This is a genomic window from Paenibacillus sp. GCM10027626 (assembly GCF_042676285.1).
In the GTDB taxonomy this organism is placed as follows: domain Bacteria; phylum Bacillota; class Bacilli; order Paenibacillales; family Paenibacillaceae; genus Paenibacillus_Z.
Map to the genome: position 1 here is coordinate 115,344 of NZ_JBHTHC010000005.1, position 115,343 is coordinate 230,686.

Here is a 115,343-nt window from a genome sequence, read left to right on the forward strand (position 1 = left end):
TGTAATAATAATTGAGCGACCAATAGAGAAACCCGTCGAACCGTTCATGCATGGCCATCGCGCTAAGCAGCACTCTTGCCTCCAGCGGACTGTTCTCAATCCGCCAGTTGGGCTGCGGATTATACGGCTGGAGGGAAATGTACGCCCATACTTTTTTGCCGTGCGCCCGGATTTGATCCGCAAAAGCGTTGTTATAGATGCCGTCAACCAGATGAAGCACCAGGATATCGACATTCAATTCTTTCATTTTTTCATAGGAATCGATATATTGAGAGGTTGTCATAATCGGGATGTCAGGATAAGCTTCTTTCACATGCGCATTTACCCGCTTTATCGTCTCGAAATGCTCTTTTTCATTCTCGTCGAATCCGTAAAATACGCCGTTTCCCTGCTCGATAGCCCTTGTAGCGGCGATTTGATCGATATAGGGACGCATCCGTTCAAATCGCTCAATCAATTCCTCTGCCGGGGCCTCCCGGTCCCCCCATGTAGATGTAATCGGATAAACGGTAAAGCCGTTCACTTTGTCTTTGTAAAAATCGCGTTCTTCTGCCGATAAATTCAGTCCCCACTCTGCCTGCTCAGGATGGACGGTCATATCGTCCGGGCTAATCCGGTAATTGGCTACATATTGCAGCCACTTTTCCCGCATCTCATCGCTAACATGACCGTAAACCTCTTGCAGGTATTTGAATGACAGCGAGAATAATGAAGGGAGCTGCGGCTTTTCCGGCAGGCTGAAGCCGAACACCTCGACCTCGACATCCACTTCATTGCTTTCACCGTTAATTTCGAGGCTGACCGTCCCCTTATAAATTCCCGGTACGGCATCCTTTGGTGCATGCACCGTCACCCAGACCGGATTGGACCAATCCTTGATCAGCTGCATACTGTCACGCGGCAGCAGGGGATCCGGATACCAGCCGGGCTGCTGCGCAGCCGCTATTTCAGGAGTGGGATGTCCTTGAAAAGTTTCAATCCATACATAACCGACCTGAAACCACTTCACATCGGTCAACTGATGGTCGCCATTGCGAAATTCCCCGAGCGTCACTTTAACATCCTCAACATCGATATCCGCTCTCACGATAACCTGAAAGCTTTCATATTCATTTCCCGCAAGCGCGAGCTTGATGCTCCGGCTTTCCGGAAGCGCATCATTGGGCATTACTTTTACCATGCTGCTTGCTGTAGATATCTTATAATTGACCGGTTGTGCCGGAGGCGCTGCAGCCTCGCCCTGTTCATACGGCTCTTGATCCATTTCACTCACTCCAGCTTCTTTGTTTGCAGCATAAATCGCCGCTACAGTAATGACAATCATGGCAATCACTACACTTCCAGCCAGCAGAATCGTTTTCCGGGGCATTATTCCGTGCCCGACATCGTTAAATCAATTTGCGCCTGGAACAAGGGATTATACTTTTCTACTGTAGAACTTACCGATTTACCCTGATTTTTTATTTCATCGAAAAAGTTTGTCTTATGGCCGTCGAGCTGCCCGAATCCCTGATACTTTGGTGTGACCGCTGCTAAATTGGCGTTCATATCGGCAAAAAGCTGCTGCTGCTCCGGCGACCATCCTTGCCAAATATCGGGATAAACCGGATTTTTCGCCTCATCATCATAGGCTTTCAATAAATACTCCTGAATGAATTTGGCCGCCGCTTCCGGATGCTTCGAGCCTGTTACGACAGATGCGCCGCCCGGAGCTACATAATTGACATGCGCTTCGGCGCTGCGCCCTTTCGGTAAAGGTACAACGTCCCATTCATCCTGGAAGCCTTGATTTATGATTGGGGCCAACACCCAGCTGCGGTCAATCATCATCGCTATTTTTCTGTTTTTAAATCCTTCCGGTCCTCCCCACTGTTCCGGAAAGACGACTTTATTCTTTAAGGTGAGATCCTGCAAAAACTCGGCTGCCTCAACAAATCTCGGATCATCCGTTGCCGGCGATACCTTGCCGTCCTCTGCTACCTTGATTAAATCGGGCACCCCATTTGTAATAAAGAAAACTTCATCCATCCACGAGCCATAGCCCCATTGATCCGTCTTGCCGTCATTGTTCGTGTCCTGTGTCAGGGCGATCGCCGCTTCTCTGAACGTATCCCAGTTCCATTTTCCTTCCTGATAAAGCTCGGTTGGCGTCGCCAGGCCATTTTCTTTAAACATCGTTTTGTTATACATCAGAACGACCACGTCCGGGGCATTGGTCGAAAAGCCGTATCGCTTGTCACCCCATTTGTAAGCGGCATCCGTCAGCTTGACATCCGAATAGGGATTATTGCTGTTCAAATATTCATCGATCGGCATAAAAGCATTTTTCACCAGCATCTCCGGAATGTCGGCCGATCCGGACGTTGATATGTCTGGCGAATCCCCGGTTGCAATTAGCGTCAGCAGCTTGGAATTATGCTGAGACCAATCGGGAGCGTTAATAATCGTAAAACTGCCCCCGTAATCCTTTACCCACGCATCCCCGGCTTTATTAAACTTGGCCAGCTGCTGCTCAGTCGGCACCCACTGTACATAAAATTTGAGATCAATATTTTTGTACTTTTCATCACTTGCCTGATTGACATCCTCGTTCTCTTTCTCCTTCTCCGCCTCCTTGCCAGGCTGCTGACCAGCGTCGGAAGTAGCCGTTCCCCCATTGCCCGGTTTGTTCGTCTCTCCGCTTGAACATGCCGCCAAGCTTAAAACGGCAATCAAAGCAAGAGCAATCATTTTTACATAAAGACCGATGCTTCTCACACAAAATCCTCCCTTTTGATCATGTGTTCATCATTGTCAGCCGCTTTCCCGGCAGCGGGCCGCCGCCGATATCCAAAAGATGGCGCTTTCAGCCCGGCTAAGATCAACTAACAGCGACAATTTCATTATGCTTGATCAACGGAAGGATTTAAATTTCACTTTTTTTTGAAAGCTATAAGTTTTAAGCTTATTTTCCGTAAAACTGTTTAATATTTTTCTTATACCTTGCGTCATAGTATTGCTCCAGCTGCTCCACACCAATTCCCTCCAGCATCGTTAGCATGCCTTTATACAGCTCTATTGCCCTGTTCTCTGGTTCGGCCGTAATGATCTTCGGATACTCGGCAGCGATAATCGTTAACATTTGCGTCTCGATGATTCCTTCCGGACTTGTTGCCGGCGGGTTAATTTTAGAATAGAACGCCGACCAGTCCGCTGCATAAGCATTAACGAGCGGATTTCTGACATCCTCCAGCTTTTCTTTTAAAGGAAACCATTCATGATAAAAAAACCGGAACGTCCAGATGCCGTCACTTTCCGTACCAATCGTTCTTTCGATGCCATCATCCTTGATGATATAGTTTTCACGCTCATGACCATAATTGACAAGCAGATTCCCGTCAGTGCTCCACATATATCTGGCAAACTTAATTAAAGCCTCCGGATTTTTGGCATTCTTCGTAATGGCCGTAAAGGTCCAGCCCAATCTGTTGTGGCTGGGAAATTCCACGCCGGGAACAGCTTGCAGCGGCTCGATGGCGACAAATTTATCGCCTGCTCTGCCAAAGCCGAAATAATGCAGCGGAGCGGCAAACACCCGCGCCTCCCAGTCTTCCTCCAATTGCGGCTGCTGCTTCAGCATATAATCAGGGTCCAGCAGCCCCTCCCGGTATAATTGATTGGCGAATGTAATAAAAGGAACAAATTGCGGATTTTTATATTTAATATGCGCCTTCCCCGTCTCATCAATATAAAGCGGCTTGATGCCAAACGACTCCTCCAGCATTTCCAGCGCCCACCCGTTCTCGCCTGCGGACAACGGGATCGACGGCTTGCCCCTAAGCGTCGGATATTTCTGCTTGAATGACCGCAGCGCGGCTATAAAGCCCTCCGGCGACGACATATCAGGAGAACCTAATTCCGCATAAATATCTTTTCGCACATGGTAGGCCAGCGCGCCGATATCCTTCTTCTGATCAAACCGCCATTGCGGAATAAAAAAGCTGGGCAGGCCGTATAACTGGCCATCAAATTCGGATTTGGTGAACTGATAGACGTCTTCAGGGATTTCATCGCGGAACTCCGGCGCATATTTGTCGATCAATTCATCATACGAATACAGCAGCCCCCGGCGGATCAGCCGCTCGATCGCCGGGTCGTTCATATCGAATGTGATCATATCAGGCAGCGTGCCGGAAGCGATCATCAGATTCATATTGTCACTGAAACTGCCTTTCGGAGATTGAATGGCCGGAATGGCTCCTGTAATTTCACTGACATCTTTCAAAATCGGGTAGTCGGTCCACTTTCCGTTAAACTTCCAGCCCGGCAAATTGATATACCAATTGAAAGTGAAGGGCTCGCCAATATGCCACTTATTTTTTTGTTCCGTTAGCCGCTGGCTGATTTCGGCGCTGTATGGCGATTTTTGCGGCAGCTGTCGCATCTCCTGCCTCTCTTGCATCTCCTCGCCAAAACAGCCTGATAAAACGCCCAGCAGACATAAGCTTCCTATAAGCCGAAGCTTCAACCGCCGTCCTCTTCTCATTGCTCGCGCTCCTTTTCATCAAATGATATTCTGATCCGTGCCATTCCGCTGCTCGCGGCAATACTTTGGAATTTGAATCCGGCACCTCGTCCCTTTACCCGGCTTGCTTTCGATCTCTATACCCGACGTATTGCCGAAATAGAGCAGGAGCCGCTCCCTTACATTTTTCAGTCCATAGCCTGAAGACTGGTGCTGCCAGAGCTGACTCATCCGCTCTTGTTCCATGCCCGGGCCGTTATCCTTGATCATAAATTGAATATAATCATCCTCCGCGTATCCTCGTACATGCAGTTCCCCCCTGCCCTCCGTTTTGCAGTCAATACCATGCTCGATTGCATTTTCGACGATCGGCTGCAAAATGAGATTAAGCATTTCGAAAGCATAGATTTCCTCATCAAGCTCATAATGTATATCAAAACTGTGCTCATGCATAATCAGTTGAATATCGATATAGGCCTTCATATTAAGCAACTCATCACGAACAGATATCATATTATCGCCTTTATTTAACGTTGTCCGGTAAAAGTCCGACAGTCTGGTCGCAATGTGGCTCGTCTCAGTATCATTATTCATAATCGCCCGCCAATTGATAATGTTTAGGCTGTTGTACAGAAAATGAGGGCGGATTTGCGCTTGCAGCGCCTTTAGCTCCGCTTCTTTTTGCGTAAGCTTGCTGCGATAGACATCCTCGATCAAATGATTGATTGTTTTCAGCATTTTGCCAAACCTGTTCGTCAACTGCCCGATCTCATCCGATGCGTCGCTCGAAACCTCCACCGCCAGCTGGCCGATTTCAACCTGTTTCATTTTGGCATTCAAGTGCCGGATTCTTTTGACCAAGGTATTCGAGAACATCCATATAATTAATAACAAACCTAGAATGCAAGCCACGCATACCACGATCGTAGCCCGCAAAATTTGGTCGCTCTGCTGCAGGATAGAATCGTAAGGAATAAAACATTGCAGCGACCAGCCCGAATTGGCGATAAGCTGCTCCACTTTCATAAAACGGCCGCTGGCCAGCGCTTGAACGGCAACATCTGCAGGGCGGTTGGAGTAGATTGGCCGCCTGTTTTCATCTGCGATTAGCACACCATACTCCTGGGCATTCATTGATAATGTCTCTTTAAACAGCTGATCGTAGTCCAGTGCAAGACTGACAACCCCCAGCTCTCTGTCACTGTAGATATCGATAAACTTGCGGGCAATGAACAAATCGCCATTTCGCGAAATCCACTTCGGCATATAGCTGCCTTCCGTTTCAACGGCCCACAGCTCATCAGCAATTCGCGAGTAATCAAGAACAAGCGTGCCAAACTCAGGAATTCCCTGTTTAGTATAAAAGGTGACTTCCGCGATGCCCTGATTAATAAATTGAATATTCGTTATCGTGGGCACCAGAATCGTTTTCAAATCCGCCGCCAGTGAAACCTTATCCTTGTAATTGTTGTTAAACAATTGCTGCAGCCGCGTATTATACACGATAAAGTCCGTAATATTGTTGTATAAGCTGATTTTATAGCCAAGATGATCGGCTATCTTTTCTGCGGAAGCGGCCAGATTGCGCTGCTCCTGCTTTTCTAAAAAACCTTTGGACTGCTGAAACGAATATAAGCCAAGACTGAGAACCGGGATTAAAATGACAATAATGTAGGAAAGCAATATTTTATATTTGAACGGCAGATTTTTGAATCCGTTAAGCGCCTTGCGCATTATGAGCTCCCCCGTTCGCGGTATTGCGCCGGACTGAGACCGTAATAGTTTTTGAAGATCGAACAGAAATAAGAATGGCTGTTGTAACCAACCTCCCGGCTAATATCAGAAATTTTCATGTTGGTATTCAGCAACAGCTCCAATGACTTCTCGAAACGGTATGACGTTACATATTTCATAAAGCTTTGTCCCGTCTCTTTTTTGAACAAATGACTCAAATAGCTTGGCGATAAATAAACTTGATCCGCGACATATTCCAGACTGATATCATTGCTGTACTCCCGATGAATGACGTCCAGCACTTCGGTGATCAGCTTGCCTCCCGACTTGGCGGCCTGCACCGCGTTTTCACCATATTGCTGCACAATTTGCATCAGGATCGACTTTACCTCGAGCAGCGTTGCCGCCCCGTAAATATTTTCCGCCATATCCGGTATGAGCTCATGGTGCCGCTCCGTACTTTTGAACAGCTTTTGCATGATCGCCGTGCAAATAAATTTTATATAAGTAACGGGCAGCTTCCGGTCCGTCTGCAGCATTGCGAAGAATCGTTCAATGGCCTGGTCTGCATGGCCGTACTCTCTTAATTCAATATGCCGATGGATTTGCGCCAAATAAGACTCCGCTTCAGCGACATGATTTTGTGCCGCTTTATCTGGTCCCGCTGAAAATAAAACAACGCTGCGATCATAAAAAAACTTGTTTTCGGTCTTTTTTTCCATATTCATATATTCCGTATGTATTTCTTCCCTGCTGTTAACCGGATTGCTTAACACGATACAAACAATGGTCATAAACGTATCGGTTACTTCATGCTTGAGCCTGTCTCCTAATTGCTCCAATGCCGTTAAATCAGCCGACTCACCCAACCACACAAACACGATACTCTGATATTCATTCAAATTCACATATTCCAACCCTGCAAATGAGGAAAACCAGGCCGGCACTTGAAGCTCAAATTCCGTACCGCGAGTATCAAAAAACCGCTCTTTGAAATCGAATAAAATTAGCATGATCGTCTTATTCACAATGTGAAGGTCTAGTTCTTTGATTTGACTGCTATCGGCCTCGTTTCCCTGCAATAAATCCAACAGCACTTTTTCTTTTTCATACTGCAGCCCCTTCTTGTATCCTTGCAGAAGCATTTCATTATGGATCCGCGCTTCCTCCTCCGCTTTGCACTGAGCCAGCACTTTATCCATCACTTTCAGAAACTCTTCCATACGAATAGGCTTCAAAATATAATGGGCAACGCCGATATGGATCGCTTGTTTAGCATAATCAAATTCCCCATAAGCGCTGAAAATAATAATTTTCAAATGCGGTTTTAGTTCGCGTGCCTGTTGGGCAAGCTCCAAACCGTCCATGAAAGGCATTTTTATATCGGAAAGTAAAATGTCAAATTCGCCGTTTTGCAAGAAAGCAAGCGCTTGTTTGCCGCTCTCTGCTTCCGTTACCGCTAGCGGCAGATTAAACTTTTGAATCAACAGCTTGATTCCTTCCCGGTCGATCCGTTCATTATCAACAATCAACAAGCTGTACATTGATTTCCTCCTTATACTTTGTCGCACTCGTTTGAAAGCGTTAACATTCAATATGATTCCATATTACGGCAATTTTTCTTTGAATACAACAAAAAGCCTCCCTCAGCAGTTGACCAAGCCAACTACTGAAAGAAGCTTTTTACAAATTTTCTCAAATAAGCTCATAAATCCGCGCTTCATACGGCTTTAGCTCCAAACGCCCCGCGTCCGCCCCATCCGCCGCATAGTTGCCCAGCAGCAGCGTCCGCGCTCGCCCCTCATAACCCGCGGGCCATGCAACATGCTGCGTTTCCTCGGAATGATTGAGGAAAATGAGCCAACAGCGGCCGCCAAGTGTACGTGTATATACATAAAGCTGCTCGCTATCCATCCATTCCGGCAATTCCGTGAACTCGCCGTACACCATCACTTCATGCTGCTTGCGCAGCGAGATCAACTGCTGGTAATAGCGGTAAATCGAATCCGAATGCGCTAAGTCCTTTTCTACGTTGATCTCTTTGTAGTTAGGATTGATGTTGATCCACGGCTTGCCCTTCGTAAACCCGGCGTTCTGCGAATCGTCCCACTGCATCGGCGTGCGCGAATTATCGCGGCTAAGGGCCTGCAGGCTCCGCAGAACCTCTTCAGGGTCCCGGCCTTTGCCAACCTCCTCGGCATAGCGGTTCTTCATCGCGATATCGTTGTATTGATCGATCGAAGCGAAGCGGACTCCGGTCATACCGATCTCTTCTCCCTGGTAGATATAAGGGATGCCAGGCAAAGTATGCAGCATCGTCGCCAGCAGCTTGGCCGCCTGTACGCGATACGTTCCGTCGTTGCCATAGCGGGTTACTTGTCTCGTATGATCGTGATTGTTCAAAAACTGGGAATTTGAGCCCTTTCCCCAAAGCCCATTGTACCAGCGGCGCTGAATATCTTTGAACCGCAGCATATCCCAAGTCGCCATTTCATCGCATACTTCAAAATGGAACAGCATATTCAGCTCGCCGCGGTCTTCCCCGACATACTTCAAGCCTTCCTCCGGGGTAACAAACGCCGTCTCGCCAACCGTTACGATGTCATAATGGCGAAGCACCTGTTCATTCATTTCCTGCAAATATTCATGCACTCCAGGACGATTAGTCAGATAGCTGATATCGTCCGGATTCTCCGCATCGGTAAATTGCTCCGGCTTGGCCAGCAAAGCGATCGCATCCAGGCGGAAGCCGTCGATGCCTTTATCGAGCCAAGCCCGCATCATACGGTTAATTTCCTGCCGCAGCTCTTCATTGGCCCAGTTCAAATCCGGCTGCTCCACAGCGAAGGAATGGAAATAATATTGGCCGGTCCGTTCATCCCATTCCCATGTCGAAGGGGAAAAGTAGGAGCGCCAGTTGTTTGGCGCCTGCCCGCCCGCCGCATCCTTCCATATATACCAATCGCGCTTCGGATTGTCGCGGGAAGACTTCGATTCCAGAAACCACGGATGCTGATCGGATGTATGATTCACGACCAAATCCATAATCAGCTTCATGCCGCGGGCATGGACTTCAGCGAGCAGCTTCTCCCATATTTCCATCGTGCCGGCTTTGGGCATCAACGCCTCATAGTCGGCAATATCATAGCCATTATCGAGATCGGGAGAGACAAACACCGGATTCAGCCAAATGATATCAACGCCGAGCTCCTGAATATAGTCCAGCTTGTGTATCAGGCCTTCCAGATCGCCGTAACCATCGCCGTTCGAGTCATAGAAGCTTCTCCAGTAAACCTGATACACTACAGCTTCCTTCCACCATACTTTATTGCTTACTGCCATTCGTTTTTGCCCTCCGTCTTTAACTTAGAACCGTTGTTTATTTTACTGCGCCGGCCGCGATTCCTTTTACAATGTATTTCTGTGCGAAGAAGTAGAAGATAACGACCGGAATAATGGTCAATGTCAAACCAGCCATCGCCAAATTCCATACAATCGTAAATTCTCCAAAGAAATAGAAGGTCGATAACGGAATCGTCCTTAAGCCTTTATCGGACAAAGTAAGCGAAGGCAGCAGGTAGTCGTTCCAAATCGCGATGACATCCAAAATCGCCACCGTTATCGTAATGGTGGTCAGCATCGGGAACACAATTCTCCAGAAGACGCCGAATTTGCTGCAGCCGTCCAATGTTGCAGCCTCTTCCAGTGCAATCGGAACCGACTTGATGAAACCATGATACAGAAACACCGCCATACTGGCATGGAAGCCAACGTTCATATAAATGAGCCCCCCGTGCGTGTTCAGCATCGGAATATGGAGCGTGGTGCGAATCCAGTCCATCACCTGCATCAGAGGCATCATCAACGTTTGGAATGGAATGAGCATCGTCGAAACAAAGACTAAAAAGATAATTTTGCTCAGCTTATTATCGGTCCGCACCAGCATCCAGGCGGTCATGGAAGCCAATAAAACGACAATAATGACCGAGACGATGGTGACGAATAAGGAGTTGCCGAATGCCGTCCAATAATTCATTTTTTCCATCGCCTTCGTGTAATATTGAAAGCTGAAGGAAGAGGGCAGCGCTAATGCATTCTCATACAGCTCCGCCCGATTTTTGAATGAGTTGACAAGCATTAAGTAAATAGGGGACAAAAAGATCAGCGCAAGTATGAGAAGCAAGATCTCAAAAATCCATTTGCTTGTTTTTCTCATTACATTTGCACCTCTCTCCGTTTCGTAATAATGACCTGTGTCAGCGTAAGCGCCGCTACAATAAAGAAGAAGATAATCGCTTTAGCCTGGCCAAGCCCGTAGTGGCCATAACCGAATATTTCATTAAAAATGTTCATGGCGAACATTTCCGTTGCGTTATTAGGCCCGCCCTTCGTCAAGCTCAAGTTGACGTCAAATATTTTGAAGGCGCCAGACAAAGTCAAGAACAAGCAAATCGTAAAGGCTGGCATAAGGAGCGGAAAAATAATTTTCGTAATGCGGTGCCAGAGATTTGCCCCATCCACCTTCGCCGCTTCCATCAAGTCATCCGGAATTCCTTGAATGCCTGCAATGTAAATAATCATCGTGTAGCCGGCCATTTGCCACGTGAATACAATCACCATTGCGTACAACGCAAAAGTAGGATCAAGCAGCCAGTTATAGAAGATACTTTGCAGACCTGTTTTTTCACCGATCAGCTTGAATGCGTCTGTAAAAATAAATTGCCAGATATAACCGAGAATCAGACCGCCAATCAAGTTAGGCATAAAAAACAAGGTACGCGCCGCATTGCTTACACGTAGTCTCGCCGTGACGAACAATGATAGCAATAAACCAAGAAGATTGACGGAAATCAAAGTCAGCACCGTAAACTTAATGGTATGCCACGAGGAAGCGAGAAAACGTTCGTCCTGAAACAGTTTGACATAATTGTCGAAGCCGACGAATACTTTGGGATTGGCCGGAATGCCGTCCCAGTTGACAAAGGAGTACATTATCCCGATGATAAACGGGATAATTACAACCGTCGTAAAGACAAATAGCAACGGCACCGTAAATAACGCGAACCAGGCTTTGTCCTTTGCTTTCATCATCTTCACTCATTTCTGAATAGATTCGTTGTGCACCGCCCTGGAACAGCGAAAGCCTAACTGATCAAACTCGTTAGGCTTTCGTGAATGGCTACCGGGAAGCTATAGCACTATTTTGTTGCTTTCGCCCATACATCATCCAGCTTTTTGATGAATTGCTCGCCAGTCATATTTTTATCCAGGAAAAACTCTTGCGTTGCTGGCGCCAAATCGTTGACGATAATGCCTTGCGGGAAATCATTGAAAGCCCAAGGCAGCGTCTCGCCGTTCTTTGTAGCCTCGAATACCGCTTTGGACAGCGGATCAAGATCTTCTGCCGAAACATTAGTCAAAGCAGGAATAAACTTAAATTCATTTACGATCGTTTTTGTTCCTGTTTCACTTGTAAAGAGCCAGTTCAGGAACGCGCTGGCCGCTTTAATTTCGTCGGCGCCGGACTTGGCGTTAACAACCCAGTTGCTCGCTACGCCAACCGACAGCTTTTTGTTGCCTTCCAGCGGGAATGGCAGCATGCCGATATCAAAACCAAGATCGCCATAATCAGCCAGCATGCCGTAGCTCCAGTTGCCTTGATGCACCATTGCAGTTTTACCTGTCGCGAAGTCACCCATTTGTGAATCATATTTCACTTCCAGCGGATTGACCGTATTAGCTTTAATCGCATCCATAAATTTACCGAATTGCTGGAATTCCTTCGTATCGGCCATTTTCACTTCGCCTTTGTTCAGTTTCTCGACAAAAGCTTTCGAATCCGGCTGCAGAGCAAAAGGAATATTGATAATATGGGCAATCAAGAAGTAAGCTTCTTGCGAAAGACTAAAACCGTTCTTGCCGTCTGCTTTCAGTTTCTCCAATGTTTTGGTGAAGGAATCCAGATCGGCTACATCGTTTTCAGTCACCAGGCTCTTATTGTAAACTATGCCGAAACCTTCAACGCCATACGGAACACCTACAATTTTATCATCCGATTTCAAAGCGACATTAGGCGCAATATTGCTGACGAACGGTTCATTGCTTAAATCGTACAAGTACGATTTGAATTTCTCGGCTTCTGCACCGGTTGCTACACTAAAAATGTTCGGTCCTTGCCCAGCTGCCAGCTTCGCTTGCAATTGTGTGCTGTAAGCATCGCCGGCGGAGCCCCATACCTCTACCTCATTACCTGTCTCATCCTTGTACTTTTTAGCTAATGCTTCCAACGGCTCGGCAATTTCAACCTTCGATTGGAACAGTGTAATCTTTTTCAGCTTTTCAGTATTGGCAGGCGGGTTAGTCGCAGTACCGGTATTAGTATCTTTTTTATTTCCACCACACGCAGCTAATGATCCGACTAAAACGACGACCGTCAGTAAACTCAATAAACTTTTTACTGTTTTCAATGTGATGCCCCCTAAAATCAGTATGTTTTGAAACGCTTTCAGTGTCATTTTAACATTGTAGAGTGGGAGTAGTCAATAAAATTTTTGATCGTTTTAGTAAAATATCGCGACACAAGAAGCGTTTTTTAGCTATTTTTAATAAAATTTCGAGCAAGATTAGTAAAATTTTATTTCGTCGTTTTTCTCCATTTGACTAGTGCATTCAGTTTAAACGGCTCCCGGCTGGCGTTACCTTCCACGATCTCGAGCAGATCCTTGGTAGCCAAATAGCCGGCTTCATAGCGCGGAATGGAAATCGTCGTCAATCCGGCCATTGTAGACATTTCCGAATCGTCAAACCCCGTTACCGAGATGTCCTCCGGCACTCGAATATTGTTTTCCTTCAAAGCTTTCATGGCGCCAATTGCCATATTATCGTTCGCGCAAACAAGCACATCAGGCAAATCATTGCTCAAAATCATCAGCTTGGCTGCCTGATATCCGCTTTTCTCGCGATAGTTGCCATAGAAGTATTTTTTCCGGTCAAACTCAATATTATTCTTCGCCAACGTATCGACAAGAGCGGCAAACCGCTCCCGATTATCAAGCGTAAATTCCAGGCCGCCCAGATAGGCGAATTTCTTAAAGCCTTTATCTACCAGCCCTTGCGCCAGCTCGCACATCGCCGGATAATTGTCCACCGTCACACTTTTTGTATTGGCCTGTTTGTTCTCGATGACCCGATCCATCAATACAATCGGAAAATCCGCCGTCGCCGCGGAAACGACAAATTCATCCGTTATACTGCTGTCCAGCACAATCGCCCCGCAGGCAAAGCTGCTGCGCATATAATTCATACTCGACTTGCTCGTGCAGATCATCAGCTCGTAGCCATTCTCCGTTAAGCAATCGCTTACCCCATTAATGATTTTCAAATAAAAATCCCGGTCAAAATCGCTGAAAATAAACAAAATAACTTTCGACTTACTTATATTCACCGGATCGCGAGGCGCTTTGGGAAAATATCCATGCTCCGAGCATACTTCCAGCACCCGTTCCTTCGTAGCTTGCCCTACATTGCTTCGGCCGTTCAACACATTGGAAACCGTAGAAATCGAGACTCCTGTAATTTCAGCTATCTTTTTCAGTCCACCCACCTGAATCTCTCTCCTTCAACTTAGATAGTATTACTATACCATGTAAACGATTTTATATAAAATTTTATTAAAAATATTTTTCGGCCGGGTGGACCGTGCTCGGGTTCCTGTCTGGCTTCGCCATCTGCTATGGCGCATGTCATGTACCAAAAATATGTAAGTAGCCAATTGCTCACTGGGAAGAAGAATTTGCCCGCATGGGCTATCCATTGCAGAGATGGCAAACTGGACGATGGTTGGGGACAGAAATGGCTGTTGCCGGTCGTGGCCTAGTGTTATTTTAATCCACGCATCCGCGTAGGATGCGACAGGGGAATCAAAGATAACCATAAAATAAAGGGAGAGCAGTATTTCGCTCTCCCTTCATTTTATTCATTAGCCGCGGCATCTTGAGAAGACGCAACTTCGTCTTCTTTAATTACCCCAAGCTCTATACCATTTATGTACAAGGCCTCAACAATTTCCATTCGATCTACGGCACAAAAAAGCTAATAGGTCTTTCAGCCACATAAGGTACCCATGCCTTAAAGATCTGTTGTTTTGAAATCTCTTTCCAATTTTCCTTGTTAGAATAATAGCTCAAAAACAAGCTCCCTTCTTAATCATCGTCGTCTTCATCGTCAAATGCCGCCCGTCCACTTGACTCTCTATAATTTTCGCTTTGAGCATGAAGAGGTTTTAAATTATCGATGATTCTTTTATATTTGTTTACCCTATCCAGCGGATCTTGTTGTGGTTTCCTTCTTCTGGCTTTGAAAGGAACTACAATTCCCATTTCACCATTAGTTCTATCTGCTATAACTGGCATTTTTCTTCCCTCCCGCATCTTCTTCATAAGTCACCCCAAGACAAATAAATTGATCTTTATTAGTCTATGAGTGATCAGAAGAAAATGTGAACTGTGGTGGTTTGTTTCACCTGTATTTTAGCACATTTCACCTATTTTTTCACGTGATTTTAACTATGCTCTCGAATGCTGACTCACGACTAATCTCTAACTATTGTTGACATGTATTTCTATGACTATACCCTAGGATCAGCGATGCACCTACACCTCCCCCTAACACAAAAAAAGCACCCCCATCTGTCGCAAGCAGGGGTGCTTCACTCTTAATTGGACGGCAAGATCAAGCCAAATACTGCTTGACCGAATTACGAACGACCAGCTGTGGCAGGAGCATTACGCCGGTCTCATAATTGTTGTCTTGACGCAAACGATCCAGCAGCATCGAGCAGGCCAGCTTGCCCATCTCATAATTCGGCTGCTTGACCGTCGTCAGCGCAGGCGACATCATGCGGCTAAACTCAATATTGTCAAATCCCATGACAGAAATATCATCGGGAACATTGAGCCCGTTATCAGCCAGCTCATTGATTACGCCAAAGGCGGTCAAGTCGTTGCAGGCAAATATAGCGGTCGGCCGCTCCGCTGCCTCAAGCTCGAGCAATTGACGGGTAAGCCGCTTGCCATTCTCAAATTCATATATGCCGTCGTATACTTCCTTCTCATCCCCGGCAACCTGGACTAGCGCCTCGTTCAGCTCGACACCTGCCGCCTGCAATGCCGCGAAAAAGCCTGTATAAATTTGCTGCCGGCTCGGACGATCAAGCGGCGCTGTCACATAGCCGATGCGGCGATGCCCTTGTTCCAGCAAATAATTGGCCGCCATTTGGCCGCCGCGCCAATAATCGAACTCGATTTGCAGCACATCCGGCAAATCCAGCTTCTGGTCAATGGCAATGACATGCAGCCCCATGCGGAGCAATTGCGCCAACAATTTGCAGTTGCCGGAAATCGATGACAGAATTACACCTTTTACCTGCTTTTCGACCAGCGTTTTCAAATAGCCTTCCTCCAGGCTCTTATCCTGCAAGGAGTTGCACAGCAGCACTTGATAGCCGCTCTTGCGGGCAGCCTCTTCAATTCCCAGCATCACCGCGGCATAGAAAGGATTGCTGATCGACGGTATAATAACGCCGATGGTCATATTATTATCGGTCTTGAGCTGCTTGCCGATCATATTCGGAATATAGTTCATCTCTTCAGCAAGCTGCTGAATTCTCGTACGAAGCTTGGCGCTGACAGGATAGTCGCTGTTGCTAAGCACCCGCGAAACTGTAGCGGAAGAGACATTTGCTTCGCGGGCAATATCGTGAATTGTAATTCGTTTCGTCATTTCTATTACCACCAGTAAGATAATTTAGGAACTGGATGTCCTTAATAGTAATCGATATCATCCCTCTTCCTAAATGCTAGTATATCAGAGTCAATTTAATAAATGTAGCTGTTCAGCGGCGGTGGCAAGCGGGATGATGAGGCTATTGGGATCGATAACCTTCGAGAGCCAGCTTCAAACCTGTCATCCCCGCCCTTTTCGTCCTTTCTGTCGCTCATCGAGTCCAGCGCCGCAAATCAGGCAAATCAAAATATTGCAGCATACCCGGGACGATCGTCTCCAGCCCAAAATGTTGCCCGCTATGGCTATCCCGAACCCATTCGGCTACCGATGCCGCTCCATCCTCAGCGGTCCGCCATTGCCCGACCTTTCGCTCGGTATCAAGCGCGGCAGCCAGCGTGACATAAAGAGCAAAGGCTCCGCACCCGTATACCTCCACTTGGCCAGCCTCAATATAGCCGCTTTCCTGCACAAAAGCTATCGCCCGGCAAATATCGAATATGCGCATTGCCCCCAAACTGTCATCCAGCCAGAAAAGGTCAGTCGCCAGCTTGTGCATCGTACCAAATTGTCCATACAACTCGCCAGCGTTGATCGGATGAGGCGTCGCCGCTCCCTCGCCGCATACGTCCAATACCATCACGGTCTTTCCGGCAGCAGCCGTTTCTTCAATCCACGCCCAATGCACGTCCAGCCGCCTCGTTCCGCGCTCCCACACGGCGATGACAAGCGGTGAATCTGCCGATGCCACGCCATCACGAGGGCTGCGGAACAAATAAGCGTGGTTGAACAGCCCTTCCTGCGACCACCACAGCCAGCTTTCAGCCGTCAGGCCTTCTCCGACCGCGCCCGCGCCTGCACCCACTTCGCCCACCGTCCATTGCCGGGGGTTCCAAGGTACAGGATTGCGGCCATCAAACACCTTGTCGCTGAGCCATCTAAGCCCTTGCTCGCGGCATTGCTCATCCGGCATCTGCCGCCGCCGCTGCTCCAGCTCCAGCAAGCGCTCAGCATTCATCTCGCTAATGCCGCGCTCGCCAGCATAATCTCTGCGCACCTGCCCGTGCCGGGTAGCATACAACTGCTCAATAGGCAGCGGCTGCGGCACGCCAGCCTGCTCAGAAGCCTGCCTCACCTTGAATTGCGCCGCGAAAAAGGAAGCGGCAGCATCGGCCATCGCCGGCGAATATTGATGTGTGCAGCGATCCTCGAACAGCTGCAGCCCTCCGGCTTTACCGTAGATCTCCCAGAATCGCTGGGCACGGGCTACCGATCTTCTGGTTCCTTCTATCGGAAAAAAGTCATATTCCGCCGCCAGCACCAGCACCGGCTTGGGCGCCAGCGCCAGCAGCAAATCCTCGTGATCGAAGCCGCGGGCGGTCATCCCCGGCCAAATCTGTTCGGCATCCTGCGCCTGCCCGGCAAACAAATACGACTCGCGGTTCATGACGAACGTAGCCGGAGCCGCCGCAGCCAAACGTGACTCAACCAGCATAGCCATCGTCGTCTGTAGGCCGCCGCCGGAATTGCCCGTAATGCCGATTCGCTGCGGATCGACCTCTGGACGCGTGCATAAATAATCGACAGCCCGCACAATATCGTGGATAAAATAGCGCGCCAGGCCGTCACCAAGCGGCCAGCACTTCACGCCTGCCTGCTCGTGATCCGAGGTACCGCAAGGAACAGCAAGCTCCCCGGTAGACGGATCGCAAAAATTGGCGCGTTCGCCCTGCCCGGGCGGATCGATTGCAAATACGATCATGCCAGCACGAGCGATCGTTTGACATACCGACTGATAATTAGGCGCCAGCCGCCCTTCTCCAAAATGCCCGCATACGAACAATACGGCGGCAGCAGGTAGACTGAGGCCCTCCGGTATATACATCGTTCCTGTCACATGTGTATGGGGACGGGATTCAAATACGATGCTCTCCAGCCGCATTTCCTCAAGCTTTATCTCGCCTGTAATCTGCGCTGCCAGCGGGTGATCCGTCTGCGGCAATTCGCCGATGCCAGCCAAAAAGGCTGCTCGCGCCGCTTCCTTCCGCCGCTCTACATCCTCCTGCGTCTTAACGCGGTCTCTGGCCTGATCACCGGCCGCCGTCGCCTTCACGGATCGTGAGTAGATATGCTGCTTGAGCTGATCGCCCAGATCGTAAATGCCGAGCCTGTGAACCGCCAGCTCTTCCGGCTTCCAAAACATGCTCCGTCCCCCTCTCAATATTAGCGAGCGCGAACCGCCGGATCTATGCCGGAAGCCGACGTCTCATCCAGGAACAGCCACCAATCTGCATGCGTCTTTAAAATCGAGGCCGGCACTTGTGCAGTAACCCCATCCTGCAGCGTATTGCGAATCGCATTCGCCTTAACTGCATGCGGCACGCAAGAAATAATAGTAGTGCTGTTCAATATTTGCCGCACCGTCATCGTAATCGCCTGCTTGGGCACATCATTTACTCCGGCAAACCACCCTTCGCCTACCTGCTGCGCCTTGCAGGCATCATCAAGATCGACCACTTTATAGGCCAGGTCAGTGTCAAAATCGGCCGGCGGATCGTTGAAGGCAATATGAGCGTTTTCCCCAATGCCGATTAGCGCCAGATCGATCGGCGCCTTGCGAATCTCCGCCGTCAGCCGAGCAACGTTGCCCTGCACATCGCCCTCGCCGTTCACCAAATGCGCCTGAGCGACAGGCGCAAAGGAGAGAAAGCGCTCCTTCAAATATTTGCGGAAGCTGGCAATATGAGATTCGGGCAAACCGACATATTCATCCAGATGGAACATCTCCACCTTATTCCATTCGATCTGATGCTTAGCTAGCGCTTCAAAAAAAGGAAATTGCGACGCGCCTGTCGATAGGACAATCCGAGCCTTTCCTTGACGGGCAATCCGTTCCCGCAAGATTTCCGCCGTTTTTGCTGCCGCTGCCGCCCCTGCCTGCTCTGCCGTTGCCGATACATGAAGTTCCATTTCCTCAACACTCCCTATGAAAAGTTCATTAATTCTGCGATTTGGATCACTTTGTTTTCTGCAATCGAACGATTGGCTGCCGCCCCGATCAATAGCGACATAGCCCCCGCCTTGCTCCCCGCTTGCTGGCCGAGCGGATCGGCTATGCCGCCTTTAAACAGCATGGCCCGCAGCTTCTCATCGCCGCCCCCGTGTCCGCCGGAAGCGATCGGCACGATTTCGGTCAGGATTTCGCCTGACGGCTTAACTATTTTTATCGTATACGACTCTTCATCGCGCTCCGGGCCGCTGTAGCGGCAAGCCACCTCCATCCGGCCGTCCGTTCCCGTAATGGCGGCCTTCCAGCCCTCATCCGGGCTGTACGTTACCAGCGAATAGGTCAAGATCGCGCCGCTATCGTAGCGCACCTGCACTGACATCGTGTCATAAATATCGATACGCTCATGGAACACACAGCGGTCACGATAATAGCCGTCCTCCTGCTCAGCCTGCATATAATAGCGGTTCGTAAATTCGTCCTGCGTATAGTCGACATAAAACTCGCAGCTTTCCTTGTAGCTGCAGGTTGAGCAGCGCTCGCCCCACTGCTCGCGCGTCGGACCGTAGAAGCTGCGCGTCCCGAAGCCATGCACAGACTTCGGATCTGCTCCCAGCCACCAATTAATAATGTCAAAATGATGCGTTGACTTATGTACCAACAAGCCCCCGCTATTGTCCATTTCCGCATGCCATCTGCGAAAATAATCAGCGCCATGCAAGCGGTCAAGGAAATACTGCATATCGACATGCAAAATCTTACCGATCGCTCCGCTGTCCAGCACCTCTTTAATCCGGGCAAAATAAGGCGTAAAGCGCAGATTGAACGTAACCGTTACTTGCCGGCCTGTTCGCGTTTCAGTATCCAAAATAGACTGGCATTTGTCAGCATCGGTCGTAAGCGGTTTCTCCGAAATGACATCACAGCCGGCTTCCAGCGCGGTATTAATATATATATGATGCGTATTATCGGTCGTAGCGACCAGTACAATATCGGGTTTGGCCGTCTCGATCATTTGATGAAAATCAGTATAAACCGGCACCTCACATTCCTCGGCCAACAGCGCAGCCCTTACTTTGTTATGATCGTAAACCCCGCAAAAATGCACATCTTCCCGCAATTCAGTTGCAAGCGGCCGGGCAAACATATGAAGCGCTCTTCCGCCGGCACCTACCAGAGCAACCTTTTTCACCCTGATTCCTCCTTTCATCCTGCGAACGGAATCAATTTAGTAATCGATTTCTATATTTTCGCTTTTATCTTAGCACATACATTTGTTTATGTCATTAAAAATGATTTTCTCTCAACTTTTTTCTAGCAATTTCAATGGAAATCGATTTCTATAAGCTTCCTATTGGTCGTTGAAAAAAAGTACCGGCAGCGTAAGGCCTGCGCTTCCCCCGCCGGTACACCTTTATCCTTTCAAGCCAGTAGAAGCAATCCCTTCTACGAACTGTTTTTGCGCAATAATAAATACAATAATGACCGGTATTGTCACAATAACCGCTCCCGCCATTAACAGCTGCGGCTCCACGCCCGTATCGTTGCTAAGGAACAGCAATCCGAGCGGCAGTGTGAACATTTTTTTATCATGCAAATAGAGAAGCGGCCCCATCGTGTTGCTCCATGCTCCCATAAACGTAAAGATCCCCAGTGCGGAAAGCGCCGAGCGCGACAGCGGGAAATAGATGCGCCATAGCGCCCGCCAAGGGCCGCAGCCGTCGATCGTCGCTGCCTCAAACAGCTCTCTGGGCACACTTTTATAAAACTGATGCAGCAGAAAAATGCCGAACGCTCCTGCCAAAAAACTCGGAATAATAAGCGGCATATAAGTATCAATGCCGTCAAAAGATTTCCAAATAAAATAGCCCGGTATCATCGTCACCTGCGCAGGCAGCATGAGCGTAGAAAGCATCGCCACATAGATCGCCTTTTTAAGCTTGAAATTGAACATGGCCAGTCCGAAGGCTACCATCGAGCAGGAAAGCAATGTGCCAATAATATCGAGAACTACAATGAAAAAGCTGTTAAACGTATAGCGCGCGAAATCTACCTTCACCCAAACTTTTTCATAAAAGTGCCAGTCAATCGGATTCGGAATCCATTGTGGCGGGATCTTGGTCACATTGCCTCCCGATTTGAGCGAGGTGGCGACCATCCAATAGAACGGCAGCAGCATGACGATCCCGCCGAGAATCAGCAAAACGTGAATGATTCCGTTCTTTAAGGACAACCGTTTATTCATAGTGCACCCACCTCTTCTCAGACCATTTCTGCACAAGCGTAACCGATATAATTAAGACGAACAATGCCCAGGACATTGCGGAAGCATAGCCCATTTTGGACGTCAGGAAGGCATCTTTGTAAATTAAAATGTTTGGCATCAATTTCTGCTCCGCAACAATATCAGGGGAGCTGAACATGACGAGGAATACATCGAATGCCTGGAAGGAAGAGATCGTCGACAAAATCAGGACGAGAAAAATCATCGGCGATACAATCGGGAACACGATCCGCCAGAATAATGTCCAGCGGGTGGCACCGTCAAGCGATGCGGCCTCGTACAACTCCTTGGACACGGCCTGAATGCCGGCAAGCAAAATAATCATGGAGGAGCCTACGCCCTTCCATACGTTGACCATCGCAACGCTCGTCACCGGCAGCCACCAGTGGCTGCTGTCCAGCCAATCAATGGGCGGTATATGAAACATGTCAAGAAAATAATTGAGCAATCCGTAGGTTTTGTTCATCATCCACTTCCACATCGTCCCCCCGGCCAGCCAAGGCGTTACGACAGGAAGAAAGAAAATGACCCGGTAAAAAGCCTTCGCCCGGATCGCCTGATTAAGAAAAAACGCCAGCACAAGCGCAAACAACGTTTGCAGCGGCACGAAAACAGCCGCAAACAAAGCGGAATTGCGAATCGAATACCAGAACGGCTTATCGTTAATCAGCTTGGACCAGTTCTTCATCCCGATCCAATCCGGGGCATTGAACATATCCCATTTGGTAAATGTCAAATACAAGGAAAAAATAAACGGAAAAGCGAAAAATACAAGGAAGTTCACAATGAACGGCAGCGTCAAAATGTATCCCCAGTGGTTTTGTTTATGCAAACATTTCCCTCCCCTTTAAGCCGAACGCATGCCTTCCGCCAGCAGAATAAGGCTAAGGCAGGGGCCCGCTCAAAGAGCCCCTTGCAGCCTAGTTATTCTCGTCCAGCACGCTTTGCACTTTCTCCTGCATTTGCTTTACGCCTTCCTCCGGCGTCAATTTGCCAATGAAGATATCGTTAAATATCGGTTGAGCCGCCAGCCGCCATTCGTTCCAGCTTGGATTTTCATCAAGCGTGACACCCGATTCGGCAATTCCGTCGCTGTAGGCCGCTTTATTTTTCGGATTTGTCGTCAGATCCAGCTGATCCATCGCTTTTTTGTGAATCGGCAGCGCCGCTCCGCTCTTCGCCAAAATCGTCTGCGCTTCCTCGCTCAAGTAATATTTCATAAATTCCCAGGCCGCTTCCTTCGCGTCCGGCTTTGCTTTCGAGAAAATAAGCCAACTATTCGTTACCATCGGCACAAGCCGGTTGCCGTCAAAACCTTTTGGAATTTCTACCGTATCAAAGTCTAAATCGGGAAACTCATTATGGATAAGCGGGATAACGCTATACTGCATGAAGAACATCGCCATCTTGCCGGATGCAAACGCTTTCCAATCACCGCCGTTGGCCCCGTAGAAATCGCTGTCAGGGCTAATGCCGTCCTTGATCAGATTCGCCCATATTTTAATTCCTTCAAGCGACTTCGGATCGTCGAACATCGCCTTCGTCTTCGTCTCATCCAATACATGTCCGCCCTTCACACGCGTCCACGGATACCAGCCTGTCGTAATGCTTTGCGAAGCGCCAAAGCCATATTGATCCAGCTTGCCGTCTCCATCCGTATCCTTTGAAAGCTTTTTCGCAGCATTCAACATATCCTCATACGTCCAGTCCTTCGTCGGCAGAGGAATGCCGGCATCCTCAAACATCTTCTTATTGTAAGCGAGCGCGATCGGGTTGATGCCGTGCGGTACGCCGTATACCTTGCCGTCGCTGGCCTGGGCGGCAAAAAGGCCCGAAATGTAATCATCTTCATTCAAGTCCCTTTTAATGTACTCGCTTATATCCTCAGCGACGCCGCGCGCTCCATATCCCAAAATGACAGCGTTTTCTTGAAACCAAATGTCAGGCGCCGTTCCGCCGGCAATTTCCGTTTGCACCTTTTTCGTAAAATCGCCCCAAGGCGCCTCCACTACCGTTGTCTTAATGTTCGGATGCTTGGCAATAAAGCCGTCGATAATTTCTTTCTTCGTCACGTCATAGGAGCCTGGCAGCCCAATCTTAAGCTCCATCTCCTTCTCCTTCGCATTGCTGTCCCCCTGATTTCCCGAGACTTGCCCCGTATTTTTGCCGCCTTCCGGCTTATCGCCGCTGTTACCGCTGTTGCCGCAAGCAGTGATCGACAATGCCAACATGGATGAAGCCAATACAAGCAAACTCTTTTTCAATGTAAGCCCTCCCTTTTTTATGTACCGCGAAATGGTTTACCCACGCTTGGAGCACTCGCCAGTCGCTGCGCGAAGCGCTCACGTGGGTAGCAAAACAAGATAACAATACGGTAATCGATTACTTTTTTTCGGTGAAAATCTCGCTTGCCTGATCTATTCCCATCATAACCGAAAAGATTGCTCCATGCAATGAGAAATTTTTTGGACGTCGCATTGATGCATACGCTGCTGATTTTCGTACTCTTTGCTTGATAAGGCAATATCGCGGTCGCAGCAACAATGCAGACCGCTATAGAGAAATGAACTTTAACTGAATAGAATTATAGTAGAAATCGTTTACTTTTATATTTATATTGTTTAAGATAATGGTGCAATGTTCACAATCCGATTCTCCATCCGGGAACGCTCTGCGGCAAAGCCGATCTGGTGGCCGTAGATGGATTTTTCCAGCGATGTGGAGGACAATGACGGTCTTTCGCCGCGCAGCGCGCTTACGAAATCTGCGACAAGGCGCAAGTCGCCCCCGCCGTGCATATCGGCCGATACATTTAGCTGGATCATTTCCTCGGCATAGGTTTGGCCCGGGGTGTCGTCCGGACGACGGATGAGATAGGTTCCTTCCTCCATCGTGCCGGAAATTTCGCCCTTCGTTCCGGTAATATGGATCGTGCGGCTCGGCTTAGCCGTAGCGCCCGTCAAGCTGTGCGAGGCAGTGCTGCCGCTTGCGAATTCGATGATGACCGACTGATGGTCGACGACGTCGTTATCGCAGCGCCAGACGCAGCGGCCGTACGGATTGGTCGTGCGAAGGGACTCAAGTTTGCCTTCGTTGTCGTCTTCGGTAAGACCGGTGCGATCCCATACGTAAGCGCCCCATAAATTTTGCTGCATGTACATGCGTTTGGCCGAGTACGTGCAAGTTTCCTCCAGCGGGCAATCCACCAGGCAGCGCGTTCCTGCGCCTGCCGGTGCTTTTTCCTCGCGGAATTGATACAGGCTGCCGAAGCTGCTTACTTTTACGGGCCGAACTCCGCCCATCAGCCAAGCGAGCAAATCAAGGTCATGACAGCACTTGGCCATGATCATCGACGAACCGCAATTTTCGATACTGTTCCATTTGCCGCGCACGAAGGCGGTAGACATATGATGGTAGCTGACATTCTCCTCCGTCTGGATGGCAACAATGTCTCCGATTGCCCCCGCCTCCAGCTGCTGGCGGATGCTTGCATAGAACGGCGCATAGCGCAGGACATGGCAAATCATTACGGTTCTTCCGCACGATTTGGCAGTCTGATGAAGTTCCATTACTTCCTCTTCGCTGATGCCGATCGGCTTCTCCAACAGCACGTCATAGCCCGCTTTCAGCAGCGGCAGCGTCGTCCGGACATGCAGGTGATCCATCGTTCCGTTAATGGCGGCAACGGCCAGTTTGGGTACAGCGGTCAGCTGCTCTACCGAAGCGAAACAATGGTCCAGCGGGAATCCGAAGCGCTCCGCGGCCAATTTGCGCCGTTCCGAATCCGGGTCTACCACACCGACGATGCGAAACTGATCGGGATGCGCTTCAGCGTACGAAGCATATTGCAGGCTGCGATGCCCGGCCCCTACAATAATCGCGGATACCGGCTGCAATGCTGCGCCGCTGGAAGCGGTTTGCGTTTCTGACTTGGTCATCGTTAACTCCTTTTTCGAATGTAATCGATTACTATATCCCAGCATACAAGGCCCTTTCTTGTAAATCAACAGTAATTCCTTGTGATTGGAGTGGTAAAATATTGTGCTTGTCTCTTACGATTTTGAAGCCGGTAGCGGCATGACGAAGCATGTGTGCAGACTGGAATCCGCAGGCCGGGGACAGGCCGAAGATGTTGCCGCAAGCTTGCAAACAAAGCACAGTTCGGGCTGTTTGTTTCTCTTTCTGTATTCACCTTCCGGCAGAGGTACGTTCACCTGCGGCACCGAAACGCACTCGCTGCCCGAGCAGCATGGCTGCTTCGTTGTCGTAGCCGATCCTGCAGATTTCCGGCTGCTTCCGTCCGGCGGCGCTAAACCGCCGGAGCTGTTGTGGCTGCTGGCCTCGGGCGATCCGGTGCGCGGATTTTGGGAGCACTTCGTTCGCATGATGGGCATTGTCTGCCCAATGAAGCGGGATGAAGCGCCAATCCGGCTGCTTGAGCGGCTGTACCGCAGCCTCTCCGACCAAAGCGACAGCCGCTACCGTTTCTCCCTTCGGCTATATGAATGGCTGCTCGCCGTAGAGCAGCTGGCTGAGACAAGAAATAGACTGGTGCAGCCGGTTCCGTCCAAGCTGCAGCAAATCGTACATCAGATGGAGAGCCGCGTTCACGATCCGCTTGACCTTGGGGAGTTAGCGGCGAAGGCAGGGCTGTCGAAGCATCATTTTTGCAAAATGTTCAAACGGCACACGGGAGAGACTCCGATCCACTATATGCGGAAAATCAGGGTGAAGGAAGCGGCCAGACTGCTGCGGCAATCCGACTTGCCCATCGCCCGCATTGCAGAAATAACCGGCTTCGATAACCTCAGCTACTTCGGTAAGGTATTTCGCCGGCTGACAGGCATGGCGCCGACGGATTTCCGGAAAGACGGAGTTGACTTCTAACGGAAGTGCGCGATGAACACCGGAAGCGCAGTGCAGACAAATTTTAAAATTTATTTATTTGGAAGCCTTTTCATTTCATCAAAGGTGTGTTACACTTCGAGGGAAATCGATTTCTAACTTCTGGGAATTTCCATTCAGCCAATAACCCCCATTTCATCTGACTATTTTAATTGGCGGCACAACATTTATTTGAAATACAAGCAAGTTCTGCGGTCTTAGTAGTAATCGATTACTTATTCTAATGCTCCTATTGAAGGGAGGCGATATTATGTAATCAGCTGCATCATACCACTGGTTTCGGGCGAGCATAGCTCAATTCCGCGGATCTCAGATCCATTATTTGTGAACAAACCGGATTTTGCACTAACTTCGCGGACTCGGGGTCCACAAGTCCGCCCAAATGTTGCACGCCATACAACAATCAGCGCTCAATTCGACCGATCGAGTTGAATTGTTGTACAAAATGCAAAATTCGGCTGCTTTGGAGGTTTTGAACGGGCGAATTGTTGCAAAACATGCAGCATTTTCATAAAAATCAGCAAAATTAACTTAGAATGTTGCGTTTTGTGCAATAATTTCGCCTCATCCGCGCAGCATTGGCTGGATCTGAGTAGCGACTCCCCCATTTTTCCTTGCAAGCTAACTTATTTGCCCGCGTGTGTAGGCCATACTTCAAAAAAATAACTTGGAGGTTGACTGTATGATCGTGCAAAGGAAAGCTTGGTTTGCCCTATTGTTATCCTTTTGTCTAGCGTTTCAATTGCTTGCCCTCATGAACGCCAAGCCGGCAGCAGCTGCAGCATTAACCGGCAATCTTGCCGCAAATCCCGGCTTTGAGGAGACGACGGATGGCATTCCCGCCCACTGGACCGTCATTGGCGATACCTGGAACAACGCGATCAAAGCGGTGCCGGAAGCGGCGCGCACAGGCAACTATGGTATTTCCATTCAAACGAGTACCGGAAATAACCCATGGGTAGCCATCCCTATCCAAGTAGAGGAAGAGGCTACATATGACGTAAAGGCCTGGTTCAAATCGATTGGCGTCAGCGGAAATCCGGGCTATAAAATTGAATTTTTCAAAGGCATCGACAAGACGACTGAAAACTGGATAAGCGGCTATACCTATAAAGCATCTGCCTCCGATAACGACGGCCAATGGCATGAGCTGGATTATGAAGTCCAGGTGCCGGCGGAAACCGCCTATATGTACGTATACTTGCGGCTTTACGGAACTGGAACGGTTCACTTCGACGATGTGTCCGTCGTCAAGACGAAAAACAAGCCGCAGCTGATTGTGGAGTCAGCCCATACGTATTATTATCCCGATATAATGGACGGAAGTGTCGAGCTGAAGCTTGAGCCGGAGGATGGCAGCATGACAGGAAAAACCGTCGATCTCCGCATCGTCGATGAGACTTCCGGCGAAGAGCTATTTGTGCAGAACGGCATCGCGGCCGCCGAAGTTTTAAACATCGCTTTTAATACATCGGATATGACCTTGCAGCGGCCCTACCGAATCGAAGCAGAGCTGAAGGACGAATCAGGGCAGCTCATTGAACACGGGGAAAAAACGATATACCGCTGGGAACGTCCGGCAGCAATTCCAGAGAACGGTCCGATTCTCGTTGACGGCCAGCCCTTCTTCCCTGTCATCGCTTACCATGCTCGCCCGGCTGATTATCCGTTTATGAAAGAAATCGGTGTCAATACCGTTCAAGGCACGAACACGACAAGCGAAGCTGCGCTGCAATCGATGCTGGATGGGGCTCAAGCGAACGGGCTGAAAATGCTAGTTACCCTCTATTACGACATGAAGGTGAAGGAAAACTTCGAGCTGACCCGGCAATTCGTAACTAAATTCAAAAATCATCCGGCCGTGCTCGGCTATATGATTATGGACGAACCGACGACAAATGGCGTTCCGCAGTCGGAGCTGATTGACGCCTACAAGCTGATCCGGTCCATCGATCCCGTACATCCGACTTACATGGTCGAAGCCGATCCGCTATATTACCATCAGACCGGCCAGGCTACCGACATTCTCGTCACTGACGTCTATCCTTACAGTCAAGGCAGTACGCTTACCATCGGAGCAGTCGGCGACGGCGTACGCAAAGCGATCGGGGATGTAGATGACGCAAAGCCAGTCTGGACAGTCTTGCAAACCTTCAAGATCCCTGGTACGGTATGGAATTACTTGCCGACGACCGATCAATTCCGCAATATGGCGTACCAGGCATTCATCGCAGGAACCAAAGGCTTCGGTTATTATTCGATCAACGATCCAGGCTGGAAGCTGCAGGATTCCGAGCTTTGGCCAGGCATGGTCAAGTTCAAAGACGAGCTCGCTTTGATCGGCAGTCTGGTCTCCGAAGGAAGCAAGGCAACGGAGCAAATCGGCACCGAAGTGCAATGGGCAATTTACAACAAAGGGCAGGAACAATACGCCATTGCCATCAACTTGACCAAAAATGCGCAAGAAGCGACGATCCCGCTCGCGCAAGCGGGCAATCAGGTGGAACTCTTGTATGGCGCCCAGACCTCGAAAACGAACAGCTGGGAGCAATCGATCAACGTGAAGCTCGAACCGGAGCAGACGCTGGTATACCGCATCAAGCCTTTTGCGGCAGGCGTCGATCAGGCAATCAGCGGTCTGGAGCATGCGGCTGGCCTTATTGCCAACAAACAATGGAAAAATAACATCGAAAAGCTGAATAAAGAGCTGCTGAATGTGAAGCAGGAGTTGGCTGCAGCTTCCGTAGATGCCGGAAAAGCCATCAGCAAGGCGGATAAAACGTTAGACGACATCGAAAAGCTGAAACATTGGCTAAACGGTCAGTCCGATGCTGTACTGGAAGGCAAAAGAGAGCAGCTGAACGACTCGCTGAGCAATGTAACCGCTAATATTCTGCCGATTGTGGAATCATTGGCAAGTTTGGATTTGCAAATGACGGCTTCTGCTTTTGTGCCAGGCGATGAATTGGCTTTGAGCGCTGAAATTCGGAACGCCAGCGACAAAGCGATTCAGAACGCGCATCTGCGCATCGAGCTTCCGGAAGCAATGGGACTCTCGCCGATCGAGCAGCCGTTCGGAAAGATCGAACGCGGGGAAAGCGCCTCCCACAGTGTAAATCCGATTATACCGGCTGCGCTTCAGCCTGGCGAGTACGTCGTAAAAGCTTCACTCAACTTCAAATATAAAGGGTCAGAAATTCACGTGACGGCAGAAAGGGAGTTTACGGTAGCCCCGCTTCTGACGGCCAAGCTATCGCCGGATAGCATGGATATCACGAAGACGGGGACATACCCGTTCTCCATAGAGCTAACGAACGGCTCCAGTCAGCCGCTTGACGTTGAGCTTCAAGGCTCGTCTGCAGAGGGCATAACGGCCGACCTCCCGCCATCGGTGACGCTTGCCGGACACGAGACCAAAGCTCTGCAAGGAAGCATTACAGTTTCCGCACCGGCAAGCGGCGCGTATGTCGTAACCGTCGAAGCCAAAGCCGCAGGCGTAAGTTATGCTACCCTGCCGCTTTCGGTGCACGTCGATACGAATGCCGTTTACAATGGCGGCTTCGAGAAACAGGCTGCCGCTGCGGGCATGCCGGACGGATGGTCCTTGCGTGCGGGAGAATGGGATCAAACGGTCGCGCACAGCGGGCAATACTCCGCCAAGCTGAATCCGGATCCGAACAACACGTTCAATGTCCTTAATACAGATACTCCGCGGGCGATTGCCGTAACGCCAGGCCATAGATACGTCCTCTCCGGATGGGTCAAAAACAGCGCAACGGCTGGTTCCGTAGCGCTTGGCGTCAGACAGGTCGACGCGAATGACGTAAGTGTTACGTATACTTGGACGGAAGCGGACAAAAACAGCGATTGGACGAAGACGGACGTTACGTTTAATGTACTGCCGCAAACAAGAACGATATGGGTGTACTTTAAAATGGATCAAGCGGCAAACGGACCGGCATGGGTGGATGATGTAGAACTGAATGAGGTTCAATTGTAGCGATGCAGTGAAGTGGAATCAGGGTATGGCAGGCTCGGGTTGCAATCAAAGATGCAAGCCTGCCATGCCTGGTCCAAAAATAAGCCCAACCTCCTGGAAGGGGAAGACTGCTGTTAATTTTCAATCCGCGCATCCGTGTGGGATGCGACATTATGGAATAAGGAAGTGGTGTCATGAGTGAAATTTCAATCCACGCATCCACACAGGATGCGACGCTATATGCACGCTTGAGCTCATTTTCATCCTGATATTTCAATCCACGCATCCACACAGGATGCGACGCGTCGAGCATTAAACCTGCTTGCTCATAGTCATTGCTGATTTCAATCCACGCATCCGCATAGGATGCGACACGCTCCTCTGGAGATCGCTCAAGCCATGATGACGATTTCAATCCACGCATCCGCATAGGATGCGACCAGGGGAAAACGTACATGATGACGCGGCTAGGGCTATTTCAATCCACGCATCCACACAGGATGCGACGCCTCAAGGTCTTCCGCGTCGGCGAGGCGATCCAATTTCAATCCACGCATCCACACAGGATGCGACCGTCTGGGATCAGCGTGAAGTAACCTTCTGGGTAATTTCAATCCACGCATCCACACAGGATGCGACAACGTCTTTCGGCTTCTATGGAACGCTGGACGCTATTTCAATCCACGCATCCACACAGGATGCGACGCTGCTTATATACGCATTATATTCAAGCATCTCAATTTCAATCCACGCATCCACACAGGATGCGACAGGATTGTTTATGTAAGAGGTGGTTTTCGTGGATATTTCAATCCACGCATCCACACAGGATGCGACCCATCCGGCAGCACGACGCCCTTGCACCATTTAGCATTTCAATCCACGCATCCACACAGGATGCGACCCCGGCGACTCCTGCAAGTTTGGGAGCCTTGTGAAATTTCAATCCACGCATCCACACAGGATGCGACCTTTAAAGCCTTAGTTTTCTTGGCATTTAAAGAGATTTCAATCCACGCATCCACACAGGATGCGACGCTAAGAAAGCTGAGCCTAAAAAGATCATAACCAAATTTCAATCCACGCATCCACACAGGATGCGACCTCGAAGGCCATGACAGGCGTTGCCCACTTCCCGATTTCAATCCACGCATCCACACAGGATGCGACTATAGTTGACGACCGTCGAGTCCAAAGCGATATATTTCAATCCACGCATCCACACAGGATGCGACTAAAAAGGTCAAAATGGTAAAAGATCTGAATGCTATTTCAATCCACGCATCCACACAGGATGCGACCATGCTGCTGGGCTTTCTCGTTGACCTGTTCATATTTCAATCCACGCATCCACACAGGATGCGACAGCGATTTTCGCGCAAAAACGTGCAGATTGCCCTCATTTTTGCCCCAAATCACGCCTTAAACTTAACTATCGACTCACAAGATGGAAATTTCTGATCGATTTTTCGGTGCGAATCTCCCGGGAAAATCATGTTCACTTCACATTCGCACCAGCACGCTCCACGCCCTCTGCCTAATTCGCTCCGCACGCTGCCGCGGCAAACAGAACCACGTTTTCTACTATTCTAACATTGCCCAATATTCTTCGTCTACGAAACTCCCAGAGCGCGCCCACTGACATAGTTTCATATGCCAGAGCGAATCACTTCACTTTGCTTCACTTCACCTCAACCGCATCTACGATCGCCTGTTCCTGCTGCTTCGGCGGGCGCTTGCCGCGCTTCAGGTCGGCTATCGTCAGGTCGAAGCTCATTTGCAAATGCGGGTAATCGCGGAAGTTCTCCCAGTCGCCGCCCCATTCAAAGCCCAACTCCTTGGCGATCTCTACGACCTCCATCCAGTCGAATTTTCCGTTGCCGTTGCCGTCGTACTCCATATCCCAAATAATTTCGCCGTCTTTCTTTTTCAAGGCAAAATCGATCGCTAGCCCATAGTTATGAAAGGATTGGCCGCCTTTGGCATTGGTGACAATTTGCCCGCCATCGCGTCTGCCCTGGTTGTACAGCTTATCCTGGTCCGCCGCACTGCGAAAACCATCCGTGATCGCCAGCCGAATGCCGATTTTGGCTGCCCGGTCGATCAGCTCATCCTTTTTCTCGGCGACGAGCGGATGCAAGCCCTGAACTACGTTCTGTTTCTTCACAGGTCTGTGCGAATTCTCGCTGCCCGGCAATTCTCTCACGATCAAAAAAAGAACAATTATAATGGCCGCAATAAGAAAAAAGTTATTTTTGCCTCGTCCCTTTCGGGGCTTATATTTGCTCATGACTGCTCCTTGGTATGTATGATTATACTGATCATACTGTATACCACTTAAAAAACAATAACAAATCTATTAAGAAATGTTTACGAACGGGAAGGAAGGCGGACTGTAAAGACGGTGCCTCTGTCCGGTTCGCTTTCTACGGCTATCTGCCCCTCATGCAAATCGACGATATGCTTGACGATCGAAAGCCCGATTCCGGTCCCCAGCTTGCGGCTGCGGGCTTTATCGCCCTTGTAGAAGCGGTCCCAAATGCGCTCCAATTCCTCGGCCGACATGCCGATCCCCTCGTCCCTGACCGCAATGAAGACGCCGCGCTCCTCCTTCGCTATAGAAACCTGCACTTCACTGCCTGGAGGCGAGTAAAAGATGGCGTTCTGCAGCAAGTTGGCCATCACTTGATCCAGCCGATCCGGATCGGCCACGACATGCAGCTTTTCCTCCATACAATCGAGGGCTACCGCGACGCGCTGTTGGGCGAACAACGGCTCCATCCTTGCGATCGTTTTGCGCAGCTGCTCCACAATGTCGAATGGCCGCTTATCCAGCCGGAATTGTCCGGCCTCGATGCGCGCCATATCCAGCAAATCGCCGACCAGCTTCATCATCTGATCCGATGATTCCCGCATCATGGCGAGATAATGCTTTTCTTTGTCCGGAGGAACGGCGCCGTCCATAATCGCCGCCAGAAACCCGTTAATGGAAGTAAGCGGAGCCCGCAGATCATGCGAGACATTGGCCAGAAACTCGCGGCGGGCATTTTCCAGCGTGGCCAGCTCGGCCGCCATATAATTGAGCGTTGCGCCCAGCTGACCGATTTCATCCTTAGTCCGCACTTCGACCTTGCGGGAAAAATCTCCTTTGGCATAGGAGAGCGCGATTCCCGCCATTTCCTTGAGCGGCCTGGAAAGTCGGAGCCCAAGTAAATAATAAATGGCTACCGCCAGCGGAATCGTAATCAGCACGCTCAGCATAAAGGGCTGAAAAAAACGGTTTACATCGCGCTGAAATTCGAAGGAAAAGCTGACCACTACCTTCTCCCGAAGCGCCTCTGCCCCGTCAATCGCACGGGCGGTAAACAGTATTTTGCGGTCATCGACCTCCGTCTCATCCGCGACCCGCTCTCCCGACAGTGCCGCCAGGATCGTCTCATCATTTAGCGGTATCGGGATGCCGCGATTGCCGACCGTATACAGCAGCCGGCCATTAGCATCATAAAACTGATAAGCGCGATCCGGACCGCCCACGCCCCATTCCAGCGTCCTAATGATCGTGTCCTGATCCCAGCCCTTGCTGTAGCCGAATTTGAGCTGCTGAATGACGCGGCTTTGCATCATATCCGAGCGATCGCGAATGAAGGATCTGACATCATTTTTGAAAAAAGTCGACGACAACAAGCTCGATAGTCCAAAGCTCAGCATGATGATCAGCAAAAAGCTAAAGAACAGCTTGGCAAAAATGGAACGCAGCCTCACGCCCGCACACATGCTTTCGCCGCTTCGCATTTATAGCCGACTCCGCGGATCGTTTCGATCGCCACACTCGCATCATACTGCCGCAGCTTCTCGCGAATCCGCTTAATATGTACATCGACAGTGCGCGGATCGCAATCATAATCGTATCCCCATACCTGATCCAGCAGCTGCTGCCGGGTAAACACCCGATTCTGATTGACCGCCATATAGTAAAGCAGCTCCGTTTCCTTCGGGGCAAAGCCGGCATTTTCCCCATGAATCGTCACCTGCAAATGGCGCCGATCCAGCAGCAGCTCGTTCAATCGAACGACCTCATCATGGTATAGCGATGGATTTGTCCGGCGCAGCACAGCCCGAATACGCGCCATCAGCTCCTTGGAATCGAACGGCTTTACGACATAGTCGTCCACCCCAAGCTCGAATCCTTTCAGCTTGTCATAGCTCTCGCCCTTGCCGGACAGCATAATAATCGGTGTGGAAAAATCCTTCCGCAGCTGCTCGCATACCGCCCATCCGTCCATGCCCGGCAGCATAATATCAAGCACGACGATATCCGGCTCGACATCATACGCCAGCTCCAGTCCGGACAAGCCATCATCGGCAGCATATATCTCTATGCCGTCCCGCGCGGCATAAATTTTAATTAATTCGCTCACATGCGCATCGTCATCGATCGTCAATAGTTTGACCGGCTTCATGCACGTCCCGCCTCTGCATCAAAGTATGCAGACAGCTTAGCATACAAAGCTGAAAAAAAGCTGAATCCGGCATTAAGAGCCGCTTATAAAAGCAGCTCCAGAGAAGAAACGGCTGATGTCTTCTTTGGCGCGAGGCAAGTTTCTTCCCCCTAAAATTTTAATAAAACATTTTCACCTCAATGTCCTGGTCATAATTGCCATAGCCGCGGCCATACAGCGATACTCCGCCGCAATGCTCAGCAGCCTCGTGACAGGCGATGCGAAACAGCACATCTTTGCCGAAGGCGATGCCGATTTGCCCGATCGTCACCGGCGACACATAGACGCCATCGATAAATGTGCCTTCCTCTGTAACGGACAATGTTTTAAGCAGCCCGTACTGGGAGCCGAAATTAAAATGCTGGGGCGTGTATACCCCCTTCTTGCTCCCGAAATCTCCTGGACTCGTCCACGTTGCCAGCTCAATGCCATTAATCGAAAACGTAATATCAGACGGCCACTGCTCATTATATCCGGGTGCCTCGGAAGCGACTTCCAGGGCAATTTCCAGCCGTTTCAGCGACTGGTTGCTGAGCAGAAAATTCGGCAGCCGGTATTCGACGTAGCCGCTCCCAAACCAGATATGGCGGGCCTGAACACGCTCCGGATCGGCAAAATAACGCGGATCGTCCAGCATTCCGATCAGCTTTTGCTCGGAAACCATACCGCAAGTCGGCTTAATATCCCAGGCGATATATTGCCCAAGCGGGATGGAAGCCGCATAACTGCGCTGTGCTGCAGGCTTGCTCTGCCGGAACATGAGCTGAACAGAATCCAACTGCAGGGAGCACACCTTCTGCATGCCGCGCTTGCCTGTCGCGCTCTCTGTGGCTACAATTCCGGCCTGCTCCATTTTTTGAATATGCTTGGTCACGATGGCTGACGACACTCCTAACAGCTCTGCCAGCTCGCCAATGTTAAGCGACCTGTCGTTAAGCAGCTCAATAATCTTCACCCGCGTCGCAGAAGACAAGCATTCAAAGAATGCCATATTATCGCCGTTCACTTCAATTGCGGTCATTGCAGTTGTAGTCCCCCATCCCTCTTCATTCATTTCAGGTCATTATATAACCTGAAAGTTAATTTATCAACTTTAAAATTGCACGAAAAAACGGCATTGACTGAAGCGCCAAAGCCGTTCCTCTCGTACTCTACATTTCTTCCCAGGTCAGCGTAATTTCCGTCATTTTGTTCCCGTCATCCGTATCAACCAATCCGCCGATCAGCGACCAGCTGTGCTGCTGCTCCGTATCATCTACTTGAAAAATCATATTTTTTTCGTCGGTCAGTCTTGTAGTGATCACAAACTTGTCCGCCTTAAAATACTGCTTGTACAGCTTTGTCACTTCTGCAAGATCCTCATGAGTGCTGTAGATAAGGAGCACATACTTTTTGCCGCCCTTCTTTTCTGCATGTGCTGTGCTAATCTCTACATCTTCTGGGATCGGGAACTCCTTGGGCAGGTAGTCCGGCACTTCTTTTTGCTCCCCGTCCGCCTTCTTCTCTCCTTCCGAAGGGCCGTTTGCGTCAGGCGTTCCTTTTTTGTCGGGATCATTTGTTTTATTATTGTTTTCCGGTGTTTGCTGTTGTTGATTGGATGGTTTTTCCGCTTCTTTGCCAGGCGCCTTCGATCCGCCGCAAGCACTCAACATTGCCGCCAATGTCAATAGAGATAAAATCATCATCCATTTTTTGGTGTTCATGTTGTCAATCCTTTCATTTACAATCGAAAACTGATAGCCAACATCATACCACATTATTATCCATTGCGCCTCTATAACAGAATTTGCCTATAAACTGTCACACAAGAAGTAACCGCGTTCCCTCCTACGGTCCGCCAAAGCGGCCAAAAAAAAGCAGAATCGCCCCATTTTGCGGGCAATTCTGCTGTCGTTTTTAAATGTTGTTCACCGTAAAGTTAGGCTTAACGCGGTCAAAATTCGGATTTTCTCCGCAAATCATCAGTCCCGATCCCCAATTAATATGCACATTATCGCTTGGGAAATCAGTCGCGCTGCGATATTGGAACAATACATTGCGGCGCGTGCGATCGCTGCTGTTTACCGGCGACCCGTGAATCGTCAAATAGTTGAAAAAGAGCACATCCCCGGCTTCTGCCGGGCAGGCGACACCGCTTGAAATCGGATACTCCTTGGCATCGAGATAATGCTGTCCCCGGTGCTTCATCGGCCCTTGCTTATGCGAGCCGGGTATAACATGCAGGCAGCCGTTTTCAAAATTGGCATCGTCCAGATGCATGCTGGCAGCCATCATCGTATGCTGCTCATGCGGGAAGTACGGCTGATCCTGATGCATCGGAAAGGCTGCGCCGTTTTCCGGCGGCTTGACCAGCATCTTGGAATGGTGCAGCTGCACATTAGGCCCGATCAATTGCGACAATACCGCTGCCATATTGGGATGTATAGCCGCACGCATAAAGGAGGCATCATGATAATGAACATCATGGAAGCCTTTCAGCACCAGCTTCTTGAGCTCGGCCGGCGGCAAGTAATCGCCCTGCCAGGCATGATTTTGATCCATTTTCGCTTTCGCCGCCCGGTCGATAATGCGATCGACTGCCGTGCGCATCGCTTCTACCTCTTGCTTGTTGAAAACGCCCTTGACGAGCAAATAACCATTTTCATTGTAAAAATCAACATCTTGTGCTTTAATCATCGTAATTCCTCCCTTGGGAATTTCATTGATATATTCGTGGCTAGCTTGCTTTTATTCTAGCTTCCCGAGGGTTTGTCCGTCTTTGGCCGCGGAAGACTTCTTTTTGTCTTTTCACGCCATCTCTACTATTTTTCGCACTGGAGGTCTCCCTATTGAACTGGCATGAAAGCGAGGCGCGCTTGAATCGCTATCTGTACCGTCCTACGGCGGCTGAGGCAGCATTTACGGTCCATGGGTGGGGGCTGACACCCACGCACTACTCCAATGCGCTGCACAAGCATTCCTTTTTCGAAATTTGCTATGTGCTAGACGGGTATGGCGCCTATATAGACGACGGGCGGCGCTATGAACTGCGCGGCGGCACGTTATTTTGTTCGCGTCCGGGCATTACCCATCAAATTTTGTCCGACACCGGCATGGAGCTGGCTTTTGTCGGCTTCGAGCTCGACGAGCATGCCAGCTCGGACGGTCAGCGCCAAGCGTTCAGCCGTCTGATGCGTACAGACAAAATTTGCGTCTACGACGGCGATCATCTGCCTGCCGCTCTCTTATGGAAGTCGCTGTTTCTGCTCGACGGTTACGAGGGAGCTCTGCCAGTCTCCGCCTTGCCGGCGGCCGGTGCCGCGCTGCTGCTTTCCTTTCCGGCACTGTTCAGTGAGAGCGCCGCGCACGACCGGGTGGAATTGCGGCGCAATCCCGCGCAAATTATCAATCAAGCGAAACGATACATCAGCGACAATCTCGGCGACAATGAGCTGTCCCTGCAAAAAATCGCCAGCTATCTCAATTTGTCCGAACGCCATCTGTCGCGACTGTTTTCCTCCGGCATTCATGAATCGTTCACCGATTACGTGCGCCGGGTGCGTGTGCAGGCGGCTGCAGAACTGCTCATCAATACCGATCTGTCGATCGCCGCTATCGCGGAACAGACCGGCTTCGGCTCCGTTCACTATTTTTCCCGAACCTTTCGCGCGCTAATGGCCGAACCGCCCGCACAATTCCGTAAAAACGCCGTTCGCGGCACAACCTTTATATAACTTAAAAGTTAATCAGTAAATGATTATTGACACCAATGAAGCTGCACGCTATTATGATGTCGTAATAATTATTTGAATAACTTATAAGTTAACTAATGGAGGGAAAACGATGAAGCAAGCCTCTATCCCGCGGCCGGAATATCCGCGTCCGCAATTCGTTCGCGAGCATTGGCTTAACCTGAACGGCCCATGGCAGTTTGAAATCGATCACGGCTGCAGCGGCATTCAGCGCGGGCTATATAAAGACGATGTGCAGCTGGCGCAGACGATTACGGTGCCTTTTGCTCCGGAAAGTAGCCTCTCCGGCATCGGCTATACCGACTTTATGAATGCGGTATGGTACCGCAGAACCTTTGAAATTCCCGGGGATTGGGATGGCGACCGCGTCCTGCTGCACTTCGGCGCAGTTGATTATAAAGCGGAAGTATGGGTCAATGAGCAGCGCGTCGGCACGCACCGCGGCGGGTACACCTCATTCTCTTTCGATATTACCGCTCAGCTGAAAGCCGGAGCAAACACGGTTAGCGTCTATGCCGAGGATCATCTCCGCACCGGACTGCAGCCTGCCGGCAAGCAAAGCAGCCTCTACCATTCCCATGCCTGCTTGTACACGCGCACGACGGGCATATGGCAAACCGTCTGGCTCGAGCGCGTGCCGCAAACCTATATCGCCTCCATCAAGCTGTATCCCGACCCCGACAACGCCGCGCTCCATCTGGAAGCGAACATCGCCGGTTCAACAGCAGGCCTGCAGCTTAAATGCGAGAGCAGCTACAAAGGCGCTGCAACCGGCAGTTCGACCGTCCAGCTAGGCGCCATGGTCGCCAAGACGACGATCGCTTTGTCGGACGTGCATTTATGGCAGCCGGGAGCGCCCGAGCTGTACGATTTGCAGCTGCAGCTTGTGCGCAAAGCGGACGGCGCAATCGTCGATGCGGCCGTTTCCTATTTTGGCCTGCGCTCCATTCAGCTTGACGGCATGGCATTCCGCATTAACGGCAAATCCGTGTTCCAGCGTCTTGTGCTTGACCAAGGCTTCTATCCGGACGGGATCTATACCGCCCCGACAGACGAAGCGTTGAAGCAGGATATTGAAATCTCGCTGGGGCTCGGCTTCAATGGCGCCCGGCTGCATGAGAAAATTTTTGAGCCGCGTTTCCTGTATTGGGCCGATCAGCTGGGCTATCTGGTGTGGGGCGAGCATGCCAACTGGGGGCTTAATGTTTCGAAATCCGAAGCGCTTGAGCAATTTTTGCCGGAATGGATCGAAGGAGTTGAACGTGACTTCAATCATCCAAGCCTGATCGGCTGGTGCCCGTTCAACGAAACATGGGACGATGAGCGGACCGGCGCGCGTCAAAACAATGAAGTGCTGCGCACGGTCTATGAGGCGACAAAGGCGATTGATCCGACTCGTCCGGTGATCGATACAAGCGGCAACTACCATGTCGTGACCGATATTTTCGACGTGCATGATTATGATCAAAATCCGGAAACGTTCAAAGCGCGCTACGAATCATTGCGCACAGGAGAAGGCGAAATAAATGTCAGCTTCCCGGCAAGGCAGCAATATGAAGGCCAGCCTTACTTCGTAAGCGAGTACGGCGGCATCTGGTGGAACCCGGGGCAATCCGATGAGAAGGGATGGGGTTATGGCGGCACCGACAGCCGTCCAAAATCCGAGGCTGAGTTTATCGCCCGTTATGAAGGGCTGACGAACGCGCTGCTGGAGCATCCGAAAATGTTCGGTTTCTGCTACACCCAGCTGTACGACGTCGAACAGGAAGTCAATGGCCTGTATACGTATGACCGCAAACCAAAATTCGATCCGGCCATTTTGCATGCGATCAACTCCAAAAAAGCGGCGATCGAGGATTAATTGAAGGAAGGGCTGCCCTGCAGTGCACTAGTAGGCTTTGACTGCGCGGGGCGCCCTTTTTTTGCTTACGCTTTATCTAACCATCCGTTTGCGTCTACAGCTTCCCATTATCCAGACTAAGACGGAACAGCACCCGCGGCTGACCTCCGCCGTCATAGTTAGGCGACACCGGAATGCCGTCAACCTCTTCCGCTCCCGGCTCAATTTCAAAGCCCATCCTCGTATGAAAAGCAATCGACGTTTTATTGACGGGGGATGTAATACAGCGCACAGTACGGCAGCCGCACTCGCTCACACGGGCAAAAAAAAGCTCGTACAAACGTCTCGCCACTTGCTGCTTGCGATACGCGGGGTGCACGCCGATGAAATGAATATATGCTTCAGCCGGATCTGTCTGCGAAACGAAGCCGATCAAAAATCCGACGATTTCCCCCTCATCCTCAGCGGCAAAGCTCGTTGTTTGAAAATGCTGAAAAAACAGCCGCGGCAGCAGTCCTCTCATTGGCCGGCCGCCCCACCAATCGTCCACCACACTCGTAATCGGGAAATAATCAGCTTCCCGAATCGCTCTGATCTGCAAAATTTCTCTCCTCCTTTCGCAAGAAGACACGGATCGTGCCATCTTGTATTTTTTCTTGTCCATTCACTTTATTTATTTTATCATTTAAATACTAACAAGCCAGTTGAAACTGAAATGATTTTTAGCGCGTTAATCGACGCCTGCCTTCCCTTACATAGCTGAATTTCACTTCGATGTGCTGGAATTGACATTATTTAGAGCCAGCCATTCACTATAACAAGATGCAACCATACCGCTTCTTACATCGTATGGGATAACACGGGAGGGATATGATGTCACAAACGTTACATTTGCGTCTAAATGAAGCCAAGGAACGAATGTATCGCCAGCAAAAGGCGGAGCGAAGAAGAGATGAGCTGCAGAAAAGATGCCGCGAATTGGAACGGCGCGTCGTGCAGCTTGAGGTTCAACTGGAACGGGAGCAGCACGATGTTGAAAAACTGACGCGCATGTCTCTGACCAATCTGTTCCATACACTGCTGCGCAGCAAGCAAGAGCAGTTGGAGCTGGAGCGGCAGCAAGTATTGACCGCTGCATTGAATTTGCAGGAAGCGCAGCAAACGCTTGCCAACACACAAGCTGAACTGCAGGAGCTGGGCGATGAACTCGCTCACGGCCGCAATGCCAAGTACGATTATGAAAAGCTGCTGGCCGAAAAAGAAGCTATGCTGCGCGACGCCCCCTACAAGGCAGCCGAGCTGGCCGATATGGAGGAAAAGATCGGCGATCAGTCGGTGCTGGTCAAGGAGCTGAATGAGGCGCTCGTTGCCGGCAAGCGCGTGCTGGCCTCGCTTGAAGATGCATCAAACAGCCTGGAGAAAGCAGACAACTGGGGCAAATGGGATACTTGGGGCGGCGGCGGTATGGTCAGCACTCATGCCAAGCACACCCATATTGATGACGCCAAGCAATATATACTGAATGCTAACCATCAAATTTTGCAATTTCGTGATGAACTCGCCGATCTCAAGCGCAGCATTACGATTGACATCGATATTAGCTCCTCTCTCAAAATGGCCGATTATTGGTTCGATAACCTTATTACCGACTGGATCGTCCAAGGACGCATTCACCAAGCACAAGAAAATGTACTTGAAGCGTTAAGTAAAGTACGTGCCGTCACTAGCCAGCTGGAGCGTGACCACAACCTCGCCATCACTCATCTGCAGCAGCTCAAAAACGGCCGGACAGCATGGATTGAGGACAGCCAGATCAGCTAGCTGGCCGATCAGCTGGTTAACCAGGCTCTTATCATACCGCTTTTAGCGTGATGATAAGGGTCTTTTATTTTTGTTATTACCTGTTGCATAAAACAAGCTCATTCGTGTATCTTAGAGATACCGTCTTTTGATCGACATTTTCGCAGGTCTAAAAATAATGAAGGAGTTGCAAGTATCATGTGTCCTCGTACCAAAGAACAAAATGACGCGATTCGCGAAGGCCGCAAACAGCAAATCCGCGCCGCCGCCGCCGACATCTTGCTGGAACGCGGTGCAGCTATCGAAATACGCGATGTCGCCTTAAAGGCCGGACTTGGCTATGGAACCGTCTATCATTATTACCGCAACAAACATCAGCTGCTTGATGAATTGCTAACCCATGCCTTCGAAGCTGCCCAGGAAGTCATCGCCGCTGAGCTCGACTACCCGGCTAACATAAGCATAAAGGATCCTAGCCTGCTTCTGCGCCGCTACTGCGCCAGCCTTCTGCAGCTTTGGCTGGATGACCATGTGGTCTTTTTCCTGTACCGCTCTGTCGCCGATAACGGGCTTTCTTTGCCTGGCGGCGGTTTACCGGCACATCTGGCCGAGCAATTCGACACACAGCTGTACCGTCCGCTCGTCATGGCTGTTCGCAGCTGTAACCGCAATTTGTCCGCCAAAGAGCTTGATGACGCCGCGAACTTTATTCTAGGGTCGCTGATCGGCTGTGCAGGACTCCATATTTACCGCCAGCAGACACCGATGGATATTGAGCAAACCATTTCGCTGCTGCTGGCGGCATTTATCCGAGAGGAGAGCGTACATGTATGATTATTCTGAGAACAGCTGAAGAAATTGAAGCGATGCGCAAGCCTGGGGCCCTCGTCGCCAGCATGCATCGGGAAATTGCCAAAATGATCCGTCCGGGCATTACAACCTGGGAGATCGAACAATATGTAAGACGGCGGATTCAGGAGACCGGCGCCATCTCATCGACAATTGGCTACCACGGCTTCCAGTTTGCAACCTGTGCCTCTGTCAATGATGTCATCGCTCATGGCTTCCCTAACAAGATACCGCTGCGTGAGGGCGATCTTGTAACGATCGATATTGTCGTCGAGCTGGACGGCTGGTGCGGTGATTCCGCCTGGACCTACGCTGTTGGACAACTGTCGCCGCTGGCGGAGAAATTAATGCGGGTCACCAGGGAATGTCTCGAGCTTGGCATCAAGCAGGCCAAAGTCGACAACCGGATCGGCGATGTCATGCATGCCGTGCAGACGCATGCCGAACAAAACGGATTTTCCGTCGTCCGCGACTTGCTTGGCCACGGCATCGGCCGCTCCATGCACGAGGAACCGAACTACCCCCATATCGGCAAACCCGGCAAAGGCTTTCGCCTAAAAGAAGGCATGGTCTTTACGATCGAGCCGATGATCAACACCGGCACCTACAAAATGACAATCGATCCCGATGGCTGGACAGCGCGTACTGCGGATGGCGGATTGTCTGCTCAATATGAGCATACGGTGGCGATTACCGCTGACGGTCCAATTATTTTGACCCAGCAATAAGCAGCAGCATGCATCTCGCAATACACGATCACATGGTCTGTAATGTAGCCTGAACAGCATAAAGCCTCATCTGCTTATTCACGTGCAGATGAGGCTTTTAGTTTTTCTGAGTCTAGTTTAGGCGGGCATTTGCTTACTATACTGGAGGGAAGCAGCTATATTTGCTCTCATCATATAACCTTCATTTCACTACTTTTGCAAACTGCGATGACGTTCTATACTGGAGAGAGAAGGAGGAGTGTTACAGATGAAATCCATCCCTTTAAAGCACAAATATCAAATACCCGTCAGCCAGCTCGTACTTGGCTGCATGCGGCTCGGCGGCAGCTGGGATCAAAGCCCGCTTACAGCCGAGCACTACAAGCAGGGGCATGAAGCCGTCGAAGCCGCGCTGGAAATTGGCATCAATATGTTCGATCATGCCGATATTTACGCCGCTGGCAAAGCGGAGCGCGTATTCGGCCAAGTGCTGAAGGATCGCCCGGGACTGCGCGAGCAAATCTTTATCCAGTCCAAATGCGGCATCCGTTTTCAGGAGAGTCCCGACAAGCCTCATCGCTTCGATTTCTCCGCAGCGCATATTCTCCACAGCGTAGACGGCATTCTCGAACGGCTCAGTACGCCTTATATCGACTTCCTGCTGCTGCATCGTCCCGACCCGCTGGTCGATCCCGAGGAGGTCGCAAGCGCCTTTCATCAGCTGAAGCAAGCCGGGAAGGTCCGCTGGTTCGGCGTCTCCAATATGAGCCAGGGGCAGATCAGGCTGCTGCAATCCAGCTGCGATGAGCCGATCGTGGTGAATCAGCTGGAGATGAGCCTACTCAAAAACGGCTTCATCGAGCAAGGCATCCACGTCAATCAGGAAGCGGCGCGCGACAATGTTTTCCCTGAAGGGACATTGGAATTTTGCCGGATGGAAAATATCCAGCTGCAGTCGTGGGGCCCGCTTGCCCAAGGACTGTATTCCGGCGCTTCGCTGGAGGACAAGCCGGAGCCGATCAAGCAAACCGCAAAGCTTGTGCAGCAATTAGCTGAACAAAAAAACACAACACCGGAAGCCATCGTACTCGCTTGGCTGACGACGCACCCTGCCGGCATCCAGCCTGTTATCGGCACCGTCAACCCGGATCGCATCCGCGCGTGCAAAGATGCTGCAACGTTGCGCCTCACGCGCGAGGAGTGGTATCTGTTGTATATAAGCCAGCGCGGCCGCAATTTGCCTTAAGCTTCACATGCAAGCCTAAACATGCAAAAGCCCGATCCCTGCCTTTTACAGACAGTGAACGGGCTTTTCATCAATCTAGAACGAATTGAACAGCCGCATGCTCCCTGCATCTTTCGGCTCCCAAATCGCCAGCCGTCCCTCGCCGGACCATCCCAGCAACTTGCCGTTGCCCAGCCATGTCGCCTTTTCTTCCGCCAAATTGAGCAGCCATATGCCGGCCTCGCTTGTCTCAACCGCTATATAGTCTGATGCTTTCGCCGAAGAAGGCTGAGGCAGGACGCGCATCGTTTCAAAGCTTTTCCCCAGCTTCTGCTTGAGCAGCTCCGCCGCCGCGGGAGGCAAATCGGCCATTTCGGTTTTGCTGATCATTTTCCCCCGCTGACGGTCAATCTTCGCTTGCCCATATTGCATATCGCCAATACCGAATATGGGAACAATAATCTGCTTGTCGTCAAGCCACGAAACAGGATAAGGAAATAAAAATCCGTCGCTATGGCTGACAAAAGCCGCTTTCGCCATTTTTTTCAGCACTTTGCCTTTGTCATTCAGAATAAGCAGATCGGCGTCCGCACCGATAAATTGATCTGCAGCCACGAGCAAGGCAACCTCCTTGCCACCCGGCGACGAACTGATGCCATACACCGGCCGCTCCGGCGACTCGTACAGCTTGCTTGCCGTGCCCGCCTTCCAGTTCACCTTGTAGAGCGTACGGTTGTTCAGCACCGCATACGTATAGTCCGGATAGAAACGATCCGAAAACAACAGCTCATAGCCATAATCGTTGGCAAACGGTTCGCCGGCATCCGGCCACTCGCTAATCCGGAATTGCTGCTGCTCCCCGGCGCCCAGCGGAACAAGCGTCTGCTGCTCGCTCCCTCCTCCATAATATAGCGTGTAGCGTACCGCCTCGTCATCCTTCCCGCTCTCGCTCTGCACTAATACATTCTGCGCAAAAGCCGTATCGGGCACACGGGACGCCGTCTCCTCATTTGTCTCTACATCGATCGTACGCATCCGGCTTTTAAGCGCGGGCTTCTCCAGCACCACCCGATTGCGATAAGGCTGATCCTGATTGGCCAGCGTCATTCCCGCTGTCGTCATGACGAGATCGAGATTAAAAGATGCGGCCTCCCCCGGCTCCAAACCGATGATTTGAATGGCAAAACGCTGCTGATCGCTCCAAAACAATTCATAATCAAGCGGCTTTTCCTTGCCGAATCCGGAGCGCGCAAGCGTCGCGTCCACGGCGTCGCGAATCGAGCTTTTTTGCAAATCCTGATTGGCTTCTACGACAATCGAGCTGCTATCCGGATAGGTCTCAATATACAGGTACGGCGTCGAATCAGCCTGATCAGCCGCTTCTCCGCGCAGCTGGCGAATCAACTTGCTCGATACCCGCCAGACGAGTCCTTTCTCGCTGGACGCTTTCGAGTAAATTTTGCCGCTCACCTCATACGAGGCCGTATTCCGCAAATCATTGATATAGTAAGTAACGGTATGCTCCCCCGCATGCGCTTCAACGCGGAGCAGCTGGCCTAATGGCTCGGGATCATCAAAAAAGGTCAGCTCCGACGCCTTCAGTTCCTCCATCATATTCACAATGACCGTTTGGTCGGTAATGGTCGCCAGCTTGTTTCCAGCCTGATCGTCAAAGGTAGTAATCGAATCAACAACTACATCCGGAATCGTAAAATGCATCTCATTTGTTTCCTTTGTTGGCCCCGCAGTCTCGCAGCCTGCGATCAGGAGCATGACAGCGAGCAGCAGCATTCCGATGCCGATCGTCTCTTTTTTCCGGTTCATTTTGTACACAGCCTCGTCCCCCTTCCTCAACCTTCCAATTCCTATTGATTACAAGACGAGGGAAAGGGGCAAAGAGTTGCATGTGTCAATTTAAAAAATCAATGCGGATAGACTGTCTCGAATTCAACGCCGCAAGGCCCGCCGTCCGCATTGTCCTCCAGCTCAAGTACGGAGCCGTCCGCCCGGTATAGCGGGTTATACCATTTGGAAATATGCGTGGCCGATGCGTTCGCGTAATGGCAAATAAACGCCCGGCGGAATCTGTCCTTCGATTTGTTCCGGTAGGAGCCGTGAATCAGATTGCCGTTAAAAAACAGCACATCGCCCTTGTCCATTATGACAGGCACCGCCTTTTCCTCTTTGGGCGGCTTTACGTAATGCGTAGTGAACGATTCGTTCGCATCGGCAAGCTCCGGACAGGCAATCTCATAATCATTCGTCTTCGGCACGACGAGCAAGCCCCCATTTTCTTCATCCGCCGCATCAATTGCGGTCCAGGCCGCTATACAGTTGCCGGGCTCGACCTGCAAATAGAAATTGTCCTGATGCAGCGCCTGCCCGCGCGAGCCGGGAGGTTTGAAGTAAAACATACTCTGCGCGGCAATCGCTTCCTCCTCATACAAATCAGCCAGCACCTCCATTACAGGAGGATGCAGCATATAACGTTTGGCCGTCTCGTTAAAACGGTGAGGATGCATCACCCGCGGGTACCGTTTCAATGGGTCGCTGCTTTCTCCCGACAGCTCCGGTTCAAAATGCCCCGGAATCGTCTGCTTGCCAATCTCCTCGAATGTCCGCTCAATCTCCTCCAAATCTGCTTCCGCAAACATCCCTTTGATCACCAGATAGCCTTCTGTTTCAAACTGCCGCTTTTGCTCCGGCAACAGTGTACGCAGCATATATGGCATAATAAAAACCTCCTCATTCAACTGAAAGATTAGCTTCAGTATAGAAGAGGAGGCCGCCTGCGCGAAATGAATAAAGATGCTAATTAGTACTCTTATTCTGCTATTTAATAGTGAGATCACTACTCACTTCCCGACCAAAAACACATAAGTCAGCTTCTCCCCTTCAGCATTTTCTACCTCGCCCTTGCCGACCGGGAGCCCGGTTAAAGTCGTCCTATGGCCGACTTTCAGACCGTCTTTGGCTTTGTTAAGCGCGATAACGTCTACAAGCGTCCCGTCAGCTGTTTCTAGGACAATCTCGGAGCGCAAGCCGTCAATCGGGTCAAAGCTGCGGACATACTCCACTTTTCCTTCAACCGTAACCGCTTGTCCGTAATATTTCCAGGGAGCGGCGAACAAGTCCGCCGGCTTGATTTTCGTGCCATTGTTCAAGCTCCGGTAGGTTTTCAATTCGGCAATCGCCAGCGCTATATTCCCGTTCGACTCGATATCGACATCTTCCGTATTCCAAGCGGTTACCGGCATATGCTTGAACGCAATCGATTCAGCGGATTTGGAAATATTTCTTTTTTCCGCTTGATAGCTTTCCTTGGCATAATGATAGGACAGGATGTACAGCTTCGACTCCAAGGGAACAAGCAAATGATAAACGGATATCGTCCCGTCCCGATCGGCTTCATCAAGTTCCTGATAATAAACAAGCGCGCGAACGCCCGCGGCTGTCGCCGTTTCATACATATGTCCATCCTTCCTGCTATCCACTGAAAAATGCAGCAGCTCGCTCAATTGCGAAATGTTGTAATGCAGCAATTTATCGACAGCAGGCGCCCCTTCTTCATATTCCTTTACCGTAATCGTAAAGCGGCTTTGCTCCTGGCCCGGCGAGTCGTCCAGAAAAGCAATCTGCTTTTCTTCTTCGGGCACCGGCTTAAACGTATCCGGGTAGTTGATCGTAAAATCTTGATGATCAAAGCTGGACATGCCCTTCTTTCCGGGGTTCTCCGGCTCCTTTTTACTAGTATTCGCTGCAGCACCGGCCTTGTCCGATTGCTCAGCTGGAGCCGGAGCTGTGGAACTGCAGGCCGTCATAACGAGCAAACATAAAATAGAGAACAACAACTGTTTTTTCCTCATGTTCCTTGCACCTTCAATTCTGCTGGTTATCCATATACTACAAGTATATCGTCAAATTGCGCATGACTGTTAATAACAAACAAAGAACCTTCCCCCGGCAGCTCGCGGCTGCTTTGGAGAAGGCCCTTGATTAGCTTAGGCAGTAGACGACGATTCAGCGGAATCAGGCGAGACGCTGTTGCTGTCAAACCTTTTACGTTCTGAACGTTCAATTTGCACAATTTTTCCGGCATGAACCGTTACCAGCACAGAGCCGTATTCCAGCCCGTTTACTTCATCGACAATGCGTTTTACCCAAATTTCGTCAACTTTCAGCGGCCTCGCCATTGCTAATCCCTCCCTGTAATAAAGCCCCTATTGATGTCGCCTGGCTCCATGCATCTTCCACTCCACAATCGTCTTCACAAGCAATGTGACAAATGCCAGTAAAACGAGCAGCGATGCAACGGCAAACGAGGCGGAAAATTGATACTCGTTATATAAAATCTCTACATGGAGCGGCAACGTATTCGTCTTACCCCTAATATGTCCCGATACGACGGATACGGCGCCGAATTCCCCCATTGCGCGGGCGTTACAAAGAATAATGCCGTAGAGCAGCCCCCATTTCATATTCGGCAGCGTGATGCGCCAAAATATTTGCCATCCTTTCGCTCCGAGCGTTGCCGCCGCTTCCTCCTCCTGCACGCCTTGCCCCTGCATCAGAGGAATCAGTTCCCGCGCCACGAACGGGAAGGTTACGAACATCGTCGCCAGCACAATGCCGGGAAGCGCAAAAACAATATGAATATCTCGTTCATCCAGCCAAGGGCCAAAATAGCCCTGCGCGGAAAATAACAAAATAAACACGAGCCCGGCAATAACCGGCGATACGGCAAAAGGCAGATCAATGAGCGTGATCAGCAAATTTTTGCCGCGGAAGCGGAACTTGGCAATCACCCATGCGGCAGCAATGCCGAAAACCGTATTGAGCGGCACTGAAATGGCCGCAGCTAGCAAAGTCAGTTGCAAAGCGGAGACCGCATCCTTATCGGTGATGGAGGCCAGGTAAACCTCCATCCCTTTTTTGAAAGCCTCGACAAACACAGAAACAAGCGGTAGCACTACAATCAGTCCTAAAAACAGCAGCGACAGCCCGATCAGCAAACAGCGCACCAGGAGCGGTTCTGTAATATGCCGCGGCCGCTCGGCCGCTTCAGGCGCCAGATAAGCTGTAACAGCTCCAGCCATAGGCCATCGTCCCCCCTTAGTTTGCAATAACGCGCCGGTTGGAGCGCCATTGCAAATAGTTAATGATCAGCAGCATGAGAAACGAGAGGATCAGCATCACCATCGCGATGACGGTTGCGCCCTTGTAGTCGTACTGCTCCAGCTTGGTCATAATCAGCAGGGGGGCAATTTCCGTCTTCATCGGCATGTTGCCGGAGATAAACACGACGGAGCCGTATTCGCCAATGCCGCGGGCAAAGGCCATGGCAAAGCCGGTAAGCAATGACGGAATCAGCTCGGGAAGCAGCACGCTCCAAAAGGTCCGCAGCCGGTAAGCGCCCAGCATCACTGCCGCCTCCTCCGTATCCTTCTCCAAATCCTGCAAAACAGGCTGGACCGTCCGCACGACAAACGGCAAGCCGATAAATATAAGCGCTACAGTAATGCCTAGCGGCGTGAACGCCACCTTGATGCCGAGCTGCTCGAGATATTTTCCCACCCAGCCGTTAGGGGCATAAATAGCCGTCAGAGCTATCCCCGCCACCGCTGTCGGAAGCGCGAACGGCAGATCGATCAGGCTGTCGATCAGCTTTTTGCCCGGAAACCGGTACCGCACCAGCACCCAGGCGATCAAAAGCCCGAATACGGCATTTACCGCCGCCGCGCATAAGGCAGTCAGCAGACTGACCTTATACGAGGAAATGACCCGCGGATTCGTAATGGTGCTCCATATTTCATTTAGCGGCATTCCCGAAGCTTTAATAAAAATGCCCGCCAGCGGAATAAGCACAATCAGCCCCAAATAGAAAATGGTAAACCCTAATGAAAGACCGAAGCCGGGCAGCACATTCCGAACTTTAAGCCTGCTCATTGTCATGAACCCGGTGTATAAATCTGATCAAAAATACCACCATCGGCAAAATGCTCCTTCTGCGCCTTCTGCCAGCCGCCAAAATCATCAATCGTGACGAGCTTTTCTATAACAGGAAATTGATCCTTGAACTGCTCGGCAACACTTTCCATCCGCGGCCGGTAATAATTTTTGGCGGCGATTTGCTGACCTTCTTCGGTGTACAAATATTGCAGGTAAGCTTCAGCTACCTTCCTCGTTCCGCTGGCATCGACATTTTTATCTACCACCGCCACCGGCGGCTCAGTCAAAATACTGAGCGGCGGAGCTACAATATCAAATTCATCTGGTCCCAGCTCCTTGACAGCGAGCAGCGCCTCATTCTCCCAGGCGAGCAGCACATCGCCGATTTTCCGCTCGACAAATGTGGTTGTCGCTCCCCGTGCCCCTGTATCGAGAACTGGCACATTTTTATAGAGCTGCGCCAAAAACTCCTTTGCCTTCGCTTCATCCCGGTTGTACTTCTCTAATGCAAACGCCCATGCCGCCAAATGATTCCAGCGCGCCCCGCCCGATGTCTTCGGATTCGGCGTTATGACTTCAATCCCGGGTTTGACCAAATCGTCCCAGTTTTTGATCCCCTTCGGATTCCCCTTGCGGACGAGGAAAACAATCGTTGAGGTGTAAGGGGAGCTGTTGCTGGCAAATTTCTGCTGCCATCCCGGTTCGATCAGTCCGGCTTGCGAAATTTCTTCAATATCATAGCCAAGCGCCAAAGTGACGACATCTGCCTTCAATCCTTCAATAACCGCCCGCCCCTGCTTGCCGGAGCCGCCGTGCGATTGCTCGATCGTTACCTCCTGCCCGGTCTCCGCCTTCCAGTACGCCGCAAATTTCTCATTATATTCTTTATATAGCTCTCTTGTCGGGTCGTAAGATACATTTAATAAACTGACAGGCTTAGTCTCGCTATTGCCCTTTTTCTCGTTGGCGGGTCCATTGGCGGAAGCCCGCGTATCACCCGAACCCGAACTCGAACCCGAACCGGCACCGGAGCTGCAAGCTGAAATCATCAGGGTCAATCCCGCTATAACAGCAAAAAGACGAACTGCTTTCCATGTCTTCATTTAAAACACCCCTCATCGTTTTAATGACAGATACAAAGCATATTTCGCCGGTTGTCCGGTAGATAATAAACTTTTCCCACCTGTTTAGTTGGTTATTGAGCAAATAATAACAGCCTCTTCCCGAATTTGTCAATCCCTTTATTTACAATTTTGATCGGGGCTATAAGGCATGTTGATAAAGTATGCGAATATGATGCGGCAGTTGCAAGTCCGCCCCCGTCCCCGCCTATAAGAAAAACGCCTGGCGACGTCCTTTGCGCGGAACAAGTGTTTTCTTCTAATACACCGGAGTTCAGGGGCTAAGGCTCTGAAGGAGGGTCATCTGCAAAGCGGTTTCATCTAAACGGAAGCCACAGACCTTATTTCGCCAATTTCCTTCCTTTTTGAAATCTGACGGAAGTGAGCGAACTTAATGGGACGTTTTTTGGCAAAATCGGGCTCCTGATCATCAAATAGCGGCTCATGTTCCGTTACAATTTCAAATCGGTCGAATTTTCGCAAATAGCGGCCGTGACTTCCGCTAGATTAGGCCACGCCAACCGAAATGAAAAAAAGGCCCCCTTTTTATGAGAAATCCTAAAAGGAGCAGCCTTTATCATCTCAACGGCTTTGGAAAGCGACCTTCAACCCGAGGCCGATATAGATTGTGCCTATAATCTTGCCGCTCCAGCGGCCAAGCCAGGAAAGCCGTTTAACGACTCTTCCCAGCAAATGTACGCTCAGCACAAGCGATGTTGTGTAGCAGATGCTGAGAAGTACAAATATAAGTCCAAGGATGAGGAATTGGAGGAACGTCTCTCCATGACCGGGATGAACAAATTGCGGCAAAAAGGCCAAAAAGAACAGCGCTGTTTTCGGATTGAGAACTTCAATTAATATTGCCTGTCCAAAGGCTTGTAAAGCCGTCGCTTGTGCAACCATCGGCAGCTGCGGATCGGCCGGCTTCTCAATAAACGCCCGAATCCCCAAATAGAGTAAATAAATGGCGCCGGCAAATTTAAGAATATTAAACGCTAGCGCAGAAGTCATTAGAATCGCCGACAGTCCGGCCGCCGCAAACAAGGTATGGATAAAATCGCCGGCGGCAATCCCCAAGCCAGCCATAGCGCCGGCTTTTTTTCCTCCTTGAACCGTGCGGGTAATCGTAAGCAGCACAGCCGGTCCCGGTATGACAAATAAACCAAGAACAACAATGACGAAAGTAACAATCGCAGAAATCGTAAACATCTGGCGACACTCCATTTTCGGTCTAGTCTTCAAAACAACTCTGATTCTTTATTCTAGCAAACTATTCGGTGATACTTCCACCTCAGTCCTTGACCGACTAAATGGAGTCTACAAACATCTGCTGCGTTTACTTGGTAATCGTGGGCGAAGCTGACCTGAGCGGACCGTGGTTCCGTTATCTGTGAACAAACGTGCCATTCGCATGCAATTCCTTGGTCCGCACGCCTCGCCTCGAGCGCCCGCCTGGCTAAGCGCTTTAATCAGAATGATGGAAGGCCTTTTTGCCCTTCCCCTCAGGCCCGACAAAGGTCAGCTGACCAAAGCCGTAAATTTCCTGCCTTACACCGTCCATAGCCGGATCGACATACTGCAAAAACCACTGCTCCAAGCCGGCCTTCATCTCTTCATGCTTGGCTTTATATTCCGGCAGATCGATTAAATTATGCTGCTCGTCCGGATCCTCCTGCAGATGATAAAGCTCATGCGGACCATACGGATAGCGATGCACGTATTTCCACTCTTTGCTTCGAATCATGCGTACAGGCCCGTATTCGTCAAAAATCACGACGTGCTCGTGGGCCGCCATAGAGCCTCCCAATAAAGATGTGAGGAAACTTGTCCCCGGAAGCGTGCTGTCTTCCGGCTTTGGCACTCCTGCAAAATCGAGCAGCGTCGGCATAAAGTCATAGCCGCTCACAAGCTGATCATTCACTGCGCCTTGCGGAATTCTGGTCGGATGTGAAAATATGGCCGGCACTTTAACCGATGTGTCGAACATATTTTGCGGGAAGGTTCCATTGCCTTTGCCCCAAATGCCATGATGGCCGCAATTATAGCCGTTGTCGCTCATAAAGCAAATCAGCGTTTGCTCGCGCAAGCCCATCCGCTCAATTTGCGCGATAATGCGGCCAATATTTTCATCCATAGCGGTAATTGCCGCAAAATAGCCTTTCAGGTTTTCAATGCGGTCATCCCAATAGGGCTCCGACTTAATTTGCCAAGGGTGCTTCGGCAGCTGCGGGCAGGAGTCAAAGGAACAATCCGCATAGGAGTCTACGATATGCTGCGGATGGCTGTTAATCCAAGGCGTATGCGGTGCAGTGTAATGAACGCTCAGATAAAAAGGCTGCTCCGCATTTTGACGCTCCAAAAAGGCAATCGCATCATCGGTAATCAGATCAGTCACATAGCCCGGCTCTTCAACCGGCCGGCCATCCCGGATCATCGGCGCATTATAATAGCTTCCTCCCCCCGATTGATGCACATACCAATGGCTAAACCCTTTTTGCGGGCGGATGCTGTCTCCCAGATGCCATTTTCCGCTCATCCCGCAGATGTAGCCATGATCAACCAGCAGTTCTGTATAAGCTTGCTGTCCGGCCAAATATTCTGCAGCATCCTCCCCGATATTCCCTTCGCGAATCCAATCGTGTATGCCATGCTGAGAAGGAATGCGTCCCGTAAATAACGACGCACGAGCGGGCGAGCAAACGGGCGATGTGCAGAAAAAGCTGGTAAAGCGCATTCCCTCCGCGGCAAGCCTGTCCAAATGCGGCGTCCTGATATCTTTGTTGCCTGCACACCCCATGGCCCATGCGCCCATATCATCGCTCAATATAAACACTATATTAGGCTTTTTGCCTGCTTCAGCGGTCATGCCTGATCCCTCACTTTGCCTTTATTTTTGCTGCGCTTCATAGGCGGCATTGACAGCGGTTAATACTTTGTCGCCGCCCTGGCCGCGCCATTTCTTGGACAGCTCCGCCAGTCCTTGGTCGATGTCAATCTTGCCCATAATCATATCTAGGTAATATTGATTCGCCAGCTCACTTAAGATTCCTGTTCCAAATACAGCGCCAAGCTCAATTTCTTCCGCCGTAGTCGTATTCACCAAATTAGGCACCAAATTTCTGGTCGCGATATCGACAGATTCCTTGGCACGTTCAGCCCCGGCTTCCGTCTGCGGCAAATAGTTTCTCGTCAGCGGCCAGACGACATTACCCCATGCCAGCGGGTGAGACCAGCCGTTTGTGGCGAAATTGTCCTTGGCCCGCTCCTCTTCGTTATAGACGATTTTGTCGCCTTCCTTCGTATAATGAACGCCTTCCAAGCCCAGCTCCAGCAATTCCCTTCCTTCCAGAGAAAGCATAAACTCCAGAAATTTCGCCACCTTCTGCGGATCTTTGGCTTGAGTCGTTATCGCCGTAAACAATCCGCCTTTGCGCTCCCCTGTCATCCCGCGCTTGCCTTCTGGCCCTGCCGGCGGATTGGCGAAGCCAAGCTTGCCTGTTGGCGTCAATTGCTGCAAGCTCGTTTCCAACCGATTCACATGGCGGAACAATGGCGTCACCATAAAGCCGGCCTGGCTTTGGAAAAACTTCTGCTCGCGCTGCTGCGTATCATTTAGCAAAAATTCCGGATCGATTAATTTTTCCGCCCACAGCTTTTGCAAATATTGCACGCCTTGCTTGAACGCCGGATGCTCGAACAACGGGGCAACCTTCCCGTTCTCATCCAGTATCCAATCGCCGTACGGCAGCCCATAAGCGAAAAACACAAAGTTGAAGGAGCTGTTGAAGCCATTTTCCTTCGCTCCGGTTAATCCATACGTATCCTTCGCGCCATTATGATCCGGATCGCCGCCCGCCACAGCCTTTAATGCCTCATAAAACTCATCCAAATTTGTTGGCGGAGCTATTTTTAGCTCTTCCAGCCAATCGGCGCGGTAAGCAAGGCTTACATTCGATTTTTCTTCAATAAACGGGTAGCCGTAAAACTTTCCGTCGATCGCCGTCCATGCAAGCGGCCCTTCCAGCTTTTCCTTGACTGTCGGCATTTCGGACAAGTAATCGTTAAGCGGGACAAGCAGCCCCTCTTCAATCCATTGGCTTAAGGACGAGGACGGGTATTGAGCGGTAACCAAATCCGGGAAATCGCCGGTAGCCATCGCTACATTGACTTTTTCAAAGCCGCCTTCCGGCACAAATTTAATTTCCAGCTCGATGCCCAGCCGCTTGTTGATTTCGCTAATAACTCGGTCCCCGGGTTGAATGGGCTTGGCAGCCGCATCACCGGGCGTTAAATAGACAATCTTTAGCGGCTTGCCGCCTTCTTCCGATTGTGCTCTGTTGCCCGCATTGGAGCAGCCCGCTAACGCTACCGCAAGCAGCAGACCAATAATAGAAACCAGCCATTGTTTATCTATTCTCATTTTCATCCGGCATCCCCCTAAGCTTTTAATGGAATTACACTATTCCTTTACAGCGCCGAGCGTTGCTCCTTGTACAAAATATCGTTGAAAAAACGGATAGATCAGCATAACCGGAATCGTCGAAACCATAATCGACGCCATCTTGATTGACTGCCCCAGCAAAAAGGGACTGTCGCCGCCCGATTGATACATCGCTTCATTATCGATCAGCATCGCCCGCATAAACAGCTGCAGTGGCCATACATCCTTATCTGTCACATACATGACGGCCGTAAAAAACTCATTCCATTTGGCTACCGCATAAAATAAAGAGATCGTCGCAATCGCCGGCATGGCGAGTGGCAGCACAACTTGCAGCAAAATGCGGAAATCGCCGCAGCCGTCAATGCGCGCCGCTTCCTCCAGGCTTTCCGGAACGGAGGCCATAAAGGTGCGCATAATGATCAAATTATAAGTTTGGATCATTAGAGGAGCGATCATCGCCCAGACGCTGTTCATCATTCCCAATTGCTTGACTACCAAGTAAGTAGGGATAATGCCCCCGCTGAACATCATTGTAAAAATAATTAAAAACATAATGACTCTGCCGCCGGGCAAATTGCTTTTAGACAGTGCATAAGCCGCTAAAGTCGTAACGATCATGCTCAAAATGGTGCCAACGACGGTTACAAAAATGCTGATGCCATAAGAATTCCACAATTGCTTCATACCGGCGATGTACGCATATGCCTCGAATGTAATCGTTTTCGGAAACAAGTGCAGATTAGACGACATGCTTTCGCTAATCGGAGTGATCGATACAATTAACGAATCCCAAAAAGGAAACAATGTCAGCAGCGTAATGAAGCCAAGAAAAATATAATTGCATGCATTAAACAATTTGCTTCCCAATCCCGCTTGATTCATTGCGCATTTTCCCCCTGCCTAAGAATGAAACGGCACTTCTTGCTAAAATATGCCCTGATCGCCTTTCCACCGCGCCAGTTGATTAGCTATTATAAGCAGTACAAAGTTAATAACAGACTTGAACAGCCCTAATGCCGCCGCCAAGCTAAACTTCCCGTCTGCCAGTCCCGTGCGATAGACATACGTGTCGATAATATCAGCAACGCGATAAACGCCGGGATGGTAAAGCACGAATATTTGTTCAAAACCGGCTTCCATCAAGCTTCCGATCCGTAAAATGAACAGAATGATAATCGTTGTGCGGATGCACGGCAAAGTAACATGCCAGATCCGCTGCATCCGGTTCGCCCCGTCCATCCATGCTGCTTCATAAAGCGAAGGATTTACGCCGGCGAGCGCGGCCATGTAAATAATCGTATTCCAGCCAAACTCCTTCCAAATCATTGAGCCGACAAGTGTGGAGCGAAAATACGCCTCATCACTCAAAAACCCGATGCTCGAGCCTCCAAGCGACCGTATCAGCTGATTGACAATGCCGTTATCCGTTGCGAGCATATTGATGAGCAGACCGCCCATAATGACCCAAGAAATAAAATGCGGCAAATAAATAATCGTTTGCACGGTACGTTTGAACAGCAATCTTCGCACCTCATTGAGCAAAAGCGCGATAAATAACGGCAGCGGAAAGCCGAAAAACAAACGGTACAGGCTAATGATGATCGTATTCCAGAATACTTCCCAAAACTTGTCCAAGTGCAGCAGCATCTCAAAATGCTTCAATCCGACCCAAGGGCTGCCATGAATGCCTTTCGCAATGCTGAACTGCTTGAATGCAATTGTTGCGCCGTACATGGGGTAATAATGAAAAATAATGTAGTAAGCGATCGCCGGAAGCAGCATGATGTAAAAATTGCGATACCGGAACACGCGCCTCATACCATCCAGCTTACTTCTTTTGGGCTGCAAACCGAGCCGTGATGTCGGGGCCTCCAAAGTGGCAAGTCTCCTTTCCGATTTGTTTTCGAAAGCCCTTTCATCGTACGGCCGGCACCGTTCAGCCTGCAAGAATCAATCCGTAACATCAAGCTTATTTGATCTGTTTGACTGGTATCAATTGATCAGTTTTGGATCATTACTTATGAAACGGGCGATTCTAGCCGCTTTTCTATTTGCTGATTGCGGTACTCCGTTGGCGTAAGGCCCGTGATTTTCTTAAGTGTTCGATTCAAGCTCTGCTTGTTGCTGAACCCGGCAAGCGCGGCGATTTCATTGATGTTATAATCGGTTTCCCCCAGCAAGCGGCAGGCTTCCTTAAACCGGATATCCGTCAAATAATCAATAAAGGTCATGCCTGTCGTATCCTTAAACAGCTTTGAAACATAGTTGCCGTTCATAAAAATCATATCCGAAACAGACTGCAAGCTTAACGGCTCCCGATAATGCTCGCGAATATAAGCGACCAGCTTCATGATCACTTCTGAATGCTTCGAGCTGCTTCTGATTTTCAGACTGTTCGCAATGCCTGCCATCATTTCCACTAAAAAATCGCTAATTTCTTTCGAGCTTTGCAGCTTCATAAATTCATAATGCCAGTTATTGCTCTCAACTTCCTCTTCTGGCAAAGACAATTCGATGCGAACTTTGACAAGCGAATTGAACAATTGCGATAAAATAACATTTTTCAAGTATATGCCCGATATTTCATCTTGCTGGACTTGCTCGATAATAACAGCTTTCGTTTCTACCGCTTTTTCTAAATTGCCCGATTTCAGCTCACCAGTCAAACGGTCAATCAGCTGCTGGTAGCCGATAAATAAATTGCGGTTCGTTCGATTGACATTTAAATCACGGATCGACACGATACTTCCTTTGCCGGTTACCTTCTCATACAGCAGCACCTCGGCCGCTTCTTCATAAGAGAGATGAATCTCGGTTATTCGTTCATATTTGTCGCCTATCCCAAAGGTGACAGCCTCAACCAGCTCCATTTTGTCGGCAATCTGCTGCTGAATCGCCGCTGCAAGGCGCTTCACTTCCTCCATCGGCTCATGATCATTGTTCCAGTTTTCGCCATGCAGGATAAGCACATCATGCTTATGAAAGCCTCCTACATATGCGCCTTTATAGGGAGCTGCAATGAGTTCCTCACATATGGTGCGAATTTGAAAGCATAGCCAATGCTTCAATTTCTCGTCCAGTTGTACTCCCTCATCCCGGACAAAATGTACCCTTAACACAAGCACGACATAATTCGACAAACCTAGGTCCATTTGATAGTAACTCAACTGATTATTGGTCTCTGTCTCGTCGGATAATTTCCCGGACAATAAATTCATCAGCAGATGATCCCGCAGAAGTAGCTCCTGGCTTTGAAATTTTTGTCGAAATGCATCATTCTCCAGTTGAATCGCGTCGATAGAAGTTCTAATGTAGCTGAACTCATCCTGATACTTTTGCCGTCCGCCCACATATATCGTAAGCGCTTGCACCATATTGCGGATCGGCTTGTAATGGCGGCTCGAGATCAGGTAAACAAGCAGCAGACCTACGACCAGCCCGATCGCTGAAATCATCAGCGTCATGCTGATCACTTCATATGAGCGTTGAAACAGATCGTTATAAGGATTGAGCGTCACATAAATCCAGTCATTGAACGGCGAGCGCAAATACGTAATAAACATTTTCATACCGTCAATTTTCTGTACTAAGGATCCATTTTGTTCCTTGTCGAAAGCGGCCATATCCACCCATTCAAAACGATCAAGCAGCACATTTTTATCTTTATAGGAGAGCACCTCTCCCTTGCCGTTCAAAATCGCCACATTGCCGAGCTTTCTATTATTCGTATTGACTACCGCGTTATACAACACATCTTCCCGTAAATTAATAATTAATGTGCCGATTTTTTTCTGGTTTCGCAGCGGTACGCTAATCATATAACTGATAAAATGTTCATCCCCGCCTGCAGCCGAAATGACTCTTGTCGCTTCCCAAGCCGAGGTCAGCTTTGAATCAAGAAACCGCTCAAGCGATTCGCGGTTGGAATAAGCGTTCAGATCAGTGATGCCTGAGCTGGAAATCAGCTTTTTATTGTTGGCGCTGTACAAGTAAATCGAATGAATATAGTTCGATGAGGTAAGCCTAGTTTCGAATGTTTTAGAGGTTTCGAGCAAAAAGCGGTACTCGTCCTCCAAATTCCATGGCAAAATAACCGATTTAAGCACACTGGAATTCAAGCTTAACGCCGTCGTCATCTGCTGGACTTCATGCAGAGACTGATCTACAATTTTACTGGTTTGCAGCAGCAGCTCATTATTGGCGCCGACAATTTCTTCCTTCAGCAAATTGGATGTGTAGCTGTATAGCAAGGAAGCAAGCAATGAAATACTGATAACGATTACAAGAACCAGTTGAACGAACAAACGGATATAGACAGACTTCTTCATCATCATCCCCCCGTTTTTATTTTAACATATACTAAGAAGAGCCTTCGCCGGGCCAACGGCAAAGACTCTTAGGAATTGAAGGATATCGCCTCCCCGAAGCCCATACTTCAAGGAGGGTTTAAGCCAATGATGATGCAGTTGTTTATGCGCGCCAGTCAAACATGACGAAAAGCTCGCTCATTGTCCGCGCCGCAAGCGAACTGTAAGCTTCTTGGGCATCACATGGGGCAAATGTACGGATCAATCCGTCCAGCGGTATTCGCCCTTCATTCAGCCAGCTCAGCGCTGTCGCCCAATTGCCCATAATGCTGTGTGGACTGAAATCGCCGGCATGAATCGGCAGCTCCCACTCCCATCCGCTGCGCAGATGGACATAATTATGAAAAACAACATGCATCAGTTGATGAGCGGTATGCTCGCTTTGCTGCTTCCAGGGGACACCTACCATCACTACTTCTCCGCCTTTGCGGACAGATCGGCAAGCGTCTAGAACCGCTCCCTCATGCCCCGAGCAATCGATCGCCAAAGCAAATGAATCGCGCCCTTGAGGAGCAGCCTCACTGTCCAGCTTTTCATAGACATCGGTTATACCGGTCGAGGCCAGCAACTGGCGGCGCTGCGGATCAGGATCACAAACCGCTATTCTGTACCCGGCACCCTTGAACATATGGGCGGCCAAATAACCGACAGGACCCGCTCCCATAATCAATACCCGTTCGCCCGGTTTGGCTGCTGTTGTGATGAGCGTTGTCATACTTACCCCCATAAGCCGGGCAATCGCTCCAAACGCCGGATCCAGCTGCGCAGGCAAAGGCAGCACGGCCCTACGGTCCGCCTTTTGATAACGCTTGTGCTGGCCCGAGAAATAGACATAATCCCCGAGCTTAATGTGATCCACTTCCGCCCCTATTGCCGTCACTTTCATCACAGCAGCATACCCCGGGATTTTCGGGAATGGTGCACTGCCAAAATAACAGGCGGCCAACTCCGTTCCCGGACTGATCAGCGAAAACATAGTTTCACCGGCAACTTCATACGGAGCCGGCTCTCCGCAATGTCCGATCTCCACACATTCCGCCTGTGCATAGGCCGTTATCGCCACAGCTTCATTTGTTCTCATCCTGCTTCGCCTCCGTTCCTCTGAATTCAATCTCCTTGTGTTTGCACACCTGCAGCCGCCTGACGCTCCTCCAAACTTCTTCTTGCCGCCCAGAGAACGCCGCGCCGCAGCAATGTTCGCGATTCCGGCGCGTCATATGCCGCCGCACTGTGACCGAGCAATGACTGGAACACTCGAGCAGACTTGTATTGATGCAGCCAGACTAACGGCTCTTCCTTACCGGTTACCTGCGAGTATGCGCTGCAAAGCACCTCTACAGGCGCGTTCCCTTCCTGATTAAAATACAGTTCATCCTCGATGGTAAAACTCCGAAGTCCGGCGATAATGGGATGATCAGCGGCTGACGGCATGACCTTTACTGGCCCATAATGGTCATGGCCGCTCTCTCCGTGATGATTCCATACGCGCGGCACAATGTCCCGGTACTGCGGCCAGTCGGATTCGCCTGCCTCCGGAAGCGAAAAGTGGAAGCTGCCATTGGCAAAATGCAGGACCGCAAGTCCGCCGTTATCGTCCAGATAACGCAGCAAGTTCACCTTTGCCTGCTCCTCCAAGCCTTGCGGATCATGCCAGTTGCAGTAGTTGAGCACGATGGCATCATAACAGGATAAATCCCGCTTCGCCAGTTCGCCCGCCTGCAAAATCACATCCACCTTCACCCGCTCATCCTCCTCCAGCGCGGCAGCGATAGCGGGCGTCGTCTCCTCCCAGTTATGCCATTTGTGCTGTTTATTACCGGCCAGCAGCAGCACCCGGATTTGTTCCGGGATGGCGTGAGAGCGTTCTGTACCGCGAACTCCCGCTAATGCCTGCTCCAATTCCGCATCGGAGAAAAAGCGGGATTGCACGCCTCCTGCCGGAACATCAAGCCCCGCCGACCAGACTATAGCGTTCAGCATGAGCCGCAGGTAGTTTTCATCCTTCCATAACCGATAGGCATGGCCGACTGTTGTGCCGAACCCTCGTCCGCCATCCTCGCGCTCCACCGCCCAAACCACCACATTGGCCAGCGGATCATCCGGATCGGCAAGATCAGGCACATAGCCGATCGGAGTGAATCTATCATTTTGTTCCCGACTCTGACCATGGCCACCAGCACCAAAACGCAAGCGATAATAGATTTCATCCTGTAAATACAAGTCCGGCGAAACCCCGGCTGCAATTGGATGGTCCGTTTTCCTCAGCTCCAGTCTCTGGCCGTAGTCGATCCGCGAATACCAGTTCCGTTCCCCCTGCGCGTCTTCCCACTCAAAATAGCCGCCTGCCCACTCGACAATTCGCTTTCCTTCTTCCCTCGTAAAAAAGGTAGAAAAATGAATCAGCGCCAGCCCGCAGCCCCGTTCCATCCAGCGTTCCATTTTTTCCATACGGCCCTGAGCAGCAAAAGGCACATCGACAAACAGATCGCCATCGCGCCCATCCGTATACGCCACGATCAAATCCGCTGTCTCGAAAACGGCTTCATCGTCCGGCTCATCCGGCCAACCTTTAGCGTAATACTCAACTTCAAGCTGATCTCCCATATTTGAATGCTCCAATGCCACCTTAAACAGCTTTGCTGTTTTCTCATATTCGTGATAGCCGGCAGCATGGCTGGGATCGCAAGCCAAAATAATAATTTTCTTTTTGCCCATCTGCTTACTTCCTCCTCACCTGTTCTACTCGCTGAACGCGGCAAATCGCCTCGTTACTTACTAATTTACCCCGCCGCCTTCCGGAAAAGAATGTCTGCAATTCGGCATTTTATATCTGAAAATTCAAATTAAGTGTCACCTTCACGGTGCTGCATCGGTTTGTAAGAAAAACGGCTGCGCCGCCTTTGTACTATCGCCAAGTTTTTCCTTCTAACGGAAGCCATGGACCTTATTTCGTCAATTACCTTCCTTTTTGAAATCTAGCGGAAGTGAGCGATCTTAATTCGACGTTTTCTTGCGAAATCGGGCTCATCATCATCAAATAGGGGCTCACAGTTCCGTTACAATTTCAAATCGGTCGAATTTTCGCAAATAGCGGCTGTGGCATCCGTTAGATCTATTAGGCCGCGACAGCCAAAATTTTATAAATTCTACAAAATAAAAAACCTCCCCGAAGATAAGACTTCGAGGAGGTTCTGAGACACAACTGCTTCGCCTGTACAGGCGAAGCTTGCTCTATGCACGCACTGACTGCGCACTGCACTGACTTGACTGGTGCCTACAGCCCACAGCCCACCAGCCCGCCGCTTACTACTCGCTGTACACTTCGATCTCGTTAATCCGTACATAATCCGGCTGAATGGCCGGACCGCTCGTGCCGACAATTCTCAGCTTCGATGCCGTTACAGGCTCGAACGTATGTGTGCGATGATCGAACGTATTGCCTGTAATCGCCGACAAACAGTTCACCCATGCCGAACCGTTCCAGTACTGGATTTCATAGTCCCGAATCTCGTAGCCGTTCGTCGTGTACAGCTCCACGCGGCTGAACGTCTTTGCCGTACCGAAGTCGAGCTGCACCCATTGCGGCAATGGCGAGCCGTCCGTTGCCCAGCCGCTCCAGTCGGTCGTTGCTGCGCCATCATTCACTTTCTCCGCCGCATAGCCGTTAGCGGTATCCGTATTCGATGCTGTAGCTGTCGCTTCCCGCGCATAATTGACCAGCGATGCCGTGTTCAGCTTAATCTGGCTGAGCTGCGGGCTATAGGCCAGCGCACCGCCTACCGGGAATTCGATTTTTACAAATTGCGTGCTCATCGGCAGCTTGCCGAGCGTGTAGACCCGTTTGCTCCATGCTCCGTCATTAATTAATGAATCTTGATGCTGCCAGCCCCGCTGCTCCTCCCACGTCACTTTATCCGGCGAGGTGTAAAACTTGAAGTTGCGGATGCCTTGCTCAGAATCAGTCGCATATAGTGCTGTCGCCTGAAGATCTGTCGCTTCCTTCGTGTAAATCAAGTACTCGGGCTGTGCGGCACTGGCATTTAATCTTGTTACCCGGCTGGCATCGCCCAGTTCCGTGCCGTGCGCAGTATCGAAATATAAGCCGTCGCTATGCTCGCTCACCTTGGACCAGTCATCCAACTGGTCAATGACTGTGGCGGAATTCCACGGAATGTCGGAAATTTGCACCTGACCGATTTGCGGGCTGTACGATACCGCGCCGCCTTTCGGGAAAGCAATTTTAATGAAAGATGTACCTGCCGGCAGCTGCGTTAGTGTGTACACCCGTTTGGTCCAGTAACCGCCATTGATCGGGGAATCCTCATATCCCCAGCCTTCATGCTCCGTCCAAGTGGTGCCATTGTGCGAGGCATAGAACTTGAAATTGTTAATGACCGGCTCGGCGTCGGTAGCAAACAGGCCCGTGAGCTGCAATCTTGTTGCCCCGTTGAAATGGTAAATGACCGATTCAGCAGGCGCCCCATCCGCTTCCAAAGCAGTGCGCATAGCGCGGCTCGGATCGCCAAGGGCTGTGCCATTTCCTTTATCCAGCGCCAGCCCGGCACTGTGTTTGTACGTTTTGCTCCAGTCATCCAAATTGTCGGTTACGGTTCTGCCCACGCTTTGAGCATTCGTAATTTCATAGAATACGACGCCATGATGCGCCATTTCCGGTGTAAAAGTGACCCTATTGTTGACGACAGGCACAGTTGTTGTTACTGGCGTCAGCTTGGACAAATTTCTGTAAACTGCTTCCCGGCTGTACCAGTAGTCGCGATCCGCCTGCTGCTTCAGGCTGCGCGGCACTTCCATCGTATACTTGGACCATGAATAGGAGGCATCGGTTATTCCCCGATTAGCCTTATCCTGCCACCAGGTTGGCCAGAAATTGCCGTGCGTATCATCGACGATCCATTGCGTTACAGTGACCGAGTCACCGCTCACCGGCTTAATATTGCGTACCGTAATCGCCGGTTTCTCCCCAGTTACGCTATTCATATCGTTGTTATGGTTGTAAGCCATCAGATGGACAGTGTTTTGCGCCGCATTATAACCGCCAATGCCGCCAATTTCATTCGTTGCATCCTTGGCCGATCCGGCAACAACGCCCTGCAGCTGTTGATCGCCCGCCATCTTGTAGCCAAGATTGGCAATATGCGTGCTGACCGGCGTTACGCCGCCCCATAAGCCTTCCGTGCTCAGTCCCCAAGCGGCAAACCAGTCGATGTTCCAGTCTACCATCTCTTTGAATTGCTTCGCATCCGAGGAGCCTTGGAAACTGTGGGCTACGATCCGCGAATAAAGCGCTTTCGAATCCGGTCCGGAATTAATCCGCCCTTCATCTATGCCGTATTTCAAATTCGTTAAACCATTGGCCACGGCCCGGCCCCGCAATGCGCCAATCGTATCGATCAGGCTCTTGCCTTTGTTCATCTTCTCGCCCGGCTTGAAATCGTAGAAGGAAGCTGTCAAAAAGTCGATCTGCGTTCCCTTCTTGCCAGTCTTGAAATTCGTGCCGTTCGGGCCTACACCGGCAACATGATCGATAAATTCGAGCTCGTCCCAAAGCCCTTCCGTCACAGTCATACTATGGGCGCCAACTGTCAAATTGTCAGCACCGACCGCCGCTTCCAGCGCAGCTACTGTATAATCGTAAATTTTGAAAAAAGCCAGCTTCGTCGTCTCCGGGCTAACGCCATCGTCAAACCACTCCGGATTCTCGTATTCCGTGAACACTCCCCATGTCCAGGTCTTGACCTCATTCAGCCCAAACTCTGCTACAAGCGTGTCTGCAAGCGCTTTAATATAATTGTAATATTGATTGTAATCGCTTGGCGGCCGCAAATTAGCTTCCATCACGCCGATCGCCGGATTTTCGGATAATTTGATCGGAATGTTGCCGGTTTTAATATGCGGCTTCAAGCCTTGATCGACCACATGGTGCAAAGCGCCGATCAAACGCGAGAAATCGTAATCGGTCAAGTTCGTGCGATCGGACGGATCTGCGAACAGATCGCGATTCGTATGGCAGTTCGGAAAGCCTTCGTAGCAGCCTCCCGTTGCGGTCATAAACTGTACATTTTTCACAAAAGGATACTGATCTGCAAAAAAGCTGTTTGCTCTTCCCTCCGCTTTCGTCGTCCAATCGATTTCATAATCCCAGGCATTGATGTCTGAAAACTTGTTCGTAATGGTTTGTCCCTGTGCCGACAAATCAAACGACAATGTCGCGTTGTCTGCCGCATAAGCTTTGTTCGCCGACGGCACAACGGCAAGCATCGTGCCCAACACCAGCAACATACTGCACAAACCGGCCAGCCATTTTTTCATAGTTCTGTTCCCCTCTCGAATGGTAGATATGAAGCTGCAATCGCCGGGGGAGCGGCAAACGCACAAGCTCCCCGGGATTGCCCAAGCTGCCTTTTCTTATTTCTCCTCATTCAACAGATCGAAGATCGGCTTCAGCTCTGTTCGCTGCTCCTTCGCTTTGGACTGCCAGTAAGCGAAAATCTCGTCCACTTTGAATTTGTCCAAGCCGGCGATGAAATCATCCTGCATTTTGGCAAATTCGGCGTCATCCTTCGCCAGCACCAGCTTGAAAATATTTTTGAATGTATAGTTTTCCAGATTCGTGCCTTGTGTCTTCAGATTTTCCGGCAGTTCGCCCAGACGGTAAATCGCATTTTCTTTATAAGCCTTCACTTTAGAAGTGTACAGATCAAACAAGCTGTCCGCTCCGTAATGCTTCAGCATATCTTCATGCAATGGCGTCATCTTGCGTGCGATCGCTTTGTCCGACCATTCGAACAAATTGACGGCCACACCAGTCTTCGGATCGATTACGCCGCTGTCGAAGCCGACAAAGTGATAGTACATTTGCGCGCCTGTCCGTTTGTTGAATGCGAGATCGCTGTTGCTTTGATTCAAATATTCGTCAGTCGGTACCGGCTTGCCGTCCTCCATCTTCCAGTTCTCGCCTTCCGGACCGTTCCAGACGGTGCGGGAGTTTTCGTATGAGGAGAGCCAGTTCAGCAGTTGCATCGCTTTTTCCGGATGCTTGGTATTTTTAGAGATCGCAAATACCCGGCCGCCGGAAGCGAGATTGTTGATCAGCATAAAGGCATCTGTATTCATTGGCGGTAGGCCCACCATGCCTTTTTCCGGCTCGCCTTTCTTCTCATAGGCTTTGTTGATATCCGCTACGAGCCAACCCGGAACATTGTACAGATAACGGCCCGCCTTCACCTTTTCCTCGTATTTGTCTGATTTCTGCGTGAACGATTCCGGATCGAGAATGCCCATCTGGTTCGCCTTGTTGTAGAACTTCACGGTGCGCCAGAACATGCCGTTTTTGTCCTTCAAGTCATTGTTAGGCGATATTTCATTGGTGGCGATGTCATAATAAGCTGTCCGGTCGCTGGTCAAATAGCCTTTTCCTTCCGTAAAGGTAAGCGTATAGGTCATCGGCCAGTCGCCCCATCCTTGGCCGTCGGCGAACCAGCCGCCAATCGCATAAACCTTTTGCCCGTCTTTATTCGTCGGCTCAAGCTTTTGCATTTCGGCCAGCACATTCAGCAAATCCTCGTCGTAGTTTTCCAGCTTGGGATAGCCGAGCTTCTTGTACAGATCCCAGCGGATGTAATTGCCGCCAAGCGGCTGCATCGCGCCATTCGTCCCTCTCAGCATCCCGATCGTATACAGCTTGCCGTCAGGGCTGATTGTCTTTTTGTGCAATTCGACCATCGCCTGGCCGCTTGGGTCGGATGTAATATTGTCACCGTACTTCTCCAGCAGCTCATCCAGCGCATAAATTTGGCCCGCTTTGACCATCGTCGGGATCATTTTGCCCGGATCCGGCACCCAGAACAGATCAGGCAAGTCATTGCTCGCGATCATCGCATTCAGCTTCTCGCCGAAATCGGCGCTTACCGCTGTCATGTCCATTTTGATGCCCAGCTCTTTTTCAATCGTTTTGGCAACCGGGTTTTGCATGACGCCGTTTGGCTCGGCTGCCGCAATACTGGCCGCGACTTTAAGCGTCACCATCTCCTCCTGCCCGCTTCCCCCATTGCCTGCTTCGCCGGATGATTTTGGTGCATTGCCGTTATTGCCCTGCGAGCAACCGAGCACCGTCATCGCCAGCATCACTGCAGCCAGTCCTGCCGCCAGCTTTTTCTTCATCGTTCTGCCCCTCTCTTTTCGTTTTGCAAGCAAATTTACTACATTATAAAAATAACCAAAAGGTTAGTTTTATCTTCGTTAAAACTAGCTGCCGTGTTTCTAACGGACTCAGATGACGTTATTCCGGTCACAAACCACAACTTTTGCCCTGCAACGGGCAAATAAGGACGCTGGGGTCCGTTAGAATCACAGCAGGTCGCTTTTTCACGAAATAAGGTCTCTCCGGTCCGTTAGAGCCATCGCGTCAATCAACACATTTTATCACCCTTTAACCGCGCCCAGCATGATGCCCTTCACAAAATATTTTTGCATAAACGGATAGAGCAGCATAATCGGAAATACGGTGATGACTGTAATGGCATAGCGAAGCGACATTGGCGTCACTTTCCCGGAGCTGGCCAACGCCGCTCCTTGCGTCGTCCCTGAGGCGCTGGTGCGCATCATGTCGGCCATATTCGATTTCAAGTTGGTATAAAGCAAATACTGCAAAGTATTTAAATTGCTGTCGGTCACCAAATAGAAGTTGTCCGCCCATGAATTCCACTGCCCGACTGCTGTGAATACAGCAATACACGCGATAATCGGCAGAGACAGCGGGAAAATAATTTTAAAGAAAATCGTCCAAATGCCCGCGCCGTCGATTTGCGCCGATTCCTCCAGCGAGGCCGGCAGCGATTCAATATACGTTTTGACCAAAATAATGAAGAAAGCAGATACGGCGCCCGGCAGCACGTACAGCAAAAAGTTATTTTTCAAAGCCAATGTCTTCATCAGCATATACCACGGAATGAGACCCGAGTTGAAAAACATCGTAATGATGATCAGCCGGTAAATGGTGCTGCGAAACGGCAGCTCCTTCTTGGTTACCATATAGCCGATAAAGGCGCTGCAAAATACAGTAATAATCGTGCCGACGACCGTCCGCGCTACCGAAATAAAAATACTCTGAAATATACTCGGAATTTGCATCAGCTGCTCATAGGATGAAAAGGTGATTCCGCGGGGCCAAAAATAGACGCCCTTGGCTGTCTCCATCGGATCGCTGAAGGAGTTTATTATAATATAGTAGAATGGATACATGCATATAAAAGCAAATAACAGCAAAATTCCCGAATTAGCGATTTGATACGGTATCTCTTTCCACGTCAGCTTGTTCATTTTGGCAGAAGCCCCCTTTCACTTAAATAATGCTTTCCTTCCGCACAGCCTTAGACAGCCAGTTGGCCGACAGCAGCAGGATAATGCTGACAACGGATTTGAAAATTCCGATTGCGGTAGAAAATGCATATTCAGCCCGTCCGATCCCAAGCGTATAAATATACGTGTCCAGCACTTCCAGTTTGTCGATATTAAGCGGATTCTGGAACACGTAATACTGCTCGAAGCCGTTGCTGAGCATGCCTGAGATCGACAGCAGCAGCAGTACAAAGTAAGTTGGCATCAAACTAGGGACGGTGATGTACCATATTTTGTGAAACCGGCCTGCCCCGTCAACGTCGGCTGCATGGTACAGCTCCGGATCGATGCCGGCAATCGCGGCCAAATAAATGATCGCGCCCCATCCTGTTCCCTTCCAGATCGAGACCATAAGCTGAAAAAACCAGGCATAGCCGTCACTGCCAAGAATATTGGTCGGGTTCTCAATGAGTCCCAGCTCGATCAGCAGCTTGTTGACAACACCATCCTCCAGCGACAGAAAGGTAAAAAAGATCGCATATACAAGCACCCATGAAATAAAGTTCGGAATGGCGGATACGGTCTGAATCCATTTAGACATTACACGGCTGCGGACCTCTGACAGCATAATGGCAAAAATGATCGGCAACGGCGAGGCCAGTATGCCAAGGAAACTCATGGCCAGTGTATTCCGCATCACGAGCCCGAAATCGTTGCCCCCCTCAAACAGCAGCTCGAAATATTTGAAGCCGACAAATTCCTGCTGAAACAGCGGGACGCCAGGGTTATAGTCGACAAATGCATACGCCCACCCGAATAACGGCACATAGTTGAAGACGACAACCAAAGCAATAAAAGGCAGTAAAAGCAAAAGCATGTTGATACGATGTCTCTTGTTCATCCGTTGCGCTCCTCTCTCTAGATCACATTCTAGTGCATCAGAAAGCGCACGCTCAATTGTAAAGATTTCAGTTCGTTTATAATAATTATAGTTTTGTCGAATCATGGACAGGAACACGGGCTCTGACGTCAAATGAATAATACTGCAGCAGAAACTGCGCTGAATATTTATAGCGGGAGGTGATAGCAGCGATGCGCACCCTGTTCAACAACTATGTTCAAAATCGCTTTTTCAACAAGCTATTGCTGCTTTATTCCGCCATCATCATCATGACGATCGGCATTCTCATCTACATCGTCGTCACAAGCATTACCGGCTTGCTGCGCGAGCAGGCGGTCACCTATAATAAGCAGGTGCTGCAGCTCGTCAGCGATCATTTTCACAAGCAAAATAAAAACCTGAAAAAAATAATGAATGACATTTACACCGCAAACGGCTTCGAGCGCGCGAATACGGTCTATGAAGCTTTTACTGACCTGGAGCATAGCCAATCGGCTATAGAGGCCGATGAAGCCATTTCGACAGAGCTGCGGGAGCGGGCCGCTTTTATAAACCGCTACATGCTGGATACCGCCCTGCCGAGCGATCCGGATATTTTGCAATTAATTATGACCAACAAGGCGTTCAGCTACGAGATTAACAACACCCGCTACACCTCAAGCATTCAATTAGGCAATTACATTGACGATATGAAGCGCTATATCGAGTCGCGGGACAAAAGCAATATTAACAGCAAGCGAACCTATCTCTTGCCGGCCCTTCCGGTCTCTAATGAGGACAGCTCGATGACGCTGTACGGCATTTACGACTATATTCGCCCGCCTGACAATCCGGCCGATTATACGGGCTATACGATTTTGACTTTTAATACACAGTCCTTTCAGCGCGCCTATGAACAGTTCGAAAAATATTTCATCGGCACTTTGCTGGTGCTGACACCGAAGGGCGAGGTCATCTATGACTCATCCGGCCGTTATTACGCCGAGCCTTTCCCTTATTGGGAGCAAGTGCAGCGGTCTTCCAAAAATACGATGATCGCCGGCGAGCGCTCCATTGTCAATGTGAACAAGGACGAGGACTATGGCTTTATGACGATTGGCATTATTCCGCTCAGCGAGCTTCATATGGGGATCAACTCGATTAACCGCAAGGTGCTCATCGCCGCGCTTATTTGCATTCTCATTACGATCGCCTTGACCGTCCTGAGCACAACCCGTTTTTCACGGCGGCTTAAGGATGTGCTGCAGATGATCAGAGATATACAAAAAGGGAATCTGTCCGCCAAGCCGCTTAAGGAGCAGCATGACGAAGTCGGCCTGATCGCCCACAATTTGAATTTGATGAGCGGGAAACTCGACGATTATATCAAGCGGGAATTTGTGCTTGAGCTGCGCCGCAAAGATTCGGAGCTGAAGCAAAAAACAGCCGAGCTGTACGCGCTGCAATCGCAAATTAATCCGCATTTTTTATACAATACGCTGGAAGCGATCCGCATGAGGGCGCTCAGTTTCCGCGATACCGAGACGGGGCGCATGATCAAAATTTTGGCGAAGCTGTTCCGCAGCAGCATTAAGGATGAAATGATCATTACCGTGCAGGAGGAGATGAATTACTGCCAGTCTTTGCTGGAGCTGTACTACATTCGCTTTCAAGGAAGGCTGGAGGTCGTCTTCGAGGTCGAGGAGGACATTCTGCATTACGGCGTGTTCCGCCATATGCTGCAGCCGATTATCGAAAACTCGATCGCCCATGGCATCGACCTCACCCGGAATGACAATATCATTACTGTGCGCGGCCGTCAGGCAGGCGATTATATAATCATCACCGTGTCCGATAACGGCCAGGGAATGGAGCGGGCGCGGCTGGATGAAATTAATGAGCAATTGCGGCAGCCCCGCATTTACACGACGGGAAGCATCGGCCTGCTGAATGTCGAGTCGCGGATCAAGCTTATTTTTGGCAGCAGCTGCGGTCTGAGCATCATGAGTACAAAAGGAAGCGGTACCGAAGTCATCGTTACCGTTCTGGCCAAAACAAAGGAGGCGCTGCAAAGCGATGTACAAAGTACTGATCGTCGATGACGAACCGTTTATTCTGGACGGTCTGCCCTATGTAATCGATTGGGAAGAGCACGGCGCAGAAATTGCCGCCACCGCCCGCAGCGGCGAGGAAGCGCTGGCTATACTGGAACGGCAGACGATTCATATCGTCATGACCGACATTAAAATGCCCAGCATGGATGGCTTGCAGCTTATTGAGACCGCGAGAAGCCGCGGTATGAACGTCAAGTTTATCGTGCTCAGCGGATACGATGAATTCGAGCTGGTGAAAAAAGCCGTTGTCTACGGGGTGGAGAACTATTTGCTTAAGCCGCTAGAAGAGGAGGAACTGTCCGATACGCTGCTGACGACGATCGAAAAGCTGGATCACGAAGTCCATCTCTCGATCCAGAACAAGCAAAACTACAGCATTGTGAAGGAAAATATTTTGTACCGCTGGGTAAGCGGCCAGATTGGCCACGAGGAACTGGTCAGCCGTGCGGAGTTTCTTCATATCGACCTGGCGTATGAACATTTTCAAGTCGGTGTCGTCCACCTGCTCCCCCGCCCCGATGCGGCAGGGGATGTGCCTGATCCTTTGAAAGGACCGCTCTCGTACGCCATTCTTAATATTTGCGGTGAAACGATTGGCAGCTGCGGCAATTGCCTGCCGTTCAGCGGCATAAACGGCGTCCCGATTCTGCTGTTTGCCTGGAATGGCGGCGATGCGCCCGACCCACAGCAGCTGGCAGCATTGCTCGAGCGCTGTGCGGACAATGTCCGCACCTATCTCAAGCTGGAGGTTGCGATTTCGCTTGGCACGGTAGAGCAGGATTATCGCAGCGTGCAGCATAGCTACCGCGCTGCCTGTAATAAGCTCGATCGGGACGGACTAGCGGCGACGGGTCCTTCGGCCTCGATCGCTGACGATGCCCATCCTGCCATTATGAAGGTAATTGAATATATTGATGAGCATTACTCGCAGGAAATGTCGCTCAAAACTTTGTCCCACCATTTCAACATGAATGCCGCCTACCTGGGACAGCTGTTCAAAAAAGCGACCGGCGACATGTTCAGTAATTATTTGAACCGGATCCGGATCGAGAAAGCGAAGCAGCTGCTGGCTGAATCGCAGCTGAAAGCGAGCGAGATCGCTTCGGCGGTCGGTTTTAGCAATTTGCAATATTTTTCCAATGTGTTTTTCAAATATACCGGTTTCTATCCTACCGATTTCAAAAAGCAGCAACTGCAGTCATGATGTGAGTCTGTGGATAGATGTATTTGCAACAAAAAACAGCCGCATATGACTTAAAACAGGATAGGAGCTATAATTGAACTCACGCGCCGAACTGTGCTATACTACGAGTAAAGTATTCAGTTTTCTATTCATGTTTTTATTCAGTATTGTATGAAGTTTGTCAATGTTGTCGTATACTAAAAAAGAGTCTTCACCGCTGCAACGGCAGAAGACTCTTCAGGACCTGAAGGGCTGTGGATCACCACGGCGTAGCATTGAATGAAATCAGATGCAAAAACCCACCGTTAGGAGCCAACCTTACGCGGTGGGTTCTTGCTTGTTTTTGCGAAACTTGCGCTTAAGCCAACGGTAAAGCTTTCGGATACCCAGCACAAGGCTTAGCACCGCAGCAATCCATCGAAGCACGTCCAGCAACGCCACAAGTATGGCCATCGGCGTCACCCCCTTTCAGGGCAGCTACGCCGTGACCCAAAAACATCCACTCGCGATTCAGTCCATGACACCCATTATAGCATGTTCGCGTCTATCACTCTAGGATATCGTGATATAATCCGCTAAAAATTTAAGCATAGGTCGGCCGGAGAAGTCCTCACTTGTCCATAACAAAAAAAAGAGCGAGCGTCCGTGGCAACCAGACCACGAACCTCGCTTTTTTCACTGCCGCTTTACTGCCCTGTCCAATATCCGCGCAGCGCATTTGCTACGCCCAATGTATTTTTGCGCAAATCTCTGGCACTAAAGAAAACATCGCCCTTCACCTCAGGATACTGCTTGTTGTAGTTCAGCTGATTAATTATTTCTTGCGATGTCTGCCAGCCGGCCTCTTTCGTTCCCAGCTTGTAAGCCGCATGACCGATATACAGATCGACGCCGGTGCCGCGCACCTCTTTCGCCCACCAATCGACCAAAGTGCTGTAATTGGCTGCGGAGAACGATTGGCTCCAATAAATTTGCGGATTGATATAGTCGATCCAGCCCTGCTTAATCCAGGTGCGAACATCGGCATATGTGTTATCGTAAGCCGTCATTCCCGCCTTTGTATCCGAACCGGTCGGATCGACTCCTTTGTTGCGCCATACGCCAAACGGGCTAATGCCGAATCGCACCTGTGGGTTCGCCCTATGAATCGACTCCCCAAGCTCTTTGACAAAGGTGTTGATATTGTCGCGCCGCCAATCTCCAATTGTCATTCCTGCCGAATTATACGCATAATAGGTTGATTCATCTGGAAACGCCCCGCTGGATGGATAGAAATAATCGTCCAGATGCACGCCGTCCACCGGATAACCATTCACGACTTCCATAATCGCATCGATGATATGCTGCCGCGCTTCCGGAATACCGGGATTTATGTATGATTTGCCGTTCGAGACTACGATCCATTCGGGATGCAAATTGGCAATATGATTGCTGGCCAGTACATCCTTCTTGTCCAGATTCGCACGGAACGGGTTGAACCAGGCATGGAATTCCATCCCCCGGCGATGCGTCTCTTCAATCATGAACGCAAGCGGATCATAGTCCGGCGCCTTCCCCTGCGTTCCTGTCAAATATTTGGACCACGGCACCAGCGTTGACGGGTACAAAGCATCCGCAGCAGGACGCACTTGAACAAAAACCGCGTTCAGTCCCATCCCTTGCAAATCGTCCAGCAGATCGATAAATTCCTGCTGCTGCTTGGCTGATTTATTGTAGCTGCCTTCACTCGGCCAATCAATATTATATACGGTAGACACCCAAGCGGCTCGAAGCCCCTGCTTGTTGTCAGTATTTCCGTTTCCGGTTCCGGGTTCGTTCCCGTCTGTGCCAGTCGTTGGCGGATAAGTCGGATATGTCGGATAAGGAGGATACATCGTATCCGATTGCAAGGAAATCGTTTGTTCCGCCTGGTTCCACGTCACCTTCAGCCCGAGCTGTTGACTGACAAAGCGGATCGGCACCATAATGCGCCCGTTTCTCGCCTGAACATTGGCATCCAGCGGAATTTGCTTGTTGTTTACAGTAGCGTAGCTTTGGCCGTTTGTCATCGCAATTTGTGTCGCTCCATTGCCAATCATCACCGTTTTCGCCTGCTGATTCCAATTGACTGAAGCTCCAATCCCTACACTGATGACACGCAGCGGAACCATCGTCGTATTCAATTTCGGGATTACATACGGGGAGACATCGCTTTCTATCCGCTCCCCATCGAGAAAGATGGCAATGTCGGACGCCGCCGCTGAAGCCGTCTCACTTTTCGCTGCAGGCACAACAATAGAGACGAACATCGCCAGCATAAGCAGTCGCACCATCCACTTGCTGAATTTCATAACTATAAGTCCTCCTAATGCTGGTAATTAAAAGTCCATTTTCATACTACTGCCGCATGCTATCATCAGGCGTATCTATGAAATTGGCTCATCTATCCAGTCTATTAGACGCTTATTGTTACCGCTAAGTTGCGCTGCTTATTGGCGCTATTCGCCTCTATGTTGAATAGAAACTATTTATTATGCCGTTGTATAGACGATAGGGAAGTGGCTGCCTTGCATAATTTCCCCAGGTTTGACCGTGACATAATTGTGCATCGGATGGTTGGCGCTTGGCTCATAGCGCGTATGTCCCGGCATATAATGGACAGCGATTGCCCGCCGCTTCATCTCCGAACGGTTATGCGGGCTGCCGTGCCAAGTAAGCGAATGGTGATAGCCAACCTGCCCTTTTTTAATTTCAAATGGAACCGCCTTGATGTCCGCTCCTTCCGGCAGCATTTCCGGCTTACGATGGAAAGGCATAAAATCCGGTGTAGAATCAAGATACTTCTGGTGATCGCCCCATTTGTGGCTGCCTGGCACCATCCACATACAGCCGTTTTCAATAACGGCATCATCCAGCGCTACCCATGCGCTGACCAGGTCAGCCGGCTGAATAATCGGCCACAGCGGATGATCCTGATGCCAGCCGGTCGGTCCGCCGGAAAGCGGCGGCTTGTATTGTATCTGATCATGCCAAATCCGCAGCGTATCGGTGTTGCACAGCTGAGCGATTTCTTCACAAATGACGGAATGCGCCGCATGCTGATAAAATCTGTCGCTGGCCATCCAAATGTTCACGATTTGCACGACCCGCTCATTGACTGTCATCTTCATATCGTCATAAAGCGAGCCGGAGCCGCCTTCCAGCATATTGTGATTCAATACCGGCTTCTTAACCGACTTCCCTTCCATCACCAGATCCAGCTCTTGACGCAATTCCTCTACTTCCTCATTGCTAAGAACAATGCCGCCCTTTAAAAACCCGTTCTTCTCGAATTCTGCAATCTGCGCTTGTGTTAACATTTGCTTGCACTCCTTTACCAAAAGGAATAAGATTTTGATAACACTTTAACAATAATCGATTTTGGGAAAAGCGTATTTAGAAAAATGCAAGCAAAGCTTTACACTTTTGCCAGATGACGAAGTTGAGAGAGGGGAATTGTCTTGCACTTGGGAAATTTGAACGACTTTACACCAACGGTCAATTTCGCCAATCGCCTCATTGCCCAGCCGGGCAACCGCTGGGGGCCGCGCACCATCCCCGATTGCCAGCTCGTCTACGTGGTCTCCGGTGAGCTGCAATTGCAATTAGGCCGGCAGCAATTCGTCATTCGCGCAGGTGAATGCGCATACTACGGCCCGGGTAGTCCGCATATTTTAATGACCGTTCAGCCTTCCGTGCTGTACACGCTGCATTTTTCGTGGCATGCTTCTTCGGCGAATCCGGTCCACCCGGCTTACTCTATACAGGAAGTGGAAGAGAAGGAACTGCAGCATACGATTGAACCGCAATCGCTCACTTGCGACGGCCGGGAAGCGCTCGTGCTTCCGCATCGTTTTGTACTCGCCGGCGCGGTACCGCTCCTGAGCCGTATCGAGAAGCAGTATGTGCAGCTGGAAGATCCGGGGGCTCCCTTCGCACTCCGCTTTCTGCTGATGGAGCTGCTGCTCCATATCGTACGAACCGTTGTCGATCGGGCTGCCAAAGATACGGACAATAAGGTTGAGCCGGCGCTGCATGCGCTGCGCGACGAACCGACGCGCAACTGGACGGTAGCCGAGCTGTCTGCGCTATGCGGCTATCACCCCAGCTATTTCGCCATTTTGTTTGCCGAGCAGACCGGGATGACGCCGAAGCAGTATATTATTTCTGAACGAATCAAGCTTGCCAAGCAAGCATTGCTAAAAGGGGAACCGATTGAAGCCATTGCGAATAAGCTCGGCTATACCAGCGTGCACTATTTCAGCAACAATTTTAAAAAGGAGACTGGTCTGACGCCGGGCGAATTCCGCCAAATGCCTGGCGAGCGCCGGGGGGATTGATGCCCAAAGGGGATCGGCTGGCTTCGACTTATTGGAACACTTGGCACAGCATGTATAATCGAGTCCAGTTCCTTGCGCAATAATAGATGGAAAGGTTTGCGGTACAAGCAAGGAATTGTTGTAGAAAATACAACATTCGAACCCGCATTCTACTTTTTTAGACGAAATTGTTGCAGGTTGCCATAGTTTCGTATAAATTGGAATCTCTTCATTAACGGGAAAAGAGAAGCAAGTTGCCGTTTCTTTTGATTACTTTCCATCCAATACTTATATGGAAATATATCGATTAAAAAATGGCGGGCTCACTAAAGTGCTTCAGATTATGGGTGATGTGAGTGTCGAAATAGACTTTGATCAAACAGTAATTTTGTGAGGCGAAGAAAACTTATATACTGTGGTGATGAAATTGGCGATTTTAGAAAAACGTAAGCGAAAGATTGTAGTAAACAACCAAGAATTTTATTGGTATATCGGTAAAGACCCATATGATAAAATGTTTGCAAAAGCGTTACATATTATTTCGCCAACCAAAGATTTTCTTGTAATATACCGACTTGATTTTGTTACAGAAGGAAGTATATTTCCAAAGTTAGAAGTGATTAAAAGTAGTTATATAGAGCCTGGTTTTTATAATTTAAATGAAAATGTTCATGAGCAAGAAGTGACACCTAAATATGTTAGCGAAATAATATCATTTTGTCTTTCAAGTAACTCAAACTTCGCAGAGTAAAATTGGTGTAAGGGGGACCGACGCACAGCAATGTCTCGTTTAATCATAGATGGCGGGGATATTGCAGTAATCAAATGCTGCTAATGCCCCGCCAAGCTGTCGATTTTCTGTTGACAACGATTTTCTGCCACAGAAGCGGGCTACTGAGAGTCATGCGGACATACGATCCGTTATTTTATAGAAGCCGGCTCAGTCGGAGGTTTCGCGGACACACGATCCGTTATTTGCCGATTTTGCGGGGGGTTAGCGGCGATTTGAGGCAAATTACGGAACCATGGTCCACGAACCGATCGTTTTGGCACGTTTGTTCACAGATAGCGGAACCACAGTCCGCTCGGACTCGCCCGGGCCCGCTCAAGCCTTATTTTTAATTTTGCCCCTCATCAAAAATAACGCTTTTTATAAAAGAAAAAGGTGAACATGCCGCTCAGTACGACCATTGCGACGATCAATACAGAGAATGCATGCGGCGCATCCTGATAGGGCAGCGGCACATTCATGCCATAGATGCTAGCGATCAGCGTCGGAACGGACAAAATTATCGTGACGGCAGCCAGCATTTTTAATACGCGATTGACATTATTTTGAATAACATTTCCGTATGCATCCATAATATTGTTCATATTCGATTGATTGATTTCTGCCATTTCATAAGCTTGCTCCAGCTCAACCAGTGCATCCTCCAAAATTTCAGAATCCTCGTCATACAACTTAATATGATTGCCGCTGCCGATTTTGCGCATCGCAAATTGCATTTGCTTCAGTGAAGTCGTCATATAGAGCAGACTCTCATTTAGATGAAGCAGCGCATAAAGCTCACGGTTGCGATAAGACTTGGCCAGCTCATCCTCAGCGAGCACAATCGCTTGCTCGATCGTCTCAATATATTGAACGTAGGCCTGGGAAGCCTCACTAATTAACGTAAGCGTATTCCGCGTTTTCATGTGAGAAGTGAGCGATCCGGCCTGGCGCTGAAACAGCTGCTCCACAAACGGAATCGTTTCGCGGCAAATGGTCACCATATGATCCTTCGTCAGCACGATACCGAAAGGGATCGTCCGATATTTGACGTCGTCATTGCTGCTTGCGGTTTCCGCAATATCGATCGGAACATGGATAACAATCAGCTTTGCTTCACCGAATTGCTCTAGACGCGGCTGTTCATCGATGTCGAGCGGGTCCGTCACGAATTCCCGCGGAATATGCAGCGTCTTTACAATCTGATTGATTTCCGTCTCCGTCGGAGCCGTGAGATGAATCCAGCTGTTGTGGCGAATGGCAGAAACTTGCTCCATTTTTCCTGCAGGCGTTGTTTGATATACCATCATCATGTTTAGTCACATCCTTACAGTAATTCGATTATTAAAACCGCAAAAATCTTGTTTTATAGAATACATAGATCAGGCCGCTGCACATCGCGACTATAAGTCCGCTCACGACTACTGTTGTCATCCACTCGTTCTCGTATGGGAGCGCCACATTCATCGAGAAGATGCTGCCCATCATCGTTGGTATGACCAATATAATCGTTAAAGTCGTTAGTATTTTCAATACAGAATTCAAGTTATTGTGCACGACCGCCGCATAAGCGTCCATCAGACTGCTCAGGCTATTGCTGCGCATCTCCGTTACTTCCGCCGCCTGCTCGAGATCGACCAACGCGTCCTGCAGCATCCGTTCATCTTCCTCGTACAGCTTAATATCGTGCCCTTTGGCAATCCGTTTGAACATATGGCACATCGCCCGCAAAGAAGTCGCAAAGTAAACCAGGCTTTTATTCAAATGAATCAGCCCAAACAGCTCTTGATTGCGATGCGCCTTTTTCAGCTGCTGCTGCAGGGAAGCCACCTGCCCGCTAATGCGCTTGACAAAATCGGTATAGGCTTTGGCCACCGCCGCAAACAGCAGCAGTGTAATCCGCGTTTTCATATTGGTTCCGTAGGAACCGTAATGACCGGCGATCATATCGGCCAGCAGCGGCACCTCTTCCTTCGCGACAATGACCAAATGATCCTTCGCATGAATAATGCCGATCGGCATCGTCCGATAAGGCACCTCCTCATATAGCCGGTTTTCCGACGCTGCGGCAACAGGGACGTGCAGCACCATCAGCATTCCCTCGCCGTCCTTTTCGATTCTGGGGCGCTCGCCAGCGTCGAGCGGATCGCGCAGCAAATGCTCCGGAATCGCCAATGTCTGCGCGGTGCGGGCAATTTCTGTATTCGTCGGCGCAACCAGATAAATTAACGTATTATGCGCCATTTCGGCTGTCGTTTGCAGCTTGCCTGCTGCATCATTGCTGTAAATCGTCAACATCCTGCATCCCTGCTTTCTAAATAAAAGTACGTAATGAGAAGAAACGGCTGACGCCGTCCTTGAGGCGCAGCAAGTTTCTTCCTAATATCATGCCATGCATTACCGGAGGTCCGGCTGTAAAGTCTTGAAAGAGTTTAATCTAACGGAAACCACAGACGCTATTTCGCCAATAATCCCTCTTTTTGAAATCTAACGGATCTGAGCGACCTTAATTAGATGTTTTCTTGCGAAATCGGGCTCAATATCATCAAATAGCGGCGCACAGTTCCGTTACAATTTCAGATCGGTCGAATTTTTGCAAATAGCGGCCGTCACATCCGTTAGATTAGGCCACACTAGCCCTTCGAGGATGAGTGACCTAAAGGTTTGCCTGGCAAACCCGCTTCGTAAGCATAAGGTAGTTTTTATCGCCAATAAGAATTTTGTTTTCCCCCATAGTCCGGAAACTTATAAATTCTTATGTGGTTAAAAAGTCGGTCCGGGAAGCGACCTCTCAAAATAACCGTTTCTTATGAAAAATCCAGGCCGTTATTGCACTAAGCACGACTGATCCGGACATCAGCACTGTCAGCGCCGCCCCCTCATCCTGATAAGGGAGAGGAATGTTCATCCCGTACATGGTCGCGATAACAAGCGGAATCGTCAGGAGAAAGGCAACCGCCGTTAAGCTTTTCAGTTCATTGCTGACGTTGTTCTCGATGACTGCGGCATAGGCATCCATCAAGTTGCTCAAATTGGTATTATGAATATAGGCCGTATCATAGGCCTGCTGCATCTCGATAAGCGCATATTGCATCAGCTTCTCGTCCCGCTCCGCCATCTCCGTGCCAAAAGCGCGCATCAGCTTGTGCAGTGCAGCCTGATTGGATTTGAGCGACTTTGTAAAAAAGACCAGGCTCTTATTAATATTCAGCAGCGTGTATACATCCTTGTTATGAATCGAGCGCCTCAGCTCCGTTTCTGCTGCAACTATTTTCCAGTCAAGCTCATCTACACTTTTCGAATAATGGCGGGCGACCGCCTGAATCCATCCAAAATAACTGTACATAGCAGCAGAGCCGCCGCGGTTTTCAATAGCCTCGGCAAAGATTGGATGATTTACGCGGCAAACCGTAATCATTGCTTCCTTTGTGCGGATAATGCCAATCGGCACCGTCCGGTAGAGCACCCGATCCTCAGCCGTCATTTGCAGCGGTGCCTGAATTATAATTAACGAGAGCTCCCCACACAGCTCAAAACGGGCCCGTTCTCCTTTATCCAGCGCATCCCGGATAAAATCAACCGGAATTCGGTGTTGCCTGCATACATAACCGATTTCATCCTCTGTCGGTGCAGCCAGATGCACCCAGCTTCCATGCTGCATGCCCGACATATTGCGATCGTCTTGTTCATTCGTAAAAATTTGCAGCATAAGCGGCTTCCCCCTTTCATCATCCGAGGGAGGCTATATATAATTAAAACGATGAAAATAATAGGATTAAATCCCGCAGCATTTCATCATGATTCATTCCATTCTTTTACGCAGCCGACCTAACGGACAGCCAGAGCGGGAATGGAACGATTGACAGCCTCCCCGATATAACTTATGTGATTGTTCAATTCTGGTTCGGGATCTCCGTCCATACCCGCTCACCTTCCTTCCGCTTCAAAATAAAAAACACGCCTCAACAATGAAGGCGTGTCTAATACACAGCAAAATAAAACGCTATACCCTCCATTCGTTGAGCTTTAGCACTGTATGGCATAGGATCAAAATCCAGCTACGTTAAAAACCACCTTATGTCGATGGTTTCTGTTGACCCATTGGCGTCTTTGGACATTTCTGGGCAGCAGCATTTCTCCATACAGGAGCCTCACCTAACGAGGTACAATATTAAGTTCATGTGTAACCTTACTTCATATACAAAGTATTGTCAACTACTTTTTCTCATTTTTCTGCCGACAGCTTGCTCCATAACTGATAAATCGCCTGAGCGCTCTCCGCTCTCGTCGTTCCTGTTGTTGGCGCAAATTTCCCGGCAGCGCGGCCCTGCATCAGTCCAAGCGCATTCGCATCCGATACCGCTTGCTTCGCCCATTCCGGCGCTGCGGCCATGTCCGTAAACAACGCAGCTGCATCATCTGCCCAAGCTGCAGATCCTGCTGAATATGCATAGGCTCGGACAAGCATCGCTGCCTTGAACGCATCTGCCGTCGTGAACACCGGGCCGGCTTCGGTCATCATCTTTTTAAATTCGCTCTCGGATGCGGACAGATGTCCCGGCTGCTGCTCTCAAAGACATCCGTATTGCAATCTACGAGAAGCTACCCGCTAACGAACCTGACAAGCCTTATTTGGCTCAAAATGGGGCCTTGTTGATGATGCCGCGCCGTAGCATGAGTTTTGGTCACACCAGCCAAAATTTTATATCAAAAAAGCCTCTTACCGACTGCCGGTAAGAGGCTTCTTGCTTATCTATTGTGGAAACATCTTCTGCATAACATCCGTATCGTCGACGACACGTCTTGCTGTTACGAAGCGCTTGCTGTAATAATCCTCGGATAACTTATTGAACTTGACGCCTTTACTGCTGGAGGAATGCGCAAATTGCCCATCTCCCATATAAATGCCGACATGCGAGACTCCGCTGCCGCTTGTATTGAAAAATACCAGATCGCCAGGCTGCAGATCCTCCTGTGCGACTTCAATGCCTTCCTTGGACTGCGATTCAGACGTCCTAGACAGCTTTACATCGAATTGATTGAATACATACAGAATGAAGCCTGAGCAATCGAAGCCTTCGGCTGTCGTTCCTCCCCATTTGTACGGCGTGCCCATTACAGCATCGACAGCTTCAGATAATGACGCTTGACTTGCAAAAGCACTTCCTGCACCTGCTGAGAATAGAACTGCAGCACCTGCCACTGACAATATCCACTTTTTCAAAACGATTATGCTCCCTTCGGCGCCTACGAGGTTAGCTACGGATTCGGTTGAAGGCTCCCTATCGTCTACACTCTAATCAGACGAATTCACCCAAAATGGTTCCCCCGTTTTTCACACAGAAAATTCGGCAAAGTATTGGACTACCCTACATATTAGGATAAATAATTCGCAAAGGATGCGGCATTTCCTCCCAGAACAAAAATTAAAATTCTTTCATTTTGTTCTCAGATAGCGAAACGACAGTCCGTCAAGGGCCGTATGTGGTCGGCCGACCGCCGTCATGCAACGAAACACCGCCCGCTGGGAGCTGGCACTCGGTGCGTTCTTGCACGCAAAAAGACCGCCAACGCGGCGGTCTTACTTGCTTATGGAAAGATGGAGCAATCGCATCTCTTATGCTTTGACCATCTTGGCATACGTTTTCTTGCCTACTACACGACGAGCAGTCACATACCGCTTCTTGTAGTACGAATCGCTCAGCTTGCTGATCGTAACGCCCTTGCTGCTGGAGGAATGGGCAAACTTCCCGCCGCCAACGTAAACGCCGGCATGGGATATGCCTTTGCCTGAAGTATTAAAAAAGACGAGATCTCCTTCGCGAAGATCGGATTTGGCGACTTTCTCGCCTACTGCAGCCTGTGACTTGGAGGTTCTTGGCAAGCTGACATCGAACTTATTGAAAATGTAGCGAACAAAACCCGAGCAGTCGAATCCTTTTGTTGTTGTGCCACCGTATTTATAAGGCGTGCCTACAACCGCGTTCACAGATTCTTTGAGCTTAGCTTGACTTGCAAAGGCGCTGGTGCCTCCGGCAAAAATCGTCATCCCAGCTAAAATCGATAGTACTGCTTTCTTCAAACTGACGTTCTCCCTTCATTGCCTACGAGGTTAGCTGTGGGGTTCGGTTGAAGGTCCCTATAACTCTCTTGCTAAAACAAGAATTAATTCACCCAAGTGTTGGGTCCCCCGCTCCTTCTTGATCAGAAGAATTCGGCATGTTCCAGTTCTTTTGGTCTTACGCTTATAATTCGATTTTTACCGTCAATTTCCTGCCCATTTTTTATTAGAATCTTTTCATTTATCGTTTTTTGTCATAAAGAGCAGCACCGAAATAAGCGTAAAGGCAACAAGCGCCAGAAAGGGAATCGTAATAAAACCGAAGTAATTAATGTATTGCGTGCTGCATGGAACGCCGTTTACACACGGTTTGATGGAGGCAAAACCGGGAACTTTTTGCTCCAAATAATGGAACAGTGAAATACAGCCGCCGATAATCGACAGTGGAAGCACATATTTCTTGATCTTTCTGTCGTTTGTGTACGCAGCAATCCCTAACAGAATCGAAAGCGGGTACATCAGTATACGTTGATACCAGCACAGCTCACATGGAATAAATTCGCGTATTTCACTAAAATATAGACTGCCCAGCGTGGCAACGACCGCTACCATCCAGGCCAAATAAAGTGTATACTCCCGCAGCTTCATGGTATCCCCCCGGTTATTAACTTCCTTGCTCCTTTAGCTTATCTTCAATCACTTTAACGATGGCATCGTAATCCATTGGCGACTGCAGTACCGAATCGTTGATCATGATCGTCGGCGTCGCGTTAACTTTATATTTGTCAACCAGTCCTTTGTCAATTTCAACCTGCGGCAGCGCGGCTTTTTTCTCAATATCGTCCTTCAGCTTGTCCAGATCAATCTTCGGTTCGACAGCAGCTGCAATCTCCAGCACCTTGTCCATCGTTAGCCATGTTGTACTGTCGCCGTGAGCAGGCTGTGCGGCAAACAGTGCTTCATGGAACGGCCAGAACGCATCCGGATTCGTCGCCCAGATCGACTCGCCGGCCAGTGCCCCCGTAATCGACTCTTCTCCATGGAATGGCGTATTGATAAAAGCAAAGGTCACCTTGCCCGTATCGATATAATTTTCTTTTAGCTTCGGATAGATATTTTCTGACCATAAGTAACAAGCTGGGCATTTGTAATCCCCGAATTCAACAATTTGCACTTTGGAATCCTTGCTGCCGGCAGTCGCTTGATTGGAAATATCAGGCCTTCCTGCTGAAGAGGTTTGCTCAGTGGGCTTGTTCGATGCTTGATTCAGCATGTACAAAATAACAAATAAAATAACGATAATTGCCGTAAAAATTACCAGATTGCGCGGACTCTTTTTGGTTCCTGCCATTCCTTTCGTTCACCCCTGCTATATGTTGGTTGTCCTGCTTTGCACCAGAAGACGAGGATATTGGCATCCGGCGCGCCGAGCATCGCCTGCAACATCCTCGCCAACCGTTTTAATCATGCTTCAAATGCTGCAGCGTTTGCAGAAAAATCTCCTCCACATGACCGTCATCCAGCGAATAGTAGACGGTCTTGCCGACCTTGCGGCGTTTGACAATGCGCATATTCCGTAAAAAACGGAGCTGATGTGAAACGGCTGATTGCCCCATTCCGAGAACCTGTGTAAGATCGTGAACACATAGCTCCGATTGAAGCAGCGCATGTATCATTTTCACTCGGGTCGGGTCTCCCAACGCTTTGAACAGATCGGCCAATTGCACTGCTGCAGTCTCGCTGATCAATTGTTCCCTAACGTGCGCAACATCGGCCTCCGTACCGCCACAAGTATCATCGCATGCGTCCTGCGTCACTTTATCCGTCATAATTCTCTAGCGTTCCTCCTGCGTTCAGCATTGTCATCCGTGTCCCATTATAACATACAAGCATCGGCGAAATCAGCCGACCTGGCGCGGTCTGTGACAGTTAGGCGAAACTTGCGCTACATCCGCCCGGCGGGCTGATGCTAGAAGCCGCTCCGTCGCTTCCGCTGCCACCTCAAATAACCGATCCAGGCAAAAATGAGAGCAAGCACCATCCAGGCAAAGACCTTTAGCCAGCTCAATACATCGCTTGACCGCTGATCCCCAGCTCCTTCCTGGGAAGCCGCGCTATCGCCCGTCCGGTCCGCGCTCTCTTCTGCCGGAAGCGGCAGGGGCTGCATATGGCCCGCCTCAACAATGCCGAGCGAGGAGATGACCGATAGCGTTCCTAAATCGTCGATTTGCAATCGAGGGGTTTCCCCTTTAGGCAAGACCGCCCAGATTGGCTCCTCCGCCGTATACTCAAGTGAATGAGCGGCTGCATATCTGGTATACGTCTCCCCCTTGTCAAACAGCTGCTTGGGCTCAAAGCCGGCAAAGCCGTAATCCAGCAGCTTTTCCATATCGAGGTACAGCTGCTTTACTGATGGCGCTTTCAATAATACGCCGATTAGCTCCATACCATCCCGCTCAGCTGAGGCGACGAGCGTATAACCGGAAGCATTGGTAAAGCCGTTTTTCACCCCGGTAGTTCCCTCATATCTGCCCAACAGCTGATTATGATTTTCCAAATCGGATGTCCATTCCGCCCCTGACCAGGGCCGCTTTTTCGTCCCGACTATAGAACGGAACTTTTCGTTTGCCATCGCATATTGGGCAATATGCGCCATATCGGCTGCCGTCGTATACTGCAGCTCATCCGGCAGTCCATGCGGATTAGTAAAATGGCTGTTGTGAACCCCGATCTTCTCTTGTATAAATGCATTCATGCGCTCGGCGAACTTCTCCTTCGAGCCGTCAATATATTCAGCAACTGCAGTTGCCGCATCATTGCCCGAATTAATTAACATCGCCTGAATTAAATCGTCCAGCGTCTGCTGTTCGCCTTCGGCCAGATACACGCGTGTCCCGTCCTCATGGCGCGCTTCCTTGGAAATCGTCACCATGCCGCTTAAATCGGTTCCGGACTCCAAAGCGACTATACCTGTAATAATTTTCGTTATGCTGGCAGGATACATCGCTTGATCGGCATTCATTTGATACAACACCGTGCCTGTGCGGCGATCCATCAAATAGGCGGACCCAGCTTCGACTTGCGGCTGGGCCGGCGGTTCCGGCCGCTCCTGCTCCGCTGCATGTACAACGGCTGAGGGTATAAAATAAATGAGCAAACCGCACGCCGCCAGCAGAGCCGCTAAGCCTCTAAAAAAAGGAGGCGGCATATAGGAAATAACACCTCCAAATTCAGCGTCACTTTCTCGATTTTATAGAATTTATAAGTTTCACGAGGGTAAATTCTATAAAATTTCAGGGGAAGAACCTTGCCTCGCGTCAAGGACGGCGTCAGCCGTTTCTTCTCATTTAGTATAGCAAATTGATGACAATTAAACCAATACGACGTATATGTGGATGAATCCCCCCGGCAACGTGCAATCTAACAAAAATGGGTTTGACATTTTTCGCATTTTGGAATATCATATGAGCAAATGTTCATATATTAACGAAGGAAGGAAACGCCATGAATGAGTATCGGGTAAAAGGGCTGTCTTGCGGCAATTGCGCGCAAGAACTGGAACGCCAGATCAAGCGGCTCGAGCACGGCGAGACTGCTCAGCTCATCTACACAACCGGCAAGCTGAAGCTTGATCCTCGCGTCTCTATTTCATCTGTTGAGAAAATATTAAAGTCCGATAATGCTTATATTGCGCAAGCATTGAAGTCAGGCAAGCAGCAGGAAGAGCAGGATCTTGACGCTCACAGCCATCATCATTGCGAAGACGGCCATTGTCACGGGCAGAGCGGGCATAGTCACAAGCACGATGACAGCCACGCTCATCAGCATGGGAACGACGGACACGAACATGAGCATAATCATGGGCATGAGCACGGGCATGAGCACGGGCATGAGCACAGTCATGCACACGGCAATTCCATGATTCTTAAACTGCTTGTTGCCTCAGCTATTATATACATCCTTGCGATTATTGTTGATGGGACACTCGCTCACTGGGTTCCAGTAACCCTGTACTTGGCGGCTACCGCAATTAGCGGCTATTCAACCTTCTGGCGCGGATTAAAAAACCTGTTCAAGTTCCGGTTCAACATTGATACGTTGATGACTATCGCGCTAGTAGGCGCAATCTCGATTGGCGAGTGGAAGGAAGCGACTCTGGTAGCGATCCTGTTCGGGCTGAACGAGCTGCTTGAAGGGCTCGGAATGGAGAAGGCCCGCCGTTCCATGGAGACGCTGATGAAGGTTGCACCGAAGGAAGCCGTCAAGCTGATTGACGGCATGGAGAAGATCGTCCCGATCGAGTCGCTGCGGGCAGGCGATACCGTTATCGTAAGAGCCGGGGAAAAAATCCCTTCCGATGGTACAGTGCAGGAAGGAAGAAGCTCTGTCAACGAAGCCGCCATTACCGGAGAATCGCTGCCGGTCGAGAAAACGGCCGGCGAGCAAGTATATGGCGGCAGCATCAACAATGAAGGCGTGCTGCGCGTGACGATCGACAAAGCCTATGAAGATTCGTCTCTGGCGAAAATATTGCATCTTGTTGAGGAAGCGCAAGAAACGAAGACGCCGACCGAATTGTTCATTAATAAATTCGCGAAGTACTACACACCGCTTATTATTGTCGTAGCCCTGCTTGTCATTCTTGTCCCGCCGCTGCTGCTGAACGGCGATTGGAGCGAATGGTTTTACCAGGGTCTCGCAGTGCTCATTGTCGGCTGTCCTTGCGCGCTTATTCTGTCTTCGCCGATCGCCATCGTGTCTGGTATTACGCGCAATGCCCGCAACGGCATACTCGTCAAAGGCGGCGTATTTCTGGAGCAGCTGGGCAAAATCGATACGCTGGCCTTCGATAAAACCGGGACATTAACCAAAGGGCAGCCGCATGTAGAAAAAGCGATCGCTTATGATGATCGATTCTACTCTGTTGCCGGCGCGATCGAGAAAACATCGTCTCACCCATTAGCGAAAGCTGTCATGAAAGAAGTCGAACGCCAGCAGGCAGCTTGTCCCGATGCCGAAGAAATTCAGACGATCTCGGGCAGCGGCATTGAAGCCGTTGTCGAAGGCCGCCGCTACTGGCTTGGCAACGAAAAAAGCATGGCTCACCTTAGACTGGCCCCTGGCGTACAGCAGCAAGTTAACAACTTGAAGGAGCAAGGCTTGACGCTCGTCCTGCTGGCCGACGAGCAGCAATTGCTCGGCATGTTCGGCATTGCTGATGAAATTCGCCAGGAGAGCAAGAGCGTGATCGCTGAGCTGCACCGCAGAGGCATCAAGCGCACTGTGATGCTGACAGGCGATCACAGGAAAACAGCCGAGAAAGTGGCAGCGGCGGTCGGAGTGACCGATTACTATGGCAACCTGCTGCCGGAAGATAAAGTAAACAAAATCAAAGAATTGTCGCAGCATGGCAATGTAGCAATGATCGGCGACGGCATTAATGACGCCCCTGCCTTGGCATCCGCCAATCTCGGCATTGCGATGGGCAAAGGAACGGACAGCGCCATCGAGACAGCAGACATCGTGCTGATGCAGGACCATCTCGGCAAGCTGCCGGAAGCCGTATCTGTCGCCAAGCAGGTCAATCGGATTATCCGCTTCAACATTACGGTAGCGCTCGGCCTGAAGCTGATCGCCCTGCTGCTTACGATTCCCGGCTGGCTGACGCTCTGGATCGCCATCCTCTCCGACATGGGGGCTACGATCTTCGTCACTCTGGTCAGCTTAACCGTGCTGATCAGCAAGAGCAGCAAGGCGCCGGTCCTGGAGGAACGGGCAGAGGCGCTGCGGTATAACGAAGGCCCTAATAGTTAGGCGGATGACCCAGCGGGTCGGGCGGTTTGGGCGAGTCGGCCATAACTAACTGGATTTTATGTAGGTAAATACCCAGAACGCTACCGATTTTTTCAGTTTAACTGGAAATCATCCAGCTAGTTCGGGCCAAATCGAGTCTGTCAATCTCTATCGCCCATTCTAGCTGTAGGTTTTCCATCTAGTCAGACAACTTAGCGAAAAAAACAAAAAACGAACTGCAGAAAATCCATTTAGTCGGCCAATATGAATTAATTTCCCGCTAAACAGAGCTAATCTACAAGTTTCATTTATCTTTCGCAACCATGTTGTGGTAAATGAACAGACTTGTGTTTTGTGCAACATTTTCGCCCCGTCGGGGGCTGCCCTAATAAAGGTTGAGCAGAATTGATGTTTCTGCTCAACCTTTTTTTCACTAAACGAAATGCGGATTCACCTGCTCCGTTCCTTCTCTCCATAACTGAAGGAATAGATCGCCGGCAGAAGACTCGCAGCAACGGTAAAAACCCTTCGCAACTGTAAGAATACTGAAAGAATGCTGACAGCGCCAGGAAAGAGTCCTCCTTTAACATTATGATTAAAGGGAGGTTCAACTCATGCTCAACTGGATTAAAGAGCGCTTGCCCGGGACTGGCAAGCTCCGGCGAATCACCGGCAGCCCGCTGCCGGCGCGCTGGAAAGGCGGAGCAGCCGCTTTAACGGTGTTAACATTATTATTCGTCGTCATACAAGCCAACTACATGCTGGGCGATCGCGGAGTGCTCGACTCTGTCATCGGGACGATTGTCGCCCTTATCGCAGTCGCACTTGCCGGCGGGCTGCTTGCTCTGCTAGTGCATCTGCTCAAAAAAATACCTGGCCGCTATTTATGGCTTGCCTTCAGCGCCTTCATTCTCATCTTCATTTGTTTTATGGGACCGATGCAGGTATCGCTTATTTTTGTGATTGCAGTCATAACGCTTGTCACGATATGGGGCGCTATTATTTATCCGCTGGCCGTTAACCCCGCCCGCTATTTCACTGGGCTGAGCCGTGCCAAAAAGGCCATTACGCTCGGGCTCGCGATCACAATAACTGCTGTGCTCGCGCTCGGTGGCTTGTGGGTGATTCAGCCGGGCAGCGACGTGGTCCCCGGCGTCCCCTTGCAGCAGCTGAAAACAAGCGAACGCTACAGCAGTGCGGCAATCGCAGCCAGGCAGCTGACCGATCCGGCAGCGGAAGGCAGCTATTCGGTCAAAACATTAACCTATGGCAGTCCCAACAGCTACCGCCCAGAATTTAACCGCAGCGATTCGCTGGTCACTCAACCGGTCGACGGCTCCGCTTACGTCAGCAAATGGTCGTCGCTGCGCACTAAAACGGTCGGCTTCGGCCCGGATAAAATGCCGCTAAACGGGACCGTCTGGTATCCCGACGGCAAAGGGCCGTTTCCGCTCGTCGTCATCGTGCATGGCAACCATCTGATGACCGACTACTCTGACCCAGGCTACGATTATCTTGGCGAGCTGCTTGCAAGCCGCGGCTATATTTTCGTTTCGATTGACGAGAATTTTTTGAATGTTTCGCCTTATGACGATATGTTTATCGTGAATGCATTGGAAAAAGAAAATCCTGCCCGCGGTCTGTTAATGCTCGAGCATTTGAAAACATGGAAAGGATGGAATGAAGATCCCGGTACGCCATTCTACCGGCAGGTCGATATGGAGCAGATTGCCCTTATCGGACATTCGCGAGGCGGTGAGGCCATTACAGTTGCTGCTGCCTACAACCAATTAAACCAGCATCCGGACAATGGCAACATTAAATTCGATTACAATTTTTCCATTCGTTCCATTATCGCAATCGCCGGCACCGACAGGCAGTACAATCCGGCCGATCATCCAATGCCGGTAAAACATGTTAACTATTTGGCCTTGCACGGATCACACGATATGGACGTCAACAGCTTTCGCGGCCAAAGCCAGTATCATCGCGTCACACTTGCCCCTGACGAAGATCTGATGAAGGCGACGGTCTATATTTACGGCGCAAACCATGGACAGTTCAATCGCTCCTGGAGCCGCGGCGATGGCGCAGGTCTCGGCAATCAGCTATTCAATTTGCAGCAGCTAATGCCGCGTGCGCAGCAGGAGCAGACAGCCAAAGTATTCATCTCCGCCTTTCTGGATGCGACATTGAAGCATAACACAGCGTATCGCGATATTTTTCAGGATGCCGGATATGCCAAGGAATGGCTGCCAGACACGATGTATGTGACCAATTATATGGATTCACAGACAAAAGTCGTCGCCGCGTACAACGAAGACATCGATTTGCAATCCACTACTTTGCCTGGCGGCATGCTGACTGGCGAAGGGCTGGCGGAATGGAAGGAAGAAGCGGTGAAGATGAAATTTGGCGAGGACCTGCTCCATGCCGTTCGGCTCGGTTGGGACCAGAAGCGGAAGCAGGAGCAGCAGCCGAATCCGGCTTCTTATACCGTCACCCTGCCTGCGCAATCGATTCACGTTGACGGGAAGAGCAGCCTTGTGTTTTCGATCGCGGACGCTGGCAAAGAAGCTGCAGCCTCCTATGCGGAAGGATTGATCGACTTGACGATCAGAGTAGTGGATCAGCAGGGGCATGAAGCGCAGCTGCCTTTGAGCCATATTTCGCCGCTCATCCCCGCCATTGAAGGAAAGCTGCTGAAAGCGCCTTTTGACAGCTTCGGTGAAACTAAGGAACCGCTGTTTCAGTATTACAGCTTTCCTCTGCAGGACTTCAAACAGCAAAACGCCAAATTCAACCCGCAGCAGCTGAGCAAAGTCAGTTTTGTATTTGACAAGACGGCCAAAGGAACCGTGCTCTTAAACGACATTGGTATCAGGCCTTAATCACGTCAAGGCTACGGGGCAGTGCATTCGCTTCTGCTCCGGACCTTGACATGCCTCCTTTACCCCAATACTAACTGGATCCATTTAGTCGGTATATTGTGGTAATGAAACAACGATTGAGCTGTCTAAAGCTCGCTCTTTGGCAAAACAAGATGAAAATCCGTCTTCCCTCTGCCCGTCTCCAGCTGGATCTGCCCGCCGTGGAGCTCTACAATATTTTTGGAGATGGTCAGGCCAAGGCCGGTTCCGCCGGTGCTTTTCCGCGACTGGTCACCACGCACAAACGCATCGAACACGTTTTCCCGGTCTGCTTCGGCAATGCCGGCGCCATCATCGATCACATGAATATGGACAGCCCTCTCCTCCTCAGACAGTTGGAACCACACCTTCGTCCCGGCCGCATTGTAAGTGAGCGCATTTTGCAATAGGTTCGCTACCGCGCGGTACAGCAAGTGATAGTTGAAGCTGACGAAAATTTCCCGGTCGGGAATCGTATATTCAAACTCAAACCGCTTTTCTTCAAAAGCAGGATAAAAGGCAGCCGCAAGCTCGCGGACAAGCTCGGTCAGATCATGCCGCTCCGCCGTCAAAGGATAGTCCGGGCTCTCCAGCTTCGACAGCTCGAACACCTCTTCAATAAGCGCTGTTACATGCCGCGCCTTTCGATGAATGACGTCCAATATGCTTTGTTTCCGCGCCTCATCTGTAATCAAGCCGCGCTGCAGCGCCTCCACATAGCCCTGTATCGACGTAATCGGCGTCTTCAAATCGTGAGACAAGTCGAGCAGCATTCGCCGTTTGCTTTGCTCCAGCTTCTGCTTTTCCCGCTCCGACCGCTCGAGCCGCTCCGCCATCCGATTGAAATCGATCCGGATTTGCTCCAGTTCGTCAGTAGCCTGATAATGAATCCGCTCGCCATAACGGCCGCCCGCGACATGCTTGATCCCTTCCGCCAAGTAACGCAGCGGATTCGTAATCGTCGCCGCTGTCCAGCGGCTGTATACGAACACATTTATCGCAAACAGCGCCAGAAACAGTAGCACAACAGAGAGAAGCAAGATCACAAAATAGCGGTTATGCTCACTCGACCCGGCATTCAGCGAATAGCTTTGCGTCAGCAAATGTTTAGGCAGCTTCAACAGGCAGTACTGCGTCCGTCCATCCTCGGTTTGAAAAGGAGCGAGCGAGACGTAGTACGGATTCGCAGGCTGGTCGTAAAACAGCTCATTCAACATTTTCTCCGTGTAGACGTCTGCCCCATTCCGCTTGTTCCCCTTCACTTCAATAACCCGGAGCTGTTCATCCAATATTTCAACCCAGCCGTCAAAAGCTTCAATTTTCTCTATATCCATCTCCTGATAGGAGGGTTTCAACACTTCACTCGCACTCAATCTGGATAATGAATGATCGCCAAACCGATTCAGCAGCAGATAATTGAAGAACAGCAGGAGGAGCAGCACAATCCCGCCTACCGTCAACGAGAAAAAAATATAATTTCTAATCAGCATCGCAGACAGCTTTGCTTTACGCTTCATACAGCTCATCCCTTTTGGCAAACCGGTAGCCGAGGCCGCGGACCGTCTTAATATAAACCGGATTGCGCGGCTGATCCTCTATCTTGTCCCGCAGCCGGCTAATTTGCACCATGATCGTATTGTCATCAGCAATATAATGCTCTGACCAGGCCTGCTCGAAAATTTGCTTTTTCGTAAAAATCCGGCCCGGCGCTCCCATAAACAAAGCCAGCAGTTTATACTCCGTCGAGCTGAGCGGAATCGGCTTGCCGGGCTTATAGAGCATACATGCGTGATGGTCCAGCGTCATATCGCCTACACTCGTCATCCCATCCACAGCTTCATCGTTCCGATCATTAAATTCATAGCTTCGGCGCAGCTGCGCCTGAATTCGCGCCAGCACCTCCAGCGAGCTGAACGGCTTTGATATAAAATCATCCGCTCCGATGCCAAGGCCGATCACTTTGTCCGCCTCTTCGTTTTTGGCCGATAAAATGATGATCGGCAGCTTGTATTGCTCGCGGATATGCTTGATCACCTGATAGCCGTCCAGCCTGGGCATCATAATATCAACGACCGCCAGATCGACGCTGCTGCCGCGAATGCAGTCCAGCGCCTCCCGGCCGTCACTCGCAGCTAGAACCGTGTAACCTTCCGCCTCCAAAAACAAACGCAATAAATCGATAATTTCCGGCTCGTCGTCAGCAATCAGTATCGTGTGGCTCACCGGCGTCCCTCCCTCTAATTTTCGCTGCACGCTGCTTTCTTTCCATCATATCACGCCTGTATGAAATCTCCTGTCCAACGGGATAATTGTAAGAAAAGTGCAAGGTTCGCGAGGCCAGCGAGAACAGCATAACAAAGCGCTCTTTCGGCGAAATTTTCCCGGCACCATAACTGGCTGCAACAATATTTGGAACAGGCACGTCTAAAGGATACGTTACTATAACAACAACAATAGAGGTGATCTTCTTATGAAACGCAGAGTACTGTTTTCTACATTAGTGATGCTCCTTATCTTTTCAATCGCTCAAAGCGCCTGGGCATTCCCGGATACGAAGGGCGATCCAAATGAGGCCAAAATTAACGAGCTGAAGAAGCTGGGCATTGTGGCGGGCGGCAAGGACGGTTCGTTCGTACCGAAAGGAGAGCTGACTTACGCTGCCGGCATCGCGCTTATTGTGAAAGGGCTGGATTTGACGATTGAGGAGAAGTTTATCAAGAAGCCCGAAGCAAGCGACTATTATACAAAGGTAAAAAATAACGTCTGGTATTCGGACGCCTTTATCATTGCATATCATAACGGGCTGGATATTGACAAAAATGTCGATCCGTCCTCGATTATGACGCGCGAGCAGTTCGCCCACCATCTGTTCAAGGCAATGATCCGGAAAGGCGATTTTGCCTTTATCGAGCTGTTCTTGAATATTTCGGATGGCGATAAAATAACTTCTGCTTATATGGACAGCATTCAGAAGCTGCTCATTGCGAAAATTGCCGATCTCGACAAGAACAACAACTTTAAACCGCAAGAAGCCATCAAGCGCGGTGTCGCGGCCGGATGGCTGCATGATGCAATTATGTTCGTGAAGGAGCATGCGACTGAATTGCCGCCGCAGCCCGAGGTACCCTCCCTGCCGTTCGATGATATCGGGCTCTCCGTCAAAGCAGTGAACGACGATGTTCAAGAAGTGACTGTATCGGCGGAAGTGCCTCACCCGGGATATGGCATTCGCATTGCATCAATCTCTTTCGAAGGCGACAAGGCGCTGATAAAAATTGAGCCGGTGCTTCCTGCCCAGGATAGAATGTATCCGCAGGTCATTACAAAAGTAAAGGCCACTACTTATATCTCATCGGCCTATAAACCAGTATTGGCTGACCAAGAAGGCTCCTCCAGCAGCTCAAGCACCTCAAGCAGCATGGCAGAAGCCGGCTCCGTTTCCTCCAAATGAAAGACCGCGCGCTCCGACAAACTGTTTGCAGAGACAGTTTGCCGGAGCGTGCGGCTTTTGAGCTTAAATTCGCGACGTGCCTGGCAGAACAGCTAGCTATCCTAATGAATCAAATAATAAACCGGTATTGTCAGCACAGACATGACAAGTCCGGCCAAACCCATCGCAAGGCCGCTATAAGCTCCCTGCAGTTCGGAATCGCGAATCACTTTCCCTGTACCAATGCCATGAGCCGCTGTCCCCGTTGCAATTCCAATCGCCAAATCATCCCGTATTCCTAATTTGCCCAAAAACCATGTGCCGATCATGCTGCCATACAGCCCAGTGAGCACCGTAAACAGCGCCCCCAGCTCCGGTATGCCGCCCAGCATTCGCACCAGTTCAAGCGAAATCGGCGCTGTCGTCGATTTAGGCAGCATCGTCAGCACGAGCTGGCGGTCGCCCCCAAGCCCCCAAGTGAGCAGCGCATTCGCCCCAAGGCTGGACATTGTCCCCGTCGTCACACCGAGCACGATCGGCCGCCACTGTGCCACAATCCGCTTCCAATGGGTATAGAGCGGCACGGAAAGCGCAACCGTAGCCGGTCCCAGCAGCTGCGTGATCCACTGGCCGCCGACCGAATACGATTCATAGGGGATCCGGAAGATGACGAGCACAGCAATAATGCCTGCCGAGCATAGAAACAACGGATGAAAGCGGCTGTTCTTGCGCGCCAGCTTCAGCGCCAAGCCGTACATAATTAATGTCAAGCCAATTCCAAAAGCAGGATGTGACCATAGACTAAAACTCGGCATCGCTGACCGCCGTCCTTTCCTGCTGGCTAGGAGACTGAAGCTGTTTCTTCCGCCTCCGTCCCTGTCCCATCCACACTGCAGTCAGCCCGCTAACCGCAAATACAACGAGCGTTCCGAGCGCCAGAGCTCCGGCAACCGGCAGCCAGTGCCGCTGCAATACCGGATAAAAGATAACGACACCCGCAATAACCGGCGCAAACATCGCCAGCATATGCGAAAGCAAAAACTCCGCCGTTTCTTTGATCCATACAAGCTGTACCCAGCCAAGATGCAATGCCGCAAGCAGCAGCACCATGCCGACAACCGCACCCGGTATTGGCAAACCGCTCACCCGCACCAGCAACTCCCCGCCAAGCCAAAACCCGACCAGCCAAATAAAGCCTTTCACCCGGCAATCCGCTCCTTTGTATATCAAATGCTGCTTATACCTTGTTCCATGATGTTATAAACTGACTTCATAAATTCATTATAGCCTCTACCGCTGTCGGCAACACGAAAAAACGAGCCTAGTGCTTGTGTGGATGAGCTCACTTAAGTTAATTGAACTCGCGTTAATAAATGTGCTATACTACTGTTAAAGATATTCAGATTGGTTGTATGAACCAGGTCACTGTGACCATATACTAAAAAGAGCCTTCACCGCGCCAACGGTAAAGACTCTTAGGACATGAAAGGCTGTGGATGACCACGGCGCGCTAAAGCAACATAATGCATCAGTGAAAACCACCGTTTAGGCTCTCCAACCTACTTAGCGGTGGTTTTTCGCTTGTTGCGAAACTTACGACGTGCCCAGCGATAGAGCTTCCGGATACCAAAAACAAGACTTAGTACCGTTACGATCCAACGCAACACATCATAAAACGCCACAAGTACGACCATCGGCGTCACCCCCTCTCGGGAAGCTGCGCCGTGGGCCGAAATACCCACCACTATTCTAGTCCATAGTGTCGATTATTAACATGTCCCAGATTATTCCTCTACAAAATTATGACTACAAATAATTTTTAGGTCTATTCCGATTTGATTGTTGGCAGCAGCATGACTATAGTAAGAAGCATACAGCGAGGAAATTCAAACGGAAGGAGGAATAGATCAATATGGGAGCCAAAATCGGTTGCTTGCACGCCCATCACGACAACATAACTTATATTAACGATGCTTTGGCAGCCCCTGATCGGGAGTTTATTCACTTTGTCGATCCTGGACTCATGCAACGCATTACTGCCGATCCAGGCTTTGCTCAAGGAGGCGGAGCTGAGAAGGTGCTTGAGCAACTGAATTGGATAGCAGCTTCCAATGTGGACGCCATACTCATTACATGTACTAACTATATCGCACTGCTGGATGAAGCGCAGCTAGCCCTTCAACTGCCGATTATTAAAATCGACGAGCCATTCTTTGCGCAGATTTGCAGCACTGCAGCACCGCAGACGATCCTATTCTCCAATCCAGCTACAGTAGAAGGAACGATGAAGCGATTATATGATTACGCCGAGCTGCATGGACACTCCCTCCCAGACATTCAGTCATATACGATCGCCAACACATTCGAATTATTTATGCAAGGCTATAAGCAGAAGTATATTGCTGAATTGACCCGGGCTATCCAACAGCTATGTCAGCGTGAACAATCATCCGTTGCGCCAAGGGAGCTGTCGGTCGCTCAGCTATCGATGGTCGAAGCGGCTCAAGAAGTGGAGCGCGAACGGCCTCAATTGCAGATTGCCAATCCGCTTCGTACGTTAGCTGACCACCTCGATTATGTGCTGAGTGTTTGACATTAGTCTAGCTTAGCGTGGACGAGACGCTGCATGTACCCCCGCGGCAAAACAAAAACCACCGATTAGGCTCCTCAGCCTATTTAACGGTGGTTTTACTTTAATGAGAAATTCGCTTGTATCATGAATTCATTTTGCTTGAGCGCCGCGGCAATCCACACCCCGATTTGCCTTAATTATCTCTGCCGCTTAGCGCGGCTAAGACTCGCAGCATTCAACCCTCTAGTAAACCTAGATATCTTATTTCCTTGCCATTTAATTTAACAATTAATATCGGCCCGCTATTTTTCACCGGTTCATAAATCTCAGTTCCTGCAGGAAGTTTAGTCGCCATTTCGTCTTCAAAAGCAATACCGTCTTTATATTCCTTTTTAATTGTGCCGATACTCGTTTCAATTGTGAGCTTTGCCGCTTGCACCCAATCAATATCACTTGCATTACTGTAAACAATTCCGCCGAGCTGAAAAATATCCGCATTTGGAGTCTTAGCGAGGATTTCTTTTGCTGTTGGATTATGAGTTGTGAGAGTTTCCGTTAAATTTCCAGCACTGCCCTGTTCAGACTGGGTACATCCTGTAAGTATCACTAAGCAAAAAATGAATGAAATGAGTATTCTCATTACCCGCTCCCCCTTTTAGTGATAAGAACGGATTATTAGATAATTTTGTTGCAAGATTTTTTGGTCGTTGCTGAACACTAAGAACCTTCCGCTTTTTCTCGGATTTATCTTCAAAATTCGGTGACCTCAGATTCTGTAGCCGTCGCATCAATGTAGGTTCCATCGTTACGGGCAAAACAAAAGCATCAAAATATAAAATAAGAAAAATGATTAAGAAAAGTTTCTCTTTTTCGAAAAATATAAGCCATTTATCATAAGAAGGGTAAAGTTCACCATCTAGGGATTTGCCGGAATAAAGTAGCTCAAGCGAAAACCACAATCATACAAATAAGGTGGGATATCGAATGGCTGATGTATTACCAGAAGTTGTTAATAGGTCTATGCGAAAGTTATGCGAATCGCTACAAATCCGGATACCGGATACCGTAGAATCCGTTTATCTTTATGGCTCGACTGCTCTCAATGCTTTTATCGAGGGCTCTAGTGATATAGACTTTCTCGTATTTGTTAATCGAACGTTAACGCCATTAGACATCCAATCGATTATAGAAGCGCATAAGGATGTCGAACCAGCGCTTTCAGGATTAGATATTATGGGCGCCTATATCCGACTAGAGGATGTAGGAAAGTCCGCAAGAGAGCTCTCCCCTGTTCCCACATATTTTGATAAAAAAATGCAGCCTGATGGAAACGGGGATTTAAATCCGGTCACATGGTGGATCCTTCAGAGACACGGCATCTGTGTGTATGGTCAGCATATGTCGTTTAATTATGAAATATCATCTGATGAACTTATCCAATACGTTATTGAAAATATGAATTCGTATTGGGCCGGATGGATTGACAGATTGGAACAAAAACTAAATTCGACTGGCGTGACAGAGCATCCAGTACCATTGGAACAACTTGATTTCGCAGTTGAATGGTGCACTCTCGGCATGTTGCGGCAATTTTATACAATTCGAGAGCATGACGTAACCAGCAAAATTGGCGCTGGGGAGTATGGCCTTACACTATTACCCGAACGTTGGCATGGACTTCTCCGCGAGGCAATCGCGATCAAGCGTCGAGAGAATGCAAGAGAATATACTTCACAATTGAAGCGGCTGCATGACCTAGTCGAACTGCTTCGCCTGATTCATTTAGAGAGTAACAAATTTCTAAAAAAACAAAACTAAGTTTTTTGAATAGTTCTCCCCTCAACAAGAGGGGCAGAAATCTTCAGTTATGCTGAAAACAACATCCTTGAATACCGGACTTGGAACAAAAATGAAAATCAGCAGCGCCAGTTGATCCAGCCCAAGGTACTGACGATATCCCCGGTAAGGGGCGCAATACAAAAAAGGGAAGAAGTGGGAGCATTCACTTCTTCCCTTTTTTTTGTTGCATCGCGCATGCCGCTGAACTCTGCATACCCAGGAGAGAATGCAATTACAGCTTCACCTGTTGAATCTGCAGCCCCTGCAATGTCGGATTACAGTGCGAATCAATGGAATTGAATAAGCGGGAATAAATCACTGAGCCACCATCGTCATCACCTTTTACGACGAAGTACGCCGCTCCGAGCATCCGCTATTCTTCACTTAAACATTTCCGGGTTCTCTCCCGTTCAAGTCTTCCCCATTCGTTCGATGGCTACTGATTAACTGTAAAGCCCACTCTTCGTCAAAACGCAGCCTTTCCAACCGATGCCGGAAAAAGATCAGAATATACTGCTGTTCCCCGTCTGGTATCCGCTCATCCTTGTTCACATACTCAATCCGTTCTTCCTCATGGCGAATTTCATACCGCAGGTAATCCTTGTACTGGTGCAAAATTAAAAACCGCAGCTCCCTACTGATCAGATCAAAATTTTTCAGTTTAATATAAAAGTGCAGCTCGTAATCCGGCGAGTATGGAATAGGCTCTTCCATCAACCGAAAAAAACGCATTCTGCCTTCTTCGGTAATGCTATACATTATTTTCTTTTTTCCTCTTCCCTGTCGAGCGCCCTCCGATTGTTCATCGGGGACCTGCTCGATCAGCCCGTCTGCAAGCAGGCCGTGAATGAGCGGATAAAGCACCCCCCAGCTGATTTTTCGCGTTGGTCCAATAGCCCCGTTCAAGATCTGATGTAACAAATAGCCATGCATCGGGTTATTTATCAATTCGCCGAGTATGAATAATTCGTTCAAGCAAATGGCCTCCCTTATAAGTTTAACTGCTCTTATTATATCGAATAGATATAATAAGTAAACAACAGTATAGCTTACGGTTGCCCGAAAACAGTAAAGCCGCGGTCGTCGCGACTTTTTCCAGTACTTATCCATTTATGACCGATTCCGGTCTTTCATAAGTGGGCCGAGCAAGCCTGCCGCGGACCAACCAAACGGACGTGAAGACGCCCATCATTTTGTCGCGTTGCTTGCCCGAGAACAATCCGCGATAATATGCGGCGTGGCGGTGGCGACGATGGTCACGTCCAACGCTCCGATGAACATCGCCGCCAGCAGTCCGGCGACGACCATGTTGACGTTGGTTTTCGGGTCATGCTGAAAATCCTCCTTTTATTGTCTCTTTTTCTCTACTTGAATTAACGATTACAAATCAAATAGAGGGTATTACCGTCAGGATCACTGAAGTGTACGACCTGGGCCGCTTTACCTTCTGTAGAATCAAGGAATTCAACGCCGCGGGATTTCAATGTCTCGATGGCCGACTCTAATTCTTGCACCTCAAATCCAATAGACATGCTGCCCGATTTTCCCAGTTGAGAGCCTTGTTCTCCGGCAAGATGTAGGAGACCAATCGTCAATCCCGGTGCTTCGACCTGCGCAAAATGCCCGTCCATTTCGTGTTGAAGCTTTAATCCAAGGGTTTCGACATAAAATTTTACTGCCTTTTTAAGATCCCCTACCATGACAGTCACATTACCACTCTTAAACATGCTATATTGCCTCCTTTTGTGTTTGATCGTTTTTATTATATCAAAAAGATATAATATGTAAATATATTTTTTTGATATATAAAATTTGGTGACTGCCTTGGATTTTCCCAGGACTCTGGTACGGTGACGCTCAAACCCCTCCGTTACAGCAGCAGTGCGGGATTTGTCGAATTCCAGCTTTTAACTGTATCCCAAAATCCTCCATCCATAAAACACAAAAAAACACACATACCCCGTGTGTTTTTTGTATCTCCTATATCAAGTTCTATTCGCCCGTTCGCGTCACGAAAGATTTGCCGAAGCGGTCGAGCATGCGCAGGTACCCTTCGGCAGCGGCCCCATTGCCCCAGTCGAAGATCGTGAATTCGCCCATATCATCGTCTACCGGGCTCGTTCGTCCTCCATGACCATAGTTCTCCATCATAAAGCCATAATCCCGTTCGTTCAGGAACGGCCACGCCGCCTCCCATCGTTCTTTGACCACGGCGTTCTCGGGGCAGTACATCAATGCGAACAAAGCGCGCAGGGCCGCAAGCCCCCGTTCCTTATACTCGTCAAGCCCGAGCTCGATTCCGTAGGAGACGATCAATTCGGCGAACAGGCTTTGCCGCGCGTCGTTCCATTCCCCGTCCGCGTTCATGACCCCGAAACCGCCCAAAGCCGGCACGTAAATATAAGGCGGCTGCCACGTCGCCTGGGTCATCAGCAATTCGTCCAGACAGCGTTGTCCGACCCGCAAATAATCGGCTTCGTTTGTCATGCGATAACAAGCAAGCAGCGCCTCCGCCGTCCAGAACATCGAGAAATTGCATTGCTTGTACATGTTGTTTCGCGGAATTTTGCGTCCGACCCATTCCTGTCCCCACCGGCAGCAGGACCAGTAGGTTTCGAAATCCTCCCATCGCCCTTCCGGTACGATCTCCTCACATACCGCCTTCATGGCCCGAAGCGCTGCTTCCTTATAGGCCCGATCTCCGGTTAACTCGCCAAGCTCCAGCAGAAACGTAACCGATAGGGACGTTTCCGGCGACTGGTCGATTACGCCGCATGGCCGGAAGCTTTCCGGGTCGATCCATCCGGGGAAAAAACCGCGCTCATCCTGCAAAGACAACAAGCCGTCCGCGTAATCGCGGGCGTAATCGACCAGCCGCTCGTCCCGCTCCAGCTCTTCGTGCCAGCGCAGCATGAGCAATGCCGTCCAGCTCATATCCAATACGTGAAGGGGCGCTTCGCGCACGCTCAGCCCGAAAGGATTGCGGTCGGAGTTGCCCCAATAAAGCGTCGCCCAGCCTTTGGAGCGGTTGCATCGTCGTTCGCCGATCACAACCTGTTCCATCTCCGTGGCGACCACGGCCGGAAAGAACCCGTTTGTTCGCGGCGCGGACAGCGCCAGCTCCTTGATCTTGTTCGCCCGCTCGATAAGTTCCTGATCTCCGGTTCTCGTTCCGTAACGGTACATGCCTTGCGCCGAACGCAGCGAGCTGAACCACGCCTGGTTCCAGATCGAACGGACTTCCCTTTCGCTGGAAGTCCCCGGGTAATTCGGACTCTGAGACACGTTCACGATAAACGCCGGAGCGCCGACCGTCCGTCCGTCAAGCTCGAACTCCTGCCACACCGCATGCTCCCATTCCTGGAAAGCCCACCGGTAGGCCCGGCGCACATACGGCTCCAGGTCCCCGCGATTCGGCTGGCCTTGCGCGAACAGCGGGCGCCCCCACCGCTGCCAGAAAAAGCCGAGCAATTCGCGCCAGGGATTCTCTATCCCCTCCGGTTTATCAGAGACGAACAAATAAAATCCGAATTCGTACCGCCCTGCGGGGTAAACCGTTTCCGGCTCCCGCACGAAGAGCACGTGCTCCTTAACGGATGTCGCGCACATTCCCGCGACAAGAAGGTTGCCGGGTGCATCCAAGTCCAAATACCAGCGTGGAGCGTTAAGGCCAGCTCCCCCCTCCCCTCCGAAGGCGCACAGCGCATCCAAATCCGGAACGACCGACAGTTTTCTCTCGCCGTCATGCACGATCAGCGCCGGAGCGCGAAAAGCATGCTGGTCGATGATGTGCCCGGCCGTCGGCGTCAAATGCGGGGCCCAGTGAAAGGCCGGCGATATCGCCGGCCGAAGCTCCACGCGCCAATCGTTTTGCCGGACTTCTTCCCCCAACGCGAACCGAATGCGCACTTTGGCCGCCCCCTCGGCAGGGTACGATACTTCAATGTCGGGTTTTGCGCCGCCCAGCCAATCGCAGGTCAGCGTCCCGACGAACTTCTTGAAAGACGCATCCAATAAAATCAACTCTTGTTTAGCGCTCATCGCTGCTCCTTCCGCCCTGCAAACTCAGCCTTTAATGCCTGAGTTTACGATAGACTGCACGTAATATTTTTGCAGAAACAAAAACAAGATCAGGATCGGCACGGATGCGACCGTATCCGCCGCCAAAATTTTGCCCCATTCCGTCGACTGCAAATTGGTGAAGGTCGCGATGGCGACCTGCAGCATTTGCTTGCTCTCGTCATTAATGACGATCAGCGGCCACAGATAGGAGTCCCACTGCCCCAGGAAGGTAATGAGGCCTACCGTGATCAACGCGGGCGCCATGGCGGGAATGACGATTTTTGCGTAAATGCCGAACCACGATGCTCCGTCGATCTTGCCCGCCTCCAGCAGCTCCCGCGGAACGTCCGCGAAAAACTGCACGAGCAGGAAAATGCTGAATACGGACACGGTCGCGGGAACGATCAGCGCCTTGAAGCTGTCGATCCAATCAAAAGCGTGAATCAGCAAATAGGTCGGAACCATTGTCACTTCCCCGGGGATAACGAGCGCCGAAAGAAATACTGCAAAAATGACGTTGCGTCCGCGAAACTTCAGCTTGGAGAACGCGAAAGCAGCCATAGAATTAAACAGCAGGGAGAACAACGTGACCAGCACCGCCACGAACAGCGTGTTCTTGATAAACATCCCGAAAGGTTTGCTCTCGTCGCCAAATATCTCGATAAAATTTTGCAGCGTCCATTCCACGGGAACAAACAGATGCCATTCCAGAGACAGGTATTGAAACAGCTCCTGCCGCGGCCTTAGCGAGCCCAAGACCATCCAGAAGATCGGAATCAGGGAGACGAGGGCGACCGCGACCATCAGCAGCCATTTGAAGATATAGGCCAAGCGTTGCAAGCTTATCTCCTCCTCAATATTCCACGTCCGATTTTAACAGCCGCAATTGCACGATCGAGATGCACATAACGATGACGAACAAAATAAACGCGGCAGCCGAGCCGTATCCCATCTCCATTTGCTGGAAGGCCATCTTGTAAATATAGAAAACGGACGTCGTCGTCGAATCGGCTGGACCGCCGCCAGTGACGAGGGCAACCGGAACGAACAGCTTCAAGGCGTCCATCGTCGTAATGATGATGACGAACGTCAGCGTTCTTCTTAGCAGCGGCAGCGTAATGCTGAAAAACTTCTGCGTCTTCGTCGCCCCGTCCACTTCCGCCGCTTCGTAGAGATCGTTCGGGATGCCGTTCAGGCCGGCCACGAAAATCACCATGAAAAAGCCGGCGGACTTCCAGATGCCGAGCAGCATAATGCCGTACAAGGCAAGATTCGAATCCGACAAGAACGAAATCGGCGGAACCCCGAACACGTGAAGAAGACTGTTCAGCAGCCCGTAGTCCTGATTGTAGATCAGCTTGAACAGAGTCGAAGCCACACCGAGGGAAATGACAACGGGCATAAAGTACGCCGTTCGGAACAGGTTCGCAACGACGCTGCTCTTGTAGACGAGCAAGGCCAGCATCAACGCGGCTATCGTCTGAACCGGAATGATGACGATCGCGAGATGAAAGGAGTGGAGCAGGCTGTTCGTGAACTTGGGATCCGACAGCAGATTCTTGTAGTTGGTTAGTCCGATAAAGGCGGAGTCGGGATTGATCAGACTGTAGTCCTTAAAGCTTATAATGAAAGCGTTGATCATCGGATAGAAGGTAAACAGGGCCAAGCAGGCCACGGCCGGCAAAATAAACAGAAAAGCCGCGCGCTCTTCTTTTTGGCTGAAATTCGCGGAAAGTCTCACAGTTTCACCCCTTTGATAAGAAGGGGAGAGCGGATAGGCTCTCCCGGAGGCATCCGTTTATTTGTATTTCTGCAGCGCCTTGTCGATGGTCGTGACGGCTTCGTTCAGAGCTTCATCCAAATTCCTGTTGGCCACTCCCAGGTCCGCGAACAATTTCGATACGGCCGTCGTGATGACTGGATAAGCCGGAGTGACCGGCCGCGGATGGGCGAACTTGCTGGACTGCTCCACGAAAATGTTCATCGGATATTCGGTCAGTTCCGGGATCGCGCTTGCGGTCGACAGGCGGGCGGGCAAGTTTTTCGTCTCCTTGTACCAGAGCTTCGCGCCCTCGACCCCTGTCACCCAATTGACGAATTTCCAGGCTTCGTCCGGATGCTTGGAGTCTTTTGTAATCGCCATGTTCCAGCTGCCGTTCGGCGTCACCTGCTTGGCGTCTTTCCAGAGCGGCGCGATATCCCAATCTTCGCCGAGCTTGAACTCGGGGTGCGAAGTCGCGAATCCCGATATGGCCCAAGGCCCGTTGACGACGATGCCGAGCTTCCCGGTCTCGAACGCTTCCGGCGGAATCTCCTTAGGCGCCACCTTATACTCGTTGTACAAAGAAGAGAAGAACGAGAGCGCCTTCCTGGATTCGGGGGAATCGAGATAGCCTTTCACTTCGGTCCCGTCAGGACTCAGAATCTCGCCGCCTGCTTGCCAGATGAAAGGAAGCTTGACGAAAGTCGAGCCTTCGTCCTGCCCTAAACCCCATCCCGGATCGATGCCATAAATTTTGTGGGCGGGGTCGTTGATTTTCTCGGCCGCTTTCAGCACCTGCTCCCAGGTCCAAGCTTCGTTCGGATCTTTCGAAGGCAATTCGATGCCGTTCTTCTCGAACAACTTCTTGTTGTAAAACATAGCAATGCTCGCATCGTTCAAGGGTGCGGCGTAAATCTGCCCCTTGTAGGTCAAGCTCTCCAGCACGGGAGCGGCGATATCTTCCTTGTTCCCGTCGGCGTCCATATATTTGTCGAGGGGAATGACGGCTTCCTGATGGGCGTAGGCGGCAAGCGTCGGACCGTCCAGCCCGATCACATCCGGGGCGTTCCCCGCCGCGAGCGCAGTGCGGATCTTCGTCTCGTAATCGCCGTAAGGGATGACCTCCATCTTGACTTTAATGTTCGGATTTTGCTCTTCGAACGATTTGATTATCTTTTTGAGCGTGTTGACCTCTGTCTTGAAATCGTGTCTCCAATATTTGATTTCGATCTTCTTGCCGTCCCCTTTGTCTTCGCCCTTGCTTTCGCCTGGGCTGGAAACCGGACTTGTGCCTCCTTCGTCCGAACCCGGTTCCTTGGAAGAGCAAGCCGACAGAGGCGCCAGCCCCAGACAAACGATCAGCGTCATGATCATCAACCTTCGCAATCTGAACATCGTATCCCGCCTTTTAATGGAGAGTGATGAAGATGAGTTCAGGATACCACGACTCGGCTCATCCCGATATGCAGCCGTTTTGGATGATGAGATGTAATATTTTTGGATTGCCGCTTCAGGAACGGGCAAATCTCTTGCGGTATTCGTTGGGGCCCACCCCGTAATAGCCTTTGAACACGTTGCTGAAATAAGCCGAACTGGAGAATCCGGCAAGCTCGGCTACGCTCGCGATTCTCAAGGCGCTATCCCGCAGCAGTTCCGACGCACGTTCCATCCGCGCCTCGAGTAAAAAGTCGCTGAAGGTTTTGCCGGTCTGCTTGTGGAACAAATCAGACAAATAAGCGACGTTATAATGGAACTGCTCCGCGATTGCGGACAGTGTCAGCTCTTCTCCGTAGTGCTCGAGAATATATTTGCGAATGGCGTCGATCGCCTCTTCCCGGCCTTTGCTCTTATAGCGCTTGAGGTGCGAAACGGCCCGCAGGGCAAGGTCCCGAAGATGGCAGATCACTTGGTCGATCGAATCGCAACCCCATGCGGAATTGATGTACGGCCACAGCATGAGGTGCAGGTCGATCTCCTTGATATCGAATTTACGGATCAGTTCGTCCATCGCTAAGCAGAGCTCCAGAAGAAAAAAAGAGAAGGCTTGCATAGAAGCCCGTTTACCGTTATCCGAGATCTCTTCGAGAGCTTGCAGCGCCTCGCCTTCGTCCGCGCTCTCGATCGCCACGACGAACCTTCTCAGAAGCCCGTGCGACAGCCCTTCTTTCTCCTCCCGCTCGCCGCCGAAGATCGTCTGGGAGACTTGATCGGGCTTGCTTCTGCTCAGAGACAGCAAGCTCGATTCCAGGCCGCTTTTCCAAGCGGCCAATTCCGACACGGGTTGGCTGATGCCGAGCACAAGCTCGACTTGCAGGAACCGGTTTACTTTATCCCTGACGTCCGCGATGAACCGTTTGAGAAGTTCATCCTCGTTCGCGCATCCGGAAGAACGGTCCGCATGGACGAGATAATGCATCCGGTCTGGCCGGCCGGCATCTCTGAAGCCCGCAATGTGGTCTTCCCATTGAGCGGCGATTTCCAGCATCAGCAGACGGTAAGCTTCGTTAAACGAACCTTGACCGGCTTGATCGGCCGCCAACCTGGCCGCGGGTACGCGCATTTCCGCAGTCACGAAACGGACGGGACCGCCGTCGAACGCCCATTCCGCCATCCCGTAGGCGGCTGCCAGCGCCGCCGCTTCCGCCTCCGGCAGCTTTCCTTGAACGATCCGCGTCAAAGCCCGCTCCTTCTCGTTATCCAGTTCTTTCTTCAGTTTCGTCAGCGCGGCGGCGAGCTCCGACTTGATGACGGGCTTCAGGAGGTAGTCTCTGGCGCCTTTGCGAATGGCGGTCTGCACCAGCGGAAAATCGTCGTAACCGGACAACACGATCGTCTTCATCTCCGGGAAACGAATGGCACATTGTTGAAGCAGCTCCAAACCGTCCATGACCGGCATGCGGATATCCGTAATCAGCAGAGAGACTCTTCTCGCCTGAAGCGCTTCGAGCGCCTGCGCTCCGTCCGCCGCTTCGGCCGCTACGCGGAATCCGTATTCCCGCCAATTCAGCTTCAGCTTCAGTCCCGTTCTAATCTCCGCTGAATCATCAACGATCATTAGGTCATACAAGGCGCTCACCTCCCGATGGGCATCGTCATCGCGATTTCCGTCCCCTGATTGGCGGCCGTCCGGATCTCGAAGACAAATCGCGGACCGTAATAGATCCGGCCGCGCGCGATCACGTTCTTGATGCCGATCCCTTTCTCACCGATATCGAGCGCTTCCTGCGCAAAATTCATTTCGACCGCCGGCTTTAAATCTTTCAGCGCTTCTTCCGGCATGCCGATGCCGTTATCCTTGATGACAACGTTCAACTCTTCGAACGACTCCCGAATGACGATCGAGACGACGGCGACTTCTACGATGCCCACGCTGTATTTCACGGCATTCTCGATTAACGGCTGGAGCAGAAGCTTCGGGATTTGGACCGTGCCGCCGACGCGGTCGTCGATTTCGAAGCGAACGCGGCTTCCGTAACAGATCGAGAGAATCGACGTAAACGCACGGATCGTTGTGATCTCGTCGCGAATAGAGATCAGCTCGGAATCCAAGCGAAGCGATGATCTTAGCATCAGGCTAAGGTCGTTCACGACTTGCTCGATGTCTTCATTCCGTCCTTGCGCAGCCAACGACGTAATCACTTCCAGCGTGTTGTTCAGAAAATGGGGATTGATCTGCAGCAGCAGCGCTTTGTATTCCGCGTTGCGCCTGCGCAAATTTTGCGTGTATTCGGTTTCGATATACATTTTCAGACGCTCCACCATGTTCAAGTAATTGGCCGTCAAGAAACCGATTTCATTTTGCTTGATTTTCTTCTTCGTCATAACGGCGTTTCCCTTGAGAAAATCCCCCTCCTCGACGAACCTCATGGAACGCACGATGCGGGAGATCGGGCCCGCGATCCGCGACGAGAACCAGAATGTCAGCGAGATGGCGATAACGAACAGAATGGCGGCGACCAGAATGACATTCTGCCTGGCGCGGGTGATTTCCTGAAACAGTTCCTTCTCCGAGACCGTGCCCGCGACAATCCAGCCGGTCGTCTCCATTCGTTGATAGAAGTAGATCAAGTTACGCTCCGTATCCCTGAAAATTCGCGTGCCAGCGGTTCCTTCAGTATTCAGGGACCGGATCCGCGTTAGCAGCGTATCGGGAAGCTGGCCCGGCTGCTGATCGAGAATCGGGGTGCCGTCCGGAGCAAGCAGGTACGCTTTTCCCGTCTTGCCCAAGGTCAGCTTATCCAGCGGCTCTTGCAGCGTGGAGGTTTTTACGTTTATTTTCAATAGGCCTGCCTCACGCAGGTTTAGCAGGTCGGCTAACGGATACACCAAGGCGTTCACTTTCTGGCTGTTCAAATAACTTCCATTCTGCCTGTCGTCGATATGGGAACCGGTCCAGTGAAGTCCTTTCTGCCGAAAATTCGCATACCAATCGCTTCGAAGAAAGCCGTCTCCTTCCAAATTCCAGATGTCCCAATCTCCGTCAAACACATTCACCGATAAAATAAAGGAGTTGTTGCTGACGACGGAGTCGAAATATTTTCTCATCCGATAGTTTTGTTGAATTTTATCGTTCCCGTCCGTGCCCTCATTCCTTGACCGAATCCAATCCTGCGTCATATCGCTCCGCAAAACTTGATTGGCGGCATTCATGATTTGCGAGGTGGTGCTTTCCACGAAATCGGCATACTGGTTCATCGCTTGAACGGTCGTCGTCTCGATCGATTCCCTTAGCGCCGCTGCCGCTTGCTGCCAGAAAAAAAAGCCCATCAGCACGAACGGAACGATCAGCAGGACGATAATCGCGATCAATTGGGTTCGGATGGAATAAAACATGATTTTTCCCGCCTTTGTCCTCGTTGTCCCCAGTATATCACTCTGGAATTACGAGTCCAATACGCAAATACGGTCCCTAAGCGCTCAAGTCGTACAAGGCCGCTTCGGCTCTCATTTCAGCCCCGATATCTTGATGCCCGAGATAATGTACTTCTGGAAAATCAGGAACAAAACGATCGTAGGAAGCGCCGTCAAAGCGGACCCCGCCATCAGCATGCCGAGCTCGGTGACGCGCTCGGAGCGGAAATTGTACAAGTACTGCATGATCTGATAGAGATCGGGGTTCGTGATCGTCATCGTCGGCCAGATGAACGAGTTCCAATAAGCCAGATACGAGCCAATTCCCACGATGACGAAGACGGGGAACGACATCGGAAGAAAAACACTCGTGAAAATCCGGATCCGGCCCGCTCCATCGATCAACGCCGCTTCCTCCAACGCTAGCGGAATGTTGAGATAAAATTGCCGAATGAAAAACATATGCCCGGCGGATGCGACGCCCGGAAGAACGAGGACCGCGAGCGTATCGAGCATCCCCATTTTGTCCACGACGATAAAGGACGTCAGCAGAATCGCCATTCCGGGGATGAACATCGTCATGATGACGTAGACCCACAGAAAACCTTTAAAGCGAAATTCCAATCTGGCGAACGCGTATGCCGCCGTGGCGTTGACGAGCAGGCTGAGAGCGGCGAACAGGATCGCTCCCCCGAACGTCACTCCCATCGACTTCAAGAACGTCGAATCGCCGAGAATGTCCGTATAGTTGGTCAAGAGCCATTGCTTGGGAAAAAAGCGGAAGGGTGTCGACAGCACTTCGGTTTTTTCCTTGAAACCGGCAATGACGACCCATAATAACGGAAACAGCGCGAGCAAGGTCACCGCGCCCGCAATGATCGTAAGCGTCGTTTTTTGCAACTTTTGCGTTCTCATGTCCATCTCCTCCTCCCGTCGATTAACCGTCTACCGCTTTTTCCGAATTCAGCACCCGGAAGATGATGGCGGAAATGCTGCCAAGCACGATGAACAGCAGCAGCGATGCCGCGATCGAATTGCCGACCATCACGTCGTTGCGGAAGTGATTAAGAATGTACAGGTTCGGCGTCGTCGTCTCGCTGAGCGGGCCGCCGTTCGTCATGACCAGTGAAAGCTCGAATTGCGAGACTTGCGCGATAAAGCCGGTGACGAGCAAGTACAGGATCACGTTGCGCATGAGCGGAATTGTAATGTACCACATCTTCTTGAACGGACCGGCCCCTTCAAGATCCGCCGCTTCGTAATAGCTTTCCGGGATGTCGTGCAGCCCGGCCAGCATAATCAGCGACGTAAAACCGAACCCCAACCAGATCGCCGGAGCGGCGATGCTCGGAAGCGCCGTCGAGACCTCCGCCAGCCAGGCTTGCGGTTCGTAACCGAACCATCCGATCACGTAGTTGGCCAAGCCGCCCATGTAATCGTAAATAAAAACGAAAATAACGGACGCGATAATGCCCGAGATGACGGTCGGGATGTAGATGGACGTCTTGACGATCCCGGAAAACTTCGGCCCCAGGTTCTTGACGACGTTCGCGAACAGGAAAGAGAGGACAAGCATCGCCGGGACGACCATAAACGCGAATTTGAGCCCGACCCAGACCGCCTCTCCGAACAGCCGGTCCGTAATGACCATGTAGAAGTTCTGGAACCCGACAAAGGTCGACTCTTGATAGAAGCTCCAGTTGTAGAAGCTGACTTTGATTGCATAGATAAAAGGGATGACGACGAAAATCGTAAGCAGAACGACGATCGGCGATAAAAGGAGATAAGCCGTCTTGTTGTCCTGCCGGAAATTTTTTTTCATCCTTCGCGCTCACCACCATTGGTCAAGATGCGGACAACAATCCGGGGACGATAGGCCGCCCCCGGATGCCGCCCGGACGTTAAGACTTCGGATTCGTGCCGGCCAGTTTGGATTTCGTGATAAAGTCGTTGATGTCTTTTTCCGCCTTCTCGATCGCTTTATCCACGCTGGCGCCTTTCATCGCCGCCTCGATCCCGCTGGAGAGCGCGAAGCTGATATCCCACGGATAGATCGGCTCTGCCTTCGCGTATGGGATGACCTTCTCGGCGATCAACGCGCGCCAAGCGTCCTTGGAAGCGTCCGCGTCGGCTTTCATCGCCTCATCGACGGATTTGCGCGCGGAGAATTTGGAAAATTGGGCGCCCTTGAAGAAGTCGATCATAATGTTCGCATCGCCGGCGATCAAGTACGAAATATAAGAGGCGGCTTCTTTCGGATGCTTGGATTTGCCGTCGACGACCAGCGTCCATCCGCCGAGCGTGGCCGTCGGTTTCGTCTGTTCGCCGTCGATCGAGGCCATCGGCGCTACGCCCACTTTGTCCAGGACGTTCTTATAGCTGTTGCGCAACTGGCCGATCGCCCATGATCCGATAACCTGCATCGCAACTTTGCCTTCGCCGAGCGGCTTGATCTCCGTGTACGGCGCGAGCTGCTGCTTCGGCATAATCCCCGACTGGTAGGCCTGCTGATAGAAATTGAACAGGTTCTTGTAGCCTTCGTTATTGATATCCGCCTTGGACCAGTCGTCCGTTATCGCCAAGTGGCCCGCGGCATTATATTGCAAGCCCCAGCTGGACCACCCCAGATCTGCGGCGTTCTGCGCGATCGAGAAACCGAACACGCCTTTCTTCGTCAGCTTCTTGCCGTACTCCAGCAC

92 protein-coding genes, 1 CRISPR repeat array and 3 riboswitches (2 of these 96 cut by a window edge) are annotated in these 115,343 nt (G+C 50.3%); of the genes, 17 read left to right on the top strand and 75 right to left on the bottom strand.

Features of this window, described 5'->3' with window-relative positions; genetic code table 11:
* The 19 genes from ACFQ0N_RS11990 to ACFQ0N_RS12080 form a co-directional block, all read right to left on the bottom strand.
* On the bottom strand, positions 1–1,369 hold the 5' portion of the coding sequence (locus ACFQ0N_RS11990; protein ID WP_379326229.1) for a DUF4091 domain-containing protein. It extends 338 nt beyond the left edge of the window; only the first 1,369 of its 1,707 coding nucleotides appear in the window; its start codon is at positions 1,367–1,369; its stop codon lies beyond the left edge, outside the window.
* Positions 1,369–2,757 (bottom strand): ABC transporter substrate-binding protein, encoded by a 1,389-nt coding sequence (locus ACFQ0N_RS11995; protein ID WP_379326232.1) that lies wholly within the window; start codon positions 2,755–2,757, stop codon positions 1,369–1,371. The genes ACFQ0N_RS11990 and ACFQ0N_RS11995 overlap by 1 nt, the downstream gene beginning before the upstream one ends.
* 187 nt (positions 2,758–2,944) lie before the next feature.
* Positions 2,945–4,525 (bottom strand): extracellular solute-binding protein, encoded by a 1,581-nt coding sequence (locus ACFQ0N_RS12000; protein ID WP_379326234.1) that lies wholly within the window; start codon positions 4,523–4,525, stop codon positions 2,945–2,947.
* Between the two features lie 18 nt (positions 4,526–4,543).
* Complete coding sequence (locus tag ACFQ0N_RS12005; protein WP_379326236.1) at positions 4,544–6,238, bottom strand: sensor histidine kinase; 1,695 nt, start codon at positions 6,236–6,238, stop codon at positions 4,544–4,546.
* Positions 6,238–7,782: a response regulator gene (locus tag ACFQ0N_RS12010; RefSeq protein ID WP_379326238.1), complete on the bottom strand. Its 1,545-nt coding sequence runs from the start codon at positions 7,780–7,782 to the stop codon at positions 6,238–6,240. Before ACFQ0N_RS12010 ends, ACFQ0N_RS12005 begins: the two co-directional genes overlap by 1 nt.
* Positions 7,783–7,933: 151 nt before the next feature.
* Entirely contained in the window at positions 7,934–9,580 is a 1,647-nt protein-coding gene (locus ACFQ0N_RS12015) for a glycoside hydrolase family 13 protein (protein ID WP_379326240.1), read from the bottom strand.
* 37 nt (positions 9,581–9,617) lie between these two features.
* On the bottom strand, positions 9,618–10,454 hold the full coding sequence (locus tag ACFQ0N_RS12020) for a carbohydrate ABC transporter permease (protein ID WP_379326242.1): 837 nt from the start codon (positions 10,452–10,454) through the stop codon (positions 9,618–9,620).
* Positions 10,454–11,329, bottom strand: coding sequence for a carbohydrate ABC transporter permease (locus ACFQ0N_RS12025; protein ID WP_379326244.1), 876 nt, complete (start codon positions 11,327–11,329; stop codon positions 10,454–10,456). Before ACFQ0N_RS12025 ends, ACFQ0N_RS12020 begins: the two co-directional genes overlap by 1 nt.
* A gap of 107 nt (positions 11,330–11,436) precedes the next feature.
* The gene (locus ACFQ0N_RS12030) at positions 11,437–12,705 is read right to left on the bottom strand and encodes a sugar ABC transporter substrate-binding protein (protein ID WP_379326246.1); all 1,269 of its coding nucleotides are present in this window, start codon (positions 12,703–12,705) and stop codon (positions 11,437–11,439) included.
* A 167-nt stretch (positions 12,706–12,872) separates the two neighbouring features.
* On the bottom strand, positions 12,873–13,841 hold the full coding sequence (locus ACFQ0N_RS12035; RefSeq protein WP_379326248.1) for a LacI family DNA-binding transcriptional regulator: 969 nt from the start codon (positions 13,839–13,841) through the stop codon (positions 12,873–12,875).
* 598 nt (positions 13,842–14,439) lie between these two features.
* The gene (locus tag ACFQ0N_RS12040) at positions 14,440–14,649 is read right to left on the bottom strand and encodes a hypothetical protein (RefSeq protein WP_379326250.1); all 210 of its coding nucleotides are present in this window, start codon (positions 14,647–14,649) and stop codon (positions 14,440–14,442) included.
* Between the two features lie 319 nt (positions 14,650–14,968).
* Positions 14,969–16,018, bottom strand: coding sequence for a LacI family DNA-binding transcriptional regulator (locus ACFQ0N_RS12045; RefSeq protein WP_379326252.1), 1,050 nt, complete (start codon positions 16,016–16,018; stop codon positions 14,969–14,971).
* A gap of 214 nt (positions 16,019–16,232) precedes the next feature.
* Positions 16,233–18,221 carry an alpha/beta hydrolase family protein gene (locus tag ACFQ0N_RS12050; protein WP_379326254.1) on the bottom strand — a complete coding sequence of 663 codons (1,989 nt, stop codon included), beginning with the start codon at positions 18,219–18,221 and terminating at the stop codon, positions 16,233–16,235.
* A gap of 20 nt (positions 18,222–18,241) precedes the next feature.
* Positions 18,242–18,988, bottom strand: a complete 747-nt coding sequence (locus ACFQ0N_RS12055; RefSeq protein WP_379326256.1) for a 6-phosphogluconolactonase — start codon at positions 18,986–18,988, stop codon at positions 18,242–18,244.
* A gap of 14 nt (positions 18,989–19,002) precedes the next feature.
* The gene (locus ACFQ0N_RS12060; RefSeq protein ID WP_379326258.1) at positions 19,003–20,217 is read right to left on the bottom strand and encodes a Gfo/Idh/MocA family oxidoreductase; all 1,215 of its coding nucleotides are present in this window, start codon (positions 20,215–20,217) and stop codon (positions 19,003–19,005) included.
* 222 nt (positions 20,218–20,439) lie between these two features.
* Positions 20,440–21,270, bottom strand: a complete 831-nt coding sequence (locus tag ACFQ0N_RS12065) for a carbohydrate ABC transporter permease (RefSeq protein WP_379326260.1) — start codon at positions 21,268–21,270, stop codon at positions 20,440–20,442.
* A complete protein-coding gene (locus ACFQ0N_RS12070) occupies positions 21,263–22,141 on the bottom strand; it encodes a carbohydrate ABC transporter permease (RefSeq protein ID WP_379326262.1) in 879 nt (292 codons plus the stop codon). The genes ACFQ0N_RS12065 and ACFQ0N_RS12070 overlap by 8 nt, the downstream gene beginning before the upstream one ends.
* Before the next feature lie 88 nt (positions 22,142–22,229).
* Positions 22,230–23,573 (bottom strand): ABC transporter substrate-binding protein, encoded by a 1,344-nt coding sequence (locus ACFQ0N_RS12075; protein WP_379326264.1) that lies wholly within the window; start codon positions 23,571–23,573, stop codon positions 22,230–22,232.
* 357 nt (positions 23,574–23,930) lie between these two features.
* A complete protein-coding gene (locus ACFQ0N_RS12080) occupies positions 23,931–25,247 on the bottom strand; it encodes a Gfo/Idh/MocA family protein (protein ID WP_379326266.1) in 1,317 nt (438 codons plus the stop codon).
* A gap of 103 nt (positions 25,248–25,350) precedes the next feature.
* On the opposite strand from ACFQ0N_RS12080, the gene ACFQ0N_RS12085 reads away from it, so the two are divergent.
* Positions 25,351–26,196, top strand: a complete 846-nt coding sequence (locus ACFQ0N_RS12085; RefSeq protein WP_379326268.1) for an AraC family transcriptional regulator — start codon at positions 25,351–25,353, stop codon at positions 26,194–26,196.
* A gap of 700 nt (positions 26,197–26,896) precedes the next feature.
* Positions 26,897–30,214: a carbohydrate binding domain-containing protein gene (locus tag ACFQ0N_RS12090; protein ID WP_379326270.1), complete on the top strand. Its 3,318-nt coding sequence runs from the start codon at positions 26,897–26,899 to the stop codon at positions 30,212–30,214.
* A 182-nt stretch (positions 30,215–30,396) separates the two neighbouring features.
* A CRISPR array of direct repeats spans positions 30,397–31,559; the repeat unit is 32 nt; unit sequence ATTTCAATCCACGCATCCACACAGGATGCGAC.
* A 315-nt stretch (positions 31,560–31,874) separates the two neighbouring features.
* Here ACFQ0N_RS12090 and ACFQ0N_RS12095 read toward each other — a convergent pair.
* The 6 genes from ACFQ0N_RS12095 to ACFQ0N_RS12120 form a co-directional block, all read right to left on the bottom strand.
* Positions 31,875–32,483, bottom strand: coding sequence for a M15 family metallopeptidase (locus ACFQ0N_RS12095; RefSeq protein ID WP_379326272.1), 609 nt, complete (start codon positions 32,481–32,483; stop codon positions 31,875–31,877).
* An 80-nt stretch (positions 32,484–32,563) separates the two neighbouring features.
* Positions 32,564–33,985 carry a sensor histidine kinase gene (locus tag ACFQ0N_RS12100; protein WP_379326274.1) on the bottom strand — a complete coding sequence of 474 codons (1,422 nt, stop codon included), beginning with the start codon at positions 33,983–33,985 and terminating at the stop codon, positions 32,564–32,566.
* A complete protein-coding gene (locus tag ACFQ0N_RS12105; protein WP_379326276.1) occupies positions 33,952–34,653 on the bottom strand; it encodes a response regulator transcription factor in 702 nt (233 codons plus the stop codon). The genes ACFQ0N_RS12100 and ACFQ0N_RS12105 overlap by 34 nt, the downstream gene beginning before the upstream one ends.
* 157 nt (positions 34,654–34,810) lie before the next feature.
* Positions 34,811–35,713 carry an ArsR/SmtB family transcription factor gene (locus tag ACFQ0N_RS12110; protein WP_379326278.1) on the bottom strand — a complete coding sequence of 301 codons (903 nt, stop codon included), beginning with the start codon at positions 35,711–35,713 and terminating at the stop codon, positions 34,811–34,813.
* Between the two features lie 130 nt (positions 35,714–35,843).
* Positions 35,844–36,395, bottom strand: coding sequence for a hypothetical protein (locus ACFQ0N_RS12115; protein ID WP_379326280.1), 552 nt, complete (start codon positions 36,393–36,395; stop codon positions 35,844–35,846).
* A 193-nt stretch (positions 36,396–36,588) separates the two neighbouring features.
* Positions 36,589–37,368, bottom strand: a complete 780-nt coding sequence (locus tag ACFQ0N_RS12120) for a phytanoyl-CoA dioxygenase family protein (RefSeq protein WP_379326282.1) — start codon at positions 37,366–37,368, stop codon at positions 36,589–36,591.
* 152 nt (positions 37,369–37,520) lie between these two features.
* Here ACFQ0N_RS12120 and ACFQ0N_RS12125 point away from each other — a divergent pair, with 152 nt between their 5' ends.
* The gene (locus ACFQ0N_RS12125) at positions 37,521–38,405 is read left to right on the top strand and encodes a helix-turn-helix transcriptional regulator (RefSeq protein ID WP_379326284.1); all 885 of its coding nucleotides are present in this window, start codon (positions 37,521–37,523) and stop codon (positions 38,403–38,405) included.
* Positions 38,406–38,514: 109 nt separating this feature from the next.
* Positions 38,515–40,284: a glycoside hydrolase family 2 protein gene (locus ACFQ0N_RS12130; protein WP_379326286.1), complete on the top strand. Its 1,770-nt coding sequence runs from the start codon at positions 38,515–38,517 to the stop codon at positions 40,282–40,284.
* A 94-nt stretch (positions 40,285–40,378) separates the two neighbouring features.
* On the opposite strand, the gene ACFQ0N_RS12135 is transcribed toward ACFQ0N_RS12130, so the two are convergent.
* Entirely contained in the window at positions 40,379–40,864 is a 486-nt protein-coding gene (locus tag ACFQ0N_RS12135) for a GNAT family N-acetyltransferase (protein WP_379326288.1), read from the bottom strand.
* A 272-nt stretch (positions 40,865–41,136) separates the two neighbouring features.
* On the opposite strand from ACFQ0N_RS12135, the gene ACFQ0N_RS12140 reads away from it, so the two are divergent.
* From ACFQ0N_RS12140 to ACFQ0N_RS12155, 4 genes are all read left to right on the top strand, one after another.
* On the top strand, positions 41,137–42,084 hold the full coding sequence (locus ACFQ0N_RS12140; protein WP_379326290.1) for a hypothetical protein: 948 nt from the start codon (positions 41,137–41,139) through the stop codon (positions 42,082–42,084).
* 177 nt (positions 42,085–42,261) lie between these two features.
* Positions 42,262–42,897, top strand: coding sequence for a TetR/AcrR family transcriptional regulator (locus ACFQ0N_RS12145; protein ID WP_379326292.1), 636 nt, complete (start codon positions 42,262–42,264; stop codon positions 42,895–42,897).
* Positions 42,894–43,640 carry a type I methionyl aminopeptidase gene (gene map, locus ACFQ0N_RS12150; RefSeq protein WP_379326294.1) on the top strand — a complete coding sequence of 249 codons (747 nt, stop codon included), beginning with the start codon at positions 42,894–42,896 and terminating at the stop codon, positions 43,638–43,640. Before ACFQ0N_RS12145 ends, map begins: the two co-directional genes overlap by 4 nt.
* 247 nt (positions 43,641–43,887) lie before the next feature.
* Entirely contained in the window at positions 43,888–44,865 is a 978-nt protein-coding gene (locus ACFQ0N_RS12155) for an aldo/keto reductase (protein WP_379326296.1), read from the top strand.
* A 75-nt stretch (positions 44,866–44,940) separates the two neighbouring features.
* Here the strand turns inward: ACFQ0N_RS12155 and ACFQ0N_RS12160 are convergent, their stop codons facing one another.
* The 19 genes from ACFQ0N_RS12160 to ACFQ0N_RS12250 form a co-directional block, all read right to left on the bottom strand.
* A complete protein-coding gene (locus ACFQ0N_RS12160) occupies positions 44,941–46,677 on the bottom strand; it encodes a hypothetical protein (RefSeq protein WP_379326298.1) in 1,737 nt (578 codons plus the stop codon).
* Between the two features lie 89 nt (positions 46,678–46,766).
* Positions 46,767–47,576: a phytanoyl-CoA dioxygenase family protein gene (locus tag ACFQ0N_RS12165; protein ID WP_379326300.1), complete on the bottom strand. Its 810-nt coding sequence runs from the start codon at positions 47,574–47,576 to the stop codon at positions 46,767–46,769.
* Between the two features lie 123 nt (positions 47,577–47,699).
* Complete coding sequence (locus ACFQ0N_RS12170; protein WP_379326302.1) at positions 47,700–48,710, bottom strand: hypothetical protein; 1,011 nt, start codon at positions 48,708–48,710, stop codon at positions 47,700–47,702.
* Between the two features lie 135 nt (positions 48,711–48,845).
* Positions 48,846–49,037, bottom strand: coding sequence for a YezD family protein (locus tag ACFQ0N_RS12175; protein ID WP_379326304.1), 192 nt, complete (start codon positions 49,035–49,037; stop codon positions 48,846–48,848).
* Between the two features lie 27 nt (positions 49,038–49,064).
* The gene (gene cysW / locus ACFQ0N_RS12180; RefSeq protein WP_379326306.1) at positions 49,065–49,940 is read right to left on the bottom strand and encodes a sulfate ABC transporter permease subunit CysW; all 876 of its coding nucleotides are present in this window, start codon (positions 49,938–49,940) and stop codon (positions 49,065–49,067) included.
* 16 nt (positions 49,941–49,956) lie between these two features.
* Positions 49,957–50,796 carry a sulfate ABC transporter permease subunit CysT gene (gene cysT / locus ACFQ0N_RS12185; RefSeq protein WP_379326308.1) on the bottom strand — a complete coding sequence of 280 codons (840 nt, stop codon included), beginning with the start codon at positions 50,794–50,796 and terminating at the stop codon, positions 49,957–49,959.
* Entirely contained in the window at positions 50,793–51,896 is a 1,104-nt protein-coding gene (locus tag ACFQ0N_RS12190; protein WP_379326310.1) for a sulfate ABC transporter substrate-binding protein, read from the bottom strand. The genes cysT and ACFQ0N_RS12190 overlap by 4 nt, the downstream gene beginning before the upstream one ends.
* A 600-nt stretch (positions 51,897–52,496) precedes the next feature.
* Positions 52,497–53,123 (bottom strand): LysE family translocator, encoded by a 627-nt coding sequence (locus ACFQ0N_RS12195; protein WP_379326312.1) that lies wholly within the window; start codon positions 53,121–53,123, stop codon positions 52,497–52,499.
* 256 nt (positions 53,124–53,379) lie between these two features.
* A complete protein-coding gene (locus ACFQ0N_RS12200; RefSeq protein ID WP_379326314.1) occupies positions 53,380–54,780 on the bottom strand; it encodes a sulfatase family protein in 1,401 nt (466 codons plus the stop codon).
* Between the two features lie 21 nt (positions 54,781–54,801).
* Positions 54,802–56,340: an extracellular solute-binding protein gene (locus ACFQ0N_RS12205; RefSeq protein ID WP_379326316.1), complete on the bottom strand. Its 1,539-nt coding sequence runs from the start codon at positions 56,338–56,340 to the stop codon at positions 54,802–54,804.
* A gap of 33 nt (positions 56,341–56,373) precedes the next feature.
* Positions 56,374–57,240, bottom strand: coding sequence for a carbohydrate ABC transporter permease (locus ACFQ0N_RS12210; RefSeq protein ID WP_379326317.1), 867 nt, complete (start codon positions 57,238–57,240; stop codon positions 56,374–56,376).
* A 42-nt stretch (positions 57,241–57,282) separates the two neighbouring features.
* On the bottom strand, positions 57,283–58,233 hold the full coding sequence (locus tag ACFQ0N_RS12215; RefSeq protein ID WP_379326318.1) for an ABC transporter permease: 951 nt from the start codon (positions 58,231–58,233) through the stop codon (positions 57,283–57,285).
* Positions 58,234–58,376: 143 nt separating this feature from the next.
* On the bottom strand, positions 58,377–60,686 hold the full coding sequence (locus ACFQ0N_RS12220) for a helix-turn-helix domain-containing protein (protein ID WP_379326320.1): 2,310 nt from the start codon (positions 60,684–60,686) through the stop codon (positions 58,377–58,379).
* A gap of 142 nt (positions 60,687–60,828) precedes the next feature.
* A complete protein-coding gene (locus ACFQ0N_RS12225) occupies positions 60,829–61,806 on the bottom strand; it encodes a zinc-binding dehydrogenase (protein WP_379326322.1) in 978 nt (325 codons plus the stop codon).
* Positions 61,807–61,832: 26 nt separating this feature from the next.
* Positions 61,833–63,440 carry a ThuA domain-containing protein gene (locus ACFQ0N_RS12230; RefSeq protein ID WP_379326324.1) on the bottom strand — a complete coding sequence of 536 codons (1,608 nt, stop codon included), beginning with the start codon at positions 63,438–63,440 and terminating at the stop codon, positions 61,833–61,835.
* A gap of 591 nt (positions 63,441–64,031) precedes the next feature.
* Positions 64,032–67,055 carry a discoidin domain-containing protein gene (locus ACFQ0N_RS12235; RefSeq protein WP_379326327.1) on the bottom strand — a complete coding sequence of 1,008 codons (3,024 nt, stop codon included), beginning with the start codon at positions 67,053–67,055 and terminating at the stop codon, positions 64,032–64,034.
* A 96-nt stretch (positions 67,056–67,151) separates the two neighbouring features.
* A complete protein-coding gene (locus tag ACFQ0N_RS12240) occupies positions 67,152–68,906 on the bottom strand; it encodes an extracellular solute-binding protein (protein ID WP_379326329.1) in 1,755 nt (584 codons plus the stop codon).
* 261 nt (positions 68,907–69,167) lie between these two features.
* A complete protein-coding gene (locus tag ACFQ0N_RS12245) occupies positions 69,168–70,064 on the bottom strand; it encodes a carbohydrate ABC transporter permease (RefSeq protein WP_379326331.1) in 897 nt (298 codons plus the stop codon).
* Between the two features lie 22 nt (positions 70,065–70,086).
* A complete protein-coding gene (locus tag ACFQ0N_RS12250) occupies positions 70,087–70,983 on the bottom strand; it encodes an ABC transporter permease (protein WP_379326333.1) in 897 nt (298 codons plus the stop codon).
* 191 nt (positions 70,984–71,174) lie between these two features.
* Here ACFQ0N_RS12250 and ACFQ0N_RS12255 point away from each other — a divergent pair, with 191 nt between their 5' ends.
* A complete protein-coding gene (locus ACFQ0N_RS12255; RefSeq protein ID WP_379326335.1) occupies positions 71,175–73,064 on the top strand; it encodes a sensor histidine kinase in 1,890 nt (629 codons plus the stop codon).
* Positions 73,039–74,280 (top strand): response regulator transcription factor, encoded by a 1,242-nt coding sequence (locus ACFQ0N_RS12260; RefSeq protein WP_379326337.1) that lies wholly within the window; start codon positions 73,039–73,041, stop codon positions 74,278–74,280. Before ACFQ0N_RS12255 ends, ACFQ0N_RS12260 begins: the two co-directional genes overlap by 26 nt.
* A 297-nt stretch (positions 74,281–74,577) precedes the next feature.
* On the opposite strand, the gene ACFQ0N_RS12265 is transcribed toward ACFQ0N_RS12260, so the two are convergent.
* From ACFQ0N_RS12265 to ACFQ0N_RS12275, 3 genes are all read right to left on the bottom strand, one after another.
* Positions 74,578–74,712, bottom strand: coding sequence for a hypothetical protein (locus tag ACFQ0N_RS12265; protein ID WP_379326339.1), 135 nt, complete (start codon positions 74,710–74,712; stop codon positions 74,578–74,580).
* 233 nt (positions 74,713–74,945) lie between these two features.
* Positions 74,946–76,589, bottom strand: coding sequence for a family 10 glycosylhydrolase (locus tag ACFQ0N_RS12270; protein ID WP_379326341.1), 1,644 nt, complete (start codon positions 76,587–76,589; stop codon positions 74,946–74,948).
* A 180-nt stretch (positions 76,590–76,769) separates the two neighbouring features.
* On the bottom strand, positions 76,770–77,597 hold the full coding sequence (locus tag ACFQ0N_RS12275; protein WP_379326343.1) for a phytanoyl-CoA dioxygenase family protein: 828 nt from the start codon (positions 77,595–77,597) through the stop codon (positions 76,770–76,772).
* A 147-nt stretch (positions 77,598–77,744) separates the two neighbouring features.
* Between ACFQ0N_RS12275 and ACFQ0N_RS12280 the strand changes: the two genes are divergently transcribed.
* Positions 77,745–78,617 carry an AraC family transcriptional regulator gene (locus ACFQ0N_RS12280; RefSeq protein WP_379326345.1) on the top strand — a complete coding sequence of 291 codons (873 nt, stop codon included), beginning with the start codon at positions 77,745–77,747 and terminating at the stop codon, positions 78,615–78,617.
* Positions 78,618–79,023: 406 nt separating this feature from the next.
* Positions 79,024–79,347 (top strand): hypothetical protein, encoded by a 324-nt coding sequence (locus ACFQ0N_RS12285; protein WP_379326347.1) that lies wholly within the window; start codon positions 79,024–79,026, stop codon positions 79,345–79,347.
* Positions 79,348–79,730: 383 nt separating this feature from the next.
* Here ACFQ0N_RS12285 and ACFQ0N_RS12290 read toward each other — a convergent pair whose 3' ends face one another.
* The 10 genes from ACFQ0N_RS12290 to ACFQ0N_RS12335 all read right to left on the bottom strand — a co-directional run bounded on the left by ACFQ0N_RS12290 (position 79,731) and on the right by ACFQ0N_RS12335 (position 88,634).
* Positions 79,731–80,678, bottom strand: a complete 948-nt coding sequence (locus ACFQ0N_RS12290) for a magnesium transporter CorA family protein (protein ID WP_379326349.1) — start codon at positions 80,676–80,678, stop codon at positions 79,731–79,733.
* 31 nt (positions 80,679–80,709) lie between these two features.
* Positions 80,710–81,663 carry a magnesium transporter CorA family protein gene (locus tag ACFQ0N_RS12295; protein ID WP_379326351.1) on the bottom strand — a complete coding sequence of 318 codons (954 nt, stop codon included), beginning with the start codon at positions 81,661–81,663 and terminating at the stop codon, positions 80,710–80,712.
* 493 nt (positions 81,664–82,156) lie between these two features.
* Positions 82,157–83,074 carry a magnesium transporter CorA family protein gene (locus ACFQ0N_RS12300; protein WP_379326353.1) on the bottom strand — a complete coding sequence of 306 codons (918 nt, stop codon included), beginning with the start codon at positions 83,072–83,074 and terminating at the stop codon, positions 82,157–82,159.
* A 295-nt stretch (positions 83,075–83,369) separates the two neighbouring features.
* A riboswitch (M-box (ykoK) riboswitch) is annotated at positions 83,370–83,535 on the bottom strand.
* Positions 83,536–83,590: 55 nt separating this feature from the next.
* A complete protein-coding gene (locus tag ACFQ0N_RS12305; RefSeq protein ID WP_379326356.1) occupies positions 83,591–83,887 on the bottom strand; it encodes an S-layer homology domain-containing protein in 297 nt (98 codons plus the stop codon).
* A 231-nt stretch (positions 83,888–84,118) separates the two neighbouring features.
* Positions 84,119–84,589: a C40 family peptidase gene (locus ACFQ0N_RS12310; RefSeq protein ID WP_379326358.1), complete on the bottom strand. Its 471-nt coding sequence runs from the start codon at positions 84,587–84,589 to the stop codon at positions 84,119–84,121.
* A 5-nt stretch (positions 84,590–84,594) separates the two neighbouring features.
* Positions 84,595–84,729: riboswitch (cyclic di-AMP (ydaO/yuaA leader) on the bottom strand.
* A gap of 253 nt (positions 84,730–84,982) precedes the next feature.
* Positions 84,983–85,447 (bottom strand): C40 family peptidase, encoded by a 465-nt coding sequence (locus ACFQ0N_RS12315; RefSeq protein ID WP_379326360.1) that lies wholly within the window; start codon positions 85,445–85,447, stop codon positions 84,983–84,985.
* Positions 85,448–85,451: 4 nt separating this feature from the next.
* Positions 85,452–85,595, bottom strand: a riboswitch (cyclic di-AMP (ydaO/yuaA leader).
* A gap of 68 nt (positions 85,596–85,663) precedes the next feature.
* On the bottom strand, positions 85,664–86,074 hold the full coding sequence (locus ACFQ0N_RS12320; protein WP_379326362.1) for a disulfide oxidoreductase: 411 nt from the start codon (positions 86,072–86,074) through the stop codon (positions 85,664–85,666).
* A 16-nt stretch (positions 86,075–86,090) separates the two neighbouring features.
* Positions 86,091–86,777: a DsbA family protein gene (locus tag ACFQ0N_RS12325; RefSeq protein ID WP_379326364.1), complete on the bottom strand. Its 687-nt coding sequence runs from the start codon at positions 86,775–86,777 to the stop codon at positions 86,091–86,093.
* Positions 86,778–86,886: 109 nt separating this feature from the next.
* Entirely contained in the window at positions 86,887–87,255 is a 369-nt protein-coding gene (locus ACFQ0N_RS12330; protein WP_379326366.1) for an ArsR/SmtB family transcription factor, read from the bottom strand.
* A 140-nt stretch (positions 87,256–87,395) separates the two neighbouring features.
* The gene (locus ACFQ0N_RS12335; RefSeq protein WP_379326368.1) at positions 87,396–88,634 is read right to left on the bottom strand and encodes a D-alanyl-D-alanine carboxypeptidase family protein; all 1,239 of its coding nucleotides are present in this window, start codon (positions 88,632–88,634) and stop codon (positions 87,396–87,398) included.
* 296 nt (positions 88,635–88,930) lie between these two features.
* Here ACFQ0N_RS12335 and ACFQ0N_RS12340 point away from each other — a divergent pair, with 296 nt between their 5' ends.
* Both ACFQ0N_RS12340 and ACFQ0N_RS12345 read left to right on the top strand, forming a co-directional pair.
* The gene (locus ACFQ0N_RS12340; protein ID WP_379326370.1) at positions 88,931–91,240 is read left to right on the top strand and encodes a heavy metal translocating P-type ATPase; all 2,310 of its coding nucleotides are present in this window, start codon (positions 88,931–88,933) and stop codon (positions 91,238–91,240) included.
* Between the two features lie 593 nt (positions 91,241–91,833).
* Positions 91,834–94,110 (top strand): alpha/beta hydrolase family protein, encoded by a 2,277-nt coding sequence (locus ACFQ0N_RS12345; RefSeq protein ID WP_379326372.1) that lies wholly within the window; start codon positions 91,834–91,836, stop codon positions 94,108–94,110.
* Positions 94,111–94,235: 125 nt separating this feature from the next.
* Here the strand turns inward: ACFQ0N_RS12345 and ACFQ0N_RS12350 are convergent, their stop codons facing one another.
* Positions 94,236–95,645 carry a sensor histidine kinase gene (locus ACFQ0N_RS12350; protein WP_379326374.1) on the bottom strand — a complete coding sequence of 470 codons (1,410 nt, stop codon included), beginning with the start codon at positions 95,643–95,645 and terminating at the stop codon, positions 94,236–94,238.
* Positions 95,635–96,351, bottom strand: coding sequence for a response regulator transcription factor (locus ACFQ0N_RS12355; protein ID WP_379326377.1), 717 nt, complete (start codon positions 96,349–96,351; stop codon positions 95,635–95,637). Before ACFQ0N_RS12355 ends, ACFQ0N_RS12350 begins: the two co-directional genes overlap by 11 nt.
* A 247-nt stretch (positions 96,352–96,598) precedes the next feature.
* On the opposite strand from ACFQ0N_RS12355, the gene ACFQ0N_RS12360 reads away from it, so the two are divergent.
* Positions 96,599–97,579 (top strand): S-layer homology domain-containing protein, encoded by a 981-nt coding sequence (locus tag ACFQ0N_RS12360; RefSeq protein WP_379326379.1) that lies wholly within the window; start codon positions 96,599–96,601, stop codon positions 97,577–97,579.
* A 101-nt stretch (positions 97,580–97,680) separates the two neighbouring features.
* Here the strand turns inward: ACFQ0N_RS12360 and ACFQ0N_RS12365 are convergent, their stop codons facing one another.
* From ACFQ0N_RS12365 to ACFQ0N_RS12375, 3 genes are all read right to left on the bottom strand, one after another.
* Positions 97,681–98,373, bottom strand: a complete 693-nt coding sequence (locus tag ACFQ0N_RS12365) for an LrgB family protein (protein WP_379326381.1) — start codon at positions 98,371–98,373, stop codon at positions 97,681–97,683.
* A complete protein-coding gene (locus tag ACFQ0N_RS12370) occupies positions 98,360–98,761 on the bottom strand; it encodes a CidA/LrgA family protein (protein ID WP_379326383.1) in 402 nt (133 codons plus the stop codon). Before ACFQ0N_RS12370 ends, ACFQ0N_RS12365 begins: the two co-directional genes overlap by 14 nt.
* A gap of 356 nt (positions 98,762–99,117) precedes the next feature.
* Positions 99,118–99,252 (bottom strand): hypothetical protein, encoded by a 135-nt coding sequence (locus tag ACFQ0N_RS12375; protein ID WP_379326385.1) that lies wholly within the window; start codon positions 99,250–99,252, stop codon positions 99,118–99,120.
* A gap of 218 nt (positions 99,253–99,470) precedes the next feature.
* Between ACFQ0N_RS12375 and ACFQ0N_RS12380 the strand changes: the two genes are divergently transcribed.
* On the top strand, positions 99,471–100,151 hold the full coding sequence (locus tag ACFQ0N_RS12380; protein WP_379326387.1) for a hypothetical protein: 681 nt from the start codon (positions 99,471–99,473) through the stop codon (positions 100,149–100,151).
* A 214-nt stretch (positions 100,152–100,365) separates the two neighbouring features.
* Here the strand turns inward: ACFQ0N_RS12380 and ACFQ0N_RS12385 are convergent, their stop codons facing one another.
* Positions 100,366–100,770: a hypothetical protein gene (locus ACFQ0N_RS12385; RefSeq protein WP_379326389.1), complete on the bottom strand. Its 405-nt coding sequence runs from the start codon at positions 100,768–100,770 to the stop codon at positions 100,366–100,368.
* 344 nt (positions 100,771–101,114) lie between these two features.
* Here ACFQ0N_RS12385 and ACFQ0N_RS12390 point away from each other — a divergent pair, with 344 nt between their 5' ends.
* Positions 101,115–101,948, top strand: coding sequence for a nucleotidyltransferase domain-containing protein (locus ACFQ0N_RS12390; protein ID WP_379326391.1), 834 nt, complete (start codon positions 101,115–101,117; stop codon positions 101,946–101,948).
* Positions 101,949–102,353: 405 nt separating this feature from the next.
* Here the strand turns inward: ACFQ0N_RS12390 and ACFQ0N_RS12395 are convergent, their stop codons facing one another.
* The 11 genes from ACFQ0N_RS12395 to ACFQ0N_RS12445 all read right to left on the bottom strand — a co-directional run.
* Positions 102,354–102,944, bottom strand: a complete 591-nt coding sequence (locus tag ACFQ0N_RS12395) for a PadR family transcriptional regulator (RefSeq protein ID WP_379326393.1) — start codon at positions 102,942–102,944, stop codon at positions 102,354–102,356.
* Positions 102,945–103,342: 398 nt separating this feature from the next.
* The gene (locus tag ACFQ0N_RS12400) at positions 103,343–103,696 is read right to left on the bottom strand and encodes a VOC family protein (RefSeq protein WP_379326395.1); all 354 of its coding nucleotides are present in this window, start codon (positions 103,694–103,696) and stop codon (positions 103,343–103,345) included.
* A gap of 265 nt (positions 103,697–103,961) precedes the next feature.
* The gene (locus ACFQ0N_RS12405) at positions 103,962–106,010 is read right to left on the bottom strand and encodes a glycoside hydrolase family protein (protein ID WP_379326397.1); all 2,049 of its coding nucleotides are present in this window, start codon (positions 106,008–106,010) and stop codon (positions 103,962–103,964) included.
* Between the two features lie 24 nt (positions 106,011–106,034).
* Positions 106,035–106,871: a carbohydrate ABC transporter permease gene (locus ACFQ0N_RS12410; RefSeq protein ID WP_379326399.1), complete on the bottom strand. Its 837-nt coding sequence runs from the start codon at positions 106,869–106,871 to the stop codon at positions 106,035–106,037.
* Positions 106,872–106,884: 13 nt separating this feature from the next.
* Positions 106,885–107,772, bottom strand: coding sequence for a carbohydrate ABC transporter permease (locus tag ACFQ0N_RS12415; RefSeq protein ID WP_379326401.1), 888 nt, complete (start codon positions 107,770–107,772; stop codon positions 106,885–106,887).
* A gap of 57 nt (positions 107,773–107,829) precedes the next feature.
* Positions 107,830–109,188 (bottom strand): ABC transporter substrate-binding protein, encoded by a 1,359-nt coding sequence (locus ACFQ0N_RS12420; protein ID WP_379326403.1) that lies wholly within the window; start codon positions 109,186–109,188, stop codon positions 107,830–107,832.
* 115 nt (positions 109,189–109,303) lie between these two features.
* Positions 109,304–110,860: a response regulator transcription factor gene (locus ACFQ0N_RS12425; protein ID WP_379326405.1), complete on the bottom strand. Its 1,557-nt coding sequence runs from the start codon at positions 110,858–110,860 to the stop codon at positions 109,304–109,306.
* A gap of 5 nt (positions 110,861–110,865) precedes the next feature.
* Positions 110,866–112,626, bottom strand: a complete 1,761-nt coding sequence (locus ACFQ0N_RS12430) for a sensor histidine kinase (protein ID WP_379326407.1) — start codon at positions 112,624–112,626, stop codon at positions 110,866–110,868.
* Positions 112,627–112,737: 111 nt separating this feature from the next.
* Entirely contained in the window at positions 112,738–113,559 is an 822-nt protein-coding gene (locus ACFQ0N_RS12435) for a carbohydrate ABC transporter permease (protein WP_379326409.1), read from the bottom strand.
* A 22-nt stretch (positions 113,560–113,581) separates the two neighbouring features.
* Positions 113,582–114,466, bottom strand: coding sequence for a carbohydrate ABC transporter permease (locus ACFQ0N_RS12440; RefSeq protein ID WP_379326411.1), 885 nt, complete (start codon positions 114,464–114,466; stop codon positions 113,582–113,584).
* A gap of 79 nt (positions 114,467–114,545) precedes the next feature.
* On the bottom strand, positions 114,546–115,343 hold the 3' portion of the coding sequence (locus ACFQ0N_RS12445; RefSeq protein ID WP_379326413.1) for an ABC transporter substrate-binding protein. It continues 642 nt past the right edge of the window; the window shows 798 of its 1,440 coding nt (coding positions 643–1,440); the start codon falls outside the window, past its right edge; it ends in the stop codon at positions 114,546–114,548.

Excerpts from the sequence above, each read along its gene's own strand:
- ACFQ0N_RS12295 (WP_379326351.1), bottom strand. The coding sequence starts at position 81,663 with ATGTTGACGATTTACAGCAATGATGCAGCAGGCAAGCTGCAAACGACA.
- ACFQ0N_RS12145 (WP_379326292.1), top strand. The coding sequence starts at position 42,262 with ATGTGTCCTCGTACCAAAGAACAAAATGACGCGATTCGCGAAGGCCGC.
- ACFQ0N_RS12100 (WP_379326274.1), bottom strand. The coding sequence starts at position 33,985 with ATGCGAAGCGGCGAAAGCATGTGTGCGGGCGTGAGGCTGCGTTCCATT.
- ACFQ0N_RS12420 (WP_379326403.1), bottom strand. The coding sequence starts at position 109,188 with ATGTTCAGATTGCGAAGGTTGATGATCATGACGCTGATCGTTTGTCTG.
- ACFQ0N_RS12120 (WP_379326282.1), bottom strand. The coding sequence starts at position 37,368 with ATGATTAAAGCACAAGATGTTGATTTTTACAATGAAAATGGTTATTTG.
- ACFQ0N_RS12360 (WP_379326379.1), top strand. The coding sequence starts at position 96,599 with ATGAAACGCAGAGTACTGTTTTCTACATTAGTGATGCTCCTTATCTTT.
- ACFQ0N_RS12210 (WP_379326317.1), bottom strand. The coding sequence starts at position 57,240 with ATGAATCAAGCGGGATTGGGAAGCAAATTGTTTAATGCATGCAATTAT.
- ACFQ0N_RS12205 (WP_379326316.1), bottom strand. The coding sequence starts at position 56,340 with ATGAAAATGAGAATAGATAAACAATGGCTGGTTTCTATTATTGGTCTG.
- ACFQ0N_RS12350 (WP_379326374.1), bottom strand. The coding sequence starts at position 95,645 with ATGAAGCGTAAAGCAAAGCTGTCTGCGATGCTGATTAGAAATTATATT.
- ACFQ0N_RS12000 (WP_379326234.1), bottom strand. The coding sequence starts at position 4,525 with ATGAGAAGAGGACGGCGGTTGAAGCTTCGGCTTATAGGAAGCTTATGT.
- ACFQ0N_RS12005 (WP_379326236.1), bottom strand. The coding sequence starts at position 6,238 with ATGCGCAAGGCGCTTAACGGATTCAAAAATCTGCCGTTCAAATATAAA.
- ACFQ0N_RS12080 (WP_379326266.1), bottom strand. The coding sequence starts at position 25,247 with ATGACCAAGTCAGAAACGCAAACCGCTTCCAGCGGCGCAGCATTGCAG.
- ACFQ0N_RS12170 (WP_379326302.1), bottom strand. The coding sequence starts at position 48,710 with ATGAGGAAAAAACAGTTGTTGTTCTCTATTTTATGTTTGCTCGTTATG.
- map (WP_379326294.1), top strand. The coding sequence starts at position 42,894 with ATGATTATTCTGAGAACAGCTGAAGAAATTGAAGCGATGCGCAAGCCT.
- ACFQ0N_RS12435 (WP_379326409.1), bottom strand. The coding sequence starts at position 113,559 with ATGAGAACGCAAAAGTTGCAAAAAACGACGCTTACGATCATTGCGGGC.
- ACFQ0N_RS12320 (WP_379326362.1), bottom strand. The coding sequence starts at position 86,074 with ATGAAGCTGCGGGAGTATACACTTTATTTGGCCTGGATGGTAGCGGTC.
- ACFQ0N_RS12305 (WP_379326356.1), bottom strand. The coding sequence starts at position 83,887 with ATGATGACCGAAGCCGGCCCGGTGTTCACGACGGCAGATGCGTTCAAG.
- ACFQ0N_RS12260 (WP_379326337.1), top strand. The coding sequence starts at position 73,039 with ATGTACAAAGTACTGATCGTCGATGACGAACCGTTTATTCTGGACGGT.
- ACFQ0N_RS12290 (WP_379326349.1), bottom strand. The coding sequence starts at position 80,678 with ATGATGATGGTATATCAAACAACGCCTGCAGGAAAAATGGAGCAAGTT.
- ACFQ0N_RS12095 (WP_379326272.1), bottom strand. The coding sequence starts at position 32,483 with ATGAGCAAATATAAGCCCCGAAAGGGACGAGGCAAAAATAACTTTTTT.
- ACFQ0N_RS12230 (WP_379326324.1), bottom strand. The coding sequence starts at position 63,440 with ATGGGCAAAAAGAAAATTATTATTTTGGCTTGCGATCCCAGCCATGCT.
- ACFQ0N_RS12390 (WP_379326391.1), top strand. The coding sequence starts at position 101,115 with ATGGCTGATGTATTACCAGAAGTTGTTAATAGGTCTATGCGAAAGTTA.
- ACFQ0N_RS12245 (WP_379326331.1), bottom strand. The coding sequence starts at position 70,064 with ATGAACAAGCTGACGTGGAAAGAGATACCGTATCAAATCGCTAATTCG.
- ACFQ0N_RS12400 (WP_379326395.1), bottom strand. The coding sequence starts at position 103,696 with ATGTTTAAGAGTGGTAATGTGACTGTCATGGTAGGGGATCTTAAAAAG.
- ACFQ0N_RS12140 (WP_379326290.1), top strand. The coding sequence starts at position 41,137 with ATGTCACAAACGTTACATTTGCGTCTAAATGAAGCCAAGGAACGAATG.
- ACFQ0N_RS12365 (WP_379326381.1), bottom strand. The coding sequence starts at position 98,373 with ATGCCGAGTTTTAGTCTATGGTCACATCCTGCTTTTGGAATTGGCTTG.
- ACFQ0N_RS12225 (WP_379326322.1), bottom strand. The coding sequence starts at position 61,806 with ATGAGAACAAATGAAGCTGTGGCGATAACGGCCTATGCACAGGCGGAA.
- ACFQ0N_RS12105 (WP_379326276.1), bottom strand. The coding sequence starts at position 34,653 with ATGAAGCCGGTCAAACTATTGACGATCGATGACGATGCGCATGTGAGC.
- ACFQ0N_RS12055 (WP_379326256.1), bottom strand. The coding sequence starts at position 18,988 with ATGGAACTTCATGTATCGGCAACGGCAGAGCAGGCAGGGGCGGCAGCG.
- ACFQ0N_RS12240 (WP_379326329.1), bottom strand. The coding sequence starts at position 68,906 with ATGAAGAAAAAGCTGGCGGCAGGACTGGCTGCAGTGATGCTGGCGATG.
- ACFQ0N_RS12250 (WP_379326333.1), bottom strand. The coding sequence starts at position 70,983 with ATGAACAAGAGACATCGTATCAACATGCTTTTGCTTTTACTGCCTTTT.
- ACFQ0N_RS12430 (WP_379326407.1), bottom strand. The coding sequence starts at position 112,626 with ATGTTTTATTCCATCCGAACCCAATTGATCGCGATTATCGTCCTGCTG.
- ACFQ0N_RS12195 (WP_379326312.1), bottom strand. The coding sequence starts at position 53,123 with ATGTTTACGATTTCTGCGATTGTTACTTTCGTCATTGTTGTTCTTGGT.
- ACFQ0N_RS12090 (WP_379326270.1), top strand. The coding sequence starts at position 26,897 with ATGATCGTGCAAAGGAAAGCTTGGTTTGCCCTATTGTTATCCTTTTGT.
- ACFQ0N_RS12010 (WP_379326238.1), bottom strand. The coding sequence starts at position 7,782 with ATGTACAGCTTGTTGATTGTTGATAATGAACGGATCGACCGGGAAGGA.
- ACFQ0N_RS12130 (WP_379326286.1), top strand. The coding sequence starts at position 38,515 with ATGAAGCAAGCCTCTATCCCGCGGCCGGAATATCCGCGTCCGCAATTC.
- ACFQ0N_RS12110 (WP_379326278.1), bottom strand. The coding sequence starts at position 35,713 with ATGACCGCAATTGAAGTGAACGGCGATAATATGGCATTCTTTGAATGC.
- ACFQ0N_RS12335 (WP_379326368.1), bottom strand. The coding sequence starts at position 88,634 with ATGCCGCCTCCTTTTTTTAGAGGCTTAGCGGCTCTGCTGGCGGCGTGC.
- ACFQ0N_RS12190 (WP_379326310.1), bottom strand. The coding sequence starts at position 51,896 with ATGAAGACATGGAAAGCAGTTCGTCTTTTTGCTGTTATAGCGGGATTG.
- ACFQ0N_RS12380 (WP_379326387.1), top strand. The coding sequence starts at position 99,471 with ATGGGAGCCAAAATCGGTTGCTTGCACGCCCATCACGACAACATAACT.
- ACFQ0N_RS12325 (WP_379326364.1), bottom strand. The coding sequence starts at position 86,777 with ATGGCAGGAACCAAAAAGAGTCCGCGCAATCTGGTAATTTTTACGGCA.
- cysW (WP_379326306.1), bottom strand. The coding sequence starts at position 49,940 with ATGGCTGGAGCTGTTACAGCTTATCTGGCGCCTGAAGCGGCCGAGCGG.
- ACFQ0N_RS12345 (WP_379326372.1), top strand. The coding sequence starts at position 91,834 with ATGCTCAACTGGATTAAAGAGCGCTTGCCCGGGACTGGCAAGCTCCGG.
- ACFQ0N_RS12015 (WP_379326240.1), bottom strand. The coding sequence starts at position 9,580 with ATGGCAGTAAGCAATAAAGTATGGTGGAAGGAAGCTGTAGTGTATCAG.
- ACFQ0N_RS12020 (WP_379326242.1), bottom strand. The coding sequence starts at position 10,454 with ATGAGAAAAACAAGCAAATGGATTTTTGAGATCTTGCTTCTCATACTT.
- ACFQ0N_RS12165 (WP_379326300.1), bottom strand. The coding sequence starts at position 47,576 with ATGCCATATATGCTGCGTACACTGTTGCCGGAGCAAAAGCGGCAGTTT.
- ACFQ0N_RS12065 (WP_379326260.1), bottom strand. The coding sequence starts at position 21,270 with ATGAATAAACGGTTGTCCTTAAAGAACGGAATCATTCACGTTTTGCTG.
- ACFQ0N_RS12340 (WP_379326370.1), top strand. The coding sequence starts at position 88,931 with ATGAATGAGTATCGGGTAAAAGGGCTGTCTTGCGGCAATTGCGCGCAA.
- ACFQ0N_RS12235 (WP_379326327.1), bottom strand. The coding sequence starts at position 67,055 with ATGAAAAAATGGCTGGCCGGTTTGTGCAGTATGTTGCTGGTGTTGGGC.
- ACFQ0N_RS12045 (WP_379326252.1), bottom strand. The coding sequence starts at position 16,018 with ATGACGAAACGAATTACAATTCACGATATTGCCCGCGAAGCAAATGTC.
- cysT (WP_379326308.1), bottom strand. The coding sequence starts at position 50,796 with ATGACAATGAGCAGGCTTAAAGTTCGGAATGTGCTGCCCGGCTTCGGT.
- ACFQ0N_RS12265 (WP_379326339.1), bottom strand. The coding sequence starts at position 74,712 with ATGGCCATACTTGTGGCGTTGCTGGACGTGCTTCGATGGATTGCTGCG.
- ACFQ0N_RS12040 (WP_379326250.1), bottom strand. The coding sequence starts at position 14,649 with ATGCCAGTTATAGCAGATAGAACTAATGGTGAAATGGGAATTGTAGTT.
- ACFQ0N_RS12025 (WP_379326244.1), bottom strand. The coding sequence starts at position 11,329 with ATGATGAAAGCAAAGGACAAAGCCTGGTTCGCGTTATTTACGGTGCCG.
- ACFQ0N_RS12300 (WP_379326353.1), bottom strand. The coding sequence starts at position 83,074 with ATGCTGCAAATTTTTACGAATGAACAAGACGATCGCAATATGTCGGGC.
- ACFQ0N_RS12155 (WP_379326296.1), top strand. The coding sequence starts at position 43,888 with ATGAAATCCATCCCTTTAAAGCACAAATATCAAATACCCGTCAGCCAG.
- ACFQ0N_RS12330 (WP_379326366.1), bottom strand. The coding sequence starts at position 87,255 with ATGACGGATAAAGTGACGCAGGACGCATGCGATGATACTTGTGGCGGT.
- ACFQ0N_RS12255 (WP_379326335.1), top strand. The coding sequence starts at position 71,175 with ATGCGCACCCTGTTCAACAACTATGTTCAAAATCGCTTTTTCAACAAG.
- ACFQ0N_RS12375 (WP_379326385.1), bottom strand. The coding sequence starts at position 99,252 with ATGGTCGTACTTGTGGCGTTTTATGATGTGTTGCGTTGGATCGTAACG.
- ACFQ0N_RS12275 (WP_379326343.1), bottom strand. The coding sequence starts at position 77,597 with ATGTTAACACAAGCGCAGATTGCAGAATTCGAGAAGAACGGGTTTTTA.
- ACFQ0N_RS12385 (WP_379326389.1), bottom strand. The coding sequence starts at position 100,770 with ATGAGAATACTCATTTCATTCATTTTTTGCTTAGTGATACTTACAGGA.
- ACFQ0N_RS12175 (WP_379326304.1), bottom strand. The coding sequence starts at position 49,037 with ATGGCGAGGCCGCTGAAAGTTGACGAAATTTGGGTAAAACGCATTGTC.
- ACFQ0N_RS12050 (WP_379326254.1), bottom strand. The coding sequence starts at position 18,221 with ATGTTTTGGAAGCCGGAAGAGCTGGCGGTTCACAGGCTCGGCATTTAC.
- ACFQ0N_RS12440 (WP_379326411.1), bottom strand. The coding sequence starts at position 114,466 with ATGAAAAAAAATTTCCGGCAGGACAACAAGACGGCTTATCTCCTTTTA.
- ACFQ0N_RS12220 (WP_379326320.1), bottom strand. The coding sequence starts at position 60,686 with ATGAAGAAGTCTGTCTATATCCGTTTGTTCGTTCAACTGGTTCTTGTA.
- ACFQ0N_RS12270 (WP_379326341.1), bottom strand. The coding sequence starts at position 76,589 with ATGAAATTCAGCAAGTGGATGGTGCGACTGCTTATGCTGGCGATGTTC.
- ACFQ0N_RS12405 (WP_379326397.1), bottom strand. The coding sequence starts at position 106,010 with ATGAGCGCTAAACAAGAGTTGATTTTATTGGATGCGTCTTTCAAGAAG.
- ACFQ0N_RS12115 (WP_379326280.1), bottom strand. The coding sequence starts at position 36,395 with ATGAACACCAAAAAATGGATGATGATTTTATCTCTATTGACATTGGCG.
- ACFQ0N_RS12200 (WP_379326314.1), bottom strand. The coding sequence starts at position 54,780 with ATGACCGCTGAAGCAGGCAAAAAGCCTAATATAGTGTTTATATTGAGC.